The sequence below is a fragment of the Caballeronia pedi genome (assembly GCF_001544915.2).
Taxonomy (GTDB): domain Bacteria; phylum Pseudomonadota; class Gammaproteobacteria; order Burkholderiales; family Burkholderiaceae; genus Caballeronia; species Caballeronia pedi.
In genome coordinates, this window is the sequence record NZ_FCOE02000003.1 from 230,686 (window position 1) to 345,380 (window position 114,695).

The following is a 114,695-nucleotide window of genomic DNA, read 5'->3' on the forward strand; positions in this document are numbered from 1 at the left end:
CTTCGACAATTAGCGGAACGCCGCCCTCAAGCGCGCCCTTAATCGGTGCCGACAGAAAGGCGGTGCGTCCACTGTTAATTTCGGTCTCGAAGAGTTTAGTTTCGCGACGTGCAATCGCTGCCGTGCGCGCCTTCTCTTCGGCGATGTATGCACTCACAGGCGCAACGCCGTCCATTCGCACTGTCAGCAGCGGATGACCGCCGTCGTCCATCACCGCGATGGCTACTGCGACACCTTTCTCATCGGCTTCTCTGATGGCCGCGTCAGCCATCACGCGAGCTAGCTCTAGATTCGCAATGCGCTTCGTCAGTAAGGTCATGGTGGGGGAAAATTAGTGCAGGAAGCCGATGGAGAACCAGGGCACGAATGCGATGAGGACCACCGCGCAAACGAAGACCGCCATGTAGAGGAAGATGTCCTTCATAGCTTTCTGCGGTTCAACACCTCCGATAGCACATGCGGAATAAAAGCCGACACCGAACGGCGGAGCGAACAGCCCGATGGAAAGCGACAGAACAACAACAATTGCGTAGTGGACACCGTGAATGCTGTAACTCGTTGCAATCGGGAACATCAGAGGCGAGAACAGAACGATTGCAGGGAAACCCTCCAACACGCTGCCAAGAATCGCGAAGAATGCGATGGACACAAGCAAAAAGACGGTGGCGCCTCCGGGCAGGCCCTGCATCATCGTCGAGAGGTCGTCTGAGAATCCGCTTTGAGTCAGCGACCAGGCCACGCTACCAGCTAACCCAGTCACCAGAAGGATTGCGCCCGTCAAGGACACCGTCGCAATAAGCGAGTCACACACCCGCTTCAGCGGAAATTGCCGGTACACAAAAATGCCACAGATGACGGAATACAGCACGCCGATAGTCGCAACCTCAGTGGCAGTCGCCACGCCTTCCACAACGGCGGCCCGAATTAGGAAGGGAAGCGGGATGGCCGGCAGAGCAATGAACATCGCTTTGCGAATCTCAGCACCAGTGGCCTTCCTGCAGTCAGGCGCCGTACGTCCCCGAGTGCGGACGAAGACCACGGCAGCCAACGCGAGCAGGCCGACGATGGCCGGCACGAAACCGCCGACGAAAAGAGACGAGATGGAGACGCCCGAAGCAACGCCGACCGCAATCAGGATGATGCTCGGCGGGATAGTCTCGGCCATTGCGCCGGATACGGAGAGCAGCGCCACGAGTTCGCCCTCTTTCTCACCTCGGCGCTTCATTTCGGGCAGGATGATTGGCGCGATAGCAGCCATGTCAGCAGATTTTGACCCCGAAATGCCGGAGACCAAATACATGCCGCCAAGAAGGACGTAGTGCAGGCCGCCTCGGGTGTGGCCGAGCAAGGCGACCATCAGATTGATGATGGCCTTCGCGAGACCGGTCACGTCGAGCAAAACGCCAACCAGAATGAACATCGGAATCGAGAGCAGTGTGATGTCCGAGATGGCGGCATCGAGTCGATTCATGATGATAGACGTCGGTGCGTTGGTCATCAGACTGAGATACGCCATCGCCGCCAGAGCGAAGGCAAACGCAATCTCGACCCCCATGCCGATGCATCCGAGCACGAGCACGACGAAGAAGAAAATCAAATTGTAGTTGCCGATGTCCTGAAGCGAACCTTGCAGATAATAGAGAGCAGCACCAATGGCAATCAGCAAGGCAAACGAAACGAAGAAGGACCGAAGCGTCGCAATCCGGGTGAGCTTCGTCGCTGCGGTAACGGCCATGAGCGCGAAGCCGACCACCATGGATGCGGTCCGCACCGAGAGGTGCCACTGCAGTGCCGGTGTCAATTCCGTCCACGAATGGACAGTGAAGTTCACCGCCGCATACAACAGTGCCACCATCAGGCCAAGCAGCAGTGTCCAGGCGAACGTTGAAACTCGCGCCTGCGTGGCGGGCCGCAGTTTCTCGACGATGAATCCAAGCCGCATATGCGCCCCTCGACGCAACGCGACCGCCGCACCGAGCATTGACAGCCACGCAAAGAGGATGAGTGCAAATTCATCCGTCCAAAAAATCGGACGGTGCAGCACGTAGCGGGAGAACACGCCAACGCCGAGAATCACGGACTCCATTATCAGGATGACGGAAGCAATCGCTCCCGCCCAGCTGCCTAACAACTGCTCGACTTGCACGAGCAGACGCTCGCCCGTATGAAGCATGGGTGAATGTACTGTTTCTGTACTCATGGAAATTGACTTGCTCATTTCTGGGCCTCGCTAGTCTGAGTGGCCATCAAACGTCAGATGGGCGCTACCGCTTTCTCGTACAGCGCCCACGCTTCCGGGCCGATGGCGTCACGCCAGGTCTTGTAGAAACCCGAATCGACGAGCTTTTTGCGGAAGGGCGCGGGGTCCACAGCATTGATTTGCAAGCCCTTTGCCGCGAGGCTCGTCTTCAGGTCTGTGTTGAGCTTCACCATGTCCGTGCGCTGAAGCAGAGCCGCATCATTAAAGGTCGTGACGAATGCTTCACGCAGGTCGGGAGGAAGTGATTTGAGTTTCTCAGTGTTGACGACTACCGTGAGACCATCCCACATGTGGTTGGTCAACGAGCAGTATTTCTGGACCTCGTAGAATTTCCAGAATTCCACATGAGTCAGAGCGTTCTCTTGCCCGTCGGCGATGTGCGTCTTGAGTGCCGAGTAGGTTTCTTTAATGCTCAACGCAGTCGGCGCCGCGCCCAAAGACACAAAGAGAGATTGTTGAATGCGAACTGTGGGGACACGAATTTTCAATCCCTGCACGTCCTGAACCGACTGAATGGGGTGGACCTCGTTCGTGATTTGACGGAAGCCGTTGTCGAACACCTTGTCAAGCGGCGTCACGCCGAGCGCCGAAAGCTTTCCCCGCACGTAGTTGCCGAGCTCGCCGTCCCACGCCCTCCACACTTCGTCGTAGTTCTTGTAGCCGAAACCGAGGCCAGCGATGTTGGCGGAGGGAACCATCGACTCGAAGAACAGCAGAGAGGTGCAGACCGAGTCCAGAGCGCCCGAACGCACCTGGCTCATCATGTCGCTGTCACCGCCCAGCGCACTGTCGGGGAAGATGCGGACTTGCATCCGGCCGCCCGTTTTTTCCTGCACCTTCTGCGCTGCCGCCTTGAGCCTTATGTTGAGCGGATGTGCGGCAGGAAACGAATTCCCAATCTTGATATTTGCTTCCGCTGCCTCGGCAAAACCAAAGTGCGTTGCCAAGGGAAGCGCGGCCGAACCAGCTGCCAAGCGCATAAAACTTCTGCGAGTAATGCTCATCAGCGACTCCGAAAAGGGTGGCGATTCACAATGTGTCGATTGGCGACAATCATCAACATCGGTAGTGCAGAAAGTGGGCCATGCGCACAATGAAATGGAGTCTAGTAAGCTAAATGCCCGTCACACATAGGTTTTTACCCGTATTTCAGTCGATTTCGGTGTCAACCGAGCGCTTCTAAGCATGCACTTCACGAGTGCAGGCGCACCAAATTCTGGCCTTTTCGCCTATTTCCGGGACATCCTCAAAGAACATTGACAACAATCGTCAATCGGCAATACGATGACGTACACGAATCACTTTCCGCCAAACTGGCAATTCATACGAGCATTGGGAGCTTTAGCGATGGAACTTGACGTCCCAGTTGGAACCGCAGTTGTCGGCTGCGGCCGGGTATCCGACGCACACATCGGAGCGATTAAATCTCAACCCGGCGCTGGGACACTGGTAGCCGTCGTCGACCAGAACTTAGACCTGGCACGCGCCACGGCCGAAAAGTACGGCGCAAAGCACGCTTTCAGCAGCATCGAAGAGGCGCTCCGTGTCCCGGAAATCGAAGCGTTCGACCTCTGCCTGCCAAATCATCTTCACGGAACGGCGACGATTCAATGCTTGAACGGCGGCCGCCACGTGTTGGTTGAAAAGCCGATGGCCGATGACTATGAAACTGCCGTTGCGATGGGGCGAGCAGCAGATGCGGCGGGGAAGATTCTGGCCATTGGCCAGTCGCGGCGTCATGGGTCGGCCATCCGCTACGTGCAAGACAACATGTCTTCATTCGGGGAATTGCGGGCCATCCAAGCTTCGTTCTGCATGTACTGGGACGGCCCGCAAGCACCTTGGTGGGCGGAGCGCACTCGCGAAGAAGGTCTGGTTTTTTCGCTTCTTGGCTCGCACACCATCGATTTCGTCCAGATGGTGCTCGGACCGCATCCACTTCGAGTTCACGCGGAGGCCGCGCGACTGCGTGACTGCTGGAAGGCAGAGGACGAAGCGTTGATTCTTCTGCGCTATCCCAACAACAAGATGGCGACGGTGCACCTCTCCTATAATCAGCAACCGTTCTTCGAGCGTTACTGTCTCCTTTTCGACAAGTCAATAGTCGAAGTACGGGATGTGAACACGGTGCTGGTGAACGACGAAGTGGTTTTCGCACCCGTGGAGGGGGCGACGCTGCTTGTCACGAACGAACTCTTCACGAATCAGTTCGCCGAGTTCGCCGCAGCTTGCCGCGGATTGCCAAACCGTAGCGCACTCCACCCCCACGGCATTGCCCTTATGAGGGTCATCGACGCGGCGCTGGAATCGTCTCTGAAGAATCAGACTGTCAATTTAAACTGGTAGCCGGCAGCCGAAACCGCTGGCAGTACCTGCAAAGTAGGATGGGAGTAGCGTCAAAATGCCCTCGAAGAATCGGATTGTCCCTGTTTCCAAGCTGTCTGTAGAGGCTCAGGCAACTGAGAACCTGCGCCAGTACGTCCTGTCTGGCGCCATCAAACCGGGCGAAAAGCTGACGGAGGTGGCGTTGGCGGACGAGATGGGCGTGGCAAGAGCAACGCTTCGATTCGGACTCAATCGACTGGCTGCCGAGGGGCTGCTGGTAAAGACCCCATATACCAGTTGGGAAGTCCGGACACTCACTGCCGACGATGCGTGGGAGCTTTGGACCCTGCGAGCCGGACTAGAAGGGCTCGCAGTACGTCTTGCAGCGGACAACATGGGGCCGCGCCTACGGGAAAAATTTCAGTTTGCTTTCGACGAACTGGTTGAAGCCTGCAACAGTGGCTCATCTGTAGAGGCGTCCGAAAAGGACCTGGGCCTGCACCGAACCATCGTGAACTCCCTCGGTCATTCCCGGCTGGCGGACCAGTACAAGTTGGTCGAACAACAGGTACGGATGTATATCAATATTTGCAATACTTTGATGGGTTCGGACCTTCCGGCCGTCGTTGACCAGCATGTGCCCATGATGGAAGCGCTCTTTCGCGGCGATGGCATCAAGGCAGCTCATGAGGCATGGGTGCACAATGAGAGCGAAGGTGGGAAGCTCGTCGCCTACCTTCAACAGAGAGCCAAGATGGAAGCCGCTGGCGCTACCCAATGAGCTGTTGAAAGCTCAGAGCGTTCATTCAACTGAACGACGATGCAGCGCCGTAGACGCAACGGCCTGCATCTTCTTTATCTCGCTTTCGGCACCAGTGCGCGGTAGCGCATGTTATGCGCTTAGTTGTACTTATTCAAAGAACATAGCTCAATGTTTCGCATCTGCAAACGGTGCGACGTCATCTTTCGCAGTTACTGTTCGGAAACTACCGTTTTGGTCACCGTAGGTGCGCCCGGAGCCGTGAGATAAAGACTGTACAGATTTCTAACAACCTATCGGTCTCGAAAACATGGCTTCAAAAAAATTCTTCCTAGACGGGTTCACGCTTTCACTGATAAGTACGGTAGTACTGGCCTCATTCCTTCCGGTACAAGGGAAGTTTGTGGCGCCCTTCAGCTTCATCACCAACATCGCGGTCGGCCTTCTCTTCTTCTTGCATGGCGCCAAACTTTCCCGCGAGGCAATTGTCGCCGGTGCGACACACTGGCGGCTTCATTTGACCGTACTGCTCTGCACATTTGTCCTATTTCCTTTGCTAGGCGTGCTGCTGAAACCGATTCTGTCGCCGCTAGTGACAGCACAGTTATACGCCGGCGTGTTATTCCTGTGCACCTTGCCCTCGACAGTTCAGTCGTCAATCGCCTTCACTTCGATTGCACGAGGCAATGTTCCCGCCGCAGTGTGCAGTGCATCAGCGTCGAGCCTGCTCGGAATATTCATTACACCAGCATTGGTGGGCCTGCTTCTGACAAACCATTCCGGCGGCGACGTTTCACCATGGCACACCGTATCGAACATCGTTATGCAGTTGCTCTTGCCCTTCATCGCTGGGCAGTTGCTCAGGCCAGTAGTTGGAGGATGGGTTGACCGCAATCGTTCGATGCTGAAGTTTGTTGACCAGGGTTCCATTCTCCTCGTCGTCTACGGCGCATTCAGCGAGGCGCTCATGGAAGGACTCTGGCATCAGATTCCTCTCAGTGCATTGTTCGGCCTCTTTGTTGTTTGCGCGGCGATTCTCAGCATCAGTCTTCTCGCCACGGTTCTCGCGAGCAGGCGTCTGGGATTCAATCGGGAGGACCAGATTACGATTATTTTCTGTGGCAGCAAGAAGAGCCTGGCTGCTGGGATTCCAATGGCCAACGTCATCTTCTCGGCGTCGTCCATTGGTGCCATCGTTCTGCCGTTGATGCTCTTCCATCAGATTCAGCTAATGGTGTGCTCTGCCTTGGCGCAGCGCTGGGCGACACGCCGGACTCCTCCGAAGCAGCGTACGGCTCGCAAAGCCGCTTGATATAACGGACTGAGAGTGCGTGATGGTCAACACCCTCTCAGTCCGCCAAGTTCAAGTACGAAATCTCGCGACCACATTTCGCGACATCATCCTCGCCAAGAGGATGGATATTTCATTTTCGCGACTTGATTAGCTTCTCGTCCACCGCCTCCTGCCACGTATCTGAAAGCGTAAATCCATCTTGGAATCGGTCGGTCGGGTCCATCCCAACTTGAGCCGTATACGTAATCCAGGCTTGCCCAGCAACGGATGGAATAACGGCAGGTCGACTACCAAGGGTCGTCGTCCCAACAATCCGGCTTTCGAACGTCGAGCCGATGATGGACCCGTGCACAAACAGTTCACCCACCTCAATCTCGCCTTTTGCGTGCATGACGGCAAGCCGTGCTGATGTGCCGGTACCACACGGCGACCTGTCGCATCGACCCGGCGAGACAATAACAGTATTTCGTGAAACGATGCGGCCAGACTCACGCCTCACGGGCATCACAAATTCGGTTTGTGTGATTCCCTTGATGAGAGGATTGAGAGGGTGCGGCGACGGCAACTGCTCCGCAGCGGCGACCTTGATACGTTGTCCCAGCTCACAAAGCTCCCTCGCCTCGTCGGGAACGATGTTAAAGCCCAGTGAGGCGGCATCGACGATGACATACGTCATTCCGCCGTAACCCACATCGACCTTGATAGTCCCCAGGCCACGCACTTCGATGTGCTTGTCTAGATGGTTCGCAAACGCCGGTTGATTGACGAACTCGACACGCGTGACCTTACCTTGAGAGCATTCGCAACGGAGCTTAATCAACCCTGCCGGTGCTTCAAGCGTGAGTTCCGTCACCGGTTCAACCATCGGCAGAATCCCGGTCTCAAGTAGCACCGTCGCGACGCACATGGTGTTTGAGCCAGACATCGCAGGATACTCAGTCGATTCTGCGATGATGTACGCCATCTGTGCCTGTTCGTTGACAGCAGGCAAAACGAAGTTAATACTTTGGTTCGCAGAACCGCGAGGCTCGAACAGGCACATCCGCCGTAGGTCGTCGCGATGCTCTTCGAGATGCATCATCTTTTCAAAGACGGTGTGTCCGGGAATGTCAATGAGACCACCGACCACCACATTGCCAATTTCACCTTCTGCGTGACAACCGACCACGCTCAACATCTTGCTCCAGCGCATAATCGCCTCCGATGCGATTGATGAAGATGACTGCCCGTTCGAAGTTACGGCGCGCCACCGAAGAGTAGATTGCTCATTCCCGATGAAGCGCGCAGTTTCGCCGTCACTCGATGGTGAACAAAGGTTCGCCGAGGCGCGCTACGTCGACGTCGATGCCAAGGCCCGGCGCGGTCGGAGCCGAACCAAAGCCGTCCTGCGAGCGCGGTTGGTAGTTCGCCAAATGACCATCGGTCCAGTCATTGAAGAAGGGCGTCATCAATAGCGATTCCGGGCGCGTCGTCGCGGCGATATGGCTTGTCGCCGCCGTAATGATGTCGCCGCCCCACATGTCTTCGACCGACACGGAGAGGTTCAAGTCCTGCAGCAGGTCACGCGCCTTCACGACATTGGTGAGGCCGCCGAGCTTTCCGAATTTCAGGTTGACTGATACGGCGTTCGCCTCGTATTTCGCGCGGAACACCTCGTCCTGACTGGTGATGGACTCGTCAAGGACGAGCGGAACTGCCGAGCCCCGTGCGGCGAGAATACAGTCGATAGTCGACCGACATGGCTGCTCCACATAGACAGGCAGACCTGCAAGTCCTTGAAACGCAATCTTCGCTGAGGCCAAAGACCAGCCTCCGTTCGAATCGGCGACGATGACTGTCTCGTTGTTTCCCGCTTCAACGCTTGCACGCGTACGCGCTATATCGTCGAACGGATTGTTTCCTACCTTGAGTTGGAACCGATTGATACCAGCTGCACGGCGCTCACGGATGAAGTCGCCCATCGACTCGGGAGACCCAAGGGGTACCGCTTCGTAAATCGGGAAGCGCTCGTTTATGACGCCGCCGATGAGTGCAGAGATAGGAAGCTCCAACGATTTTCCGAAGATGTCCCAGCAAGCGATGTCGACTGCGCTCTTCGCAAATTCTTGGCCCATCAGCGTCTCGTTCATCGTTCGGTTGACGAGCGCGATGTTGGCCGGGTCCTTACCAATCAACGCAGCGCCCAGGTCGCGCAGCGCCGTCCGAATGCCTTCAGGAAAGACCGGCAGATACACCTTGCCCAACGTCGTAATTTCGCCCCAGCCAACCAACCCTTCATCCGTCCGAATGCGAACAACCGTCCCATCTTCAACGGCAGCCTTGCGGTCGCCCGACATGATGTAGGTGCCGTGTGCATAACCCACCACGTACGAATATACGTCAACTCCAACGATTTTCATTTTCCTCTCCAATGTCTTTCCTGCCGCAAAAGTCGGTGTGCCATCCGGCTCTCGGTTGCTGACATCACAAGACCATGTTGACAATCAGCGCACCGCACAAGCCCAAGATGGAGGCAAGCATCGTCGCAACCGAAATGCTCTTTAGAGCGTTGCCCATCGTCAGGCCGAGATATTCCTTCCCCAGCCAAATCAAGCTGTCTGTAAATTGCACAAAACCAATTGCTCCGCTCCCGATGGCGATGGTCATCGCGACAGGGTGCAGGGAAGGATTGGCGTGCAGCATCGGAGCAATCACGCCGGCTGACCCTAGCATTGCAACCGTTGCGGAACCGACCGCGAGGTGCAATAGGCCCGTTAACAACCAAGCCAGCAGGATGGGGCTCATGTCGAGTTGCGATAACGTGTGTCCCAGCACAGCTCCAATACCGCTTTCTGAAATGACCGCGTTGAACGCACCGCCACAAGCGATGATTAGCATGACGTTCGCGATTTGGCGGTAGCTATCGCCGGTGAGGTTCGCTAAGTCTGCCAGCCCTCGGCCACGTGCCAGACCTAGACTCCAATAGGCAAAGAGCGTTGAGATGAGCAGCGCAGTGAACGGGTCGCCTAAGAAAACGATGGCAGGACGAAGTGCACTGGCTCCCGGCAGGACAGCCTCAAGTATGGTCTTGCCCACCATGATAAGTAGCGGAAGCAGAACCGTGAAAAGAGTGATACCAAAACCCGGCAGTACCCTTTGCGCCCCTACCGAGGACGGTAGCGCTTGTTCGGCGGACAGACTTGCGACACCCTTTGCCTCGTTGCGAGTGATGTAGCACATGTAAAGTGCACCGAGTGCTGCACAGGGTAAGGCTATGATGACGCCGGCGACAATGACGGACCCGATGTCTGCGCCCAAGATGCCAGTCACGGCGGTTGCCGCCGGGTGCGGTGGCACGATGCAGTGAATGACGTGAAGCGAGACCAGCAAGGGTACGCCAACCCGCATCTTCGACATGTTGGCATGTTTGGCCACAACGGCAACGAGCGGCGCCATAAGAAGGAACCCGACATCTGAGAAGACCGGAATTCCGACGATGAACCCGATGATGGCCATGACCCATGGTGCGTTACGAGTTCCCGCCTTACGTAGCAGAGTCTGCGCTATCTGCTGCGCGCCTCCCGAGTCGTCAAGCATCTTACCGAGAATCGCGCCGAAGCCCATGATGAGCGCGAGGAACGAAAGCGTATCGCCGATTCCTGATTCCAAGGTTTTGACCACCTTGGTGAGCGGCATTCCGACCGCTAGCGCGAGGCCAACAGCTACCAGAATGAGCGCTATGCTTGCGTGAGTCTTCAGTCTGACGATGAGCAAAGCGAGTGCGGCAATCGAGAGAGCGAGCAAAACGAACAGCGATGAAGCAGAAACCAAAATCATCTCCGTAATAGTTTTGTTGGTAATCTTGGTGAAAGAAAGAAGGGCCGGGCATTACGCCCTTCTTCGCATCGAACTAACGGCTGGAACCATCGCTGACGATACGGAGCGCGCGCTGCCCCTACATGCGCCTTTGGCGACGCAGCAACGTTCTAGGCTCGTTCCTTGTGTTTGTTAAAGTTCGCGAATCTCGTCGAAAAGGCCTCGGTCAAGGCGCACGCCGTGACGGTTTGACCGAGCCCTGGCTTCAAATCTCCGCTGCGACGGTAGCCGCGCCCCTTGGTCGACGATGGCGTTGAACAGGTTCTCTGCCCGCTCGTGATTCGCTTTTGCACTGGTCGCACCACCAGCGAAACGTTCCGGACTAAAAGCGACCAGCAACTCGCCGTGGTACGGCGTAATTGCGGCACCCGCGTCGAGGGCGACGGATTCGAAGCTCATCAAATCTCCGAGGAGCGGACCTGCCAAGAGCTCAATCATTGCCGACAACGCGGAGCCCTTGTAGGAGCCGAATGTGAGCATTGCTCCCTCGAGCGCGGCGTTGGAGTCTTCAGTGGGATTACCGTCCTTATCGATAGCCCACCCCAGCGGAATCCTCTCTCCTTTGCGCTTGGCCAGTTCGATGTCACCGCGCGCAACCACGCTGGTCGCGAAATCAAAGACGAAGGGAAAGTCACCCGGCCGCGGCCAAGAAAATGCGAACGGGTTGGTTCCAAAAAGCGGCTTCGTCCCACCGGCCGGCGCGACGCAAGAGTGACTTGGTGTCATCGCCATCGCGGCAACGCCCATCTCGGCTAATGCTTCGACCTCTTGCCATAACGCCGAAAAGTGGAAGCAGTTGTTGATGGCCAGCGCCGCAATACCGACCTCGTCCGCCTTTCGGACGAGGTGTTCAGCTCCGACGTCGAACGCTACCTGAGAGAATCCGCCCCGCGCATCAACTCGGGTCAGGGCCGGGCTGACATTCAGGACTTCAGGTTCAGCCTCTCCGTTGACTTTTCCTGACCGCAACCCTCTCACACAAACAAGAAGGCGATACATGCCATGCGAGTGACACTCGTCGCGCTGCCCCGCTACGACCGATTTGGCGACAGCCGTCGCGTGCCGCTCGTTCATTCCGTTTCTTAGCAAGACGCTGAGCGAGAGCTCGAAAGCGTCGTCGAGGGACAGCAACACGTGGGGGGAGATTGTCATTTCTGTTCCAAAGAGCCCGAAACGCTGTTGAGCCGATGCGATGCTTCACCCGCGACGACCACGCTTGAGCGGGTGCATGCGCCCTGCCAAACATGCCCCAGCCTCACCTCGCGCCGTCAGCATCGGGCGCTCGCGTTCGGCCGAATCACACCCCGCCGGACACCGATTATATACATTATCCATGCTCGTAGGAATTCCCTAGCCGTCTTTTTCGATACGACGATAGCCCTCGCAAGCGTTTCTGCGTCCACTTAAAGCCTTACGTGATAGGTGTTTTCACGAATTTTCCATGAATTCTCTGCGAAGAAGGTTGACGGACTATTTTATACAATCTACTTTATGTCTGTCGTTCAACCCCACCCGCTGAACCGCGCGATACGCGTGTTCTTGCCCTGACCATAACGTCGAATGGAGCCTTCAATGAACAGCATCAAAGTCTTGGCCACTGCAGCGGCCGCAACTATCGCTATGACCGCAGTGCCGGCCCACGCGGACAAGCTCGATGACATCATCAGTTCAGGAAAACTCCGTTGCGCCGTCACGCTGGACTTTCCGCCGATGGGTTCACGCGACGCTCAAAACAACCCCCAGGGCTTCGACGTCGACACTTGCCGTGACCTGGCAAAGGCGCTCGGCGTAAAGGCCGAAATCGTCGAAACGCCGTTCCCCGACCGAATTCCAGCGATTGTTTCGGGCCGCGCGGACGTGGGCGTCGCGGCGACGTCGGACACGCTCGAACGCGCCAAGTCGATAGGCTTCTCGATTCCCTACTACGCGTTCACTGATGTTGTGCTCACCCGCAAAGACGCGGGAATCACGACGTTCGACAGCCTGAAAGGTCACAAAGTCGGGTCGACGGCCGGGACATACGAAGCCATTGCCCTGAACAATGATGTCAAGAAGTGGAGTGACTCCAAAGGCAGCTTCCGTGCATTCCAAACCCAGGCGGACGTGTTCCTCGCAATTAGCCAGGGGCAAATCGACGCTTCCGTTGTCACCAACACGGTGGCTGCTGCAATCGTCAAGTCCGGCAAGTACCCGAATCTGGCTATCGGCGGCGCTGCTCCGTATCCCGTCGACTACGTCAATCTCATCGCAACCCGGAAGGAACAAGGGCTTATCAATTATCTGAACCTGTTCATCAACCATCAGGTTCGCGAGGGTCGCGAGGAAGAACTTCACAACAAATGGATTGGCGTTGGAAAAATGCCAAACCTGACCGCTGCGGGCGTCTATTACTAATCGGAGCGGTTCGACATGTTCGATTACACGTTCCAATGGCGGCCGGCATTTGAGGCGTTGCCACAAATGCTCGAAGGGACTCTGGTTACATTGGAGGTGGCCGTCGCTTCCATGCTGATTGGGGGCGTAATAGGGATTGCCTTAGCCATTGCGCGTGACTCGAGCATTGGGATTGCGCGCGCCATCGCATCCGCGTGGGTGGCGGCCGCACGCAATACCCCAGCCCTCCTGCAGATTTACCTGCTGTATTTTGGTCTCGGGACGATAGGGTTGCGACTTGACTCGATGCCGTCCTTGCTGCTTGGCATTGCGTTCAATAACGCAGGCTACCTGGCGGAGATATTCCGTGGTGGCTTGCGCGCAATTCCAAGCACTCAGGTAAGGGCAGCGCGGTCACTGGGAATGAGCGGCTTTAAGGCATTCCGGCTCGTCGTCCTACCGCAATTGCTTCGCGTGACGTTTTATCCCGCGTCAAATCAAATGGTCTGGGCCATCCTGAACACGTCCCTCGGTGTGATTGTGGGCCTCGACACTGACTTGACCGGTGTTACGCAAGCGTTGAACGTGTTGACTTTCAGAACGTTCGAGTTTTTCGCCTTGGCTGCCTGCCTGTACTACGTCCTGGTGAAGCTTGTCCTTTTGTCAGCCCGAGCTCTTGGTTGGCGTCTCTTCAGATATTGAGGCACTCATGTTTAACGATGCTTTCGGATGGTCTGACCTCGTGTTCATGCTGACGGGGACGCTGAACACGCTCGCGCTGACAGCATGGGCGGTCATTATCGGTACGGTCGTCGGTGTCTTTCTGGGCTTACTTCGCACGGTCGTTCCTACGAGTGTGAACGCGTTAATAGGCGCAATTTTGGATGTACCACGGTCCGTACCGCTGCTGATTCAGATTGTGCTGGTTAACTCCTTCAAGTCGGTCATAGGGCTTGATTGGTCGGCCTTTACCGTTGGTTGTGTCGTCCTTGCAATCTACATGGCAGCGTACTGTACTGAGGTGGTTCGAAGCGGTATTAGCTCTGTGCCCTTTACCACTCGTCGCGCGGCACGTTCGCTCGGCATGACGTACTGGCAGGACTTCAGGCTCGTCGTGTTTCCCATGGCGCTCCGAGTCAGCCTGCCATCGTGGATTGGCGTGGTTCTCGGCGTTCTGAAAGACACATCTATCGTGCTCTGGATTGGAATTATCGAATTGCTTCGGTCGTCGCAAATTATCGTGACGCGCACGCAACAACCCATCCTCGTACTGACTGTGGCGGGACTTATCTATTTCGTTATCTGCTTTCCCATCGCCCGATTGGGTGGTCGGCTCGAAGCAAAGTGGAGCAAGCAATGATTGAAATCAAGAACGTTCGCAAGTCGTTCGGTTCCCTTGAGATTCTCAAGGGCATCGACCTGACGGTTAAGAAGGGCGAGGTTGTGTCAATCATCGGCGGCTCGGGCTCCGGGAAATCGACGCTTCTCACCTGTATCAACGGTTTGGAGCCGATTCAGCAAGGACAGATTGTGGTTGACGGCACCGACGTTCATGCTCGCTCCACAGACCTGAACAAGCTTCGGCAGCATATCGGCATTGTCTTCCAACAGTGGAATGCATTCCCGCATCTCACGGTTGTAGAGAATGTCATGCTGGCGCCGCGCAAGGTGTTGGGGAAGAGCAAAGACGAAGCCCGAGCCGAAGCTGAACGTCAACTCAAGCACGTGGGTCTTGGCGCAAAGCTCGATGTCTACCCGTCGAAGCTGTCCGGTGGTCAGCAGCAACGAATGGCAATCGCTCGCGCTCTCGCAATGTCTCCTGAGTACATGCTGCTCGACGAAGTGACATCGGCACTCGACCCCATGCTTGTAGGCGAAGTCCTGGACACGCTGCGCATGCTGTCGAAGGAAGGCATGACGATGATTTGCGTCACACACGAAATCCGTTTCGCTCGCGACGTATCCGACCGAGTCGCTTTCTTCAAGGACGGACTCATCCACGAAATCGGGTCACCTGACCAAGTTATCGGCAACCCTCAACGGCCTGAAACCGCCTCTTTTCTGTCATCCGTTACCTGATAAGTTCAACCGCAACCAGGCAAGGCAAATGAAAATTGCAAAGATTGATGTATTCAACTTCGACCTAACCTACATCCACGGAACCTACACGATGTCCGGAGGTCGGGACATCACGTCGCTTCCGTCAACGATAGTCCGGGTGACGAGCGATTCGGGCCATGAAGGTTGGGGCGAAGTGTGCCCGCTTGGTTCTGCGTATCTTCCCCAGCACGCATCTGGCGCACGAGCCGCGCTCGAGTTGCTTGCTCCGGCGCTAATTGGCCTTGACCCGACGAATATCTCCGGCGTGTACGACGCGATGGATGCCGTGCTCATGGGCCACTCATACGCAAAGAGCCCCATTGACGTGGCCTGCTGGGATTTGACCGGAAAGGCTTGGGGTGCCAGCGTCGCTGAAATGCTCGGTGGCGTGCGTCAGGAGCGCTTTCCGCTGTACTTTGCAGTGCCGCTCGGCTCGCCCGAAGAGATGGTGAGCTACGTGCTCGCGCGACGCGAAGAAGGCATTCATCGATTCCAGCTAAAAATCGGTGGTGACCCGACGCTCGACGGCATCCGGGCTAAGCACATCATTGATGCCACGGGCCCCGAAGACCTCATCGTCGGTGACGCAAACTGCGGCTGGCGCGTCAACGACGCAATCATCGCCGCGCGCGCGATGGAGAATCTGCCGCGCTTCTACTTCGAGCAGCCGTGCCCGACTATGGAGGAATGCATCGAGGTGCGCAAGCACACGACGCTCCCGATGGTCTACGACGAAGTTGTGAACGACCCAGCCACGCTCATACGCGCAGTTCGTGAAGGTGGCGCCGGCGCATTTAACCTGAAGGTCTCGAAAGTGGGCGGCCTCACAAAAGCGAAGCTGATGCGCGACCTGGGGCAGGAGCTCGGCCTGCAGATAACCGTGGAAGACACATGGGGCGGCGACGTGGTTTCTGCTGCATCCGCGCATCTGGCCGCCTCCACCAAAGAGCGTGCACTGCTCAGCGTCTCCTTCATGAACGACTGGACCAATGAGCATGTTGCCGGCTATCAACCGCGAAGCAAGAACGGTTTCGGCTCGGCACCGTCGGCGCCGGGTCTTGGCATCGAGATTGACGCCGGGGCGTTGGGCCAACCGCTGTATTCATTTTGCTGACGCTGCCTGCTCAGGACGCAGCGAGCAGCTTGCTGCGTCCGCGAACCATGTTGGTTTCGACCTAACCTGAGAGCCAAACGAACGTTGCAAACGGCCAAATAGAGCCCAAAATGCCCAAGGCACCTGCGTCCACAAAGCTGCGCCCAGTCACGGTTGCCGAGGCCGCCGCGGAGGAAGTGCGCCGCAAAATCATGTCCGGGGAGTATCCGGAAGGTTTCCAGCTGAAACAGGATGCGCTCGCTGCAGATATGGGCGTGAGTCGCATTCCGATTCGCGAAGCGCTCGTCCAACTCGAAGGCGAGGGACTCGTTCGAATCGTACCTCACAAGGGTGCGGTGGTCTCTGAACTCTCAATCTCAGAGATTGCGGAACTTTTTGAATTGCGCGGCCTGCTTGAACCACGCCTGCTCAGAATGTCAGTGCCTCGACTGACGCAAGCGGACTTCGCGGAGCTCGACAGCATTATTGCCGAATACCGGCGGGAACTTGAAGCTCAGCACCTGGCCCGCTGGGGCGAACTCAACACACGTCTGCACGACCTTCTGCTATCCAAGGCAGAGCAACCGCGCACCATGGCAATTGTCGATTCGCTCTTGCAGCAAACCGACCGCTATACTCGTCTTCAACTATCGTTGAGTGCCGAGAGCATCAAGCAGGCGGAAGACGAACATCAGGAAATGGTTCGCCTATGTAAGGCGGGAGACGTTAGGGGTGCCTCTGCGCTCCTAAAACGACACATCGACCATGCTTGTGAGGAATTGAAGGCATTCATTTTGTCGCGGCGACGCTTGTCGGCCTGAGCCCTGCGTCGGTCGACCCGGCTTACTGTCACCGTTCGGCACGAGCAATGAGCAAGTTCCCTCCCCTTTTCTGCTTGGTGGCCTTCGAAGCAAGCGCTCGACACATGAGCTTTACGAAGGCAGCACAGGAGCTCCATCTATCGCAGAGCGCTGTCAGCCGCCAGATTTCTCAGCTGGAGGAGTTTCTTGGACGCTCCCTTTTCGAACGTTCCCGCGGGCAAATGCAGCTGACCGTTGCAGGACTTCAATATGCTGAGGACGTGCGCAGCATGCTCAACATGTGCAACGAAGCAACGAGTCGAGTCATGGCCGGAAACGCTGCTCACACGCTCACGGTCGCGTGCTCATCCGGAATCGCGTCGCACTGGCTACCTCAGCGAATCAGTGCGTTCACGAAGCAGAACCCCGACACCCGAGTGCGAGTTGTTGTCAGAGACAACTTCCGGTCTCTTGTGACCGCAGAATACGACGTCGGGCTGTATCGATTCAATGAAGTTCCAGAAGCGACGAACACGGTTCGGCTTTTTGAAGAACGAGTTTTCGCAGTGTGCTCGCCAATGTTTCTCGAAGAGCCGGTCAAGTGCTCTCGCGACCTAACTCGTCACCGACTAATTGGGCTGGAAGACGGCGAGCGTACTTGGATGTCTTGGGACTCTTGGTTCCGCGTACAAGGCGTTCTTGGACTTCATATCGAGCCACACATCACCGCGAATCGCTTTCCAGTGGTGCTCGAATTGGCGATGGCTGGTCAGGGTATAGCCTTGGGCTGGATTGCCATCGTCGAGCGATTTCTCGAGGCTGGCCTGCTCGTCAAAGCCTCCTCAGTAGGTGCATCCCTCGGTGGGACGTACTACATCTGCTGGCCTCAAGACAGTGGCTTCAATCCTGCACGCCAGCGCTTCATCGATGCCTTCAGAGATTTCGCCTGTACGGACGAACCTGACCAGTAGATTGAGCGACTATCCGCGGCACTGTCGGGCCGCAACTCTGGCGGAACTCTCCGTGCGTGCCACGCATGCCGCAATGCACTCTCTGCATTTGGCTCGGAGTGCGTTCTGACGAAGAATCGATTTGCCTGGGGCAGCATGCCGATGTCGCACCTATCTTCCTTTTCGCGTGTCGGACTGCCTCCATAGATACAGGCAAATCAGGAGGTTCTAATATGCTAGATGCAAGAAAAATCCACGAGGAGTCCATCGTCATTGACGCTGTCTCCCCACTGCTTCTAAATAAGAGCTACACCGACCTGTACCGGCAGGGAGGCGTAACCGCTGTTTGCCCGACCGTCAGTCTTGGTGGCACCGCCGGCGAGCAGGTCAAAGTGCTTGGGTCTTGGCTCCGCCACATTCGACAGGACCCGTCTCTGATACTTTCGACGTCCGTTCGTGATATTGAACGAGCGAAGGAGTTGAATCGCCTCGCGCTTATATTTCACTTTCAGGGCACCGACTCGATTGAAGACAACCTAGATTTGGTCGACGCCTACTACGCCTTGGGTGTTCGGGTCATCCAGTTGACCTACAACGTGAAGAACCGCGTGGGCGATGGATGCACGGAGAGAACCGATGCCGGGCTGAGCGAATTTGGCATCAAGCTAGTACAGCGGCTAAACGAGCTCGGCATCGCGGTCGACTGCTCGCACACCGGAGTTCGGACGACACTCGACGCAATGGAAGTCTCAACTGCGCCGGTGATTTTCACCCATGCAAATGCGAGGTCCGTATTCGACAGCAAGCGGAACATCACTGATGAGCAGATTCGAGGCATTGCAAAGACAAACGGTGTCATTGGTGTCAATATTGTCCCGTACTACATCGTCAAGCACGTTCGACCGACCATCGACCAACTGCTCGACCACGTCTCGTACATCGCCAGCCTCGTAGGCGTCGACCACGTAGGAATCGGCTTTGACTACTTCGGTGGTCAACAACCATTCGTGTCAGACGAGGAGGCTAACCAAATCTATCGAAGCTTCATTGATGCAGGGAAGTGGGACCCAAATGTCACGCCGCCGCCGACCCAACTCTATCCCGAAGGACTCGACACCCCGGCGTACATGGCGAATCTGACTCCTGCGCTGATTCGTCGCGGCTTCTCGGAACAAGAGGTGAAGAAGATTCTCGGCGGGAACTGGATGCGCGTTTTTGCAGAGATTTGGAAGTAGCGTCGAGCCGAACGCCTCAGAATCGAACGATTCTGAGGTGCCGGTTCTGAGCCTATATCGCTAAATGAGGCAGGCACAATTGCTGGAGGCGGTGTAGCTCTTGAGGCTCGTCGCCGCTCCTAGGCTCGCCGAGAAAGCAGCAGCAGTCCAGCACCGACAACCTCGATGACGGCTACTACGAGCATCCCGGATTGAAAGTTCCCAGTCAGCGTCTTCATAACACCAATCAGCGACGGCGCCACGAAACCACCTAGCAACGCAACACTATAGTGCGCTGACGGGATTGCCCAAAATGTCGTAATAGCGGTCCATGAAAGCGCGGCCGCAACGCAAAGAGCTGAGAAGCTGACCGCGAAGTATTGCGGCGTGTAGGCAGCAACCAACATAGCAAGTGCGACGCCGACCATTAAGCAAGCCACGAAACCCTTGCGCTCACCTTTGCGGTCAGACCACATCCCGCCCAGAATCATTGCAAATGCTGCAGGGATGTAGGGTATGGCGGAGTACATGCCGATTTCTGTCAAGCTAGTCACCCCTGACGTCTTGACGATGCTGGGCAGCCAAAAGCTCACGACATACGCACCGGAAATAACGCTGAACAGAACACCCGATAAGAGGTAGAAATGGCGGTTGGTCAATACGTTTCGCAAGGAGCCGTGGGTTGCGCCAGACCGTTGGGTCAGTGAGCTTACGACCTGCTTCTCGTCATCATTCAACCAAGAAGCCTTTTCTGGTGTGTCGGAGAGGTAGAAAAAGGCAACCACGCCCACAAGTGCAGCCGGGAGACCCTCGAGCAAGAACATCCACTGCCACCCGCCCAGCCCGTGAACTCCGTTCATTGTCGACATGATGTAGCCAGATAGCGGGCCGCCGACAATCGCGGCGATTGGAGCCGACAGCATCACGGTCGACGAGACTGTAGCCATCCTAGACGTCGGATACCAGAGAGTCAGGTAGTACAGCATGCCCGGCGCGAATCCCGCTTCGAAAACGCCCAGCAGAAAACGCAGAACGTAGAACTTTGTCGCGCTGTCAACAAAAAGCATGCTGGCGGAAGCCAGACCCCACAGGACGAGAATGCGCGAGATGGTCTTGCGCGCGCCTACCTTCACGAGGAGCAGGTTGCTGGGAAGCTCGAAGAGCACATAACCGAGGAAGAACATCCCTGCGGCGAATCCGAACACTTTGTCCGTTATCCCGACATCACTCTGCATCTGCAGGTTCGCAAACCCGATATTGATACGGTCCAAGTAGGCGAGCATGTAACAAAGGAAGAGGAACGGAATTATCCTCGCATCAATTTTCTTGTAGGGTCGCACGGCCGTCGCTTGCGTCCGAGAAATGTCGAAAGTATCCGGCGTGCGCGGAATCGCTTCTTTCAAATCCATTTTTCCTCCTGAAATACCGGTTCAAGTCGCCCTGACAAGGCGGGGAGAATCTGTCGCGCCTGCATTCAGTTCGAGCCTAACGAACCGAAATGCGACGACCAACCGCGTCTTTCTCATGCGGGCATGCGTGTGATGCATGGAGGTGACCCGCTTCGGAACCGCGCCTCAACCGCACAAAGCTCCTCATTTTTCAGATGAGTGTAAGGAACAAGTTGCCAGATATCGCGCGCCACGGGATGATTGTATAAAGTTCTGACGTCGAATTCGTACAAATCTGCAGCCGCACGGGCAACAACGAAACTAGGGAAACTCCAGAAATGCCTTGCTGCGCGGGCGTTCTAGCCTCAAACGCCTTACTAGGGCTAACGCTTACCTAATCTTGATTGTATAAAATATTAAGGCGAGGTACTATGCTTCTCATGGCGGTGACATGTAAGGCTGAGCCGTCATTCAAGCCCCTTGCGGCCTTCGCCAAAGCATCTCGGACTATTTAACGAACGTTTGAAGGAATCACAATGAGTGACAACATCTTCACCGGCACCATCCCCGCCCTCATGACGCCGTGCACCGCTGACCGTACCCCCGACTACGACGCGCTTGTCCGCAAGGGTAAGGAACTGGTCGAAGCCGGCATGAGCGCCGTGGTCTACTGTGGCTCGATGGGCGACTGGCCTCTGCTGACGGAAGCTCAGCGTCAAGAAGGTGTTGCACGCCTTGTCGCGGCAGGCATTCCGACTATCGTCGGCACCGGCGCGGTGAACTCAAAGGAAGCTGTTTCGCATGCCGCTCACGCCGCCAAGGTCGGCGCCCAAGGCCTGATGGTGATTCCCCGCGTTCTGTCGCGTGGTTCTTCACCAGCTGCACAGAAGGCCCACTTCGCAGCCATTCTTGAAGCTGCACCCAAGCTGCCAGCCGTTATCTACAACAGTCCCTACTACGGCTTCGCAACGCGCGCAGACCTGTTCTTCGAACTGCGCCGCCAATACCCGAACCTCATTGGCTTCAAGGAGTTTGGTGGCGCCGCTGATATGCGGTATGCCGCTGAGCACATTACGTCGCAAGACGAAAACGTCACGCTGATGGCCGGCGTCGACACTCACGTGTTCCACGGTTTCGTAAATTGCGGTGCGACGGGCGCAATCACCGGCATCGGCAATGCGCTGCCGCGAGAAGTCCTGCATCTCGTCGCACTGTGCAATAAGGCGCGCAAGGGCGACGTCGCCGCGCGGCGTCAGGCCAAGGAACTGGAATCGGCGCTCGCGGTCCTGTCCTCGTTCGATGAGGGCACGGACCTCGTGCTGTATTACAAGTATCTGATGGTTCTCAACGGCGACAAGGAGTACACGCTGCACTTTTACGAGACCGACGTGCTCAGCGACTCGCAGCGCCGTTACGCCGAAACTCAGTATGAGCTGTTCCGTACTTGGTACGCGGGATGGTCGAAAGAAAACCAGGCGTGACTCAACGCCTGCTCAGCTCGTCTCGCCGCGGTCTCGCCAGCCACTCGAAAGCGCGGCGCTTTAGCGCTCCGCCCGAGCTTGGCCCTCCCTTAACGGCAGACGGACGGTCGGAAGTCTCGCCGTTGCACACGCATTGGGGCCGGTCAGCGACCGGACACGAGCGGACTGGCCGTCTGTACTCTCGAGCGAAGAAGCTCTCTCTTGCCGCAGCGGCGCTATCCGCGAGCATCGCAACGATGCTTGCTCGATGGCGTCGCTGCGGTTCTTTTAGCCGCTGCAGCCTCCTTGTGGCGGAGGACGCCAGCTTTTGAATATGACTTGATGGCAGAATGGCGAGACGCTGCGAGGCGAGCGAACCTGCGCGCTGAACCTTTGGGCCACGGCCGAACTCCCGCTCCCGGTGATATACTTTATACAAGCAAGCACCTTGACCGAAACACTGGAAGCATCGCGCCATGAGTTCCACAGCCACCAGTTCCCGGCTTCAGGCCATCACCGTAGCCGAGCAGGCCGCCGACGCACTTCGCCGAAAGATTATTTCGGGTGAGTTGCCTGAAGGCTTTCAATTGCGGCAAGACGCACTCGCTGCGGAGTTTGGCGTCAGCCGAATTCCCGTACGGGAGGCGCTTGTTCAACTGGAAGGTGAGGGGCTGGTCCGAATCGTTCCCCATAAGGGAGCAGTTGTATCGGAACTCTCCATCGCTGAAATCAGCGAACTGTTCATGCTTCGGGGGTTACTGGAACCGATGCTTCTGAAGAAGTCCGCACCAAAGCTCACGCAAGCAGACTTCGCAGAACTCGACGCGATTCTCGCCGAGTACAAGGAGGAGCTTCACTCCCATCATCTGACGCGATGGGGTGAGCTCAATACGCGTTTGCACGATTTGCTGATGTCCCGAGCCGAGCAGCCGCGCACTCTCGCAATTGTCACGAGCCTCTTGCAGCAGACCGACCGCTACACCCGCCTCCAACTCTCGCTGAGCGCGGAGAGTTGCCGGCGCGCAGAGGAAGAGCACGGCGAACTCGTACGCCTGTGTAAGACAGGTGACTTCCGAGGCGCCGCTTCGCTGTTGAAACGGCACATCGACCATGCGTGTGACGAGTTGGAGCAGTTTATCTTGTCGCGACGCCGCCTTTGAGTCAAAACTCAGCAATCATACTTTGCCTTTTGCTCGACTCGCTGCGCGCAATTGTTCGCGCCGTTCCTCAATGATTTTCTCGTAGTCAACGTCGCAGTTCTGACTGTTAACATGGTGCGTCCACGTCTTTTCAAGCTCGCGCAGATTGCCCTTCTCTAGGGCGGCGAGTAACTCGTGATGCTCTTCGACGATAGACGTCAGGTTGGTCATCTGCGTGGTCAGACCTAATGCAATGGTTAGTTGCCGGGCAATGCCCGCCCAGAGATTCGCAACGACATCGTTACCACCTATCTCGGCAACTTCACGGTGGAATGCCACGTCTGCAAGCGCAAGGCCGTAATAGTCCTGCCGCAGCACCATCAACTCAATCTCGTCCACCCGTCGACGCAAGCGACTTAAAGTCGACGGCGCGTTATGCAACTTCAACTCGACCAAACGCTTTACGGCAATCATCTCGAGCGCGAGTCGCGCCTCGAGCAAGTTGAGGACACGCTGTCGTGAGACCGGAACCAGCCGAATGCCCTTGTTCGGCACGCTGCTCACGATGCCTTGGCTTTCGAGCATTCGAAGGGCCTCACGAACAGGCACGCGGCTCACGCCGAGCTTTTCCGCGATTTCCGCCTCAACGATGCGGTCGCCGGGAAGGATAAGTCCGCGGGACGCGCCGCTCACGATTGCGTCGACTGCTGCATCGACCATCGTTCGCGCGCGGACCGGCTCCCATGTTGGTATTGAAGTGTCGTTCATTGTTCGCTCATTCTAGCCGCACCGTCCCCTTCAAGAATTCTCCGCGTTAACACTAACGTATGCAATACGTTCTTGCTCTTCGTATTTTATCGTGATTGTATACAAGTATGCTATCGAACGGCCACTAAAGTTGACAGTGCACCTCTGCGCTGAACAGGCCTTTCGTACTTTTAACGTCGGTGGTGACCCACACCCGCCGCGGAAATTTCTGGAGCAAGAATGGCCTACGAACTCACCCTCACACCGAAAGACCGACAACGTGGCGATGTGAACTTCGATTCGGAAGAAATCTGGCAGATGCGCGTCGACCTCGCGGCAGTGTTCCGAATGAGCGCGCACTACGGTTTCAATGAGGGAGTCGACAACCACTATTCCGCCCTGCTGCCGGGCCGAGATGACTTGTTTCTGATTAACCCGTATGGCTATTCCTTCTCTGAGTTGACCGCGTCGTCGCTGTTGATTTGCGATTTCGACGGAAACGTCCTCAGCGGACGCGGAAAGCCCGAAGCAAGCGCGTTCTGGATTCACGCACGGGTTCATAAGATGAAGCCAAATATCCGCGTTCTGCTGCATTCGCATATGCCCAATGCAACCGCGTTGTGCGCTCTTGACCGCGACCCGTTCGATTGGTCGATTCAGTCATCGCTGCGCTTCTACGGCATCGTCGCCGTCGACAAGGAGTACAACGGCCTCGCGCTGGACGTAAGCGAAGGCGACCGCATTGCTCGTTCGCTTGGCAACGCGAAGGTCGTGTTCATGCGCAACCACGGTGTCAGTGTTGGTGCATCGACAATCGCCGAAGCATGGGATGACCTCTATTACGTTGAGCGTGCGGCAGAAGTGCAAGTAAAGGCATGGAGCACGGGAGCAAAGATGGCACCCGTTTCGCACGACATTGCTGCTTCGGTCGCCCGAGGCGAGCGTGACTCTCACCCGGCAAGCGCACGTCTGCACCTCGAGAGCGTCAAGCGGTTCTTGAATCACGCAGCGCCGGGATATGCGTCCTGACTCGGCACTCGCCCCATCTCACCTCACTCCATCGAAGGAAAAAGTTCATGAAACCACGACTGACATGCGCCAGCGTCATTGCAGCTTTGCTCTTCCCGCTTGCGCTCAATGTCGGAGCGGCAAACGCTGCCGACGGCGCGCCCTATTACGAGGCAAAGCCTATGTTCGAAAACTGTGGCGACCCGTCCTACGACAATGCGCGTAAGAACGGCGTCGTGCTCGGCTTCTCCGAACTGCCCCCCGAAAGCTGGCTCGACCAGCAAAAAAACGAACCCGCTGGCATCGACTGGGAGATTCAAAAGACAGCGCTCGCGTGGATGGGTGTGAAAGTGAAGAAGGTCGAGTGGATGCCTTGGGATAGTACGGTTCCGTCCTTGCTGTCAAAACGCATCGACGTCATCGCAAGCGACATCCACCACACTCCCGAGCGCGACAAGGTCATTAGCTTCACCGGCCCGGCGTTCTGGTACGGCCCCGCGATTCTGGTCAAGAAGGGCTCGAACCCGGGAATCAAGACCTATGCCGACCTGAAAGGCAAGAAGGTCGGTGTTACTGCGGGCGAAGCAGGTGACTCTTATCTCAGAAGCATCGGCGTCGAAACGCAGCCATTCAAAGACCAACTATCGAAAATCCAAAGCCTCTCGCAAGGTCGGATTGACGCAGCCATGAACGACGAACTACTTTGGCTGAAATTTAAGCAAGAGAATCCCAACAGCAACCTCGAAGCGCTTCTCAGCGTCCCGACACCGCGCGCCATGATTGATGGCGGTGGCTTTGGCAGCGCACGTTACGCCGTTCGCAAGGAGGACTGCTCCCTGCGCGCAGCTTACACGCAGGCTTTGGCGGAAATGACGGCTAACGGCACGACGTCCAAGATTCTCCAGTCGTTCGGGCTGACGGACCGCAACTTGGTCGCATTCACCCTCCGCCCCTAGGCTCCAAGGAGACAGAAGATGATGGATTTTCAGTTTCATGTAGCAGCCGACAATTTTGGACTGCTTCTGCACGGTCTGCTGCTGACCGTCGAGCTCACCCTCATTGTGATGGCGTTGAGTCTCGTGTTCGGGCTCATTATCGCGCTTGCTGGTCGCTCGCGATTCGCTCCCGTTCGGTGGATTGTGAAGGCTTATATCGAACTCATCCGAGGCACACCGCTGCTCTTGCAGCTGATTTACATCTATTTTGTGCTCCCTGAATTCGGTATCACCCTTAATTCGTTTGTGGCCGCAGTGATTGCCCTTACGCTGAACTATTCGGCCTTCATATCGGAGGTCTATCGCGGTGCCATCCAGGCGGTGGCCCGCGGACAGTACGATGCAGCAGCGGCGTTGGGCATGACGCCTGGTCTCTCTATGCGTCGAATTGTCGTTCCGCAAGCCGTTCGGATGGTCATTCCTTCGCTAGGAAACTACTTCATTTCATTGTTCAAAGACACAGCTCTTTGCTCTGTCATCAGCATGCAAGAGATTTTGTTCAAGGCGCAGATGTCTGCAGCGCAAAATTTCCAGTACTTCACGTTGTACTCGATGGTCGCACTCATGTACTTCGCAGTCAGCTTCCCGGCCGCGCGATTCGTTGAACATATCGACCGCATATCCCGTCGGGCATTCACCCGGAGGACCCACTAATGGACACAGGTTCTAAAACAAAAGCTACCCATCCGATGGTGGAGCTAGTCGGCCTGTGCAAATCATACGGTCCTCACGATGTCTTGAAAGGTATCGACCTGACGGTGAACAAAGGCGAAGTGGTGTGCATCATCGGGCCGTCCGGCAGCGGAAAGTCGACACTCTTGCGCTGTATCAATCACCTCGAACACCCCGAGAAAGGCATCGTGCGTATCGACGGCCAAACAGTCTATCGGGATGAGGTGCACGGAAAGTATCGCGACCACAGTCAGAAGCAAATTGCTGCGGTCCGTGCGCATGTCGGCATGGTGTTCCAGCACTTCAATCTTTTTCCACATCAGACTGTCATTCAGAACGTCATGGAGGCACAAATTCATGTGCTCCGCCGCTCGAAGCAAGAAGCCCAAGAGGTCGCCAAAAAGATGTTAGCGACTGTTGGAATGTCAGAGAAGGCCGACTTCTACCCTGCCGAACTCTCGGGCGGCCAACAACAGCGAGTCGCCATTGCACGAGCACTTGCGATGGACCCCAAGGTTATGCTGTTCGACGAAGCGACAAGCGCACTCGACCCAGAACTCGTGGGCGAGGTACTTCAGGTGATGCGCAAACTCGCCGAAGAGGGTATGACGATGATTCTTGTCACGCACGAAATGCAGTTTGCGCGGCAAGTCGGCACGCACATTGTTTTTGTAGATGGTGGCGTCATCGTAGAAGAAGGTCCACCCGCAGAACTGTTTGGTCGACCGAAACGTGACCGCACGAGAGCCTTCTTGCAAAACATCTCTCACGAAGCCCAGTCGCATCCAGTTGAGGTGGCTTAAGCGGCAAGTAGCTTGCGGGGTCGCTCGCCTGTGGCGACTCCCAAGCTTTACAGTGCAAAACCGAGCTTATCCTGCGCCGTGATTTCACGAATCACGCGACAAGGAACTCCAGCTGCTAACACGTTTGCTGGCAAAGTCCGCGTGACGACACTTCCCGCTCCTACGACCGTGCCGTCCCCAATCTCGACACCCGGCATCACATTCACCCCGCCACCGAGCCACACAGCGTGCGGTGAACATCAGTCCTGACCCGACGTGACGTCGCAAGCGACGGGCAGAGCCTCCAGGTTTGGCGACATGCGCTCCCATCGGCGCACACTCCCGCCAAAGGCGCTCACGCGGGTGGCGTGGTCCGGTCCACCTACCGCAGGGCGCGAACGGACGGGATAATTCTCCGAAAAGCAAACTTATAAATCGGGGAAGGATGAAGGCAATCGTCGTATCTCTATCTGCAACCTGTCTGCTGGCATCAACCGTGGTTCTAACAGCCTGTTCAATCGACCCAGTCAGCAAGGAGAGCGACCTTGCTTACACGGACGAAGTGGTCGCGGGGACGCCGGAAAAGGTCATGCGGTCGCTGCAAGACCGGCAGCGGCGATGCGGTTCGTTCCTTGGCGCCCTTACGGTTAATGGGACCTATATGCCGGACGCGCCAGACCAAATTTTAGAAATTCAAGTACACATGTCGAGCCTTGGTCCGGTTGGTATGGGCCGCGTGCGCATGTCACCGGCCGACGACGGCACGCTTGTTCGTGTTGGAGTAAAGGCACGAGACGCCGCCGGCGGCGCCCGAAAGAAAATTTCCGCTCTCGCCGCAGACCCCTCGTTGCCGTGCGACTACTAACGACGGCCGCGCCGAAGTGCGGCCTCATATAGCGGCTCGTGCTTCACGAAGCTTCCTATCAAAGAGCAGGCTCTTTTTAAAAATAGTAGTAAGCGAGACATATATCTACGGTTTGTCTCAAAGGCTTGGTGTATTGGACAGCATGTCACTGATTCGCTTTCGCGCGCACTGCATCTCGAGCGCCCACCTTGCCAATTCCTCGGCCTTGCGTTCCGGGTCGAGTCTTCCTCCATGGTACGGCGTCGCTTCTCTTGACACCTGACTCCACAACACGAAGTCGACGTTGAGCTCCGCTCCGACGGCGAGTCGAACCGGCTGACCGCCAACTGCCGCTGCCAGCGCCGAGGCAATGCGAGGATTACTGCCTCTGTACGTGAACCCGGATGACGGATGATGGACCCATGCCATCGGGACGGCCAGTGTGCGTTTCGCTAGCCGCTGGCCGACCCGTTTGCTGTACACCAACATGAGGTCGGGTTTGAGTACATCAAGCACGTGGTCCAGCGCGCGGTCGGCCACCGCCCAAGAGCTAGCGGGAGGAGCAATCCGTGCCTTGCGAAGCGTCACTTGAAAGAAGTTGTAGTACGCGACGCGGTCCCAGAAATCTCGTCGCGATAACATTGTGAAACTTCGGGTGCTCTCTTTCCCGTGCATTGACGCGAGGATTTTCCCATAGTGCGCGTGGAGTTTCGTGCGCGCAGCAACTTCGGGGTGCCGCTTGGCTTGCGCCAGTGCTTTGATGGTCTCGGGCGTAACGGTCGGCCTCTCATGCTTCTCGGGTCCGTAGTGAGACTCGGACACGACGAGGACTCGCAGGCCACTGAAACCCTCTCCCTCGTATTTCTCACCGACCCAAGGCGCGAATAGAACCTCGCTCATCGATTTCTGGCCCGTTTGTAATGTTTGTGGGCAGATTTTAGCGGATGCGTTTTCGCCGCGCGAGGCTTGTGGAATCACGCGTTCAGTTATAGCCCAAAGTCGCGGCAAACATCACGTCGGGGCGTCCTTCGTGATTTCCCGCCAGAGATGTCATCGGCGACCTGAGCAAACGGATGTATTCGCTTACGAAGTCTTTGTTCGCACACTCGCAGTCATGGCCAGCTTCTGAGAACGAGAGCTAACCACATTCAGCACGACACGAGCCCGACGCCGACACCAGCCTTCACGCGGTTCGTCTAGGCAAAGTCATCAGCTCCACTTTGCTTGCCCGCGAGAGGCAGCTCGTCGTGCAGCGTCTCTGAGCATTCCTCCGCAGGCAAGAGACGAATATCAGCTTTGGGGCGCAGTCGTCGTGCAAGCGTGAACGCTTCGTCTTGGTCGTTTGCCTCCTTGACCAGGACGCCGCCTTCTCGAGGTATCTCGACACGTCAGGCGCCGCCTCGAGCAGGTCGAATGATGATTTCGGCGTCGTCAGCGCCCTCATTCGCGCAACGCCGTCGAAGTCGCGGCCGAAAACACAGGCCGATGCGGCCGAAAGGCGTCATACGCGCTATTATTTCACCGAATGAACATTCGATGGAGCGAACGAATGAACGATGAGACACACCTCGCCGCTCTTCGCAGCTATTGGAAACGAAATCAGGCCTTCCCTGCGATGGCAAAACTGTGCGACGTCGTTGGCCTGAACAGCACGAGCAGCGTCTTTGCCCTCATCAAACGGTTCTCCGAGACGGGCTATCTGGAGCGGGTCGAAGGTCGCGTCGCGCCCACGCGCCGCTTTTTCGGTCGTCCAATTATTGGCGCGGTGCGCGCAGGTCTTCCGCAACCCGAAGGTCAAGAGCCCCCGGAGTTGCTCACAATTGACGACTATCTCGTTGATGACCCGAACAGGACAGTCCTCTGTCGTGTTCGGGGCGAGTCAATGCGAGACGTTGGCCTGTTGGACGGCGACCTTGTGGTCGTCGAGAGTAACAGAGCGACGCGGCCTGGCGATATCGTCGTCGCCGTCGTCGACGGAGAGATGACCGTGAAAACGCTACGTCTCGATAAGGACAGCACCTTCTATCTCGAACCCGCGAATCCCGCGTTTCAGGTGATTCGCCCGCAGGGGTCGCTGGAAATCGTGGGCGTAGTGGTTGGTTCTGTTCGCAGGTATGGACGATGAGCGTCGTGCTTCTATCTGACGCGGTGCAACCAAGTGTTGGTACCATTTCGTCAACGCGATGAGCGCGAAGAACAATAAAGGCATTTGCGGGCGGAGTGGAATGGATATTTTCTATTATTGGCAGAAACTGGAACAGAACCTCAGGGATGGGCAGGTCGGCTACTTTGGTTCCAACAACACGAAGATTCTTGAACTCAAGGACCGGCTGCCCAAACGGGTATGGGTGTTCAAAACTCCAAAGGGCATGAAGGGCTCGGTTCAACTGCTTGGGTCGCTGCTTGTCAGTGATGAGCCTAAGGTTGCAGTGAACAGCGAGTATTCCCATCTGCTTTACTACGACCCGTTTTCGCCGCAATCAGTGATGTTCACCGATTCGGACGCGCGAGAGCGAATCGAGGGCGTAAACCCGCCTCCTTCAGCATCGTCTCCTCCACGCCTTCAAATCGAATTTTCAAGGTGACGCGGGACTGCAGGCACTGGAATCAAACGTAGTGCGCGAGCTGGAAGCAATGACGGCAGGTTGGGCAAAGGTTCAGATGCTTGAGCGGATAACGGACCGAAAGAAGGTTCAGCCAATCAACCCGTTTGCTCAGACAGCCCCGGAAAAGTGACCTTTGCCAACAAAAGGAGCCGCAGCGAGCGACGAGACGAGATGAACACGCCAGTCGAGTCCGGGTCAGCAGTCGCGCATGTGGATTCGCCTTTGATTAGTGGCGAGGTAGCAGCCGAAGATTGAGCGTTCAGAAAGAACAACGTTCGCTGTGTTTCATTGGTCCTTCGTCTCGTTCTTCAAGTCACTCAAAAGCGACCTTCCTGCAACTCAATGGAGCTTGACTCGCGGCGCACCGACCCGGCGAAGCCCACTCGCTATCAAAGCGACCAACATGCACCTAAGCCCGGAAACCGCCATCAAGTGCTTGCGATAGAGAGCTGCGTACATGGCTTTCGCGATAAGTCCTTCTACGAAGATGCTGCGCGATGGCGCGATACCGGCAAGGTTTCCGACGGCCGTTGACGAACCGAGCGAGATGAGGGACCCGTGGTCCTTATACTGGAACGAACCGATGGGCCGACCTTCGATGCGGGCAATTAGGGCCTTGTGCAAGAATATCGCCTGCTGATGGGCTGCCTGCGCGCGCGGCGGGACCATGCGTTCGCTGGTCCACGAGCAACTCGCACAATCACCCAAGGCGAAGATGTTCTCGTCACTTTCGCTCTGCAGCGAACTCGATACCTTTATCTGATTGATTTTGTTGACCGAAACACCGTCCAGCGACGCAAGCACCTCGGGCGCTTTGATTCCAGCGGCCCAAATGGTGATGTCTGCAGGGACGACATGTCCGCTCTTCGTCTCGACGGATTGAGGCCCGACGCGCGTCACCGAGTCCGAAACAGAGATGGAAACCCCCAAACCTTCCAACGACGCATGGGTCGAAACAGAAACCTTTTCGGTGAGTGCGGGTAAAATCCGGCTCCCAGCCTCCAGCAGCGTAATTCTCATGCTGGTGTGACCATCCGGCGAAAGCACACCGAACTGTCGAAACGTTGCTTCCATCCGGCGAAGCTCTGCTGCCAATTCGACGCCCGTAGCACCAGCACCGATTATGGCGAGCTGCACCGGCTCGCATTTCCCGCCCTCGCGCATCGCCTGCTTTCGCACGCATGCCTGGAGCAGCCGCTTGCGAAGGCGCTCCGCCTGTTCGAGGGAATCGAGGGTAATGGCGTTCTCTTCGGCGCCGGGAACACCAAAGAAATGCGTGCGACTCCCGAGTGCGAGCACGAGGGTGTCGTACTCAATATTTCGAGCCGGTAATACCTCGGTGCCACCGTCCTCCGCGTCGACGACCGCACCGATTCGAACTTGCCGAGCACCACGCTCTACACCTTTCATCTCCCCTTGTACGAAGGAGAAGTGATGCCAGTGCGCATGTGCCGCGTATGTGATTTGATGCGCGTGCGTATCGAGGCTACCGGTCGCAACTTCATGCAGAAGCGGCTTCCAGACATGTGTAGGCCATCGGTCAACGAGCGTTACCTGTGCGCACCCCGCCTTACCCAAGCTGCCTCCGAGACGGGTCGCCAGCTCCAGGCCGCCGGCGCCACCGCCAACAATCACGATTCGATGCATTTCAAGCCTCGTTCGAGTTAGTTGTAGCCAAGGATTGCTGAAAAGGACACGTCGGCGCGGTCGTGCGCGTTGTTAGCAAGCGACGACATCGGCGCCTGGAGGAGCGACGAATACGGAGACAAATACTTGTTCGCATTTGCACTTGCGCTCTTCGTAACGACGGTTGCCGCGTCGAGCGCGCTGATGAACGGTAAATGAATATGGCTGGAAGTCATGGTTGTCTCCTGAGTAATCCGAACGAGATATAGAGTGAGTCAGACGCTTGCGGAAGTCGAGAATGAAACGTCCATGGACCAACTATAGGAAAGTCAAAAAAGAAAAAAAAGACGACCTGTTTTAACGGTATTGGAAAGATTTTCTTACTATCGACTGGCGAATTTGCGTTTCAGGCGGCTTGCAAAGGACGAACGCAGACAGCCGAGGATTGACCTCAGCGCACAGGCGACGATTGGGACACGAAGAGAAGGTCCGTGCGCCCCGCCAACGGACGGCGCGAACGGACGTACTGCTGCGAGAATTACTTGAAGGCGGGAGAAATAATGGTCGAGATGAGCTGGACTACAGCAATATGAGTTGCCTCAGGAATTCCGTCGACATTGCCGTCGATTACGTTTGCGACCGAGTTGATAAGTCCGACATCAACACCACGTCTGAGCAAGGCAACCTCCGACGCGGGACTATGTGCCAGTGACGCCTTGCCCATTCGCGCCGCGAATGCCCCAGCGATTGCGTAGCAGCCCCAGTTCGAACACGCAGCGGTCACCAAGACGTCTGTGCCGGTTACGGCGCCGATGCCGGCGCTGCCATCTGGACGTATATCACCGAACTTGACGAACTCCTGCACCGCCTCCGCCACAACGCCCATCCCAATTTCGTTACCACCATCACCGACCGCAACGGTCGGAATACCTTGTGCGATGGCTTCATCGAACAGGAAGTCGATGCGGGCACGTCCCATACCGTAGTCGATGCCGCGCATACTGCAGTAGATGCCGTCGACATTCCGGCCAACGCGTTCGGTCGAGAAAAACAGCGCAGGACGGTACTTTTCGATGAGCTGCTTTGATGCGTCCTTGGCACCAGCTTCATCGAGCGGAAACGGTTCGACGCAGACAACTGCGAGACTTCCATCATCTCGAGCAATCTTTGCTTGCTCATATGGAAGCACAGTCAGCCCGGCAGTCGTCAGAATCGCTGAGGTCGTTTCGATGAGCGTCTGCTCTACGAAGGTAATGCACAGCGCCTTTTTGGAAAGCGAGAGAGCACGAACAACCGCAGCAAGACCTGCAGGACCGTCATTCTCGCCGATTGACGGCGAAATCCATGCTCTGGATACGGAGCCCGTCGTGACGAAGACGTTGGCTTTCTCGGGGATAGCCGCGAGCGCATCGGCGGCGGCGCCCACCAGCGGCCCACCTTGACGCTCGCGAGCCGCAGCGTACAGTTGCTCTACGCCACGACCACCCAAGTCTAGCGAGACGAGCGAATCGAGACGCTCGTCAATTGCGGCGAATTTGGAGTCGGTCATAGTCATTTCCCTATAACGAGACGCGCGATAGCATCGCGGTCATGGATAAGGCCGGCTACCTTTTCGAGAGATTTCTGCACCGCAGACACGACCGCATCGAACCCACCTGTGCGACCCAATGCGTCGAGCGTCGGCTTCAGTCGCAGCGACACTCGAGCTCCAGGCTGCCCATGAGTATTCACGGTAAGGATGCCGTGGTCTTCGAGAAGCACCATGCCCAGCGCAGACGTTGCCTCGCAAGGCACCACCACCGGCTTTTCGCCTTCACGGCCTGCCAGTTTCAAGAGCACCCGCAACACAGCATCCTCGTCCACCATCGGACCCAGGTCGCTGCGCTTCACAAGGTCCTTCCCCATCTTCTGCTCGAGCGCTTCAGCCAGCTTCTGACCGGCCGCGGATTCCTCGCGAAGGTCGCGAGGCTCATATTTCTGGAGCGAGCGCAGAACTGCCGCTGCGATGGGGGCACGCGCCTCCATTCCAAACTCGGCTCCCTTTGCCGCGGCGGCAGTCACCAGTTCCGGACGACCAACGAGAACGCCCGCGCGGGGTCCGGAGAGGCCAGCCTTATCGCAGTTGGTCACCGATACGTCTGCGCCCAGTTGCAGACTTAGGGCACCACCGTGAAGGACGGTACGCAGCCGAGCGCCATACGCCTCGTCGAGGAACACAATCGCACCTAGCGCGTGTGCATAGTCGGCGACTTCCCGAGTGATGTGGTCGTCGAGCCGCTCGAGGCTGCTCGTGACGGTCGTGATGACGACCAGCGCCGGCCGCTCCGCGTCAATAGTCTTAGCCCATTCCTTGTCGCCTTGCACTTCGCGGACAGGCACGCCGGCAATTTTGGAGCCACGAACGACCGATGCATGGGAACGTCCACCAGGGGGCACCACGGATACCACGGGTTTGCCATTAGCAAGCGCCGCAATCGTAGCGATGATGCCAGCGCTTGTTCTATTGAACACAGCAACCGCGTCCTCAGTCTTGCCACCCATGTGACCGATGGCAACCTGGCGGAGCTCTTCAGCAGCGAGGCCAGGGCCGACCCACTCTTCACACAGCGTTGCAATGTCCTCTGCGTGAATCGGGAAGTCGCGTTGATTCCCTGTGAAGACGCCGATGGACTCGGCGCCGAGCAACTTCACACGTTTTGCGGCAACGGCTTGGCCATGACGCAATCTGAGAGCTTCGTCGATGCTGGACCGAATAATCGAGCCCCGAGCGAATCCGACCGTCGGGTCGATGACGTTGCCAAAACTATCCGTTTTGACGGCGCTGGTATCAGCAGAGACGCTCTGCGCTTCTTTAACACTGCTCATTCGAACCACCCCTGTAGACTGTTGGTAGTCGAGCCTCTTGGGCCCAAACTTCCTTAAAGCGAGACTGCGACAATGCTTCGCAACATCTCAACGAAAGCCGTGTGACCCTCCCAATTGATGCCGTCCACAGCCACTTCTGCACGCGAGGTCGCGCCGTCTCTCGCCCCGGCTTGCACGGTTGCTTCGATGAGACGTCGCTCCAGTTCCTGACCATGCAGAACCTCAGGGCGCCCTTCTCTCGCAGCGATGGCGGCGGAGACTGCATAAGCTCCCCAGTTCGAGACTGACGCACTGACGACCACATCTGTGGCGGTTACCGTCACCACGCCGGACGCATGTCCAGCGAGCGACTTGGCGCCTAGCGGATGGATGGCGGTGATAGCATCTCTGACGGCGCCGAACCCGACCTCATTGCCGCCGTCGCCGATACCGATGGTGAGGACTCCACGCTTGCGAGCGACATCCGCGAGCAGATAGACGTGTCCAACGTCTTCCGGGTTACGACAGTCCCCACGCACGCCGTGGAAGAAGCCTTCCCGGTTTGGTCCATCACGCTCGACAAAGATGACAGCCGCCGGACGGTACTCCGCCATCAAGTCGTCGGCCTTGGCTTGTCCCGACTGCAGTCCCAATTGAAAGCAAACCGTCGACACTAACTTCGTCTGGCCGATTTCTTCGTTCACAAGAGCTGCAACGGCGCGAACGGGGGCAGCGTGTGCGTCTTCGGTGACGAGTACAACGCGCACGCCGTACGCGAGCGCCAGTGCACGGGCCAGCACAGCTGCGCCAACAGGCCCGTCCGTCTCGCCTTGCGGGAGTTTCGGCGCCGTACCAGCTCCTGTCGCGATGAAAACCGTATCGCCCTTGGACAGCACTTCACTCAGCTTGCGTGCAGCGAGCGAACTGAGCGGTTCGCCGTGATGTGCGCGGCACGCCTGATACATCGGTACGACGTACCCAGCTGGCAGTCCGCCGTTCAGAGGGCGAATCTCAACCGTCATAAGGCGGTCGATTCGCTCACCCGTGATTTGTTCGTTTGTCGGAGTCATGGCGGCGCATCAACGGTCGATGGGTTCGCGATACGTCTCTTTGACGAGGAGCACGCAGACCAGGGAGACAATCGCAGCTGCGACGACATACCACGACACCGAGAGCGAACTACCACTGCGAGCAACGAGCCAAGCTGCAACCATCGGGGTCGGGGCGCTGGAGATGATTCCCGACAACTGATAGGCGGTTGAAGACCCGCTGAATCGATACCGGGTCGGGTATTGCTCGGCATAAATCACGCCGTGCAGGGAACCCGTCGACGCATGCCCGATGCCAAGGCCAAGCGAGAGCGCGAGCGTGATAAGCACGGGGTTACCGGTGTCGAGCATCCAGAACAATGGGAAAGCAAACACAGCGAAGAAGAGAGCACCGAAGCCGTAGACGACCCGGCGACCGACCTTGTCAGAGAGCCAACCGAAAACCGGTTGCATGACCAGGTCGACCGCGGCGGCGACCAGCAGGCCAGTCGATGCCACGCTACGCGGCAAATGCAGCGTGCTCGTGATGTAGGTCAGCGCGTAGACCGTAATCAGGAAATAGCCGACATTCGCCACCGATTGGAAGAAAATCATGATGACCGTTTTCTTCTTCTCGTTTTCCCAGACTTCGAGCAGCGGCGCACGCGAGACATTGCCTGCCGCCTTCACTTTCTCGAAATTCGGCGGCTCGCTCACCTGGAGCCGGATGTACATGCCGACGAACAGCAACGCGAGACTGAAGATAAACGGAAGGCGCCAACCCCACGCGAAGAATTGCTCGTCCGGCAGCGCCGAAACCAACGCAAAGGCTCCAGTCGACACGAGCAGGCCAGCGGGCACACCCATTTGCATCGTGGCGCCAAAAAGCCCGCGCCTGCCTTCTGGAGCATGTTCGACCGACATCAGCGCCGCGCCCCCCCATTCACCGCCAAGAGCAAAGCCTTGGACCACGCGCAGCAGAATCAGAAGGCCGGGGCTCCAGTAGCCAATCGAGTTGTATGACGGCAAGAAGCCAATAGCTGCCGTACACAGACCCATCACAAGAAGCGTGAACACGAGCATCTGCTTTCGGCCCATGCGGTCGCCGAAGTGACCGATGACCATCCCGCCCAGCGGCCGGAGGATGAACGCGACAGCGAACGACGCCATCGAGGCGAGCGTGGCCATCTCGGGCGTCAGCTCATTGAAGAAGACCTTGGGGAAGACAAGCGCGGCCGCCGTCCCGTACAAGAAGTAGTCGTACCATTCAACCGTCGTTCCGATGAACGAGCTCAGCGCGGCCCGTGCTGACGAGCCGTGCGACGCGTCAGCGTCTTCAGTTGCGGTAGTTGATGCGTATTGGGCGGTCATGTGTCCTCCAACCTGTATGAAACGTCTCGCGTTGGCCCGGTCGATTGCCGGGCCAACTTTGCCTTCAGTCGCCGTTAGACGTTGATGGTCACGCTCTTGCGTGCTGTGTACGCTTCAAGTGCGCCTTCGATGGAGTATTCCGCGCCGATGCCGCTTTGCTTCGCGCCACCGTACGACATGCCCGGAATCTGACCACCGGCGCGATTCACTTGGAGCCAGCCGGCATCGATTTGCTCGGTGGCCTTCAATGCCTTGGTGATGTCATTGGTGAACACATAGGCCGCGAGCCCGTAGACCGTGTCATTGGCCCACTGAATCACCTCCTGCTCATCCGTCCAAGGAATTGCGACAAGAACCGGACCGAAGACTTCTTCGCGGCATACGCGCCAGCTGTTGTCGACGCCGGCGAAGATGACTGGTTCGGGGAAGAAGCCCTTTGCTTCTTCAACCGGCGGCGGAACCGTACCCGTGAGAACTTGTGCGCCCGAATCGACTGCTTCTTTGATGAAATCGCGGACAGCGGTGTAGCGCTCTTCGCTGATGATTGCGCCGATGTCATTCGCTTCGTCGAGCGAGTCGCCCGTCTTCAGTTTTTTGACCTTTGCAACCAGTTTCGGAATCACGACGTCCCAAACATCCTTGTGGACATAGAGACGCGAGCCTGCCGTACAGGATTGACCTTGGCGAGCGAAGCGCATTGCGTTGATGATGCCGGTCACTGTCGCGTCGACATACTCTGGCGTCGCAGCGTCCGGGTAGACGATACAAGGGCTCTTGCCGCCCAGCTCCAGCGTCGAACGCCCGATGCGGTCTGCGACAGCATGCGCCACGAGCTTCCCGACTTCCAGCGAACCCGTGAATGACACCTTTGCGACGTCCGCGTTTTGCGACAACGCAGCGCCCGCTTCAATACCGGTACCAGTGACCAGATTGAACACACCAGCCGGGAACAGCCCGGTCGCGAGTTCCGCAATTTTAATAACGGCCAGCGGAGCATCTTCTGCAGGCTTCAGGACCAGCGTGTTACCGGTGCCGAGCGCCATGCCAATCTTCACGGCGGCCAAAACGACCGGAGAGTTCCACGGAATGATGGCGCCGACAACGCCGAGCGGTTCGCGAGTCGAATAGCTGAACAGGCCAGGACCGAGCGGAAGCGTTTCACCCTTCTGCTCCGCAACGACGCCACCGTAATAGCGGAGCACTTCGGCTGCGCCCAGAACTTCAGGACGGCTTTGCGTACGCAAGGCATTGCCGCTTTCTGCTGCGAGCACGCGTGCGATTTCTTCTGCGTTAGCCGTAACGCGATTGCCCAGTTCCATCAGCAGCGCGCCTCGGGCACGCGAAGCCATGCGGCGCCACGTCGGGAATGCGGCCTTTGCCGCGACCACCGCTGCGGCGACGTCGTCTGCATCGCTTGCGCCAATAGTTGCGAGCTTCTCACGACGCGACGGATTCTCGATGTCGAGCGTCTTGCCCTTCGCCGGCGTGCGCCATTCGTTGTTGACGAGCAGGCCAGTAATGCCAGCTTTCGGAAGGACAACTTCGGCTTTCAGGTCTTCAGTACGGGAATTCACGATTTCTTCCTTGGAAACGATGACGGGTTACTGGGCTGCCGGCAGGCTCAGACGAACGCCAAGCAACTCTTCATAGATTTCGTTCACGCTCGTGGAGTCTTTTCCGCCGAGCCCCTTGGCACGCGCCGCGTTATAGGTTTGGAGAACCAGTTGGCCCAGCGGCATCGGCAAGTTGGAGAACTCGTCGAGGCACAGCTTGATGTCCTTGTGCATGAGGTCGATGGCAAAATTCGCCGGGCGCTCTTCCGTGAAGAGGGTCTTCGGCAGGTAGTCGAGCATCTTGCTGCCTGCGAGACCCGCAGTCAGGACGTCGCAGAGGACGTCGAGCTTTGCGCCCGCTTTCACGCTTGCGGTCAGAACTTCGCCGAGGGCAACCGTGTTGATTGCCGTGAGAAGGTTGTGGCTGAGCTTCGTCAACTGACCTGCGCCCGTGTCACCGCAATGAACGACTCGACCCGCCAGCACGTCGAACAACGGCTTGAGCTCGTCCAGAGTCTTCGCGGAACCACCAACCATCAGAACCAGCTTGCCGTTTTCCGCGCCGGCGACTCCACCGCTCACCGGCGAGTCGACGAACGTCACGCTCTTGGCAGCAGCTGCAGCGGCAATTTCTTTTGTCGTTGCCGGGTCGACCGTGCTGAAGTCCACGATGATGGCGCCTTCAGCAGCCGTCTTGAGAACGCCTTCGCTGCCAGTTACGGCATCACGCAGCGTCTTCGGGCTCGGCAGGCTCAGCAGGATTCGCTCGGAGTCCTTCGCAGCCTCCGCGGGGCTCGTCGTCGAAATAGCGCCTTTGGCTGCCAGCGCATCCATAGCGGCTTGGCTCGGGTCGAAGACGCGGACTTGATGACCTGCGCCAACCAGCCGTGCGGCCATGCGTCCGCCCATGCGACCGATACCGATAAATGCAACCTTCATTTGTACATCCTCCGACGAGTTCCGTTGAGTTGGGCTAGCACCGAACGTAAGTCTCTGTTCTTTAGGGGTTTTCCCGAGCGTCTTTGCTTGGTGAAGTGCCAGTGACTTGACTATAAGAAGTCAAATTAAGAAAAAAAAGACGACACTTTTTGACGGTACACGTAAGATTTGATTACGATACGTAGGAGGAGGACATTGCAATGCTGAACTTGAGTCGACTCCGGCTGCTCCACGAGTTATCGGTCCTGGGAACAATCTCCGCCGTCGCGAATGCCGTCCATCTGACCCGTCCGGCGGTGTCCCAGCAGCTTGCGCAGCTTGAAGACGAGTTAGACACGGTGCTTATCGAGCGCTCCGGGAGAGGGGTGCAGCTAACACCGGCGGGCCGGCGGCTCGTGGCAAGAGCCACTGACTTATTTCAGCTTGTTGAGGAGATTGAGGCAGAGGTCGCGGCGGCGAATGTGGAGGTGAGCGGCGAGGTCCGGATGTCTGCATTTGGCTCTCTGGCCAGCAGTGTCGTCCCGCTCGCCGTCCAGCACTTGCTGGTGCAACATCCGCAGCTGAACGTCATTTTCACCGAACTCGAACCATCGGAAGGACTGCGAGCAGCGGCGGCCAAGCAAACGGACCTGGCCATCGTTGATGACCTAGTGAGCGCCGAAGCATTGGCGAATGTCTTGGAATTCCGTCCGCTTTGCATAGACCATTTCGACGCTGTCGTAGCTGCCGGTCATAAACTTGCGGGACGGAAGTCTATACACCTAGCGGACCTTGCTCACGAACGATGGGCCCTCAATCAGTCTGCTGCGACGTATCACACGTTCCTCCTGAACGCGTGTTACGCCGATGGCTTCACTCCGCGGGTGACCACCAGCAGCCGGAATATGGCGGTAACACTAGAGATGGTTCGGACAGGCGGTGCCGTAGCGGTGTTGCCGCGACTGGGCCTCCGGCAAGCGGAGAAGGACCCGGATTTCTCGGTTTTGCCGATTGACCCAGTCTTGAATCGTCGCGTTTTCGTGGCTCTGTCGAAAGGCACTGCAAAACGGCCTGCAGTCGCCGCGGTGCTCGACGCGCTCATTTTCTGCGCCAAAGCACTCTAATTGTCCGGGTTACGAGAATGGGAAGGCACTCGTGCAAGAAGGCTCCTTCTAGATATTGGAAGAAGCTCAACTACTGTCGGAGAACTTGTTTTACAGACTTTAGCGAGTGGGGTTTATCTATGCTCAGACTACCCCGCCAATCTCATTCGAATCTAGGTGACTTGCGAATTGGATGTCGCCCGCGATGGCGGGCGGCGTCCTAGTCAGGCTGTATCGCGACCAATTTCAGGTTCTCTTCTTGGCCCGTGCGAATTACGGCAACGAGGCGCTCAATGTCGTCGGCGTTGTTGAACATTGCCAGCGAGATGCGGATGCCGCCGCGCTCGGGAGATACCCGAACGTCGTTGCGCGCGAAATAGTCCGCCCATTGCGCGACAGGCAGGTCGAGCACGTAGATGTGGCTGCGCTGACCATGCTCGCGAGGGCCGACCACGGCGACCCCAAGGGCGTCGAGCTTGCTGAGCAAGAGGTCACCTAGCTCGGTGACGTGCTGATGAATCTTCGCGACGCCCACGCTCTCGATGAGCTTGATGGCCGCGTCAAGTGCGTGCAAATCCGGCAAGTTCACGTTCCCGAACTCAAATCGTAGCGCGTCCTCGCGCACCGCGAGGTCGTCAGGCTGGGCAATGTAGTCCGCTGGCGGATTCAGCATGCTCGACATCGCCAAGTATGCCGGACGCAGCTCGTCCAGACCCTGTGCTACGTAAAGCACGCCCAGTCCCTGTGGCACCAGCAGCCCTTTGTGAGTACCAGCGGCCAGCACAGAGATGTTAAGAGCCTTCACGTCGAGTGGAATGACGCCAACCGACTGCATCGCGTCAACGACAAGATAAATCCCTCGCCTTTTGCAAAGCTCGCCAATGCTCGCGAGGTCATGTACCTGGCCCGCGTGGAACGTCACATGGGAAAGCGTAACGACTTTGGTCCCTTCGTCGATGTGCGGTTCGAACGTCTCGGCCGTAGCGATGTGGTTATCTTTTAAAGGCGCGAATCGAACCTTAACGCCCTTGCGCTTCAGGTTTAGCCACGCATAGGCATTATTAGGATGGTCGCCTTCGATGAGTACGACGTTGTCGCCCGCTACCAGTGGCACCGCATTTGCAGCGATATTAAGACCTTCTGACGTATTCTTCGTGAAGGCGATTTCCAACGGCGATGCATTGAAGAAACGAGCAACCGTTGCACGGGTATCTTCGACTCGACGGACCCACACCGGTTTGGGTCCGGCCATCTCATAACCCTCGGTCAGAAACGAGATGAGGGCGTCGCGCACTGGTAGCGAGAGCGGGGTTTGATGGGCGGCGTCCAGATAAAGCTGACGTTTCGTGACGGGAAACAGGTCGCGGATATACGCGAGCTTTTCACTAGAAATCATTGCGTATCTTAATCAGTGTGTTTTCGGAGCACAGTGGCGGAAGGCACGCCGGCTTTTTTTCACTACCATCGCAAGGTGTCGCTTACCTCATAAGCCAACGAGCACATTCTCAGCAGGCTTACGGAAGTCTGTCTCGCAAAACGAAGCTCAGTTTGGCAGCTCGTTCAGGCGTGGGAGAGGACCTGACCGAGGAAGTCCCGAACCCGCGGGTGCGCGTTGTCACCGAAAAACTCGGTCGGCGTGACATCGACCAGAATCTGCCCGGCATCCACGAAGATGATTCGGTCAGCAACGCGGCGGGCGAATGACATTTCATGCGTTACACAGAGCATAGTCATACCCTCGGCGGCCAATGTCACCATTGTATCGAGGACCTCTTTCACCATCTCAGGGTCAAGCGCCGAGGTGGGTTCATCGAACAACATCACGCTCGGACGCATGCACAGTGCTCGTGCAATAGCGACGCGCTGCTGCTGTCCGCCTGACAACTGCGGCGGATATTTTTCGGCCTGGTTCGAGACTCGCACCTTGTCGAGCAGTTGCATTGCCAGCACCTGGGCCGCCTTGGAGTCGATGCCGTGAACCTTCATGGGTGCGAGCATGCAATTTCTGAGTACGGTGTAGTGCGGGAAGAGATTGAAGCTCTGGAAGACCATGCCGACGTGACGACGGACCTCAGCCGGACTGTACGCTGCGCTCGACTTCACGTCGCGGACAATCACCTCGCCTTCATCGATTTCTTCGAGTCCATTGATACATCGAATCAGCGTGGATTTTCCCGAGCCCGAGGGACCGCAGATAACCACCTTTTCTCCGGCATTTACCTTCAGGTCGATGCCGTTTAGAACCGTGTGACGCCCGAACCGCTTGACGACAGACTTGAGTTCAACGATGGGTGTGACAGATGAATTCATAGCTTTGCCTTCGCAATCAAAAAAGTCGTCAATTTGCTGCTGTTGCCGTGACGGGCGTGACAGTTCGCACCGTCTGCTTGAGTTGTCGGCGCTTTCGAAGATGGTCGGCCAGTTCGGCGAAACTGGAACACACCACGAAGTAGATGACCGCTGCGAAGGTGTAAAGCTCGACGAGCTTTCCATCTCTTTGAGCAATCTTCGCCGCGGCCCCCATGAAATCCGTAAGCGAGAGCACATAGACAAGAGATGTGTCCTGGAAGAGGATGATGGCCTGCGTCACCATAATCGGCACCACAGCTTTCAAGGCCTGAGGAACAATCACCAGCGAATAAGAATGCCAAGTGGAGAGGCCGAGCGCCTTAGCTCCCTCAAATTGCCCTCTGGGTACCGACAGCAGACCGGACCGAATAATCTCGCAGAAGTAAGCGGCCTCAAACAGCGTGTACGTCACAAACGCTGTCAGTTGCGGACTGATTGAGACGGACATGCCTTCGGGTGAGAACTTCCGGAGCAGCAAGGGAACAAGGAAGAAGAACCAGAAGAGCACCATAATTAGCGGGATGGACCGCATGACCGTCACGTACGCCCACGCGATTCGGTCGAGCACCGGGATTCTGAGATGCCGAATGATGGCAAGTCCTGTTCCGATGACAAGCCCGCCCAAGAACGCGACAACAGTGAGCTTAAGCGTGTACACCATGCCCTCGCCGAGAAACGGCAGGGCTCGTTCAATCGCAACAAAGTCGTACGTCATCGCAGTCATCGTCCCAGCTCATCAACATCAAGATTTCGCTGCCGTCGCGTACCTGCTGGAGACGCCAACTGCGGTCCAGTAGATAAGCAGCGACAACACAAAATAGGTAAGCGTCACGACACCAAAGGCTTCGAACGTTCGAAAGGTGAACTCATTCATCTGCTGTGCTTGTGCGGTGAGGTCGAGAAGGCCAATTGTCATCGCAACCGACGTGTTCTTGAGCAGCGCCAGTGCTTCGCTGGTAAGCGATGGAGCCATCGTCCGAAGCGCCTGGGGAATGAGCACACACGCATACTGATTCCACGACGATAGTCCGAGGGCGTAACCGGCCTCACGCTGTCCCTTCGGCAATGATTGAATACCCGCCCGTACTTGTTCCGCGACTCGAGCCCCCGTGTACAGTCCGATAGCAATCAGCGCGGGAACGAAGCTCGCCCAAGGGGGAGCCATACTTTTGATGGCAACGCCCAGAGAAGCCGGTACGACCTCTGGGAAAACGAAGTACCAGAGAAAGGCTTGCAGTAACAGCGGGATATTTCGGAACACCTGTACGTATGCTCGGCTCAAAGCTCGCGCCAGGCTGTTGTTCACCGTTCTTCCGCAGCCGACCAATACGCCGAAGAAGGCTGCAATCAACGCCGCACCGAACCACAGAATCACGGTCCACATCAAGCCCGACAAGAGCCAGTTGATGTAGTGGTTTCCGTCTACGGTTGTTTCGAATAGCAGGTTCATGGGGTGCTGTCTCCATGAGGGGCGCCGTGCTGACGCCCGTGATGTGGCTTACGAAGGTACCTTGTCGCTTGGGTTCTTCACCCGTTCTTTCAGGTCATCGCTCATTGGAAAATCGAGCTTGATGCCACGCGGAGGAATCGCGTCGACGAACCACTTCTTGTAGATTTGGTTGAATTCCCCGGAGGCCATCAGCGACTTGAGCGTGTCGTCGACGACCTTCTTGAAGGCAGGGTCGTCCTTTGCAATCATCAACCCGTAGGCAAGCGAGTTATACGACTCTGGAAGAAACGCGAAACCAGCAGGATTCGATGCATCCGCCTTCTTGGCTGCCAGCAAGATGTCATCCTCGATGAACGCAGCAGCCCGGCCGTTCTCAAGGGTGAGCATCGACTCGCCATGGTCGTGGGCCGGGATGAACTTCAAATCCAGGCCATTTTTTTCACTGATTTCCTTAGCGAACTGCAAGGCGTTCGAGCCCTGGGTGTAGACGACAGTTTTGCCCTTCAGGTCTGCCGCCGTCTTGATACCGGAACTGGCCTTGACAAGCCATTTCGTGTGGCTGACGAAGGTTGCAACTGAGAAGCCAACCTGCTTTTGACGCTCCAGGCTGTTTGCCGTACTCGCGCATTCGATATCGATGTTGCCGTTGTTCACAAGCGCGATACGGTTGGCTGATGTCACGGGGACGTCCGTGACTTTGAGGTTCGGTATGGACTGCTTCAGCTTGTCGACGACCTTCATGCAGAGGTCGACCGAATAGCCAACGTACTTCTGGTTCTGGTCGAGGTACGAAAACGGCACAGAAGCGTCGCGCACGCCCAGACGAATCTCTCCGGTGCTTTTGATTTTGGCCAGCGTGTCAGCGGCCTGAGCCTGATGCGAGACAAAAACGCTCACGGAAGCGATGAGAACGGCGCGTGAGAAGAATCGGTACCCCATGTTTTAACTCCTTAACAAGACTGCCCTGCCAAACGTTGGTCCCCCGGTACGTTCGGGTCTTTGCGATGCCCCCTCTGGAGCGCGCAACAAAAATGTAGGCAGGCAAAAACAAGAAGAAAAGACGACCCTTTCTTTCCAAATAGGAAAGAAAATATTTCGATTAACCATCTCGACTGCCGCTGCGCGTGACGGGACAAGGCTCCGCGAAGGGAGCCGCAGCGCAGGTCGGGCCCATCAAGCAAGCCTTAGTGAGGGAAAATGCTGGTAAGGAGCGCGGGATGCGAGGCGACGGCTCGGATGACAACTCACCCTTGGAACGAAGAATCCCGGACAACGCGACTGCGGTAGGCTCAGACAGACTGGCGCCGCTTTGGCAATTTGAGGCGACAGTGTAGCGAACGAGCACACGCTGACCGCGGCAATCGAGCGTCTACCGAAAGGCTAGAATCGGTCGTTGGTCTACTCGCATCTTGTAACGTCCGCGCGACAAATCTTGATGATAGGGACTGGGCGTACTATGGACATTGACTTGCCGCGTAGCGATGCCGAGCCGGACGCCAGGATTTGCGAAGTCCGGGCCGCCCATCGGAGGTCGTGCCTATTAGCGCCACAGTGGTCGGGACCGCTATTTGATTTACCGACCCACCCGTGAAGTTAATGCGACGAGCCGACTGTAGGCACGATGGCTCCCAGCCGCTCGGTCGATAAAGCGCCTGACTGCGCTAGCCGGGCTAGGCCAATCGGAAGGAGGCTCAGATGATACGTAAGACACTTAATGCGTCGCGGCTTCAGCAAGAGGTCGACCGCCGAATTCATCGACTGCACGAAATCGTCGAGGATGGCGTGAAGATTCGGGTCCCACGGCCGCAGTTGCAAGCGCCTGACAAGACAGGCTGTAACTGGACCATGGACCACTTCGGAAATGCGATAGGATTTGAACGCAACGTCGAGGAAGTGCTTAAGGCCGTCCGCGCAGAATATAACCTCAGTACTGAGGCCAAAGACGCTGCCAACCCGTTCGGGGACTGACCGCAGGAGTAGTCAGTTCCTAGTTCGTTCTCGACGTCGTTCGAAATAGCGTTGTTGACGACATTGCGAATATCACGACGTAAATGAGCATCCTTCGGGTGGGAGAAGCGGACTTGCGCTGGCTTTCTCAGCCGTTGGATGAGCAATGTCGAACAGAAGCGATGGCCTCTGAGCCTTATCCGCGGACCGTCCTCTGGCGCGTCTTACCAGCCCTGCGCAACCGCCCTGCTACCATTGCGCCGTCACTTAATCTTGCAAACAACGAGGTAATACGCAGCGAATGGATATCTTCTATCACTCGCAAAGTTTCGAGCAGAGCGTCAAGAACGGCGCATGTCGGATTGATTGGCTCCAGTAGCCCAAAGATTGTTCAGCTGTCACACCGCTTGCCGAAGCGGGTATGGGTCGTCAAAACGCCCAGAGGGATGAAAGGCTCGATACAGCTTGTCGCTTCGCTGCTAATCAGTGAAGAGCCAAGCGTTGCCGTGCAAACCGACCAACCAAACGTCATCTACTACGACGTCTTCTCCCCTGATTCCGTCTTCTTCACGGATTCCGGAACGCCCGAGCGCATTCGAGAGGTCTCCGAGCACTTCCAATACCGTTGGCATACCGCGTTCAGCGCGAGCTTTCGAGGAGACTCTGGATTGCAGGCAATGGAGGCGGATGTCGTGCGGGGGCTGGAGGCTTTGGTCGCAGATTGGGACAAGATTCAGATGCTCGAGCGCGTTAAGGACCGGGACAAGGTGCGGCCTATCAACCCCTTCGCGCAACCATCGAACTGACCGAAAGCAAGCTTTGTTGATAAAAGTCCCGCCGCGAACGGCGGGATAAGAGAGGGCGCGCTCCACGCAAGAACGCACGGACAATATAGAGCGTCGCAGCTTAAGGTCTCAAGCCCCACGTTGAAACGGAGCATTTCAGATTGCGGTGCGTGCCGAAATATGACACGGACACGCTTGTCGTTGCATTTGACATTACGCTCCGCGCACACGCTGCACGCGTGTCCGATTGTCGCTCTAGCCGCTTTCTGAAGACACTCTCGACGCAAGCAACGCGTCGAATGCTTCACGTGCTGACTGCAACTCAGACATTGCTGCTGCCAGCCTTGCCAACATCAAGGTCGGTGCCGCCCCTCCTTCCGCGTCGCGGAAGTGCTGCTCCAATGCGCCTGAAGCAGATTGCACCTCGCGTGCGGCTGCCGCGACACGTGCAATCGCTGCGGCCTCCTCCCTACTTTCAACTGGTTCCATCTGTTCTGCCTTCAAAGTCGCGCGCAGGCGCCGAGCGGCGCAGTCTTGCCGATGCTACGTCACGCCGGCGGCACTTGCTAGAAGAGGTTAGCAGCGTAGAGACGGATGCGTAGGCCCACCGTTGCATGCCGCGCGCGCCCGAGCGAAATCCTTCGAGATGGGCGTACGGCGACGTTGGTCGATTGGTGTATCAGACTTGCAGAAGTACAACCGCTTGTTCTTTATTCCCGGTGAAGTCCACGACGGCGGCTCTTTCTCGACACGCGGTTCGATTGACCCGACGACCAATCAACCGACTAACCCGTCCAACGTACCCTTTCCGCAGCCGGCAAGCGGTCGTGACGACTGGTTCACAGCTCTGCAGACCTGGGTAGGAAACGGCACCGGCACCGGCACCGGAACGCATCGATGTCGCATCTGCCGATGGAAGCGCTACGTTGCCGCTGTGCTCGTATCCGAAGATGCCGACATTCACCGGTGCTGGCGCTGTAATCAATACCTCAAGCTACTTATGCCAACGACATCAACCCTCTAGCATGTCATGACCCGGTTGGTGATGAACCAGCCGGGTTGGCACTTCGGGATATCTAGGCGCTTGTATGGTGGCCAGAGAAGCATATGAAGACGCGACATCGCCAATAAGGAAACTCCTTCTTGGTTTTAGAGGAAGCTTCTTCCGCACCTGCAAAACTCTTTTTAAAGAATCTAGCGAGTGAACTTATACGTTGACGAAGCACGTTGACCAAGCCTCGACCGAGGATACACCAGTCACGGAGAGGGCAGCTTCCGCATCGGACCACGAAGCCATCGCTATCTGCCCGTAGCGACTGGCGGTTGAGTGTTGCATGCGGAAACGTTCAGCCCGGCTGCGGCGACCGAGTTCGCGCTCTCAGACTCCGTTAGAAACTCAGACGGAGCCCAACATATCTTGTAGTATTTTTGCAAGCTCCTCTTGCGTAGGCAACGCAGTTTCATCGGACGCCATTTGGGCCCCTTTTTTCAGGGCCCCACCCATGGCCGGCGTGCTTCCGCGCGTCCCTTTATATCGCCCCGCCGCAAATGTCCCAGATTGGACGTCAGTCGAAATGCACGGCAGTCCCAGACTGAGCAGCTTGCCGAATGGACGATGTGACTCGAAGCGTCTTTGTCGCGTCAAATCCGCTGACGAGTGGTTCCTCCTCACGCCTGATGACTGCTCCGAAGTGACGCATCTGCTCGATGTAGGGATTCGCAGCTTGAGACTCCACAGCGCCTTCCTGAATTGGCCGGAGCCAGCTTCGCTCACCTTCGTAAGACCAAAGACGCAGTGTCGGCAGAGCCAGCGAACCTTCCGTCCCGCACAGAAAATGACTCTCCACGGACGTCTTCGGGAAAGAAGCGTTCTCGCCGGACGAGGTGTCCCAACTAAAGGGAGAGGCGGCCGTATCGGACAACGTGATTGTCGCGACGGCGCCGTTCTTTAGCCGGAGCACGACCGCTGCCGTATCTTCCACGTCGAACTCGCGAATGGCGTTGGATGCGACGGCTTGCACGCTTTCAATTTCGCCGCATACGAAGCGCAGCAAATCAATCTCGTGAATCAAGTTGATGAGAATCGGGCCGGCCGCTTTGGTCCGGCGCCAAGCTTCATTGAAGTATGCATCGTGCTTGAAGAACGTCGCGAGCACCGTCGCTGAGACGAGTCGGCCAAGCTTTCCTTCTTGCACCATTGACCGGGCGGTTCGGATAATCGGATTGTGGCGACGGTGATGACCCACCAGCAACGGCACGTCAGCATCTGATGCAGCTTGAGCCAGCCGCAGTCCTTCCTCCACCGTGTCGGTGATGGGCTTCTCCACGAGTACGGCCTTTCCGGCAGCAATCAGTTCCAGCGACATCGGGACGTGCAGTGCGTTGGGGGTCGCGATGATAGCGCCATCCGGTGAGGTCTTGTCGAACATCTCTTGATGGTCGGCGAACCACGGAACGGAGAATTCCTCTGCGAGCGCCCGCGCTGCGGGATTAGGGTCGGCGACTCCGACAATTTCAACACCTTGTGCGCCAGCGGCACCGACCAGATGAGCGCGACCAATGGCACCGGCGCCGATAAGCCCAACTCTCGAAACAGACATTAGAGTTCTCCGCGATTAGTGTGTCGTTGCGTTGCGCAGCACTGGCGCAGCGCTGGCGCGACCTCGGCCTTGAACGTATGCAGCAACGATGGCGATTGCGATTGGCACCGTCAGGAAAAGAAACAACTGGCCAAAGTTCCACTTGAAGCTGAGCAGCACGGCGCCAATCGACGCGCCGGAGATGGCCCCGAAACGGCCGATGCCCGTCATCCAGCTCGTCCCGGTCGCACGCATTTCAGTTGGGTAGTAGCTCGCGGCCATGGCAGTCCACCCAGTGTTCGTCGAATTCGTGCAATAGCCGAGCAGGAAGACCAAGGTGATGAGTCCGGCCAGACCGACGTTCATTTGTGAAATTGCAACCGTGAAGATAAGTGCGGCCAGCAGGGTTGCAATCATGACTTTGTGGGCCTTAAAGCGGTCCATTTCCCAACCGATGACGATATTGCCCAGCGTTCCTCCCACTTGCATCATGGCGCCAACGAGTGCTGCGTCAGCCAGCGAGAAGTTGTTGTCCTTGACGATAATCGGCAACCAGCTGTTGAGGAAGTACACCGTCATCAGATTCATAAAGAGGCCGACCCACAGCGCCATCGTCACGGTGGTGTGAGGCTTGGACACGATGAGGCGGATGGCTCCCTTTCCCGCGTGCTCGCGCTCAGCGGTCACGAGTTCGGTCGTGGCGTCCACCGTACCCGGCTGAATCTTGTTGATAATGCCGGCGAGCGCAGTGCGCCCTTCGTGCTTCACAGCGAGAAACTTCGCCGATTCCGGCAGAACGAAAAACAGCAGGACCGCGAAAATGAGTGGAACGACGCCGCCGACCACAAGAATCGAATGCCATCCGTGAGTGGGGACCAGATAGCTAGAGAGGAACCCGCCACCCGCCGCACCCAACGTGAAGCCGCAATAGATGACTGTCACCATGACTGAGCGATGCTTCTTCGGCGCGTATTCAGATGCCAGCGTCGCGGCGTTCGGCTGCGAAGCGCCGAGGCCCAGGCCGGTCAGGAAGCGCATGACCGAAAGCACCTCGATATTCGGCGACCACGCCGACGCGAGGCTCATCAAGCCAAAAAAGATGACCGCGCCGATGATGACTTTGCGACGACCAAAGCGGTCGGCCAACGGACCGCCGGTCAGTGCACCGATTGCCAAGCCGAACAGCCCCATGCTGAGAACCGGGCCAAGTGCGGCCCGGCTAATTTTCCAGTCAGCGATAAGCGCCGGGGCGATAAACCCCATCGCGACAACATCGAACCCGTCAAGAATCAGGACCACAAGGCCCAAAAGAAGAATCTTCCAGTGGAAGCCGCTAAAGGGCCTCGAATCCAGGAACTCCTGGACGTTCAGTTGCTTGGCAAGGGTGGGCATTACGTGTCTCCTGGTGTTCAAACCGGTGCGGTGCGGCCTAAAGCAGCCCGCGGATGTACTCGATGCTGTCGGCGATGGCTTTCTCGTCGTCTTCGTAGGCGGGATGCAGATAATCAATCTCGAGTGCTAGCAGGCCGGTGTATCCGTGCTTGCGTAGCTCATTGAAGGCTCGCGGGATGTCGATGAGGCCCTGACCGACCGGGACGCTCGGCCAGAAGGCGAACTCGCGGGGATTGCCACCCTTCGCGGCAATGTCTTTGACGTGCGTCGCTCGTGCATACGGCGCGAGCTTTTCAATCGCAACTGCCGGGTCTTCAAGCAGACGCAAATTGTTCGCGGTGTCTAGGCATACGCCGAGCGCAGGCGAATCAACCGTCTCGATAAGCTCGACCAGTTCATCTGCGAATAGGTCGATGTGGTTCTCGATGGCGAGTACGACACCGTGACGTCTTGCGTGGCGAGCAGCGTCGCTCAGCAGAGGCACCAGGCTGGCTTTGTGCTGCTTCCAATCTTCGATGCGAGTGCGGCGGCCGCCGCAGCAGATACGCATCACCTTTGCACCAACCGCTGCGGCAATTTCCGTGTGCCTTTTCAGGTCTGCCACCTCTTCCGGAGCCGCGCCCGAGCGTAACCCGCTCGGATGACCCCACGCCCACACCCGCTCCAACCCAAAGCTGTCCAATTGGTTGCGCAGCTTGGTTACCTCGTCGGAAGTCGGGTTTGGCAGGAAACACGATTCGAGCGATACGCCAGAGACGCCTAATTCCTTTGCCCGGTCGACGAAACCTTGCATGGTGATTCGGATACCGGGGTCTTGTTCCAGTCCGGCATAGACCTCGCCGAAGTAGCGGTGGTAGCTGTACGAGTCGATGGCTAGCTTCATATGGAGTCTCGGTAGATTGGTTTACTTTACCAAGTGGAACAGCAAACCACATTAGGCGTTAACCCGGCTGACGTCCAGATGAACTCGCGAACCAGTTGGAATAGAATGAGTGGACTTACTTCCAGGACCGCATCCATGACCGCTGTTCGAGACCGAGCGCTCGCCATCGTCGAATTGCTCGCCCATAACGTCCATGGTCTGCCGATGTCAGAGATTGGCGACCGCTTGGGCATTCCACGCACGGCCGCGCACCGTCTGCTGATGGACTTAAAGGAAACGGGCTACGTGAAGCAGGACCCGTATAGTCTTCAGTACATGCTCACAGTGAAGTTGGCCTCGCTCGGTTTGAGCTACCTCGCTGCGACCGGCATCACAGACGCCGCACAACCTTTGCTCGACGATTTGGCCGGGGACAGCGGGGAGTTGGTTCGGCTGGCTGTCGCCGAGGGAGAAGACCTGATTTGGGTAGCAAAGGCGCAAGGAGCGCGCACCGGGCTGCGCTATGACCCGGATGCGGGGTTGGAGATTTACTTTCCGGCAACGGCGAACGGGATTGCCTATCTCGCGGCATTCGATGAAGAGCGCGCCCTTGCGCTGGTGTCTCGGCAAGGGATGGAGCGCGCGCGTGAGATGGGGCCCGGCGCGCCGCAGACCTTGCGGGCGCTATTGGAGCAAATCGAGCAAGCGCGCGACCGCGGCTTCGCGGTGGTGTTCGATGCGTACGAGGCTGGAACAAGCGCCGTGGCGGCCGCCATTCGCACTGACGAACAGAGCGACCCGATTGGGACGGTGAGCATCGCGGGCCCGTCTATCCGCATGTCGGCTGCACGCATGGATACCTTGGGCCCGAAGGTAGTCGCATGCGCCAAAGCTTTGGCTATCGCAAGCCGCAGCTCTCCGATGTTTTCAGGGCACCACCCGAAAGTGCCGCAGCGGTAGGCAGTGCAACGGAATGTGCCGTTGGACGACGCGGACTCGCCATAGAGCGATGCGACGCTGCTGGCGAACTGCAGCGTCGCCTCTTCGTACGTTGACTGTCAGACATCCTTCGCCCGCAACTGAGCAGGAAAGGCCCAGATAGCAAGAGCGGCACAAAGTACACAAAGCCCGACAATCGTGTACAACGCTGGCGTTGTGCTTCCGGACAAGTCGCTGATACGTCCAACCATCACAGGACTCACGATACCGCCCAGCTGACCGATTGAGTTGATGAGCGCGATGCCGCCCGCAGCGCCCACTCCCGTCACGACCTTAGGTGGAAGTGTCCAAAAAGCCGGAATGGTGGTCAGCATTCCGGTGCCAAGCACAATCAGCGAAACCGTCAGCAGCACGGTGTCGTGTGCGAAGATTCCAGCGCCGAGGAAGCCAACAGCCGTAAGAAGGATACAACTGGCAAATACAACGCGGCGATTGCCGGTACGGTCGCCCAACCGCCCCATCACGAGCATGCCTACTCCACCAAACAGATAAGGCAGCGCTGTCAGCAAGCCAATCATCGTCGAGTCACGCAGCCCGGAACTCCGAATGAGCTGAGGCATCCAGAAGTTCATGCCGTAAGAGGCGATTTGGACAAGGAAATATGCGAGCGCCAGAATCAAGAAAGCCTTGGACTTCAGTGCGCCGAGGAACGAATGACTCTCGGCCTTCTTCGCATCGACATCCAGCTGTGACCGAAGAAGTCGCTTTTCGTCTGCTGTGAGCCACTTTGCGTCCTCCACTCTGTCGTCGAAGCGCCAGAAGACGATGAAACCCAGCAGGACGCAGGGAAGTCCGCCGATGAGAAAAATCCAGTGCCACGCAGCCATTCCGCCGACGCCCTCGAAATGACCAAGGATGAAGCCAGAGAGCGGCGCGCCCAGAATCCCGGAGAAGGCGAGCGCCAAGAAGAGCAGACTGCTGACGCGACCACGATGCTTGGCGGGAAACCACGTCGAGAGGTAGTACAGCACACCCGGTGCGAAGCCGGCCTCCATCGCGCCGATGATGAAGCGCGCTATATAGAACTGCCACTCCGTCTTCACGAAAACCATGCACGCGGTCGCTATGCCCCAGGAAATCATGATGCGCGCAATCCATTTGCGCGGCCCGACGCGGTACAGAAAGAGGTTGCTCGGCACTTCGCAAGCGACGTAACCCACGACAAACAGCGCAGCGCCCAATCCGTAGGCGGTATCGCTCAACGCGAGCTCCTTTTGCAGATGGAACTTTGCGAAACTGATATTGATTCGGTCGAACCAGGCGAACAAATAACAGATGATGATGAGCGGAATGACGCGGAGCTTTACCTTCAGCATGAGCGCTGATTCGGCATCGCGCATTTCGGTGCCTCCGACCAATGCTTTATTGGTTTGCATGAACATCCCCTTTTGTCTCTGGTAAAGGGTGGGCACGCCGACACTTGTAGCGTGGCGACTATGATGTGATTCCGGCAGGTGTTGCCGGTCAGGTGATTTGTCTCGAGAGGTCGGAACGCCCGCGTTTCTTTTTTTGCTGAGTGCGTGGCGACTTTTCCTCGAGAGCTGAGTCTCAGAGGGGCTGATAGTTCATCGATGTCTCCAAGGGTTTTCTTATAGTCTTTGATAGCGACTCAAGCGCTCGCTCCAGCAGCGCCCGGTATGCGCTTGAGTTCACGTGGTCAGTTGAAGTCCGTGATTCGACGGAGGTGCTCGCCGACTCACTCCGTGAAACCGACCTCTCTCGCCTTGATGATTGCCACAACGGTGTCGTTCACTGGCGTGGGAATGCCGTATTTACGACCCTCTCGCGAAATCGAACCGTTGATGGCATCCACCTCACCGCGTCGGCCGAGGTTGTAGTCAAGCAGCATCGAGGGCCGAGCGTTCGGAATCTTGCTGCCGAGCTTCTTGATATGCTCGATGGGGTCGCCGACGTCGAGGTGAATTCCGGCAGCTTTCGCAACCGCGATGGCTTCTTCCGCTGCGCCCTTTGCGACGCTCCATGCGTCCGGATTCGACATCACTTCACCGATGGTCATGCCCGTTGCGCACGTCGTTCCCGAGAACGCCACATTCATAATCAACTTCTCCCAGACCATCTGATTCAAGTCCTCGAAGATGGCTACCTTGAAACCTGCCGAACGCCAAATCTCGGCGGAAGCTTCGAGGTCTTCGGTCAATAGGCCTTGATACGCGCCGAAGCGAATCATCTCCATGCCGTTGTGGTGGGCGTGGCCGGGAGCGCGGATGGATGCCCCGAAGCCGCCGACGACGCCAACAGCGATGCGGTTCGCACCGAGAATAGCCGCTGCTTTCTCCGCGGAGCCGAGTCCATTCTGAATGGTCTGAACCACGGTCTTCGGTCCGAGCAACTGCTCCGACGCTCGCGCGGCGGCTTCGACATCAAAAGCCTTCGTGGCGATGATGACAAGGTCACACGCACCGATTCCGTCTGTCATCGTGCTGGCGTGAATCGGCACTGTACGGTCGCCGCTCGCGCCTTCGACTCGCAATCCCTTTTCCTGCATCGCCGCCACGTGGTCGGGCCAGAGGCAAACCGCATGCACTTCATGTCCTGCGCTAACCATGAGCCCCGCATACACGGAGCCCATGGCGCCGCAGCCGACAATCGCCACTTTTGCCATTTTGATGCTCCTCAGTTCTTCAATGCGGCGACGACGGCGTCGGTGACGTTTTCGGTCGTACCCTTACCACCGAGGTCCGGCGTCCGCGGACCGTCGAGAAGTACGGCTGCAGTGGCGCGGCGGATGGCCGTCGCAACCTCGGTGCAACGTGCGTCCTCATGCTGTTGCGCGAGCCACTCGAGCATCATGGCGGCCGACAGAATGGTCGCAACCGGATTTGCTACGCCCTTGCCGGCAATGTCCGGAGCGCTGCCGTGACTCGGCTGGAAGATGCCATGTTTCAGGCTGACGTCTCCCGACGGCGCCACGCCGAGACCACCGACGACACCGGCTGCGATTTCCGAAGTGATGTCGCCGAAGACATTCTCGGTGACAACGACGTCGTAGCGCTCCGGGTTCGTCACGAACATCATCGAGCCAGCATCGATGTAGAGTCGAGCGGTCTCGATGTCGGGATGCCGTTCAGAAACTTCATCGAATACCTTGCGGAGGAACGCATTGCTGCGCAGGACGTTGGACTTGTCCAAAAGCGTGACGTGACCAGGCGTGCCATGCGTGGCGCGGCGTTGCTTCGCTTGCTGGAACGCGACTTCGAACAGCTTCTCGCTCGTCGCGCGGGTGATGGTGAGGCGGTCGCTAACCGCGTCGTTATTCGGCTCCTGCTTGTCGTGCCGGCCGGCGAACAAGCCTTCGGTCGTCTCGCGGATGACCAGCATGTTCACCTTGTCCGCCTTTACGCGGGTGGGCACGCCGGGAAACAGTTCGCATGGCCGCAAGCTTGCAAAGAGTCCATAGCGCTCACGCAGGTCGATTTGGGGCGCAATTTCGGTACCGTCGGCCTTGCGCACCGTCGGGAGACCCATCGCGCCGAGCAACACGGCATCGGCCTGACCCACGGCCTGCGCGTCCGCCTCGGACATCGACTCGCCAGTGCGCTGGTACAGACCCGCGCCTGCCTCGAAGGTCTTCAGTTCTAGCTCTACGCCTTCACGAGCGACGCCTGCGTTCAAAACCCGAACTGCTGCATCCACGACTTCCGGACCGATACCGTCGCCGGGCAGCAACGCAATTTGATAGTGGGATTTGCTCATCACGTGTCTCCGATTTAATCCGGCGCCGTTGCGGTACCGATGGGACAGATGATGAAGAAGCGAATGGCTTCCGTGAATTACTCATTGGCGAGGCAGCCGTAACGAACCGTTATGGCTGCCCGTTCACTTGCCTCGACGCGTCACGGCGCGGGCCTGAAGGTGATTGACGAGACTCTCGGCGGCCGGAGAGAGGCTCGCGCGCCTACGGATGGCGATGCCCAGTTGCCGCTTTGCCCACGGCTCGGCGAGCGAGACTTCGGTGATTCCAAGGCGCTTTACAAAGAGCTTCGTCAGATTGCGCGGAGCAATGGCGATTCCAAGCCCGGACGAGACCATCAGACACAGCGCGTCATATCCGGTAACCTGGATGCGCAACCGGAAGTCCTTCTGGAGCCGATTCGCAATCTGGGTCAACTGAGTGTTGATAGCGCTCCCGGTACGAAGGCCGACGAAGTCCCAGGCGAGCGTTTCCTCGAACCGAACGCTCCTGCGGTCTGCCAGAGGATGGTCTCGACGCACGACCAGGCTCAGCTCGTCTTCCTCGTACGGCAGCGTTTCCACGTCCTCGCCATGAATGTCGACGGTGAAGATTCCCACGTCAGCTGCGTTCTCAGCCACTGACTTCAAGGTCACAAGACTGTTCCGCTCTTCAAGACGAATCTCGACAGCTGGATGGTCCGCGAGGAATGTGGAAAGGTCGTCAGGCAGGAATTGTGTGATTGCGGAGATGTTGGAGAACACTCGCACTTGGCCACGTATCCCCGACGCGTAGTCGAGCATTTCGGTATGGATGTCGTCCAGATAGTTGACCGCACGACGTGCGAGATTCAACAATGCGTACCCAGCAGCGGTCGGCTCGACGCCCTTGTGGTGGCGCTCCAGGAGTTTGGTCCGCAGCGTCTCCTCCAGTGCTGCGATTCGCTTACTTATCGCAGGCGCAGCGATGTGCTCACGCTCAGCGGCAGCCGCGATACTGCCTTCTTCGATGACGGCGATGAACAGATTCAGAGAAACCGGGTCGAGCTTCATAGTGGTCGCCGCACTTGGATACCCCGAGCATAGCTTATTCAGTTGGAAACCCTCATCCACTCTAGTAAAACCTGTCGGGCATTTTTGGTGAGCAAACGCGGTCGCGTTCTGGGTGTCGGAATTGTCCGTCACATCTGCGACCAGCGGAACCCACTGTCGTCGATGAGGCTTGCACGATTTCAATGCCCCTCCCAAAACAGCCCCTCTCGCACTGCGGCGCGCTCCGCTGCCTGCTTATCCCTCTCAAACCCCGTCACCCGACTGCTTTCCCGCACGAACCGTCGTCTCGCCGTTGTTTTTCTAGCGGGAAATGCTAGAAGTACCCTGATTTAAGGCCGCTGCCGATTGCACATTGCAGTACCGGTTGTTACGCTAGCCGCCAGCTTACGACGACGCATGTGCCGAGGCTCGACGCTCCGGGGTGCTTCGTCTTAAGCAGAGTTCAACTTCAGGAGAGCCTCAATGGCAACAAAGAAAGCTGCTGCTACGAAAACTGCTGTACCGGCGAAGAAGGCGGTGGTCGCAAAGAAGGCTGTGGCTGCAAAGAAAGCCGCCGCACCGAAGAAGGTCGCTGCGACCAAGTCCGCTCCGGCGAAGAAGGCTGCTTCGAGCGCCACCACGCTCAAGCCGGTGAAGGACGCGTTCACCAAGGCGTCGCTCGTCACTCATGTGGCTGCGCAAGCCGGCGTCGAGCCGAAGCAAGCGAAGGCTGTGCTGGCAGCGCTCGAGGACACGATTCTCGGCGCTGTGAACAAGAAGGGATTGGGGGAGTTTACGCTGTCCGGGCTGCTCAAAATCAACGCGCAGAAAGTGGAAGCAAAGAAGCGTCGCTTCGGCAAGGACCCGTTCACGGGTCAAGAGCGTTGGTTTGATGCCAAACCGGCGACCGTCAAGCTGAAGGTGCGTGCGCTGAAGAAGTTGAAGGACGCAGCTGCCTAACGCCCACTCTTCGTGTTGACCAGAAGCCCGCTTCGTGCGGGCTTCTTCGCATCTGTCTCTCGGACCAGCCGCTGGAAACATGACGGAAGTCTCTCCGTTTCCGTGGTGAGGGGTCCGATGACTTAGCAGTCAACGTCGTGCACAACATCATCCTCGCGGACTCGCGCCCGGCCGAGCGGCGATTGCAATGCCGTCCTGCTTAGCTTGCTCCTTGACGACGCAACGCTTTTTTTTGTCAACGAGGCCGATGAACGGGAGCGCATCCCCTACTTTGGACAATGGCCGCCGTCCGGCTCCTGAGCGCTTACCAGCTCGATGCGTTGTCAAGGGTTCCATTGAAGGCAAGTATCGTAGAGAACTTCTTTGACCCATGGCGCAAAACTTCGGCTTACGAAGCGTGGTTGGATGACACACAACATGAGCCTTTTTCTATTCGGACGACAAAGGTCTAGCTTGTTGACCTTTTCAACCCGAATCGAGCCGATGCCGTTACGTCAGCGACCGCTCGAATGCGTGCCGCACACAACTCGCGATGAAGTCGGTGTCAGCTGCTCGAATTTTCGCCGTCCCACCTTTTGTAAAGTCCACGCTGCATTTCGCACCTTGGAGTGTGAAGTCGATGCGGAGCGAATCGATTGAGGATTTCGGGCTTGAGAACGGCAAGTCGTCGAAGGCCTGCAAGACATCCTTGTCACCGTTCAGTTTCAACGCGGCAGAAACGTTCCCATCGAGCGGAATACCGGAGCACTCCAAAGCGGACACAGTCAGCGGGATTTTAATCTGGCGAGAAAACTCACGAGCAGCCTCGCGCAAATCGACGGTTACCTTGGATTGCACCGTCACCATGAATCCAGAGCTCGCTCCTAACGCACCTATAAATGGCAAAAGCGTTCGCGGACCATTTCTCACCTCAAGTGCCAACTCGCGCTCCGGCTCGATTCGAAATTCGGTGACCGTAACTTCCACCAGTTCTTGTTGAATCTCGGAACCGTCGGGGAGGCGAATCATACGGTCTACCACCTCTTGTTCAATATATTGACCGGTGATAGTCCCTCTTGTCACTTTCTCCACTCTAAACCCTTTGCTCAGCGGCCCATCACTAGGTGCGAATGGCATCTCGCGCAAGCGCCGCGCAAGCAACGCCTCGCTTATTATAAGTTTGAGTGGCAGCCATTTAACTCTCATCGTCGCCTCCACCTTGAGCCTTGGCGATGGCTTGACGAGTACGGTCAAGCGCAGCCCGAGATGCCGCTTCGAGGTCTGCGAGATGTTCCGCCTCCTCCGCAGCTGTCGGACGCACAGAACCTTTACAATGTACCGGTTTCTTTGTGCCTTTCTTTAGTCGATAGACGCTCTTCACGCCATACGTGAAGCCCGTCCCCTTAGCCGGGTTATCGAACAGGGCTTCAAACTCAACGCGATTACCGCCCTGCTTTTCCGATAACCAGACAACTCGGTAAAAGAAAAAGTCCGAGCCAACAAAGTTTTCAAGGCTATCGTCAACGAGAAGCTGCTGCCCCTCAAAAGCAGCTCGCTTCAGTAAACTCCTTAGTTCTGTTTCAATCGCTTTTCTCTCTTGAGCGGCCTCGACGCGGGCGTCAAGGTCGTCTTCATCGTCCCCGTCTGCATCACTCAGGTCCAACTCAGCGCTGACCGATACCTTCATGACGTCCATGAACTGATAGCCCTTGACCGCATTGATGAGCGTCTTGAAGAAAAGGGTCCGACTGGCCTTATCAAGACCCTTCAGTTCAATCTGGTCGCGGTTTGGCTGTGTCTTTGTGAGCACTCGAAGCTTTTCCATCAGGTCTGTCGTCACCGCTTCCAAGCGCGTCGATGCGCTATAACGTACACGGAGACTCCCCTTCTCGGTGAAGAACTCGATTTTTCCGTCCTTAAACTTCTTCTGACGCATTGACGTCTTCGAATAGTCTAGGTCAAGGTAATCAACAGTTACGTACGGAGCGGCCCCTTTCTTGGCTACCAGCGTCAACTGTTCGTTGTAGCCGGAGCGCGTCTTTCTCACTTCATCAAGCGCCAATTTTAATTGTCCAACATCGACTTGCGTGTCCAGAGTGAAGGAGCGGGTCTTGTCTTTACGACTCGTCGTGTCAATTTGAAGCATGAGGACATCAAGGTCTTGATGGCTAAGTGTCAGCGATGATACCCGGTCCACCAGTTCAGCTCTGCTGGACAGACCACTGACAACATATCCTCGTTCACGCAAAAACTTACTCAAGAACTCTCGCGTTGCACGTAATGGCGCTGAATTCAAGGCGTCGTAAACGTCGCGATACGAGGCAAAGAAGAGAGAGTCAATCATAGGACCGTTCTCCCATCCCCAACTGCGTGGTGAAGTACTTGGGCGTCGTGCGGTCCATGACACTCAGACTTATCTTTGCTTTCTTTTCGCCAAGCGAATGCAAGGTGTACTTTTCGTATGATTGAATAGCCTGCTCAAAATGCGCCGTAAAATTCTCGTTTGCCTCGCTCGTCATCAGAATTTCAATTTGCCGGAACCGGCTGAGAATCTGATAGAGCACCATGTAATCGAGCAAATATAGAAACTCTTGAAAGCTAGCACCTTCACCGCGATAAAAAATCTTCAATCCTTCGCCCTCGCCCGTTCGGTACTTCAACATCTGCCAAGGCGCCAAAATCATTTCGATTGTGATGGGAAGCTGCCATTCCTTTCGGGCAATGCGTGCACGGTCACGCACCGGATGCGAGACGTCCGGATGAAAATAGCTGCAGTCGGCCAAAACGGGCAAGATGCCGTCACCGCGGTGTCGTGAAATCTGGGCGGCCACATCATAAAGATACTGCACGTCCTTTGGGCCAATGACGTGAACGTCAACGCCTGTCGGAATTTTAACTGGCTCGTCAAAGACGTGCTCAAGCAAATCCTTCGTGCTTCTCTGATAGTCACCGTCGTGGTTGTACACGAACAGGACGCCTTTGATATCGGCGCCTTCGCCCGGACGGCAATACTTTCTGGTCCACTCTTCGCTAATCGGAGCGCAGTCGACAGCCATTCCAAGCGATACCAAAGCATCTCGCAGAGCGCCCGGGGTAATGGACGATTTCGAATAACTCTTTAAATCGAAATTTAGGTAAACAACCGTTTCACGATAGGGGTCATCGTAGGCGAACACTACGTCGGTCGGATGAACCGTCTTATCATGCTCAGTCTTGACGCATTCCCATGGAACATTTTCGGGACCAACCTTCGACCAATAAAAGTGCTTGAATACTTTGTCGCTCAGCTCGGTCGCCATCCGAGCGATTTGTTCACGCTCACTCACTTTCTATTCCGTTCCTTTAAGTTTTATCCGTCACGAGATTTCAGCAATTCGAAGTCAGTCATCAGCCGCAAGTGAATAACCCAATTCGGCTTTCTCTTCGACCAACACCTGCTGAGGACAAGATTCTTGCGCTTAGGGCAGCGGCGACGCGGAGCGTGTGGCGTGCAGCCACACCTTTCACGCCTCGCTTTCATAGCGTTCTTCTCTATCAAGCCTGTGTGGCATCACTGGTCATCGACGCGTCCAGTCTGAGCAATCTGCGCCAACGCGACCTTCTGGTCAACATACCATCTTTGTAGGCAAACACGGTCGTGGCAGTTCTGCTCTCGATAGTTCCATTGGGCGCGCGTGCGCTCCCGAAAAGTAGTTTGGTCTGTCACGGCCGCCTTCGCCCGTGCGTAGACCTCGGCCAATTGCACATCTTCAGCCGCCAGCTCAGCGTCCCCGCATACGAGGCGCTCGGCATCGGACCGGGCTTTCGTGCAGTCGAAGCTCGGTCTATATACGCTTAAAGGAGCTGCGGTACCGACAGAAGCGGTCGCGGAAGAACGCGACTGGCCGCTCATGCGTGTCCATTCGGCGAGTGGAGTTTCAGGAAGAGGCATTTCGCGCCAGACGAATTTCCTAGTCGTACCGACCTCTTCGTCGCCGGTGCCGCTATCGTGGTAGACGATGTCGCCCTTGCCCGTCGTTTCGCTGATGACAAATGCCGCGCGGTCAGACGCACACAGATGAGACATGCATCCTTCCGCGAACAGGAAACCATCCTTCGACTGAATATCGCCATTGGTCACGGCAAAGCGTTCCGAAATCTTTCTCCAATCAGACGGCGTAACGTGATTGAACGCGGCACGGAATCGCTTGTCGTTTACAACATCCGACGGATACTTACCGACTAACCAAGCAAAGCGGCCTTGCAGCGGCTCAGATTTCTGTTCAGGTGCCGAAGCTTCTGCAACCTTGGAAACCATAGGAGGCGTACTGGAAGATGCTTGCACCAACTCAGGCTGGCTTTGTGAGCTTCTAGGGTGCAGCGCCAAACTTGCAATCGCTGCCAGAAACAAAATTCCGGAGTAGGCATACGCCTTCAGTCGGGTACGGTCCTTTCCATCGGGAATCTCTGGCCGTGGCGTTACTTCGAGCAGGACCAATGCTTCAAACTCCGCATTTGCGTTCGCCGCCTGCACGGCCAGAGTCTTCTTCAGGCGTTCGAACGACATGACCTTGAACAGACCGTAACCTGCCGCGAACAGAACCGCTAGCCCGCCGGCGGCGAATAGATTCACGAAAATAAGAAAACAGCCCAAAATCCCAAGAGCAAACGCGACACCAAGAGCGGGCATTGCTGGCCATGCGTTGACCAAACGATGAAGATATGCGGCTTGCGTAGACAATGCCCCCCGGTCTGCCGCCGCTTCCTTGCATCTCTCCTCCACCTCGTACACTGACTTCATTGCCTTCTCTTTCTCAGCGAGCGAGATTGACCCGATATCTGAGGCCAGCCTTGTAGCCTTGGCGGTAATTTCGAGGTCTTTCGAAAGCGTATTGAGAAACGAACGGTGAGCGTCTAGTTTGAAGGCAGTCTCGAGGTCATCATCCTCGACCCAGACACCGTGGGAGACAAAGTAGTCCACAAGGGCGGCTCGCGTGCGCGAATTGACTTGCCACACAAACTCTTGCGCTGCTTGTTCTCGCTTCGACATAGGTACTCCGGTTTGGTCCGTTACGCCTTGCGCGGCCGCGTAAGCAGACTGGCGCGAACCTGCTTTCCTTCTTGAGTTGAGGTTGTGAGTGATTCGAAGCCCCGTTCCCGGAATGCTGGCGGTCACCCTACCCCGCGTGTTGTAGGTGAAGCCCTTTCCGCCAATGGACGTGCTCACCCCGCTTTTACTGAGGTTGATGCGGATTCCTGGCGCGATTCTTATGGTTTTTCTAAATCCCCAGCCCATCTCTTTTTCTCTCTTCGTAGTGGACCCGGGCCGCGCATGTCTTCACTGCTCTGCGCGGCCTCGATTTCTACAGCAATGTATTTCTTACGCTTCGGCGGCTACCCAAGCTTGCTCCAGTCGTTCGCGGCTTGCAGCGCGAACGCGTTGCAATCCGATTTCACGACTCATGGCACTCACGCCAGCCTCCATGTCGTAACCGAGGCGCTTCCACTTGGTCGCAAGCGCTGTCAACTCGACAAGAGAGATTTCATCCACTGAACGGGCCAAACCCTCGGTGGGACGTCGGAACTGCATGAGTCGGGCGCCTTCCTTTTTTGGCCACACGAACAATCCAACCGCTTCATGTTCGGTCTCGAAATGAACCTTCGCGAGGTCTATGACTCGGTCGACAATGCGGGCACCCGTACGAACCCAGCCATGCGCTCGAGCGATACGACGAGCAAGCACCTCGTCACGGACGGGCCCCTCAGTCTCCACGACGGTCACAATCATTTCGAGCAAACGCGCGTCATAGCTGCGATTGAAGAACAGTTCCGGCTCTGCCACGTGGGCTGTCAATGAGAGGTCAACCTCGACGAAAACTTCGTGCGGCTCCTCGCGTTGAGGCGCCATGGAAATGCCTCTCCCGTAAAGCGTCGCCGTCGGCGCTTTCACAACAGCTTCCGTCGTGAATACAGTATCGTCTCCGAGCTTCTCAGGGTCTTCGCGGCCGCTTGCATCGTCCTCTGCGCCGGACTTTGCCGCAGCTATCACTTCCTCGGCAAGCGCAGCCGCGTCCGACTCATCCATCGCGCGCTCTTCACGCTGCAATGCAAGAAAGCCTCGCAATTGTGCATCGACCTTCTCGAGCGTGCCCGGCATATCAATCCACCAATCGGTCGACCAGATGCGCACGATTTCCCAACCTAGCCCTCGCAAGACTTGCTCGCGCAATTTATCGCGGTCACGCGCCGTCGCGGACCGGTGATAGGTTGCTCCGTCGCACTCGACCCCGGCGAGATAGCGCCCTGGCGCATCCGGGTCAACCACGCCCAAGTCAATGCGGAAAGCTGAAACGCCGACCTGCGGGTGGACCGTCCATCCACGTTCCGCAAGTGCCACACAGACGGCTTTCTCAAAAGGACTGTCGAAGTCGCCAATGCTTCCAGCGACCGCCTCTCCCAGAGCTCTCGCCCCACGCTCGGCGAACTCAAGGAAGTGCTTGAGGTCTCGAACACCAAGCGCCTGCGTTCGCGACAAGTCCATTTTCTCCGGCCTGAAGCTACCAAAGACCCGCAACTCTTGACGGGCGCGAGTGATGGCGACGTTCAGACGCCGCTCACCACCCTGCTGGTTCATTGGGCCGAAGTTCATCGGCATCGTGCCATCTAGGCCCGGACCGTAGGTAATGGAGAAGTACATGATGTCGCGCTCATCACCCTGCACGCTCTCGAGGTTCTTCACAAATACAGGCTCGAAGGCCGTATCGGCAAAGTGCTGCTCGATGGACGGGTCCTTGCGACGCTCCGCGTCCAACAGGTCCTCAATGAGTCGCTGCTGCTCGGCGTTGAAGGTCACGACCCCGACGGTTTGTCCGCTTTCCGCGAATCCTGGCGACTTGAGACGACTGACAAGGTCTGCAACGAGCGCCTTGGCCTCAGGCTTGTTCGTACGCGAGGCCCCACGCTCGTACTGGCCACCCGAGGCCAGATGGAAGCTTACCGCTCGGTCATCCGTGACGGGACTCGGGAACGTCACCAGGTCCCCGCCGTAATAACGGTAGTTAGAAAACGCGATGAGGCTTTCATGACGGCTGCGATAGTGCCACGACAATTTCATCGTCGGCAGGTTCGCACCGATACACTCTTCCAGGATGCTCTCTAGTTCGGTTTCGACGTCCGTGTCGTCAACATCAGATTCCGCGCGGTCGAAGAAGCTTGTCGGCGGAAGCTGCTTCGGGTCGCCGACCATGATGACTTGGCGGCCGCGCGCCATGGCACCAATAGCGTCCCATACGGGAATCTGCGACGCCTCGTCGAAGACCACCACATCGAAATCGGACGTTTCTGCGGGCAGATACTGTGCAATCGACAACGGGCTCATCAGCAAGCAGGGCGTGAGGCGCAGGATGGCGCTCGAGGCCTTCGTCATCAATTCACGAAGTGGCAGGTGGCGAGTTTTCTTCTGCATCTCATAGCGCAGAAGCCCCCACTCCGACCCGTGCGACACCTTGGCCGGCGAAGGCAGTCCCGCCGAAAGCTGTGCCCTAACCCAGGCTTGCGTCAGCGCGATGAACTGCTCGTCCAGTTCGCGGAAATCGTGAATGCGCTTTTCATGCTCCGCGGAGACGAAAGTACGCAGGACGTCGTCGGCATCAACGACGGCATTCAGCCACCAGCGACAGAAGTCCGTCTCGAAGACTTCCTTGACACGGCCTCGCGCGATGACGCCCTGCTCCACGCCCGCAACCACCGGCGCCAATCCAAGCGAAAGTGCCTGCTGACGTACCTTACGCCAAGCACACCAAGCGTTCAGACGGTTCGAGTTTTTCGATACGTTTCGGGCGCGTTCAGCCATTTCTGCAGGCAGGAGCGCCGCGAGGCTCGTATGCTCCGATACAGCAAGACCGCTCGCCGATGCGAACTTCGTGACTGCCTCGTCGAGGGACCTAAGTCCTTCGGCATAGACTCGACCACTTCCAGCAATGATGCCGGACGGGGCAAGCAGCTCATTGCTGTCACCCAGCAACAGACCGACCGGTCCCTTTACGGCCGACAGGACCTCAGGCGTTCCGGCGAGATTCGCGAGAGCTACGGCCAACGACTCGAAGAATTTCAGCGCTGGCTCGACGCCTTCGGTTTTTGTTTGCAGACCGTTCCACAGACCTGACGTCTTGGTCGACAGGTCGGAATACTCTTGAAGGCGTGCATGAAGTGTCACCAACTCGCGCATCTTCTTGATGTCAGCGGCGGCAATAGCTCCGGCACGTCCGGATTCAATTGCCGAGAAGCCGTCGTCAAGCCAATGGCTTTCAGCGCGCGCGGCCGCCAACGCACCCTGGAAGGTTGTGTAGGCCTTCGCTACGCCGACGTCGGTCTGAAACCCGCTCCAAATTCCGTCTGTCTCTGTTTCGAGCGGCGCGAGGCGGTTGACGACCTGCTCAACTTGGCGCAGTTCACGCAGGCGATGAAGGTCATCACGAGCCGCATCACCGCACTGGCCCCGGCTGACCGGGTCTAGACCGACATCCTCCCACGCGTTGCGGGCGTGAACCTGAACCATTGCTGCCTGGAAAGCGAGGAGTGCTCGAACGACATCGAGGTCCGTCTTCGGTCCCGCCCACGCATTAGACGTCGGCAACGACAGGTCATCGAGCGCCTTGATTTGCTCGTTGAGTGTTTCGATTTTGGCCAAGCGCTCGATATCGCCGTCGATGTCGGGCTCGCTACCGCCTGTTGCAAGTTCCTTAAGTTTTTTGACGAGCGAGCGCTTGCGCATCATGCTCATCGGCCAACCCGAATCCTTCAGCTCGCGAAGGTCCGACTGCAACTCAGCGACGGTTTTCGTCGGAATGCTTTCGTTATACTGCAGAGAGAGTTGACCCACGGTGTCGAGGCGATTGCGCAGCAGCTCGATACCATTAGTCAAACGGTTTCGCAGCGTCTCATTCCACGGCTGGGACAACTCAGCCCGTAGTTCCGCGTCGCGCTTCACCTGAGTGATGCCAAGTCGCAGGTCTTCGAGCGTCTGGTTCCCTTTCGGCGTCGACAGGCCTACGAGCAGCTCGCGATAACGCTCGAGCATCGGTACTGCCTGCCGGAGCGCGTCAGCGATGGATTTAGCGTCGGGACGCAGTGCGAAGCGCCAGTCGTAACCAGAAGCCAACGGGAGCGTGGCCGCGAGCATGCGAAGGCCTTCACGCACTCGCGCGTCAAGCGGAAGCGACGGAAGTCCGATGGCGGCTCGCAGGTCATCCGCGGCTTTCTCAAACCTGGCAACAACCTCGGGTACGGCCTGAGCTGCATCCAGCAATGCGGATTGCCACAGCGGGGACCATTCCGTCTGAGCGACGTGTGCGAGCGGAGTCAAATTGAGCTGCCCCTCGCCAAATGCCTTCGCGTTGACATCGAGCAATTCTGCCGTCTCTCGAAGCGTGCGCATGCCCTCGAGGTCATGTGCCTTCGAGGATGGCCACGACAGGCGCAGCGCAGGCAGGTCATGGCCGCCGACCACTCGTCCAATCGCCTCATACACGCTCAGGCCGTTTTCATGACGATAGTGAAGGCGTTCCACATAGCCGTTCAGTTGCGAACGAATGGCTTCCAGTCGCTCCGCCTCCGCATGCCACCGTTCGGGAGCGAGCGCGGAAGTCGCGTCCCAGGACGTACGGAGTTGCTCGAGCACCTCGGTCTTACGCGCCTTGCTTGAATGGAGTTCGAGACAGAAGTTTCCAAGCCCGACATCGGCGAGCCGTCGATAGACGACGTCGAGCGCAGCCATCTTCTCGGAAACGAACAGCACTCGCTTCTTCTCGGCGAGGAACTGCGCGATAAGGTTGGAGATGGTCTGGCTCTTGCCTGTTCCCGGCGGTCCAATTAGAACAAAGTCCTTGCCCTTGCTGCCCGCAACGACGGCAGATAACTGAGATGAGTCTGCGGGAAGCGGACAGAAGGTTTCCTTGACAGGAAGCTCCCTATCCAACCGCCGCAGGTCCGGAAATTCGACACTCGTGTGGTATGAATCCCGCGGCGTATCGATGAGATGTCGAACGACCGCATTCTGCTTGAGCTGCTCGGTTCGCTCAGTAAGGTCCCGCCACATCAGGTATTTCGCGAACGAGAATGACGCGAGAACGACGTCCTCTACGACCTCCCAACCCTTGATGTCTTTGATGGCATTCGAGACTGTCTTCCAGATGCCGGCCACGTCGAGCCCAGAATCATCTTTCGGCAACTCGGTGTCACGGATGCCGAGTTCCAACTCGAAATCCTGGCGCAACATCTCGATGAGGGTCGGATTGAACCGTGGCTCATCGTCGTGCAGCTTGAGACTGAAGCCGGAACGGGCGCTGCGTCGCTCAAGGCTGACAGGCACCAAGATGAGAGGCGCGCGATACTTTTTGTCGTCTTTGTCGTCCCGCGTCCACGAGAGAAAACCCAAGGCGAGATAGAGCGTATTCGAGCCGCCCTCTTGGAGCGTCGTCCGAGAACTGCGGAATAGCTCAAGTAAGCGGTCGTCCATCTCCTCCTGCGCGAGACCGATGAAGACTTCCTTTCGCTTGAGCGCATCTAGCGCATGCCGACGACGAATGTGCTCGCGCTCGCGAGCTTCATGAATCGCTTGGCTTCGGGGGTCAGCACCGTCCATCAAGTCCGGACGAGTCAGAAGCTTGAGCGCTTGACCCTCCGCGAGAATGTCCTCTAGGAGGCCCGGTTCCGGAGCATCGAGCTTTACCGACTTCTTGCCAGCCTTGAAACTGAGCAGGTTGTTCCGCAGGGACAAGTCAAGCAGCTTGCGCTGCCAGCGGGTCAGTCTGTCTTCCGGGCGCTCGAGGTCGCCGTCAACGTCGGTGCCTCCGAAAGTCGTAGGAAGGTCGGGAGCGTCCTCCCAGATGGGCGCGCGATTATCGCTGGAGCCTTCATCTGAGCTGCCGCGCACGACTGCGTGTTCGCTCGCCAGCGGCTTGATGCGCTGAAGTCGCGCGCGATGGATGTCCACCGCCAGTTCGAATTTAACTTCCGACTCTTCCGAGATGTGTTCCTCGCCCTTCTCTGCAGCGAAACTGAACTTCGGAAGAGGTCGCTGCGTCAACATCGTTGACTCAAACAGGACCATCTCCTTCAGCTTCACGCGCTTTCTGAGCGCGGTGATGTCGTCGACGACTGTTGTGGAGAATTCCTCGGGTTTCAGCCAGACGCCAGGGAATGCGTGTCCTTCCTGGAACACGACGAGCGGATTGAGGCCAGCTTGCTCAAGCGCAGCACAAGCGAAAAGCGCCAGGTCGAGACAGGTGCCAAGCTTCGATTCAGCAATATGACCAGGACCGCGCACCTTCTGGCCGTTGTGCTCAAAGCTCGCAGGCGGAACCGCGTAGTCGATGCCCATGGCACCAATGGCGTTCCAGATGGCCGACGCTAATTCCCACGCGCGTTTTGGTCCGTCCTGATAGCCATTGATGGCGCCGGACTTCCCTGCGCTTCGCAGGACTTCCGCCGCTTGCTTGAGAACTCGCTCGATGGCAGGCTCGTTCGGTTGAACGAACGCGGCCACCATATCGGGCAGCGACGACAGACCGCTCCATTGGTTTCGAGGAAGTAAGTCAACAATCGCCTCGGCCAAGGCCAAATCTGCCGGCTCGTCGTTGCCGTGGACGAGGCGAAACGTGACGACAGCTTTCTCGGACTCCGTCAGTCGTCCAAGTAACGCCCCGTCGAGCCCAAGGTCGATGTCCGAGAGCCGAACCGTCTGGCTAGACGCCAGTTGGTCGATATGCCACGTCTTCGGCTTCAAAAACGGGGGCTCAGAGCCGACCGTCAGTCGCAGCGACTTGTAGTCGCTCCTCGTGTCGTTGACAAGCGACAGCTCACGAATAACCGGAACGGCATTCTGGAAGTCGGCGAGGTTGACCTTGGTGGCAAGCGTCGTCTTGATTTCGACGCAGCACGGCTCATCCGGCTGAACAGCCGGCTCAATTGTTACTGTATCCATCTGGCCCCGTTTCCCGCTCTCTTGATTACTTATATTTTCCTTGTGACAGCAGGAGGGATATTAGCCAAACAGCAACGGAAAATCACGGCTTTTTGGGCGTTTGAAGAAGCGGACAGTCGCAACGCCATCGTTCCGTGCATACGAAGGTCGGCTGAGTCGAGATTCCAAGGACGTTCGACTGCGAAACTCCAACGACACGCACTCAATTACCAGAGAAGAAGCGCGACGCTCACTCAGAGTAAAAACGCCGGATATCACCGGGTACGTCCACGTCGGGTCGGAGTCAAACCAGCCGCACTTCCGCAGGGCGACCCTGTGGCGGTCGTTCACCCAGACATCGCCCGCGTCGCGCAATATCATTCTGAAGTCGCGCGCGTCTGTCTTGTTCGCAAACAATTGGGCGAGCGCCTTGTCGCCATCGAGACGTCTAGCTTCGGCCGCTGCCGCGAGACTATCGAGCACCCACGTCAGAACCGGCGCGGCAGGCTTCGCTGAAAGTGCGAACACGTTGATAGGCGTCAACGTCTTCTTTTTGTAGTCCCAGCCGCCAAATTCGATGAGCGCGCTCGCTTGTCGCTCGCCCTCGTCTGTTTCGAAAATCAGAGTGCTGACTTGCGTGATGTATGAGTCTATGCCTGGCATTACGTGCATCGCTGTGCATGGTGCTGTTGAGGACCACCCGGTACGGCTGGGCGCCTGCACTACGGCACGACTGCACGATTCTGTATGGCGGACCGGGTCTCTAAGCCCGTATTGGTAAGATTGCAAGACTATCTTGCAATCACTCGCATCTGCGTGCGCCGTCGAATGGAAGTCTCGCGGACTCAGGCTCGAAAAGCGAAGCAGTGTTCGAAGACAGGCGGAGCAGTGTTCCGGGTGTCGCGCACGTGGCGAAGGATGCACCGTCGGCTGCTTCGGTACTATCGAGGCGCGCCGCGCAAGGTCGCGTTAATGAAACGATTTTTTAGCAAGAAGCCCGTCAAGCGCGTCGCGAGCAACTTGCAGTTCCTTGATTGCTGCGGTCAGGCGTGCCAATGGCACGGTCGGCGTCGCCGCATCGCTCGAAGCATTGAAGCGCTCTTCGAGCGACTTGGAAGCAGACTGCACCTCCCGTGCCGCGTTAGCAACGCGTTCGATGGCAGCCGCCTCCTCGGCCTTGCTCTCAGTTTGTCCCATGTTTTGTGCTGCCGCAATTCCCAAACGTCCTTCTTGCTCGCTCGCCTTGTCGAGTGCTCGTCAGTGACCATTTTACGCCCGACTCGGATACGTCAAATGACCGGCGGTCGCCATTAGTGACAAACCGTTCAAACGGGAATCTTGGCACGGGCAGCGCGATGGGCAGCGGTCTCGTTGCGCATCCGCCCTACGCGGCCGCCGTCAGCGTAAAAGTCATCGGCGGTGCCTCTGGGAGCGGCTGAGTCTCGGCGAAATCCCAATGTAGTCCTTCTCGAACTACGGGCGCCCACTTCCGCCATGCGAAGAAACTGCTCGGATGGCGAACAAACAAGAGTTTTATCGGCTTTCCGCCCTTCGTATCGACAAAGGCGGAGCGCGCACAGAATCGGCCGACCTTGGTCGGATGTCGTTCGACACTGTAGCGCAGTTTCTCCGCACTGGCGGCCGCTCGAAGGGAGTTGATTGACTCCACTCCAAAGACCAAGCATTGCTCCACGCCCATCACGTCAAACAAGTCCAACGCCGCGGTCCATCCAGCTTGATACTGCTTCTCCGTCGGTCGACGCTTTACCGTCTCCATTACATCAAGCACGAGATTGTGGTACATCACGGATGACCAGAGCGCTTGCTTCTGAGCATCGCTCGGGTTGCGCCGTTGGAATATTGCACGCTCGATGTTCCGGACGTAGCGTGAGTCCCTGTCGAATTTTAGTGCATGGTTCTTATGGGTCACACGGAGACCGGACGTTAGCCCATAACGCTTGTCGAAGGCTTCCCCCTCGGCCCATCGGTATACGCTTTCACCGAGAATCATCGTCTTGGTGGCGGACCGTGAGAAGTCTCTGCCGACCCAAGGCCACCACTTGAGTGGCTCACGGGCTTCGAACAGGTGGTCGAACGATAAATCAAGGTGGTCCATACAGATTTGATTATTTGTTTTGTTTGAGTACAAGGCGTTCGATGGCGAGTATGCCGGATTCCATTTTCGCGCGCGCCGAACTGTTCGCAGAGTGTACGTATATTTTGGGCGGCCGGAAGCCCCGAAGCGCGACGGCCTCTTCAATCCACAAAACGACGTCGTAGCCGGTGCCGCGCTCGTCATCGCCCAAGTCGTGGTCAAGGCTCAGTTCTTCGACATTCCCAGTCTCGAGCAGCCTGATTGCCTCTTGCGGCCAATACACGCGCGTCCAACCCTCCGGCGTGACGCGCTCGTCGTCCAGGAAGACCTTCACACTGCAACCCCCAATTCTGACTCATCGAATGCGTTCAATGCGCGCCGAGGTTCAGCGCAGCTACGGCAATACACGGCAAGCTCGCGCTCGTCGACGACTCGCGCGGAGACGAGCCAAGGCTGCGACTCGTCTTTAAAATTGCGTCATGCTGACAGAAACGTGTGGCGACGTTCGGTCGACCGGCCTAAGACAAAGCGAACAGGGCACAGTCATGTCGGCAGTCGGATACGGCCAAGTCAGTGTGGGACTGATAGCTGCTTCCGCGTAGTCGCTACAGTCGGAGCTGCAGGAATCTGTCATCAATTCGTCGTCGGACACCATGACGACTCTCCCGGAACGGCGTGTCCGTCAGCGTCTGGCTGCGCTTCGACAGGCTGAAGTATCCTTTATGCAGCTCGTGGTCACAGACGCCGCAATACCTACCTTCGTGAGAAGTTGCCATCGTTCATCTCCTTGATGCCGCGACGCTTAGCGCTAGCTCGATTGAATGAGCGACAGTCTATTTACCGACTGAGACACGACGCGTCTCAATCTGTCCCGACAGTCAAATTGAGGGAAGCGTTGTTCCGGACACGCGCACGCACCACGCAGCCCCGCCCACGGCTCCTCATGCCCACCGGTTCACTCGGCGTGCACCTGCTTCTTTATAAAAAAGCTCGCGAAAGCGGGGTTTATCGACCGACGATGGTCAGGAGCAGTAGCCGCCCTTGTGATGCGAACCGGTGCCACCGTGAGGATGCTCGCCCTTAGGACAAGCGTGTGCGACATTGGCGATGCACAGCAAAGCGACGATGACAGCAGCGATTTTTTTCATGGAGTCTCTCGATTGTCGTTCGTTGGCACATGTGTGCCGACGGCCACACTGTGACAATCGAGTTAACGGCGATGGAATGATTCGCTGAAGTGCACTGCCATCCCCGGCATTGCCACCAGCACGTCAGCTTCAGCCGCCCGACGCCTCTGTTCGGTCCTCGCGCTTTGCCGACTCATTCTTCTGCGAAGGACGATTATTCATCAGCATCGTGTTCGTCATCGTCGGATTCAACGAACTCCAAGGAGTTCTCGACTATCTGGATGCGGATTTCCTCTTCGTCATCTTCGGTATCAATCTGGCTCGGCGGCGTTGCGACGACAGTGAAATCAAAGCCCAGCGCGCTTGCGTACGCAACGTATTCGCCGTCGTCGGCATCGCGTAGCATATCATCGTCGAGCATCGCCCGGCGTTCTAGCTGAAAGTCTTTTCCCATGAGGACGAGTTCTTCTTCCTCACCAGTCGCGGTCTCGACGACCAAGAATTTAACCGCTCCAGATGGCTCGAGCATGGTTACTGCCAGTGTTTGAGGTCTCGGACCATGATGATACGTTGGAGTTTCCGGCGCTATTCGCACGCCATTCTTATAGGTCGCCCGAGTCGAAAAAGTGGGCGGAAGCCTAGACGATGTATAGCGCGCCAGTTTTGGGAGAGTTCGCTTAAAGCGGACGGCGGGCACGCATGGAGGGCGGAACAGGGAAAGCCCGTCGCCCCCGTTTTTTGCAGCGGGCTATTCAGTTCATCAGTGCTTCGGCTCACTTTTTGTAACGACCCCTGAGTGTGGGTCGACATGCAGCTCGTAGATTCGGCCGCCTTTAGTCGCTTCGCCTTCCCAGTGTCCGTCGTCCGCTTTCAAATACGCGTTGGCATACCCCTGCTCCGAGAGCTTCTGTATGGCCTGCTCCTTCGACATTCAATCGGAGCCCGGCGTGTCGGCGGAAGCTGCCGATGCGCCAACCAGCGCGACTGCAGCAACAAATGCAATTAGTATCCTTGCGGTCATAACGCCTCCTGCGTCGAAAACTCATCGTTGCGCAAGATTCGGTCCTCACGCAGGTCGCGAGTTGATACGGCGCTCGGCCGGCCTTACTGTCGCGGCTGCCGGTATTCCGGTTGTTCCCGGCGCACGTTTTGGTCACTCGAACGGAGGCAGGCATGCAGACCTCTTGGTCGCGCGAGAAGTACGCGCTAAACGTGCCCGTGCGAGCGCGACAAGAAGCACGAACTGAAACCTCTGCGGTTCACGACTTACCAGACGCGCAAGATTCAAACGGACAGGGATTAGGGGGGTCACAATCGCCGAATTCGGATGGCATCGTCGCTGGATGAACTTGAGCCAGATGCAAATCGCAGGAAATGTGCGCCCGCCCCCGCGGGCGGTCCGGCTCGATTCGCTATGATTCAATTAGGGATTCTGGCATCACTACCTGCTTGTCCTCTGCGCGGCGAAATGAGCCTTCGACTGATGGCGGCACGTTGTAGACTTCGACGACGCGTCTTATCTCTTCAAGTGCAAACGGAATGTTAATCAAAATGAACGCGCCGTGACTATCAATGATGGAGTACCGTGGCGACCGTCGCAGGCATCCGCGCCAGACCTTTGGCTGGTCAGCCTGACTTCGCGCGTAAGCACAACACGCATTCATAGCGGCGGCCTTCCGGCGACCGGTCTTCGCTCGAGCGACGAAAAGATATCCTTCGAGACAGCAACAGCAAGAGACCGGCTTCCCCTGCCTCTGCGATGAGGTCAAAAACTGCGTCCCTAATTGTCTCGGAAGGTGAGTCATTCAATCCAAGCTTCGATTCAAATATGAGTCTTCGGGCAAGGTCCCTCGCTCTTGTCAGAAGCGCTGCTGCCAGCGGATGGACACCAAAGCTGGAAGCGATTTCGAAGGACGTTGCCTCCGTTGCAACCCTTTCAAATGCTTCTAGCGTCGTTGCCAACACCCATTGCTGTCGATTCTCGACATCATCAAGAATCTGAACAGGCTCCACATTGAGTACGTCGGCAAGTTTCAAGACCGTGTCAGGCGATACTCGAAGTAGACTTCCGGTTTCAGAAATTAAATCCTCAGAAATGTCTGCCGCACGGACCAGCTGCAGGCCATTAAGATTCTGCTCTTTCATCGCTTGGTAAACTGCTCTTTTATCAATAACTGCGCACCACCTGTCGTCAAACTCGAAATTAGTTCTGTCTGCGACCTCTAGAGCACGCCGAATCCAATCAATCGGCCTGTCAATCGACTCGGCAAAGTCACAGTATCGTTCCCAGATATCCTCGCCAATCTGGTCAGGTGATTCCTCCTCGACCTCGCGCGGTTCGGCCCGTGTCGACCGACCATCAATCCAGCAAATATCGATGCGGAACGCTTCAGCTTTCGACCGGACAATCCAGCGTCCTTTTGTCCGTTCTGAACATTCGCACCTAAACCACACAAATATCTGAAATAGAGTCGCCTCTTGAATCCGAGCGAACGCGAATCCTGTTTCGAGCTCCGTTATATAGAACCTCGCTACGTAGGACGGTTTGAGACATGGGGGCACCGCCGCATCGTTGAAAATCAACGTTGGTCGCGCGTAGCTCAGCTTCTGCAGGAGTTGCTGTGAAGCGAAGCGAAGGTCCTCCTGGTCCATTTCGCATGGAACCGGGTCGCCATTCTCACCTTTCAGAAAGCGCCGAAGTACGAACTCCACGTTGTCTGAGCGGTAGGGAGAGATATCGATATTCAGCCCGGACGGGTATCTAGTTACTTGACACAGCGCGGTTTCCGATGTACTTGGCATCGAATGGATTACTTCGTCGACGAGGACTGTTATGGCCTCGGAAAACGTTGTGAACGTCTGTCTTTCAACCTCCGCTTCCCACACGGACATAACCAACATGTAACGCGGCTCTGCCTTGGTTTCGTTCACGCTGAGGTGAGCAAGCGATGCTAGGTTGTCGCCGAAGACTCGCTCTACGACTCGCAGCGCACCGTCAGCCGTCAACTGAACGCCCAGCTTTCGTAACTCGCTATTAAGTCGACTTGCTATCGCCACGGCGTGGTTATCATGCTCAACGATAGTCGCCGCCCAGACCCGCGCTGCCTGCGTCAGAGAAATTTGTCTCCCTTCAGCAATAAGATATGCGCGAAGAGTTTCACCAGGGGAAGGCATAGGACCACGTGGGCTATCCGAAGCACTCATGGCATGACTCCGAAAATTATGTACAAGTCCGGAAGGACGGCGCACTTCCGCTCGGCTGGCTTCTGAACTGTCGACCTAGCAGTTCCAAGATGCCTGACGATACCCAATCTACCACCATGTCGAATGGACGCGGGAACGAGTTAGGACGGGGGGCCCGAAGGCTGCCCACCTATATCGGACCACGCAAGCGCGTTGCTGACAAGCGCCCTGTACACAAGGACGCTGGAAGTCTCGCTTGTTCCCGAAACCGGATGATGTGCAATGCAATCTCGGTTGACGTGTGCATCCGCATTGACCTTTTAACAGGCTGTTGAAATGCCGTTGATGTAGCGCAGGTGTCCGAGCGCGTCGTCATATTTTCTCGTGACACCAGTCGTCGGCCGGCGGCTAGATTTATTCTCGTTGACGCAAGCACCGACGTCTAAGTTGTCTCATGTAAGCTGTCTTTGGCGCCAGCTACGCCTGACCGCACGCAGTACTCGTGGAAATTGTCGAGCTACATTCGAAGCGTCTTCGAATTTCGTCATGTTGAATCATGACGCAGTACGCTCAGTCGACGTTTCGCAGGCAAAGTGGGCAAAGCACAGTGTTCGCAATGTAGCTTCGTCCCCAACGAGCGCATCATGATGCAGCTCGATGCGCGCTCGAAATGCTCGAAACGAATTGGCCAGAAGACTACCCTGACGACGCCGTCGAGTGGCTTGACTTCGAAGGACAAAGTCCGTCAAGCGTTTGAGCCGGCATCTGAGCGACTTTGCGTCGTAAATTCAACGAAATCCCACAAAAGACCCTTGTTTCAGGGGGCATTCTTGTTGCTAATCGCACGAGCCGTTGCTACGCTAGCCGACAGCTTACGACGACGCATGTACCGGGCGCGCGACGCCGCGGGGTGCTTCGTCTTAAGCGTCTTTAAAACTTACGACGAAGAGGACTCGCATGGCAACGAAGACCGCAAAACCTGCAGCCAAGCCGACTGCCAACAAGACTGCAGCAAAAAAGGCAGCAGCCCCGGCGAAGAAGGCTGCGGCGGGCGCTACGCTCAAGCCGGTGAAAGACACGTTCACAAAAGCGTCGCTCGTCACTCATGTGGCTGCGCAAGCCGGTGTCGAGCCAAAGCAAGCGAAGGCTGTGCTCGCAGCGCTTGAGGACACGATTCTGGGTGCCGTGAACAAAAAGGGTTTGGGCGAGTTTACGCTGTCCGGCCTGCTCAAAATCAACGCTCAGAAAGTGGAAGCCAAGAAGCGTCGCTTCGGCAAGGACCCGTTCACAGGTCAGGAGCGCTGGTTTGATGCCAAGCCGGCCACGGTAAAGTTGAAGGTTCGTGCGCTGAAGAAGTTGAAAGACGCCGCTGCCTAACGCTCATTCGTCTTGTTGACTAGAAGCCCGCTCCGTGCGGGCTTCTTCGCATTGGCTTGGTTACATTATGTCGGCACGCGACGAGCGACGCAGACAGTGAGGCATGTACAGGCGGAATCGAATGGATATTTTCTATTATTGGCAGAAGCTGGAACAGAACCTAAGGGATGGGCAGGTCGGCTACTTTGGTTCCAATAACACAAAGATTCTCGAACTCAAGGACCGGCTACCCAAACGGGTATGGGTGTTCAAAACTCCCAAGGGCATGAAGGGCTCGGTTCAACTGCTTGGCGCATTGCTAGTCAGTGATGAGCCCAAGGTTGCCGTGAACAGCGAGTATTCCCATCTGCTTTACTACGACCCGTTCTCGCCGCAGTCGACGATGTTTACCGATTCGGACACGCAAGAGCGAATCGAGGGCGTAACCCGCCTCCTTCAACATCGACTCCTCCATGCATTCAAATCGAACTTCCAAGGTGATGCTGGCTTGCAGGCCTTGGAATCAAATGTCGTCCGTGAGCTGGAAGCATTGACGGCAGACTGGGCAAAGGTTCAGATGCTCGAGCGCGTGAAAGACGGCGACAAGGTTCAGCCTATCAACCCTTTCGCGCGTTCTGCACGGTAACATGTCGCACTTTGCAAGAGCTTTGAAAAATGCCCGCCGCGGACGACGGGCCAAGAGAGGGCACGTCCCTCACTAGGGGCGCATGGTCAATATAGAGGTATCTCGGTGCACGACTCAAGCGACAAATTGAAATGGAGCTTTTCGAAGTCGAGCCGATAGTGGGCGCAGGTCAAACGCAGACCGTCGCCGTTGCATTTGTCATCGCGCTTTGCACGGTCGAGGTGCTCGCGTCCGATTAAGCGCCGGTCCGCTCGGCCGGAGTTTCCGACCGTTCTGCTGACCTCGCAACGCCCTACCCGCCGCGCTTTTTAAACAGCATCTCGTGCATCCACCCGTCATTCGTCGCAACAAGCACTGCCTTATCCGCGGCGGTCGGAGCAAGGGCGGTCACTAAGTTCGGGAACTGCGCTTGAAGAGACGAACCCTTCGTCCACGCCGGCACGCCGTCTACTTCGTAGGTGTAGTTCACCTGCGATATTTTTGCACCAAACATATCTGCGGGCTCTGTGAAGTTTTCGACTTCCCTGACCTTATATTTGCCGCCGCAGAAACCGTCCCAGTTGCCTAAAGCCTAATCGTTGCCGCTCCGACCGATTCCTTACGGCCGGTGAGCCCCTTTTTCGCCGTGACCGATGTCCGACAGCACGAGAGAAAAGTTGGCGGCTGTCTATGCAAAGGCGAAGGCTGCAGTCTCAGACCAGACAGCGCCGCTTGTGAAGGGCCTAGAGTTTGAACACGTCGTCATCACGCATGATGCCCGTACCTCTCGGCAAAACTGATACGTGGCGCTGACGCACGCGAGTCGTTCCGTGAAAGTGCTATCGCCGAAGGCGCGCTTCACCATCTGAGTTGTCAAAGAGACTTCTTCTTGGGTTACGGATAAGGCGTTGTAATCGGAAAGAAGCTCTTTTCTCTTCTGTAGCGTAAGAGATTTAAATGTGACCGGTTCCTGGCGGAGATGGCATCCCCTGCATTTGCGTACCCGAAGAGTAATGGGCCGTTAGTCCAATCGGCCCTGTTCGCCCAGTTCCACGAGCGTGTCGACCACATGACGTACCTTGGGCCGCAAATGCGCCACCTTCGGCCAAACGGCATGCACGTCAATGAGTTCGCTTGAGATGTCGTCAAGCACTGAGCGCAGCGCCCCTGTTTCCAAGTGCGGCCGGAGCAGCGACATCGGCATCTGGCAGAGCCCCATGCCAGCAAGTGCCGCCTCTATGATAGAGTCGCCATCGCTTATTTGATGGGTTCCTGGGGGCGAGATACGCTTTGCCTCCCCACCGATGTGTACTCGCCATGAAAGGGGTTGCCCTCGTCGATACCCGACGATGCAAGAGTGCTTATCGATGTCCTCAAGCTGGACTGGCGTCCCATGCTGTGCGAGATAGTCGGGCGATGCCGCAATGACCATGCGTTGGCTGGAAAGTCGACGTGCGACGAGGCCGCTTGAACTTTGGAGTTCGCCGAAACGGACAACAAGGTCGACGCCTTCCTCAATCGGGTCGATGAGGTGGTCCGAAAACGTCATCGTGAACTGCAGGTCGGGATTCTTCCGCGCGATGTCGAGCAGGATTGGAACGAGTATGCGGCGCCCGAATGCTGCCGGCATGTCGATGCGTAGCCGACCGACAGGACGATGAAGTTCCGGTCCGAGCGCGGTTTCTGCCGTTGAAATTTCGTCGAGCGCGGAGGCGCACGCGGCGAAGTAGGCCTCACCATCGGCAGTGAGGGAAATGCTCCGGGTTGTGCGATGGAACAGCTGAGCGCCCAGGCGCTCCTCCAGCTTCGCTATCGCTTTTCCTACAGCGGATTTTGTCAGCCCAAGTTGCTCGGCAGCGTCCGTGAAACTGCGCGAACGTGCCGCCGTGACGAAGATAACAATCCCACTGAAACTGTCGACCTGCGCCATGACCAGCCCTATTGAAGAGTTTTATTCCTCGTATAAGGCAGCAAGCCGGTCATTGTCAACCCGGTGCGGCCGAAAGGCCAAGTGAAGCGGCCGGATTGTCAGATTTTAACTGCGCAACCGGAATTGGCTGCCTCGATAGCCGCGTTCGCAATGCGCAGTGCGCGGATACCGTCCCTGGGCGTTGCCGGCATTGGTGCGTTCTGCTCGAGCGCCGTCAGGAAACGGTCGAGCTCGACTCTGTATGAGTCAGCGTGTCGCTCGAGGAAAAAGTTGAGGAGCGGCTCGCGCGCCTCCGTCCTTTCGCTCGTCCAGCGACGCAGGCTCGATGGGCGATGATTCTCGTTCAGTAGCATGCCCTTCGAACCGAAGACTTCAACACGCTGGTCGAAGCCGTACACAGCCTGACGCGAACCGTTGATATGGCACTGCTTGCCCGACGCCGTACGAAGCAACACCATCACGCTGTCGTAATCCGGAAGCTCTTCAAGGCCCGGGTCGACCAGACGGTTACCCATTGCCATCACCTCGACTGGGTCCTCGCCGAGCATCCAGCGAGCCGTATCGAAATCGTGGATGGTCATGTCGCGGAAGATGCCGCCGGAGTGGCGAAGATATTCGCGCGGAGCAAGACCCGGGTCGCGGCTGGTGATGATGACCTGACGGACATCACCGACTTCGCCTTCATCGATAGCCTGCTTCAGGCGCATTGCGTCCGGGTCAAATCGACGGTTGAAGGCGAGCATGACCCGACCATCGAGGCGCTCAATTTCCTCGACAGCCGCCAGTGCGCGGTTGATATCGAGGTCGATGGGCTTTTCGCAAAGCACGGGCTTGCCCAGCCGGACGGCCTGCAATGTCAGGTCGATATGGGTGTCGGTGGGGGTCCCCACAATGACGGCATCGACGTCCTCGCGGTCAACGACGGACTTGCAATCGAGCGAAGCATCGCAACCGAGGTCAGCCGCAAGCGCCTCGACACCATCCTTGTACGGGTCTGCAACGACGACAAGCTTCGCTCGACGGTCGGCAGCAACGTTAGCGGCGTGGATTTTTCCGATGCGGCCTGCACCGAGAACGGCAATTCGTAGCATTTGAGTCTCCAATTATTCGTCGACGCATCAACGTGCTCCGACTGTTCAAACTTGCTTTAAGAAGCCTAGGACGTCCGTCGTCGACTTGTATTTGCCCGTGTCTTCACCGGTGCCGGTGCTCCCAACCAATTCTCGTGTGGGTCAGAACCAGCGCCGTCAGCGAGTTGTCTGCTTAGACGAAGGATGTCGTCGAGGCCGAAGTCCTGGACATCGGGAAGCCGGTCGCCGCGCGCCGCGGCCACCGCTGTTGCAATGCGCAACGCGTTGGAGCGCTCACGCATCAACAATTCCAGCGCTTCAACGAGAAACGCTCGCTCTTTGGGCGACACATTAGAAGCAAGAAAGCGGTCATGGGCCGACATACGCTTGTCCTCTGGGCAGTTCGTACGAGAAGGCCGTTCGCTATCCGGCCCGTTCAAATAAGGCTGCGGATACTGCCGCCGTCGACGCCCCACACTGCAGAAGTGACGAAAGACGCGAGGTCGGAGGCCATGAACACAATCACGTTGGCCACTTCATCAGGCTGCCCCAGACGATTGAGCGGCAAGTGGCGCAAGGACAGTTCATGCTCGACCGCATCCTTGGGCGCCATGCCGTGGAACTTGCCCATGGTGTCAGCGAAGCCGCCTTCCTTCGTCCAGAACGGCGTCCAGACCGGTCCGGGTGCGACGGCGTTCACGCGAATCTTCGGCGCCTCGGCTCGGGCAAGGCCTTTCGTGAGTGCGAGCACGGCAGCCTTGGACGCCGAGTAGTCAATCGGCACCGGCTCCGGCTGACGAGCCAAGTCCGACGCGTTGTTGATGATGACCGCCTTTTCACGGTTTCGCAGCACTGGCAGCAGGTAGCGACACGTCCGCACGTAGCTCATGAAGTTGAGATTCATCGTGAAATCCCATTCTTCATCCGAGAGTTCGTCGAATGTGCGGACCTTCCCGGCGCCGACATTGTTGACGAGCACGTCGACCTGACCGTTGTAGGACTTCAGAGCGGTATCGATACCGCCTTTCACTCCCTCTGCGGTCGACAAATCCGCCTGTGCAATCGTCACGTTCGTGCCGAGCGCTCGGAGTTCGGCCTCGGCTTCTTTCAGTGCATTGCCGTCGATGTCGATAAGGCAAATCCGTGCGCCTTCTCGCGCAAACCCGAGTGCCGTAGCTCGGCCGATGCCCTGTGCAGCCCCCGTGATGAGCACAATCTTCCCGTCAAGTCCTGTCTGCATGATGTCTCCGTTCTGATGTTATGTGTCGGTGCGAACGCTGGAAGTTGAGAGCGTCGCTATCCGGTTTAGCCCTTCTTCGAGGACGAACGCTCCCCGCTCCTGGCCTTCGGCGAGGAGCACTTTTAGCAGCAATGAAGCAACGGTCTTAGCGGTTGTCTACCCGCTTGATGAACGGCCTGATGTCGACCGAAGCCCAGATTCCTGCTTTATTGAATGGGTCGGTATCGACAAACTTCTGGATTTCTTCGATGCCATCGGCCTCATAGAGGAAGAAGCTGCCAATCATCGTTTGTCCATCCGACTGCGTCAGCGGGCCGGAAATCAGCGTCTTTACCGGCGCCGTCTGCAGATACGCCTTGTGAGCATCGTAGTTTTCAAGGCGACGCTCGACCATGTTCGGATGGTCGAGGCAATAGACGGTGAAATGCATGTTGTCTCCTTGCTTCGGTTCTTGGGTCAGGCCGATTCCGCACGCGGTGCGACGCCGTCAAACGCATTCTGCAAAAGCTCGAGAAGCGCGTCGTGCTCAATCGGACGCGGATTCCAATACGGGTTTGAGCTGGCGATGTCTGCGGCCTTCGATACGTCCTCAGCCGACATGCCGACGTTTTTGAGCGCGAGCGGTGCGCCGCAGCGTTTGGCGAGTTCGTAGATACCCGTCGCGGCGTCATCCGAGCCCAGCGCGCGCGCAATGCGTTTCATTGCCTCAGGCGCAGCTTGCCGGTTGTACGCGAGCGCGTGCGGCAGGACGATGGTGTGCGTCGGCGCATGAGGCAGATTGAAGCTGCCGCCGAGCGTATGACACAACTTGTGATGAAGTGCCATGCCTACGCTGCCCAATACTGTTCCGCAGAGCCAAGCACCATATTGCGCGTCGGCGCGAGCCTCAACGTCTTGCGAGTCGGCGACGATTGCCGGCAGCGCGCGGGCAAGAGCGGCGATTCCTTCTTCTGCCATCAGGCTGGTCACGGGGTTGGCATCGCGGGAATACAAAGCTTCCGCCGCATGTGCGATTGCGTTGATTCCACTCGTGACCGACAGGGCGACCGGGAGCGACATCGTCAGGTCGGCATCGTAAATCACGGTCTTCGGTAGAACCCTCAGGTCTGTACCGGTTTTCTTCAATCCTCCGTCGGTGATGCCATAGATGGGCGTCATCTCGCTGCCGGCGTAGGTCGTCGGCACCGCAAGAATTGGCAGGTCGGACTCCAACGCGATTGCCTTGCCAAGCCCAATGGTCGAGCCGCCACCAACTGCGATTGCGCAATCTGCCTTCAGTTCGCGCGCCAGCGCGCGAGCTTCCTTTGCCAACTCGAGCGGCACGTGCATGACCGCCCGGTCGAATACTCCAGCGGCCCGTGCACCTAGACGAGCCGCCACGGCTTCGCCAGTTTCTTTTTGTTCCGGGCTACACAAAATGAGCGCCCGCTCTGATTTCAGCTCCAGCACCTCACGTTCAAGGTGCTGCAAGCTGCCCGGTCCGAACACGACTCGACCGGCCCGTGCTTGATAAACAAACTCACGCTTTTGCATGAAGAAACTCCGCTGTACTCTCGCCGCTCAGGCCTGCGCCTGCTTGGTAATCAACTTGGAATCGCGCGGTACGCAAATCGCCGAGTTCATTGCGCACGCGCAGATGCTCGGGATGAGACGCATATGCTTCTAACGCTTCTTGGGAATCGAACTCGGTGACGAGAACAGCATCGCAGGCGTAATCGACTCGGCTATGGTCAAGGCCGACTTCGAGGTGAAGCATTCCTGGGATGCGACCGCGCAAACCTTCAAATTTGGTTTTGACCAGATTTGACGCGGCGAGCCGTTCCGCCTGCGTGTCACCAGCAACACGCCACATGACGATGTGCCGAATCATGCATGCACCTCCGAAGGGTTGAGCACGAAGTCATAATCGAGCGAGTACCACGGAACATCAATCTGCCGCCCGTCGGGGGCCAGGCCAGGCTCATGACGCTTCCACTCTGATATCAGCGACGAGCGCACTCCGAACACGACGTCCGAATCGAGATACTGGTCACCGTCCCGGAACACGTGAGTGATGAGCGTCTCGTAGCCGGGCGCTTCAATCATGAAATGCAGATGCGCAGGGCGCCAAGGATGGCGGCCGACCGCCGACAGCATGCGGCCGACAGGCCCGTCATGAGGAATGGGATACGCCTCAGCCAGAATCGAACGAAAATTGAAAAATCCTTCCGCGTCCGTTCTCAATCTGCCTCGCGCGCTATGGACGACGTTGCCAGCCTCATCCTGGTTCTGCACGTCATAGAAGCCATCTTCGTCCGATTGCCAAACATCGAGAAGCGCGTTTCCAATGGCTTCACCACTTGCGCCACGCACCTGGCCGCTAACATAACAGGGGGCGCCTTTCGCTCCGTTCGAGATGTCGTCGCCGTTACTGTAGAGCGGAGCGCCCTCGACGAAGAAAGGTCCGAAGACCGTCGCTTCCGTGCAGTTCGCAGGCTTGCGATTGTTTTGGGACATGACGAGCATCGAGAGTCCCAACGTATCGGACAGTAGGATGAACTCCTGCCTCTTGTCATCGGTGATATGACCGACTTCTGTCAGAAATTTGATTGCTTTGAACCACTCGTCCTCGGTGAGCTGGACGTCGCGGGCAAAGGCATGGAGATGTTGAACCAGACTCGTCATGACGGTCCTCAGTCTTCCGCTTTTGCAGTCGGCGAATGAGGCGATAACGGCTTGGGTAATGGTGTCTTCGTTGATGTTGCGCATCGTGCGTGTCTCCGTTGTGCGCTCAGGCGTATGAAGACGAAAGGTAAAGCGTCACCCGCGTAAATAAAATGCTCCCAAGTGAAATGACATTTCCTCTCGCCGGAAGAATAGGCGCGTCGCGTGTCTGACGCTCCTCGTGCCCGCGCTTCACTCCGTGAATTGTAGAAATTGACTCTACAAATTGGCGATTTCGCGTCGGTTTATCTATTCAAGTCCGTGGGGCATATTGGCCCGCAACGGGTGGAAGAATACTGTTCGATTCTTCCGCCGGCACCAGACGAGAGATACGATGGACCGCTGGACGCAATTGCAACTGTTTGTGCTCACCGCCGACCTAGGTAGCTTGTCGAAAGCTGCTGAGCAGCTTGACATGTCTAATGCCGCAGCCAGCAGAACCTTAAGCTCGTTGGAGGAACATCTCGGAGCCCGGTTGATTGAACGCACGACACGGCGCATGTGGCTTACCGATGCGGGCCGCGAATACCATCGTCGATGCACGGCCGTTATATCTGAGCTCGCTGAAGCTGACTCAATCGCGTCCGAAGAGGCCGTCAGCCCAAGAGGCGTTCTGCGAGTCACCAGCTCCGTGTCGTTCGCGATGATGCACATCGCGCCGGCGCTTCCCGAATTCCTCAAGCGATATCCGAATCTGTCGGTGCAAATCGTCGCGGCGAACCAGTATCAAAACTTCATCGAAGCCGGGATAGACATCGCCATTCGCACGAAGGAACACGAAGGAGACTCAGGCATTACCATCCGGCGGCTCGCCGAGACGCGACGGATATTGGCAGCGTCACCCGCCTATCTGGCCGAACACGGTCGCCCTCAGAGCCCCGAGGACCTCGAGCAACACAAGATGCTCGTCTACAACTTGGCCGTCGACCCGTATCTGCTCCATCTGCGTCGCAGAGAGGAAGAACGCAATATAGCCATCACCAGTGCCTTGGATTCAAACGAAGGCCAAGTCATCGTCGCGGCAGGTCGTGCGGGACTTGGCATCGTTGTTCAGCCTCTCTACATCATTCACGACGACATCGTGTCAGGGCGTCTCGTCCCAGTGCTCGAGGATTGGCAGCTACCACGTCTGACCATCAACTTGGCTTATCAGAGCCGGCGTTACCAGCCGGCAAAAATTAGAGTTTTCACTGACTTCCTTATTGAGCGCGTGAAAAGCCTCAATCTCGAGGAACGCTGGATGACCTTTGCAACATGAAGGAGGCACATCGCTTGAGGCTTCGGTGAATTGCCGCCGACTCATGTTCGACGATATTTCCGCCCAGCGAAAATATGATTTCGGCCCCAAGCATGTTTCTCGGCGCAAACCGGCCATACCCTATAAGCACAAAATCCCACTCAGGGAACCGGCGCCAATGATGCCCCAGGAGACACCGATGAATCATTCGCACTTCCTCGCCTCGCAATCGAGCGCTTCCTTTGTACCCGCCGGCTCCTAGTCAGTCGGCGCGGTAGGCACATTCACAACGCTTTCCATGTGCGGTAGACCTTTCGGTCTCTTCCGCCTAGGGCCTTGTTGTCTTCAATTTGAGGAAAAGATGAAAGCCGTTCGTTTCCATGGCAAGCACGACCTTCGTATTGACGACGTAGAAGAACCCGGCGAGCTCGCACGTGACCAAGTGCTTGTCCGTCCGACCTTTTGTGGCATTTGTGGCACGGACCTGCACGAGTACGACCACGGTCCTACTTGGACGTCCGCAGATTCGAACCCCTATAGCGGCGCCGCGCTTCCGCAGATTCTCGGACACGAATTCTCCGGCGAAGTACTGGCGGTCGGAAGCGCCGTAACGAGCGTTTCACCGGGTGACCGTGTGTCCATCCAGCCTCAGATTGGTCCGCGCGAGGATTATTTCGGGCGTCGTAACCTGCCTTTCCTCGGCCCCAACGCCTCCGTCGTCGGTCTGAGTTGGCCCTGGGGTGGGATGGCTGAGAAGGCCATCGTCCAAGAGTCGAACGCAATTGCGTTACCTCCGGATATCACGGACCAGCAAGGTGCGCTGGTCGAACCTGCAGCGGTAGGCGTGCACGCAGTCGACCGTGCGGGTATCAAGGCCGGGGACAGCATCCTGATTACGGGTGCCGGGACGATTGGCGCCATGGTGGCCCTCGCTGCGCGAGCGTCTGGCGTGACGAACATCTTTGTGAGCGAGCCCAATGCAAATCGTCGCGAGCGACTCGAGCGCATGGACATTGGGGTAACTGTTCTCGACCCTTTGTCTACTGATATCGCCGCGCATATTCGCAGCGTGACTCTCGAAGGCGTCGGTGTGGATGCGGCCATCGAATGCTCGGGCAATGGCCGAGCGTTCGATACCTGCATCGATTCGGTCCGTGCGCAAGGCGTCGTTGTCCAAGTCGGCCTGATGTCAGGAAGGGTTGAAGCCGACCCGTTCCGCTGGACGGTTAAGGACCTGACCATCAGGGGCTCGCTGAACTATCCACTCACCATCTGGCCGCGCATCTTCTCAATGATGCGCAGCGGACTATTCCCCGTCGAAAAGGTCGTCGATGCAGAAGTCGGCATGTACGACGTGAAGGAGCAAGGATTCGACGCGCTGCTGGCTCCTGGCAGCGCGAAGCTGAAGATTCTGGTCAGCGTGAATACATGACGGACGCGCAAGCGTCTACAGCGAGCAAACACAAGACATATTCCATAGGAGACAGACGTGAAAGTGTTCATTGCAACAATGGCAGCATTTGCAACGGTGGCGGTGTCATCGAACTCGATGGCTGCCTCAACCATGACCATCCCCGTGATTGTGAAGAATACGAGCGTGCCGTTCTGGCAGGCGGTCTTTGCAGGGGCATGCACTGCCGGGAAGAAGTATGGCGCGACGGTGCCCAGACTCGGCGCCAGTAGCGAAGCCGACATGTCCGGCCAAATCGGGATTTTTGAGAACGCCGTCTCTGGCAAACCGGCGGCAGTGGTCATCACCCCGGTTTCCGCCGAAGCACTTGGCCCGGCTATCGATGAAGCCGCGACCAAGATTCCGGTGGTCGTCGCGGACACGCCGTCCAACTCAAAGCAGGTCGCCGCTACGGTGATGACGGACAACGTCGCTGCAGGTCGGCTTGGTGCGGATACCCTCGCCCAAGAGATACAAAAGAAATACGGCAAAGCCGAGGGCCAAGTTGCGATTCTGCAGTTTCTTCCAGGCGTCAAATCTGTTCAGGACCGTGTAGACGGATTCAAAGAGCAGGTCGCCAAGAAGTACCCCGGTCTGAAGGTGGTCACAACCCGCATCGGTGACGGCTCCGTCACCGGGTCACTTAATACGACTCTCGACGTGCTTTCGACCTTTCCTCAACTTCGGGGAATCTTCGGGGATACCTTCTACAGCGGCCTCGGCGTAGGTCAAGGCATCGCAGAAACAAAGGCAAAAGACCGCGTAATGGGGGTCACCGTCGACTCGACCGATGAACTCGTCAAGCTCGTTCGAAGCGGCGACATGAAAGCAATGATTGTTCAAGACCCGTTTCAAATGGGCTACCTGTCTATCGAAACGGCTGTCAAGAAGGTGAAGGGCGAGAAGGTCAACACCTTCGTCGACACGGGAGTACATGTCATCCGCAGTGCCGACCTCGACACGCCCGATGGCAAGCGCCTGCTCAATCCAGACCTCAGCTGCCGTTGAGGCATGTCAGCGAACACAGGGAGAGGCAACATGAACGAACCTCTGTTCACGCTACGCGGGTTGACTAAGGTCTATCCAGGCACCACGGCGCGAAATCGATAGACCTCGAGCTCCGCAAAGGCGAAGTCCATGCAATCGTAGGAGAGAACGGAGCCGGGAAATCGACACTCATCAAGATACTCACTGGCGCGTGCAGAAGACGACCGGCTCGCTCGTCTGGGAAGGCACGCCGGTCGAGTTCGCAGGCCCGCTAGACGCGCTGAAGCTTGGCATCGCGGCCATCCATCAAGAGGTCGTTCTTTGTCCCCATTTGAGCGTTGCGGCAAACCTCTACCTCGGCCATGAGGAAACCAACTTTGGCATGATGCGCCGCCGAAAGATGCTCTCCGACGGCCGTGCGTTGCTCAAGCGTGTCGGCTTCGACATCGATGCTTCAAGACGCCTCGGAGATTTGACAATCGGCCAGCAGCAACTCGTGGCTACCGCACGAGCTGCCTCAGGTGACACACGACTCATCATCTTCGACGAGCCGACGGCCTACCTCACACGAAGTGAGACTGACCAACTCTTCAAGCTCATCCGGGAGCTCAATGCGCGTGGCGTCACGATTGTGTATATCAGCCACCGGATGGAAGAGATTCTTGAACTGGCCGACCGCGCCAGCGTCATGCGGGACGGAAGCCTCATCTCGACGCATCAGGTCAAAGGCGTTGACGCGGAGCCGTTGACGTCTCGGTTAGTCAAGGACATGGTCGCTCGCGAGGTCGCGGATGTCCATTTCAAAGCCGAAGTGCCCATCGGCGAAGAACTCATCCGAGTTGAAGGACTGTCTGGCGAAGGTTTCGAGGACATATCGCTGACCGTTCGACGCGGAGAAATCGTCGGCCTCTATGGGCTCATTGGTTCCGGACGCAGCGAATTCGTAGAAACGCTCTTCGGCCGCCGGAGGCGAACCGCAGGCTCGGTCACCTGGTGCGGAGAGCCTCTTCGCGTTCGGTCGGAGCGGGATGCCGTCAAGGCCGGTATCGCGCTCCTGCCCGAAAGCCGCCGGGACCAAGGGCTCTGTCTCAATCTGCCGGTTCGCCTGAATCTCAACCTGGCCAGCTACCCGGCGATTTCGCTTGGAGGCATCTTGCGTCGTGGCGATGAACGCAAGAATGCTAACGCCCAAGTCAAGGCGCTCTCGATTCGTACGTCTGGCATCGAAGCAAACGCCTCGTCTCTTTCCGGGGGAAACCAACAAAAAATTGTCCTCGGGAAGTGGCTGATTCCGGGCGCGGACCTTTTCATCGTGGATGAGCCGACCGTTGGAGTCGATGTCGGCGCGAAGAGCGAAATCTACAAGCTCTTCGCAAAACTGCTGGAGGAAGGCGCCGGAATTATTTTGATTTCGTCGTATCTACCCGAGGTTTATGACCTCGCCGACAAGTTGCACGTCTTTCGCAAGGGGAGACTCGCGGCCAGCGATGCTCCGAGTGCCACGTCCCACGAAGCCATTCTCGCTGCCGCAATCGGCGCTTGATGCTTTCGTATCTGAACGTCTAGATTCAATCGAGGATGAAAATGTCGACCCTTCAAACCCCCGCGACCATGTCCCGGCTCGGTCGAATGACCTGGCTGCTCGACCTCACGCTGTTCCTTGTTCTCATTCTTCTGTGGGTCGCGTTGTCGGTCGCAACGCCGAACTTTCTCACTGAGGAGAACATCACGAACCTGATGCGGCAAGTCTCGTTCTGGGCCATCATCGCCATCGGACAGACATTCGTGATGATTACCGCTGGTATCGACCTTTCCGTCGGCGCCGTCGTCGGTCTTTCGTCTGTCGTGGTCTCGATGCTGATTAAGAGCGGCATGCCCATCAGCGCCGCAATTTTGTTGACTCTGCTAATTGGAGTCGTGATTGGTGCGTTCCACGGATTTTGCACCACCAAACTCGGCCTCCCGCCTTTCATCACGACACTGGCAACGCTCACGTCCCTGCGTGGATTCACGCTTCTAATCACCCGGGGCGAGCCAGTGGCGGGATTGCCGATGGCCTTCACCTCGTTCGCGCGTGGTTCATTCCTTGGGGTGCCGACCTTGTTCTGGACCGTGCTGGTTGTTGCTGTTCCGGGGTACTTCCTTCTGCATCGTTCCAAGTGGGGGCGCTATCTTTTCGCCGTCGGCTCAAATAAGGAGGCCGTTCGACTCTCCGGTGTCAACGTCACGCTCGTTATCTACGTGGCCTATATCGTTTCGGCGGTCTGCGCGGCGCTTGTCGGCATCCTGGTCGCGAGCCGACTCAGCATTGGGATGGCGACCACCGGCGAAGGATGGGAATTGCAGTCCATCGCTTCGGCGGTCATTGGTGGCGCAAGTCTCTTCGGCTCAGTCGGCAATATTCAAGGCCCGATTATCGGCGCAGCCCTCCTGACCACGCTCTCGCAGGGCGCCAACCTTCTGAACATCGACCCGTTCTGGCAACGAATCGTCACTGGAATGCTGATTATCGCCATCGTATTCCTCGACCAGATGCGCCGAAAAGGCCGCTAGAACCTCACGGCGGGCACCAACGGCGTCCGCCCACCTCGACGCAAACAGCTAAACCTATGTTTCGGAGAACAAGATGAACCGACTGGAAGGGAAAGTCGCCCTCGTCACGGGTGGAGCGCAAGGAATCGGCCTCGCCGTGGCACAAGCCTTTGCTCGAGAAGGTGCCAAGGTAATTGCAGGCGATGTCAAACCAGGAACTGAGACTGACGGAATCGAGCATGTGAAGCTCGATGTGTCGTCGAATGAGGATTGGGCTCGTGTGGTCGAGGGCATTCTCACGAAGCACGGACGAATAGACGTGCTCGTCAACAACGCGGGCATCGTGGCGTGCTACGAGCCTGTCCACGGAACCGACAGAGAAAGTTGGGACCGTGTCCTTGGCGTGAATCTCACCGGTAGCTTCTTGGGTATGCAAGCCGTGCTGCCGTCAATGCGGGCCGTTAAGCGCGGTTCGATTATCAATTTCGCTTCCATTTGGGGAAACGTGGGCGTACCTGGCGCCGCAGCGTATAACGCAGCCAAGGGCGGCGTACGGAATATGACGAAGAATGCGGCGGTCACGTACGCAATGGAGAACATCCGCGTGAACTCCGTCCATCCCGGACTCATCCGGACGCCGCTGGTTGAGGCGCAGTCGGATGACATGAATGCTGGAATCATCAAGAGCACGCCGATGGGTCGGATGGGCACGCCAGAAGAGGTTGCCGCCGGATGCGTATTCCTCGCAAGCGACGAATCGTCGTTCGTTACCGGAAGTGAACTTGTCATCGACGGCGGGTATCTCGCGCAATAGGCGTCACCGCCACTGCATCGCCATCAAGTCGCCGAGAAGCAAATAGTCGCGCGAGGACGAGCGACTTGCGGGGCGTGATACTTACTGAATTCGATACTTTACTGCCAGCAACCGCACATTGACCTCTCTGGGCAGATTTGCCCCCAAGACGTGTTCAGACGCTCACACGATGGCCAGTCTGAACTAAAATTCCGCGTTCGTTCATCAAATTGAAGGCGGCCGCCCAAAAGAGCGGCCCTTTCACAAAATATTAACGAGGACGTGGCCGGTGACAATCATTCAAGAAATTCACGCTTGGTCGAAGGACCTTCCCGCGTGGCAGCAAGACGCAATAGCCCGACTGTATGTAAATCGCGAACTCTTGCCTCAAGACCTTGACGACTTGTTCGCGCTCGCCAAGAGCGAGGCTGGCATCCCGGACGAAGACAAGCGGGAACCAAAGAAACTAGAGGACGCAGAAGTCGCACCTCCCGCCAATCCCACCCGCCTTGTTCAGATTCTAGCCGTGCGGGAGTTGGAGAACGTAAATGCACTTGTTCCCGGCGGAAGGCTACCGATAGCCGAAGAAGGTATAACAGCGATTTACGGTGAGAACGGGGCTGGGAAGTCTGGTTATTCTCGTGTCTTCAAACACGCGTGTCGGGCGCGTGACCGTCGCGAACCTATCTTGCCTGACGCGCGGCAAGACCCTAAAGCGGCCGGTCCGGCTCGCGCCACATTCGAAAGCGTCGTCGATGGCACGCCGATAAACTATGTGTGGCAGCATAAGGCTGAACCTCCGGAGCCGCTCGCCGACATTTCAATCTTCGACACTCATTGCGCTCAGGCATACATCGATAATCACGGCGATTTTGCGTACGTTCCTTACGGCCTAGATATCTTGGAAGGATTGGTCGGTGTCTGCAACAAGCTGAAGGCTCGAGCGACTCAAGAGAAGACTGTCAGCGCCGCGAGCGACGCTGGATATGCTGCACTGGTCAAAGAACAGACAGCTGTTGCAAAAGCGCTCAACGCAATCCCCGGAACCACCACACGGGAAGATATCGAGAGGCTGGCGACGCTCTCGCCTGAAGAAGCTGAACGCCGAACGCTGTTGGTCAAGACGCTCTCTGAGGCGGAACCAAAGGTGAAAGCAAGAGCGCTTCGCCAGAAATCCTTGCGCCTGAAGAGCCTGAAAGAGCGAATCGACTCGGCTGTGGATGTGCTCTCTAATCAGAAGCTGGCCGAACTGCGCGAGCTCATCGACAAGTCCAACACTGCGAAGAAGACTGCAGAGTTGGCTGCGCAAGCGTTCAAAGACTCGCCGGGGCTGCTTCCGGGTACAGGTGATGAAGAATGGAAGGCCTTGTTTGAAGCGGCGCGAGCGTTCGCTACCCTCTCCCACGAGGGCCACACCTTTCTAGCGTTGCCAGACGATTCCCAGTGCCCTCTGTGCCAAAACCCGCTTGGAAAAGACGGGGTGCAGCGGCTGGCTGAGTTTGAAGCCTTCGTGCAGGGTAAGGTGGAGCAGGCAGCCAAAACCGCTCGAACGGCTGCAGTAAACGCCTTCAATGTGGTGAAAGGCGCGACAGTCAAGATAGCTTTAGATGACGCCCTGACACAAGAGCTCGCCGAACTCGACGCGGCACTACTGTCCGCGTGCACGGCTATGGAAATGGGCCTCGTTTCTCGTCAGACTGAGGTGGTTCAGGCAGCCGGAGGAAAGCTTGATTGGGATACGGTTGCTGTTTTACCTGATGACCCACGCGCCAAACTTACTGAGACCGTGGGAACATTGGAGACCCAAGCAAAAGCGCTTGAGGCCACTGCCGATGAGAAAGCCCGGGCGGCGATGGCAGCGGAACGCCTCGAGTTCGATGCCCGTTTCAGTTTGAATGAGGTGAAGAAAGCAGTGCTCGAAGCCATTACGAAGCACGAACACTGCGCGAAGCTGCAGAAATGCATTGACGGAATGGATGCGCGGGGCATCTCTCGAAAATCGACAGAACTGTCTCGGACACTGGCGAGCAAGGAACTGGCAGATGCGCTGAACGAAGAACTCAGACGACTGAAGTGCCATGACCTCCAAGTGGTCATGAAGCCAGAATCGCCGGCCGGACGAACCCAATTTAAGCTCACCCTTCAGTTGCCCGGCGGTGGAACACCGGCCGCGATTCTCAGCGAAGGCGAACAACGCGCAATAGCTATCGCTTCCTTTCTTGCGGAAATCAAGCTTGGCAAAGGGCGGGGAGGCGTGGTTTTTGACGACCCAGTGTCATCGCTGGACCACCGTCGGCGCTGGGAGGTCGCGGAGCGGCTTGCGGCCGAATCCCTGGTTCGCCAGGTCATTGTGTTCACACACGACATCTACTTCCTTTGTATCCTTGAGCAGAAAGCGCAGGAACTCGGTGCGAAACTCACCACCAATTACATTCGTCGAACTGCCGCTGGCTTTGGTGCTCATTCCGATGAACTGCCGTTTGACGTACTCGGAACGAAGGGACGGATTGGCCGCCTTAAGCAGATGCTGCAGGCTGTGCAGAAAGCACACAAGGACGGCGAGGAAGATACTCAGCGCGCGCTGACTGCAAGGACCTACGGACGCCTGCGTCTCGCCTGGGAGCGAGGTGTAGAGGAGGTTCTCTTCAACGGCGCGATACAGCGCTTTGGAGAAGGCGTGTCAACGCAGCGCTTGAAGGAAGTCACCGTCTCGGATGACGACTATCGCGCGATAGATGCCGGCATGACGAAAAGCTCAAAGTTCGAACATGATGCAGCGATGGGTGTCGGGCGATTACCGGTTCCGCATCCAGACGAACTCAGCATGGATATTGAGAATTTTGAGAGTTGGAGGTCTGCGATTCTTAAGCGAAACAATGACGTTCGAGCTGCGAGGGCTTGACGTTATCTAGACTGGAAAAGCTCTCGGCCAACGTTCATGATGTTCGTTGGTCGCGTCTTTGAAGATATCTATTTTGCGAGCCCGATTGTCAAACTGAGCAGACGGCGCTCGACCTCGCTAGATTGAGACCAAAGTGGTTCTGAAAGCAACATGGAAACAAACCCAAGAGACGACTTCAGTAAGCCGGTGAAGCAGATGCTCGCGGAGCGTGTCAACTTCCATTGCTCGGTCTGCGACGCGCCGACTTTGGGGCCAAAGACCGGGACGTCGGATAAAAGGTTCTCGGTTGGTAAGGCTGCTCACATCAAGGCTGCTGCAAAAAAAGGCCCGCGCTACGACGAACTTCAGACGCCGGCCGAGCGCAAATCAATCGAGAATGGTATGTGGGCCTGCGCGACCTGCGCTGACATTATCGACCGCGACCCCGACGCTTACTCAGTAGCAGACTTACTCAAAATTAAAGTGGACGCAGAGTGGGTTGCAAGCATAAGAGCAGGTAGACCCCCCGGTAGCGAGTTGTCTGCCCTAACGAACTTCACCGCAATCAAACGCGCTGTGGACACATTTTGTCGTCGAGAGTCGGCGCGTCAGGAACACATCGACCCTCGTTTCAAAGTGGGTGTGCGGATGGGAGTGTCCGGTCCCGTGTATGAAGTTACGGCAAAGCAGAAGGTGGAAGCTCAACTCATAGTCACTGCCGAGGATAAAGAGCGGAAAGCGCGAGGGTTACGCGATTTTTTTGACTATGGCGGCAGCGTGGTATTCGATGGCCCAGACCTTCGGATTGAGGGCTCACCGCTCTTTAGAACGGACGATGTCTCTGCGGCTCGCTGGCAGCTGTCGTCGACCCCACGCCCGCTTACGCTGACAGTTGTGCTTGGGGAGAAGTCAAGCTCGCCAATGTACATCGAATTCGCGGGCAACGGCTCCCAAGGTAACAAAGGTGCGAGAGTTCAAGGTACAGCATTTGGCGGCATGCTACTGGCAACCTTGACTGCCGATTTCTCGGGCGCTTTGACAAACTTTACTTTTCACATCGATACGCAGCAATGGACCAGCAAGCCGGTTCGCCAGCTGCCGTATTTCGCTCGTCTACAGCAGATTGTTCAGCTGCTCGAGAGTTCCACTCAAGTCCGAATCCTATGCACACAGAATGGCCTGGAATCAGAATTCGGCACGGGCTCATTCGATGGTCGAGACGCACTTTGGCCGCTGCGTGCGCTGTTCGATGAAATCGCGGTGATGCGCCGACTTGATGAGTTCTTCGAGTTGAACCTTGCACTGCCAGCCGACATCAGCGACATAATGCTTCTGCAATGCGACATGACATGGTTGCTTGATTTAATTGACTTGGAAACTTCCGGAGCAACCGAAGTCAACTTTTTCGCGACGCCATCTGACAAGTCCATGCCACTGAACGCCATCCTCGAGAATCAACCGTTTGAGGGAATGACGCTCAACCACCGTATCGATTTGGAAATATATGGCTGTACGTACGGTCCTTTCAACTTGGAGATTTCGTGCCCGGCAGTGGGCATACATGTAGTGGGGCCGACGAACGTCGAACCGGGGATGTCCGTAGAGCTTGTCATGCGACCCGCCGATGGTAACCATTGGTCGCCCCGCCTAGTCGATAAGCCTTCTGGGCCTACGACGTAAGAGCATGTCAATCTCACTCCTGGCGGAGCCGCATAGAGTTTTGCCCGCAACGTCGCTCTATTGAAGCAGCCCGACGCGGAAAACAGCGCGTCGGCTTCGCAGTAGCAAGTCTTTTCAGGCCGCCGTGGCTGCCTTTCTCCGAGCAAATCGTTCGAGCGGCGAAGCCAAGACCGCGCCCAGACGTCCGTCAAGCAAGACCACTATGAGAAGCAGCAGTCCGTTCACGAGAAGAATCTGAGTAGACGTTGCGTTCAGTAATCCCAGGCCGTTGTTCAGGATGGTGAGAATCAGGACGCCCATCGCGACACCGAGTGGCGAACCGATACCGCCGCCCAGCGCAACCCCACCGACGATGGCCGCCGAGGCCGCCTGGAGCAGGATGTTGCTGCCCATCGTCGCGGAGGCGGTCGCCAGGCTCAGCGAGAGCAAGCCTCCGCCGAGCGCCGACAAGCCTCCAGAGATGACAAAACCGACAGTCAGTGCCTTACCGACCCTAGCACCGCTCTGAATCGCCGCCTTTCTATGACCGCCGGATGCGTAGATGTCACGACCGAGCGTGGTAAAGCGGAGGAACACAGAAACCACGACAAAGCAGGCGATTGTGATGAGACTTCGCGGCGAGAAGATGCCTGCCACGCTTTGGTCGAGAAAGTCGCTGACGTCGAGGTTGCCGTAGCTCAAGACTCGACCGCCTGCGAGCCAGTATCCGACGCCGGTCAGGAACATCATCGAGCCAACAGTCGTCACCAGTGAGGAAACGCCGAGCCATGGCAACAAGGCTGCGTTTGCAACGCCGACCACCACCCCGAAGATAACCGCGTAAAGAATACCGAGCAAAGCACTATCGCCGCCGAACTTCACGGTGATGAGGCCCGCGACCGTCGAGATTGCCGCTACGCTCAGGTCGAATTCGCCAGCGACCATCGTGACCGAAAGACCGAGGGCGATGATTCCGAGGAACGCAAACGCCTGGAAAATCGCGTACAGGTTGGCCTGCGAGAAGTAGTGATTGACGCTGAGGCCGAAGATTACCGGCATGCCGACGAGCAAGACGAGCCGAATTGCCAGATTGAGAAGTCGTTGAGATTGGTCCATTTCCGAGTCTCCTGTTATTTCCGTCCCGGACCGAGCCGGGCGAGCAACGCGCCGAACACCACTGCTGCGAGAACCACGATGCCTTTTGCGACCAGTTGGTACTCGTAGCTCACGCCGCTGACCAACAGGATGTTGCTGATGACCGCGAGGAAGATGGCGCCAGTGACTGCATCCGATATCTGTCCACGACCGCCGCGAATCGAAATGCCACCGACCAGCACAGCAGCAATCGCGTTGAAGTCGAGGTCGATGCCATACGTCAAATTGCCTTGGGCCGACGACGAGGCAATCAATGAGCCGGCGAGTGCAGCTGCTGCGCCAGCGAATGCGTAACAAACGAGTATCGCGGCCATCGTCCGAAGTCCGGCAATGCGCGCAACTTCGGCTCGCATTCCGAGCAAGCGGATTTCACGCCCAATGCGCGACTTCTGGAGAATGAAGCTCGCGATTGCAGCAAAAACGACCAGCACCAGGATTTGAGTCGGCAGCCAGCCAAAAAGCTTGCCTTGACCAAGCCAGGTGGCGTCGCCTTTGCCGATGACCGTCAGGCCGCCGGTGTAGATGACACCTGCGCCGATGATGATTGACGAGGTGGCAATCGTCGTGATGATGGGGTTCGCTTTCCCTAGAGCGATGATTCCGCCTTGAACGGCACCCATCAGCAGGCCGCTCAACACGACGAGCAGCAGCGTCGCTCCCAAGCCCAAGTGAATGAGCGCGGCGAACATGACGGTCGAGACCGCCGCCGTCGCACCCATCGACAGCATGAACAGATTGCCGCTGAGGGTGACGAGCGCCATACCGATAGCGCCGATACCAACTGCCGCTACCGAATACATCAGCGACTGCAGGTTTCCGAACTCCGTAAAGTGCGGCACGATGGCCGCAGCGACGACGATGAGCACGAGCGTCGCGATTCGAATCGACGCGGCATGAATGCTCGTCGTTCCTAAGAGTGCCGACGCCCACCGCCGCAACGCGGTCGGCGAGACTTGTGGAGTGGGCTCCAAAGCGGTCTTATGCATTACCCACCTCCGCAGGTTGGTTTCGGAAAGAGACATGTCCGTGAGACGCGTCGCTGTCGCCCGCGACGATGTCGTGGAGCAGCGTGTCACCATCTATTTCGAATCGAGGTTTATGGCGGACCGTCCGACCACGGAAGACGGTGAGAACGGTGTCCGCGAGTTCCAGAATTTCCTCGAGGTCTGTCGAGTAGAAGACAATCGCCAAGCCGTCGTCCGCCATCTTGCGAAGCGTCGAATAAATTTCCGCGCGGGCGCCGATGTCAACGCCTCGGGTGGGCTCGTTCAACAGCAACAGGCGAGGTGCGAGCGCAACTGCTTTAGCCAGCGACACCTTTTGCTGATTGCCACCGCTGAGCGTCGAAACTTCGTGAGGAAGCCGCTTCGGGTCGATGGCGAACATCGACGCGAGACGTCGAGCCTCGTCCTGCTCGCCGGCACGTCGCATGATTCCAGCCTTGCTGAACTTCGCCATCACGGAAGCCGTGATGTTGATAGCAATCGGCGCATCCAGAAACACGCCTTTATCCGCACGGTCCTCGGCGACGTACGCGATGCCTGCCTTCAGGGAACTGCGGATGCTGTCGAGCTTTATGGGCTGTCCATCAACCTTGACTGAGCTGGAGATGTCGCCGCGCAGTCCGGCGAGCGCCTCGACAAGGACTTCGGCTCCAGAACCAAGCTGGCCGACCACCGCGAGAATCTCGCCGGGCGCTACATCGACCGACAGGTCTTTGACGTTATCTGCAACCGTCAGGTCAGACACCGACAGTCGCGGCGCGACATCAGCGCGACTCTCGGGTGGTTTGACCTTGCTATGCACAAGTTCGCGCCCAATCATCGCTTTGACCACTTCAGCGGTCGTCATGTCGGAGGTCCGTTGCGTTAGGACGTGCTGGCCGTTGCGGAAAACCGTGACCCGGTCCGTCAGCGCAAAGACCTCATCGAGCCGGTGGCTCACAAATATCATCGCGGTGCCTTGGTCGCGCAGCTTGCGCGCGACGTCAAAGACTCGAACAATCTCCGCATCCGACAGAGTGGCAGTCGGCTCGTCGAGCAGGAGCACCTTCGCATGCCGCGACATGCCGCGTGCGATTTCTACGAGCTGGCATTCGGCGAGGCTCAGCCGGGACGCCGGCGCATCGAGCTTGACGTGTGACAATCCGACCGAATCGAGATGCTCGCGGACAGAGTCACGATACTGACTGCGTCGATAGATTTCGCTCTGGTCCGCGCCACCGAGAAGAATGTTGTCGAGCACCGAGAGCGTCGGGACAATTGCGAGCTCTTGGTGAACGATGGAGATAAGTCGGGGGTCCGTGCGACTTCCGAGTTTCAGATTGTGGCCGTCGACGGTGATTTCGCCGTCGTCAGGCTGAACGAGGCCGCCGAGAATCTTGATGAACGTGCTTTTGCCTGCCCCGTTCTCTCCGCACAGCGCATGAATCTCACCGGGAGCCAGTTCGAGGCTGACCCCTGTCAGCGCTTTGACGCCGCCATAATGTTTTGTGAGATTGCGAGCGCAGAGCAGACTCTGAGCAGCTACCGGCTCGGCGCCGGAATTCGCGTCTTGCAGCATTGTCTTCCTCCAAACGCGGAGACTCTTCGGTCCTCCGCTGTCAAGGGCTGATGCCTGTCACAGTCACCCACCTCCTGCGCGTACCTAGCCGTGTGTGGGTGACGGCATACATCTCGAATAACGATGTCCTGCGACGATGCTGGGCAGTTTGTTTGCCACGGCTCCGAACAAGCCGAAAGAGGCTGCGGCATCAGCGACGCTGCTGCTGGTTGTCTTTGAGGAGAGGATTTGCAGGGAATCGCTGCGTGCGCAGGAATGCGCGTCGTCTCCAGCAGAAACTCGCGTCAGCGGCTTCGTTATCGTTGAGTCACAGGTTATTAGTTCGCCTGGGAAAGAAAAATGCGCTGCGGCGAAATGATATTTCCGGCAGAAGGAAATATCCGCGCAAACCATGGTCCACAAAAAAACGCGCGGAGGCGGAGCGTGATGCTCGACCAACCGCGCGTAACCTGAGCCTGTTGCTCTCTTAGAGAGTGATGCGCTGTCCCTGTGTTGACGACCGAATCGCCGCGTCGACGATGCGTTGGATTTCCCATGCCTCACGGAAATCCGGAAACGTGGGTGTGCCGTGCTCGATAGCTGCGATGAACTCCGCCATCTCGATGGTCTTCAAATCATTGAATCCCAGCTGGTGCCCGCCGGCGACGGTGAAATTCTCGTAGGGAGGATGAACCGGGCCCGCTTCGATACGAGTGAACCCCGACGTCCGAGGGTCGCCCCCAGCCTTGAAGTACTGGAGCTCATTGAAGCGCTCCTGTGAAAAGCACAGGGCGCCCTTCGTTCCGTAGACTTCGAACTCGAGCTGCATCTTGCGGCCGGTCGCCGCCCAATTCGCTTCGATAGACCCTGAGCATCCCCGCTCAAACGTCACCATCAGGCGGGCGATGTCGTCGACTTTGACTTCACGCCGCTCGGACGAGCCGGGTGCCACCGGGCGCGTTTTATTGACGGTCTCGAGCTGCGCATTGACCTGGGTGACGGTCCCGAGGAGGAATCGAGACATGCCGACGATATGGTTACCAATTTCAGCCAACGCGCCAGCCCCGTTCTGAGGGTCAACTCGCCATCCATACGGAATCTCCGGGTCGGCCAGGTAGTCTTCAGCGTGGACGCCTCGAAAGCTCGTGATTTCGCCAAGCTCACCAGATGCAATCATCTCCCGCGCCAGCTTGAGTACGGGGTTTTTGATGTAGTTGTAGCCAACCTGCGTAACGACCTTCGCGGCCTCAGCCGCTTTCATCATTTCGAACGCGTCGGCGGCCGACGGAGCAATCGGCTTTTCGCAATGTACGTGCTTGCCGGCGGCGATGGCCGCGAGAGCCATTTCCCGATGTAGGCTGCATGGCGTCGTGATTGAGACAACCTGAACGCTCGGGTCGTCCAGCAACGTGCGCCAGTCAGCCGTCGCTCGTTCGAATCCGAAGTGCTCAGCCGCTTGCTGGGCATCTGCCTCATTCACGTCGGCTACTGCCACCATTCGCGGCCTCAGCGAATTCGGAAAGGCGTTTGGCACGGCACGATACGCCAGCGCGTGCGCCTTTCCCATGAAACCCGTGCCAATCACAGCTACGCCAATCTCTCGTCTCATCGTTGTCTCCGTTCATAAAACGAAAGCGACCCCGAAGGGTCGCGAAAAACGTCCCGCCTCCCGTGCGACGGTCAACCCTGCAGCGCGCGTTACTTCTTCTGCGAATAGCAGACGTTGAGCGTCGCCTTGGTCGCAGCAGGATTCGGTAGATACTGGATGGCTTGGGGTGCCTTGCCCGCTGCGAGGTCTTTGGCCGCCCGCGCAGCGTAAGCACCGTCGTCAAACGGGGACTGCTCGACCGTAGCGTATGCCTTTCCGGCGGAGATGGCCTCCACCGCACCGGAGTCGCAGCCGTGACCTACGATTACGAGCTTCGACGGGTCGAGTCCGAGGCGCTGTGCGGCAGTCACGACACCGCGAAGTTGTGAATCGTTCTCCGTGTAGACGCCTTTCACATCCTTGAATTGTGTGAAGAGCGCCGACGCTGCTGCTTCGGCCTTCACAGCATCCCAGTCAGCCGGTTGCGAACCGACGACTTCGATTCCAGGTGCATTCTTCTTGAGGGCGTCGACGAAGCCTTGATAGCGCTGAACTTGAGGCGGCGTACCCATCGGTCCGTTGATGACGATGACTTTGCCTTTGTCGCCATACCCCTTTTCCTTGAAGCCCTGAATCATGGTCTTCGCGGCGACTTCGCCATTGCTGATGTCGTTGGGGCCCGTGAAGACCTTCCAGTACTTGGAATACTTCTGGTCGGGCATCGAGTTCGAGATGACGAGCGGAATCTTGGCTTGGTCAATCTTGCGAATCGACGGGACCATGGCGCTCGAGTCCACAGGGATGAGAACAATGACATCGGGCTTCTGGGCAAGCGTCTGGTCGACCACAGTGGCTTGTTCGTTTGCGTCGTAGTTGCTTACCTTCACGTCGAGCTTGAGGCCCTGAGCGGTCGCTTCCTTTTCGAAGCCTTTCGCGTAGAGCGCCCAGTATTCAACGCTCTGCGTCGGCATGAGCAACGCAACACGGGGCTGGTCGGCCGCCTGGGCGCTGGTACCGAGCGCGCTCGCGATGGCTGCGAGAGCGAAACAAGAGATGATGGATTTGCGGAAATTCATGCTGTGTCTCCAATAGGCCCACGTGGCGGAGCCGGGTTTTGATGTTTTGGTGGAGGCACAGTAAGGCTTGATATCGGAAAGAAAAATGCGACAGAACGAAAAGTTATTTCCTTTCACTGGAAAAATGGTGATGGCATCAGAGTGATTGCCGCCAGACGCATAAAGAATCGAGCGATGAGCCTGACGCGGCGCCCCCGAGCTGCCAACAAACGCCGGACATTCGCGATTGTGTACTTTTACTCTACGGAAAGACGATTCGAGGGCTGTTTATCCGCTGTGACTTCTACGCGATAGTTCAGGACATCGATTCCCCGCGACCGGCATTACATCGCCGTCGCCACTTTCAAGAGGTCTCACATGTCCAAGTCCAAAGTCGAACTCGTCGCCGCCTACTTCACGCTCTCGGGCGACGTCTACCCGTTCGGTCCTACCGAAATCAGCCCGTTCAGCTTCAAAGACCGAGTCGAAGCAGCGGCGAAGGCCGGTTGGGACGGCATCGGCCTGATTCACTCGGACATTTACGCCACCGCCGACAAGATTGGCTTCCCGGAAATGCGCCGCATCCTCGAAGCCAACGGAATGAAGCACGTCGAGTTCGAGTTCTTGGTCGACTGGTATCAAACCGGCGAGCGTCGCCGCACCTCCGATAGCCAGCGCTATTACTACCTGAAGGCCGCGGAAGAACTCCGTGCGCGTATCGTGAAGGTCGGTCCCGGCATCGGCGACGACACCGCGAACGTGCCGCTCATGGTCGAAGAGTTTGGCAAGTTGGCTGAAGACGCTGAGAAGCGCGGCACGCAGGTCATGCTGGAAATCATGCCGTTCAGCAACGTCCGCACGATTGAAACGGGCAAGGCCATCGTCGAAGGTGCGAACAAGGCCAATGCGGGTCTGCTGCTCGACATTTGGCACCTGAGCCGCGGCAACATTGACTTCAAGGAAATCGCCACCATCAAGCCCGAGTTCATCAAGGGGATTGAGCTCGATGACGCAGACCGCTATGCCATCGAACCTCTTTGGATGGACACCTGCCACAAGCGTCGCCTGCCAGGCGAAGGCGTTCTTGACGTCAAGGGCTTCATCAAAGCGATTCAAGCCACCGGTTGGCAAGGCCCGTGGGGCGTTGAAATCCTGTCCGAAGTCGAGCGCAAACTCCCGCTCGAAGAACTGGCCGCGCGCGCGTACAACGCAACAATTAGCCAGTTCGACAACTAATCAGCTTCGTACAGACTGAATGTAAGCGGCCGCAGCCACGCTCCTGCGGCCGCTTTTGTATCAAGCCTTCGGTCGGTTGCGTACGTGCGAGCGCCGCTGTTAAGACAATCTACTCGGATGCTCCACGTTATGACACAACACAAGGACATTCAAATGGTGTCACTCTATGTTCGCTTCAAACTGTTTCCATCGACCAAAGACGAGTTCGTCCAGCACCTCGCCGAACTAATGAAGACTATGGCGAAGGAATCAGCCTTGGTCAGCGCCGTGCTCAGCGAAGACCCGTCTGCACCTGACGAGCTGGTGCTGTTCGAAGTATGGAACGGCTCACAGGGGGAGTGGCTGCGGGAACAGCCTCAGAAGCCGTATCGAGCTGTTTATGACGAAGCTACGCGGGACCTTATTGCCGACAAGGAGGTTCGATTCCTGACCCCGGTCGTGATTCAAAACTAGCCCCTCTCCAATGTGTGTGCACTACGAGCGCACGTCGAACTTGTCACCGCATGTCCGTAAGCAGCTCAACACCTCGTCCTCAAGTCGTGGTGTACGTTCGCTAAAAATGCGATGTCATTGGGAAGACGTTCTTTGCGACAATTTCGCGTCCAACGCTGTATGCACGAAAGTCCTCGGTCGCTTGGTAGACTTCAATCGATGAAGTGCTCTTAGCCAAAGCGCGGGCTCTGTCGCGCAAGCCCTGAGGAGCGCGGCAACCGAGGATGATTTCGCGAACCGCTCCGTCTGGAAAGTTAAGTAGCACACTCGACTTTCGAAAGAGCAAGCGATATTCGGCCTCATAGGTCCATGCGAAAGATTTATGGAAGATGGCCTTGTGAGCGAAGATGTCGGCCTGTTCCTTGAACGGATGGTAGATGGGCACAGTCACGGCGTAGTGAACCTTTCCGTGACTTGTCACCTCATTCCATGAGGTGAGAGCTGTCTCATCAAAGCCGACGCAAAATCCGGTGTGATTCCGTGCGTAGTGCGCCCAGAGAAGCTCGTTATCCCAGTGCTCAGTGAAGCAAACCACGCCAAATGACGCAAGTAAGTCCCCACGGATTGTTTGCTCGATGGCCCACTGCGCGCCATTCAGGCCGCCGCGCCATGATTGAAACTCCGCCTCTGTCGCCCAAGGCTTCCAAGCCATGAAATGCGCTCTGTGCGTTTCCTCGTCAGCCTGCAGGTCCAGGACGACTTTGAACTCGAATGGGTCATTGAAGGAGTGTGGGCAGGCGACCCACAACTGTCCGTTATCGACAATACCGTCAAAGCGGTCCGTCTTCCTAGCGTCCGGCTCTGATAAAAATTTGTACAGCAAGTTCGCCCTCGTTCTCGTCGTCATGGTGACGCTGGAATATCGGTGTCAACGCCGACTGAAACCTGACCCACATTCGAAGGTTTCGCCGAAGTAAATCTGACCCACCTGGGTCCATTATCACGCGGCTACTTTCGTGGTTGCCCGCGCGCTCGCTTGTCCCGCCTTTCTCTTGTCCTTCAGTCGATAGCTCTCGCCACTGATTTGCACGATATGCGCGTGATGCAGCAACCTGTCGAGCATCGCTGCCGTGAGCGTCTGGTCGTCGGCGAACGCCGTCGCCCATTGCGTGAATGGCAGGTTGCTGGTCAGGACGATTGAACCGCGCTCGTAGCGTTTGGCCACGACGTTGAAGAACAGATTCGCCTCCTCGCGCCCGAATGGCAGATAGCCGATTTCATCGACGACCAGCAGCCTGGGCCCGATAACCGCCCGATTGAAGAACTCGCGCAGCCGGTTCTGTTGCCGCGCGGCGGCCAATTGCATCATCAGGTCGGCGGCCGTAATGAACCGTGTCTTGATGCCCGCCTGCGCCGCGCGGTAAGCAAGCGAAGTCGCGATGTGTGTCTTGCCGACACCGGATGGTCCGAGCAGCACGATATTCTCGGCCCGTGCGATGAACGCCAGACTCGCAAGCTCTTGAATCTGCGCACGCGGTGCGCCGCTGGCGAAGCCAAAGTCGTATTGCTCCAGCGTCTTGACACCGGGCAACGCCGCCAACTTCGTGAGCACCTGGCGCTTGCGCTCTTCGCGAGCACCGAGTTCGGCTTGCAGAAGTTGCTCCAGGAAGTCGGCCATACTCGAATCGGCTGCGGCCGTGCGTTGTGCCAGCGGCGCCCAATCGGTGGCGACGCAGTCGAGCTTCAGTTGCGCGCACAGCGCGGCGATGCGCTCATGTTGCAGATTCATGCGGCGAGCTCCAGCAACGTGTCATAGACCGCCAGCGGATGCTGCAGGCTCTCACGGGGCAACACCCGGCGATTGTCGGGCGCCGCCAGCACAGGCACTTGAGCCGGCAATGGCAGAAGTGCCGCTCGTTCAGCATCGAGCAACACGGCTGGACGCTCGCCCGTTGTTGCGTGACGGCGCACATTGGCAACCTCTGAGAGCCATCGGCCGAGGTGCGCATTGGCGGTCTCGACGTCCAGTTTCAGTCCCGATGACTTGAGCGTCGCGGCAAGGGGCACCACGAAACTCTCCTTGAGATAGCGATTGAAGCGCTCGACCTTGCCCTTGGTCTTGGCGCGATAGGGCCGACACACCTTCGGCGTGAAGCCGTAGGTCTCGGCCAGCGCCAGCAATTGCGGGTTCCAGCGATGCTCGCCAACCCCGAACACATCGCGCTCGATGACCACCGATTTGGCGTTGTCGAACAGCACATGTTCCGGCGTGCCGCCGAAGTAGACCAGTGCTTCGCGCAGGCACTCGCACAGCGTCACCGCGTCCTCGCGCGCGGTAAATCGCACAAAGCTCGCGCGGCTATAGCCCAACGTCGCGACCAGCGCGAGCAACGGCTCGCGTCCTCGGCGGATGACGGTGAAGTCGGCCTGCATCTGCTTGCCCGGTGGCGTCTCGAAGCGCACGACCGGCTCGGCTTCGGGATGTTTGTGGGGCGCCAGAAACGCCTTGAGCTGGCTGATACCGCCTGCATAGCCGGCCTCCTGCAGTTCGCGCAGCAGAACTGTCGCCGGAATCCAGTGCGGCCGCGCTGCTGCCACGCGCTCCAGCAGATAGTCTTTGAACGGGTCGAGCTTCGTCGCGCGTGGCTCACGCGGCTTGTACCGTCTCGCTTGTTCATCTCTTAGATAGCGACGCACCGTGTTGCGCGATAAGCCCGTCTGCCTCGCTATCTCCCGAACCGCCGTCCCACGCTTGGCCAATACCTTGATTTCCACTGCTTGCTCCTGAGTCAGCATCGGCGGCAAAAGCCGCCATCGTCTCCCAGGTGGGTCAGTTGTATGTCGGCGACAGGGTCAGTTTTACATCGGCGCTAACATATCGGCATCGCGACTCGAATCTTGAGCCCTGGAACCTCGAGCCGTGTGGACTTTTAGGCCCACGCGCGCATGAGCAGAAAGTCAGAACTTGTGACGCATTCCGACTCGCAAGGATGCCTGTTTGCTGGTTGTCGACGGGGTAAGCCCAGTGATTTGTGCAACGGCATTCTGTCCGAGTGAGTCCGTCCCGCTCGCCTTCTCAAAAACGGCCACCGTATAAACGTCGGTTCTCTTCGAAAGGAAGTAGTCAAGGCCTGCGCTGAACAGGTTGTAGTTCGTCCCACCTCTTCCGCCTGCCCCGCCGTTGCGCGTGTAATCGTAGGCGAGCCCCCCGACAAGCGCAGGTGAGAACTGGTACTTGCCGTTGACCTCAACGTTGTTGAAAGCTGCCGTCCCTCGATAGCCGAGCGTGTTCGGTCCGGACGCTGACCCCATGTCCTCGAACCTAGTGTTCGAATAAGCTATGTTGACGTTCGCAGCACCGAACGCTAGACCCGCCGCAACGCCAGCGATTTCCAGTTTGTGTGCCGAAGCGTAACCCGCAAACACGGGGTTGCTCTCCGGTGCGGTTGCGCTTCCAAAGCTGCCTAGGTTGTTGGTGGTCGTAGGTCCCGCATTGGGGTTGGCTCCGAAAAAGGAAGTGTTCGGATTGCGGATGTTCAAGTAACCGGCCCCAACCGAAAATGGACCAGCGGTGTAGCCCGCTCCTGCGCCCCAAATCCAGTTGTTGGAGAACGACCCGGCCGTACCTCCAAGGTTCATCATCGCTTCGACAGTCAGGCCATGATAGTTGGCGCTGCGGAACTTGATGGAGTTGTTGATTCGCCGCGAGTTGAGTGCGTTATCGAGGTCACTTGGATGGGAAGCCATGTAGCCGCCCCACTGAGGCGCGGCGAGAAACGGCCCAAAGAAGTCGACCACCGGGTCGTATTGCCGGCCAATGGTCACCGTGCCGACCGAATGGGTCATGCCTACATAGGCTTGCCGTCCGAACTCCGCTCCGCCCTGATTGAGCGCACCGTTATTGCTGTAGAAGCCGCTTTCCAATACAAACAGAGCTTTTAGTCCACCGCCTAAGTCCTCGGCGCCGCGCAGACCCCAGCGGCTGCCTTGAAGGCCCGCTGACCCGCCCTCAATCATCGCGAACTGCCGGCCACCAACGAGGCCGGATGGGGTTCTGGCGGACTGAACGTTGTTCGTGTAATTCAGTCCGCTATCGATAATTCCGTAGAGGGTCACATTGCTCTGTGCGATGGCTGCAGTGGGAAGCGCGGTAAGTACTGCTAATCGCAACATTGACTTTTTCATGCGTACATCTCCACCTTGTCAGGCTATGGTTGTATGACTCTTGACCTAGAAGTCTTCAAAAACACGACTTCAGTGACGTTGATTGGCCATTTCCCCCGGATGAGCAGGTGTTTGGTCCGTGAATCGAATGAACAGTGTCATGAAGAACGAGGCCACCAGTAGACCAGAGAGGAACAGCAGGCCATTGGTCGCGCTGTGCCCTGACCCTTTGATGTACCCGATAGCGAACGGGCCGACGAACCCGCCGAGGTTGCCGAGGGAATTGATGACCGCGATGGACACAGCCGCCGTAGAGCGCGTCAGGAACAGCGTAGGAAGCGCCCAGAACGGTGACTTGAATGCGTACAGGCCGGCAAGACTGAGGCTAATCATCGAAATCGAGACGTAGGGATTGGTCGTGAGTCCCGCTCCGAGCAGGGCTGCGGCGGCCACAGCTAACGGAATGGCCGAGTGAAGGCGGCGCTCATTGTGTCGGTCAGAGTTTCTCGACCAGAAAATCATGACGATGGTCGCGAAAAGATACGGCACCATCGCAATGAGCCCAACCTGCGTGTGACTGAGCGTACTTGAGAACCCCTTGATAATCTGAGGCATCCAGTAGCCGACGCCTAAGCTCCCGCATTGATAGACGAAATAGATGAACGAGAGGTAGAGCACCTTCGGGTTCGTCATTGCCTTGAGCGAACCAAAGTGGCGCGCGTTGGGGCGGGCCTTCGCATCCTTCGAGAGTTCGTTTAGCAACCAGTCACGCTCTTCAGGCTTGAGCCACCTTGCATCGGACGGCTTGTTGGTCAGCCACGTGAAGCACATGACTCCGCCGATGAGCGCCGGCGCGCCTTCGAGCACAAGCATCCAGCGCCAACCGCTCCAGCCGAACCAATGCACGTTGTCCATAATCCACGTGCTCAAGGGTGCGCCGATGATGTACGAGACGGGAATCGCGGCCGTGAAAAGTGCGACGGTAGTGGCGAGCTCTTTCGCTCGGAACCAGTACGTCAGGTAGACGATGATGCCTGGGAAGAAACCGGCTTCGGACACGCCCAGCAGGAACCGAAGAATGTAGAGTTGCGTCGCGTTCTGCACGAAAGCAGAGACGACCGCGACTATGCCCCATGTGACCAGAATCCGAGCAATCCAGACTCGCGCGCCGTATTTGTTCAAGAGTACGTTGCTCGGTACTTCAAAGAGGAAGTAGCCGATGAAGAAGATGCCCGACACGAAGCCGAATGCTTCGCTCGAGAGCGCAAGTTCCTTGTTCATCTGCAGCGCTGCGTAGCCGATATTCGCGCGGTCGAGATACGAGATGATGTACAGGATGAAGACGAACGGAATGATGCGCCAAGTTATCTTGCGAACAAGGGCGCGCTCGTCGATTGCAGTGTTTGTTTGCATGTCTCACTCACCGGCGGCGGGCCGCCGGTCTCCTTCAATGGCAAATGTCTTAGGCCTGTTGCGTGGAAAACACCATGCAGACCGGACTGCCGGATTCCACCGAAAAGCCTGTCGGCTTGAGGCGTCCTGTTGCGGCATCGATAGCGAACGCGACAATCGTGTCGCTCTCCTCGTTCAGCGCGTACATGAAGCGACCGTCGGGCGAACTGGTGATGTAGCGCGGCGTGCGGCCGTTCGTCTGCGTCGATTCAACGAACGTCAGAAGCCCAGTGCTTTGGTCGATGGCAAACGTCGCAATGCTGTCGTATCCGCGATTGGACGCGTACACGAAACGCCCGGCCCGGTCGACTTCAATCTCGGACGCTCGGCTGTTACCAGTGAAGGTCGCCGGCAGAGTGGAAAGAATCTGCAGAGGATGCAGCGCGCCCTTGCCCGACTCATATCGGTAGGTGGTGACCGTCGAATCAAGTTCGTTGACCACGTACGCGTATTGCGCCTTCTGGTGAAACGCGATGTGGCGCGGGCCGGACGTCTCGCGCGACACGACAAAGGCGGGGTTTGCAGGCGTGAGCTGTCCATCACGGAAGCGGAACGAGAAGACGCGGTCCAAGCCCTTATCGGGGACGATGACGAAGTCGCCTGTCGGGTCGAAAGGATTGAAGTGAGGCTTGGATTGCTTCTGCTCCACACGATGCGGACCGATAGGACCCTCGAGCTTGACCAACTGGGAAAGCGGCTTCAACGAACCATCTTCTGCAATCGGCAAAACTGCAAGGCTCGCGCCAATGTGGTTCGACACGACGATGAAGCGACCAGAGGGGTCAATCGCGAGGTACACCGGGTTCTTGCCCTCCGTGCTTTGCCGATTGAGAAAGGTCAGCTCTCCGGTAGCCCTGTTGACCTTGAAAGCGCTGATGTCGCTCATGTCGCCGTGCACCGTGTACAGGTGCTCGCCGTCCTTGCTCAGCGCAAGGAATGAGGGATTGACCAAGTCTTTGACCAACTGCACGAAAACGAGGGAGCCGGTTTCCGTGTCGACGCGATAGACGCTGATGCCGTCTCCGCGTGCATTGCGCTCGCGAGTCGTTCGGGAGCCAACGTAAGCAAACATGGGTGTCTTTCCGTTCATTGGGGTTTGGCGGGTGGTCTGCGCGCTGACCCGCGTGGGCGTCACCGCTCCTGCTCCTAGAACCGCAGCTAATCCCAGGGAAGCCATACCCTGTAAGGCTTTCCGGCGGCCAGCAATCGATTCGGGCATGAACTCAACGCGCTTATTCCTCACTGCTATCTCCTTTTTTATGCATCTCGGGTTTGCACTGTATTGCATTTTCACCTGTGAAAGTGCAAAAATTCAGTCATGGAAAACACTAACCTCCCCCCCGAAGCCTGGTTGCTCTGCAACGACCAACGCTATCGATATGTCGATTTGCCGGCACTGTTCGGCGACCGGCTGACCCAGCTGCCCGTGGTTCTCAGACTGCTGTTGGAGAACGTCGTACGAAACACTGATGGCGATGAGCGCGAGGCGGCGGTCGAAGGAGTACTGGGATGGGTGGAGCGCGCAACGAGCGAGACGGAAATCGCGTTTCAGCCGAATCGCGTGCTGATGCACGACACGACGAGCACCCCGGCGTTGGTCGACATCGCTGGGATGCGCGACGCGCTGGCGGAGGCCGGTGCTGACCCTTCGTGCCTCAATCCCGTGCTACCCGTCGACTCGTCGGTAGACCATTCCCTCGCCGTCGAATACTTCGCCGAGTCGGATGCGGCGCCACGAAACCTGCAGCTGGAACTGAAGCGCAATGCAGAGCGCTATCGCTTCCTGCGTTGGGCGTCGAAGGCGTTGACCGGCGTGCGGATTCATCCGCCGGGGACAGGAATCATGCACACCATCAACCTGGAGCAACTCGCCACAGTGGTGACGACGGTCGAGCGCGACGGTGAGCAGTGGGCGGTTCCAGATACTCTGATTGGCACCGACAGCCACACCCCGATGATTAACGGAATCGGCGTGCTTGGATGGGGTGTCGGCGGGCTCGAAGCCCAGACCGTCATGTTTGGGATGCCCGTGATGCAGCGCATCCCGGACGTAATCGGCGTGCGCCTGACCGGTGCGTTGAAGCCCGGCGTGCTGGCAACAGACTTGGCGCTGACGGTCACGCAGCGCTTGCGGGCAATCGGCGTGTCCGGCGAGTTCGTCGAATTCTTCGGCCCCGGCGTCTCCACGCTCTCCGCTGGCGACAAGGCGGTCGTTGCAAACATGGCGCCGGAGTATGGCGCTTCGACTGGATTCTTTCCTGTCGACCAAGCCACGCTGGACTATCTGCGTGCGACCAACCGCAGCGAGAAGGCAATCCAGCTTGTTGAGGCTTTCACGCGCAAAGCTGGACTATGGTTCGACCCAGAGAACACACCGCGCTTCACGCGCACTATCGACATTGACCTCGCCAGCATCGGGATGCACATCGCTGGACCGCGTCGCCCGCAGGACTTGCTCTGCTATTCGCAAACCGGAGAGGCACTCGCGAAGTTGAACTTCCAGCCAGAGCAAACTCATGCGGGCATGCCAAGGCATCCCGTCGCGATTGCTGCCATTACCAGTTGCACTAACACATCCGACCCCGCACTCCTCATCGCGGCGGGGCTGCTTGCCCGCAAGGCCCGCGCGCTTGGGCTTACTGTGCCGGCTTGGATAAAAACGTCGCTCGGGCCGGGCTCGCCTGCGGCAGCGGCTTATCTAGAACGCGCGAACCTCATAGATGACCTTTCGGCAGTCGGATTCGATATCGTGGGGTACGGTTGCACGACCTGTATCGGCAACTCCGGGCCGCTGACGGCAGAGATTCGCGAGGCAGCTGCGAACAAAAGCGTCTATCCGGTGGCAATGTTGTCAGGGAATCGCAATTTTCCCGGCCGCATCCACCCGGACCTTGACCTGGGCTTCATCATGTCGCCCCCTCTCGTCATTGCGTTTGCATTGGCAGGGAACGCGGAGCTGGACCTTAGCTCTGAGCCGCTTCAGAACACACCGGACGGCAAACCCGTGTATCTCCGCGACATTTGGCCTCCACGTGACGAAGTGGCCGCTCTGGTCGAGGCGGCGGCGGACCCGCAGGACTATCCGCGCGCGTTTGCGATTGCAAGCAAGAATCCAGTTTGGCACGACCTGG

104 protein-coding genes and 1 pseudogene (2 of these 105 only partly in view) are annotated in these 114,695 nt (G+C 57.4%); 41 read left to right on the top strand and 64 right to left on the bottom strand.

The genetic code is table 11. From position 1 onward, the window contains the following. The 3 genes in view from AWB80_RS06040 to AWB80_RS06050 are tightly spaced (at most 35 nt apart) and all read right to left on the bottom strand, a layout consistent with a single transcriptional unit that may run on beyond the window. Positions 1–319 carry the 5' portion of a GlcG/HbpS family heme-binding protein gene (locus tag AWB80_RS06040; protein WP_061173743.1) on the bottom strand. Its footprint begins 98 nt before the window's first position, so 319 of the gene's 417 nt are visible here — the first part of the coding sequence; the start codon lies at positions 317–319; the stop codon falls past the left edge of the window. Positions 320–331: 12 nt separating this feature from the next. Beyond that, entirely contained in the window at positions 332–2,218 is a 1,887-nt protein-coding gene (locus AWB80_RS06045; RefSeq protein WP_061173744.1) for a TRAP transporter large permease, read from the bottom strand. A gap of 35 nt (positions 2,219–2,253) precedes the next feature. Further along, positions 2,254–3,264, bottom strand: coding sequence for a TRAP transporter substrate-binding protein (locus AWB80_RS06050; protein WP_061173745.1), 1,011 nt, complete (start codon positions 3,262–3,264; stop codon positions 2,254–2,256). 343 nt (positions 3,265–3,607) lie between these two features. On the opposite strand from AWB80_RS06050, the gene AWB80_RS06055 reads away from it, so the two are divergent. The 3 genes from AWB80_RS06055 to AWB80_RS06065 all read left to right on the top strand — a co-directional run bounded on the left by AWB80_RS06055 (position 3,608) and on the right by AWB80_RS06065 (position 6,657). Next, positions 3,608–4,606: a Gfo/Idh/MocA family protein gene (locus tag AWB80_RS06055; protein ID WP_061173746.1), complete on the top strand. Its 999-nt coding sequence runs from the start codon at positions 3,608–3,610 to the stop codon at positions 4,604–4,606. A 55-nt stretch (positions 4,607–4,661) separates the two neighbouring features. Next, entirely contained in the window at positions 4,662–5,366 is a 705-nt protein-coding gene (locus tag AWB80_RS06060) for a GntR family transcriptional regulator (protein ID WP_061173747.1), read from the top strand. Positions 5,367–5,655: 289 nt separating this feature from the next. Then, positions 5,656–6,657, top strand: coding sequence for a bile acid:sodium symporter family protein (locus tag AWB80_RS06065; protein ID WP_061173748.1), 1,002 nt, complete (start codon positions 5,656–5,658; stop codon positions 6,655–6,657). A 112-nt stretch (positions 6,658–6,769) separates the two neighbouring features. On the opposite strand, the gene AWB80_RS06070 is transcribed toward AWB80_RS06065, so the two are convergent. From AWB80_RS06070 to AWB80_RS06085, 4 genes are all read right to left on the bottom strand, one after another. Next, entirely contained in the window at positions 6,770–7,831 is a 1,062-nt protein-coding gene (locus tag AWB80_RS06070; RefSeq protein ID WP_061173749.1) for a proline racemase family protein, read from the bottom strand. A 103-nt stretch (positions 7,832–7,934) separates the two neighbouring features. Next, positions 7,935–9,038, bottom strand: coding sequence for a mandelate racemase/muconate lactonizing enzyme family protein (locus AWB80_RS06075; protein ID WP_061173750.1), 1,104 nt, complete (start codon positions 9,036–9,038; stop codon positions 7,935–7,937). Positions 9,039–9,102: 64 nt separating this feature from the next. After that, on the bottom strand, positions 9,103–10,455 hold the full coding sequence (locus AWB80_RS06080; protein WP_061173751.1) for a GntT/GntP/DsdX family permease: 1,353 nt from the start codon (positions 10,453–10,455) through the stop codon (positions 9,103–9,105). A 171-nt stretch (positions 10,456–10,626) separates the two neighbouring features. Further along, on the bottom strand, positions 10,627–11,646 hold the full coding sequence (locus tag AWB80_RS06085; protein ID WP_087131035.1) for an Ldh family oxidoreductase: 1,020 nt from the start codon (positions 11,644–11,646) through the stop codon (positions 10,627–10,629). Positions 11,647–12,066: 420 nt separating this feature from the next. Here AWB80_RS06085 and AWB80_RS06090 point away from each other — a divergent pair, with 420 nt between their 5' ends. The 8 genes from AWB80_RS06090 (at position 12,067) to AWB80_RS06125 (ending at position 19,045) form a co-directional block, all read left to right on the top strand. After that, positions 12,067–12,888: an ABC transporter substrate-binding protein gene (locus AWB80_RS06090; protein ID WP_061173936.1), complete on the top strand. Its 822-nt coding sequence runs from the start codon at positions 12,067–12,069 to the stop codon at positions 12,886–12,888. Positions 12,889–12,903: 15 nt separating this feature from the next. Further along, positions 12,904–13,569, top strand: coding sequence for an amino acid ABC transporter permease (locus AWB80_RS06095; RefSeq protein ID WP_061173752.1), 666 nt, complete (start codon positions 12,904–12,906; stop codon positions 13,567–13,569). 7 nt (positions 13,570–13,576) lie between these two features. Then, positions 13,577–14,227 (top strand): amino acid ABC transporter permease, encoded by a 651-nt coding sequence (locus tag AWB80_RS06100; RefSeq protein WP_061173753.1) that lies wholly within the window; start codon positions 13,577–13,579, stop codon positions 14,225–14,227. After that, positions 14,224–14,946, top strand: coding sequence for an amino acid ABC transporter ATP-binding protein (locus AWB80_RS06105; RefSeq protein WP_061173937.1), 723 nt, complete (start codon positions 14,224–14,226; stop codon positions 14,944–14,946). Before AWB80_RS06100 ends, AWB80_RS06105 begins: the two co-directional genes overlap by 4 nt. Positions 14,947–14,974: 28 nt before the next feature. Further along, positions 14,975–16,081 (top strand): mandelate racemase/muconate lactonizing enzyme family protein, encoded by a 1,107-nt coding sequence (locus AWB80_RS06110; RefSeq protein ID WP_061173754.1) that lies wholly within the window; start codon positions 14,975–14,977, stop codon positions 16,079–16,081. A 110-nt stretch (positions 16,082–16,191) separates the two neighbouring features. Beyond that, a complete protein-coding gene (locus AWB80_RS06115; protein ID WP_061173755.1) occupies positions 16,192–16,881 on the top strand; it encodes a GntR family transcriptional regulator in 690 nt (229 codons plus the stop codon). A gap of 47 nt (positions 16,882–16,928) precedes the next feature. Continuing rightward, positions 16,929–17,831 carry a LysR substrate-binding domain-containing protein gene (locus tag AWB80_RS06120; RefSeq protein ID WP_087131037.1) on the top strand — a complete coding sequence of 301 codons (903 nt, stop codon included), beginning with the start codon at positions 16,929–16,931 and terminating at the stop codon, positions 17,829–17,831. Between the two features lie 212 nt (positions 17,832–18,043). Then, positions 18,044–19,045 (top strand): dipeptidase, encoded by a 1,002-nt coding sequence (locus tag AWB80_RS06125; RefSeq protein WP_061173757.1) that lies wholly within the window; start codon positions 18,044–18,046, stop codon positions 19,043–19,045. A gap of 119 nt (positions 19,046–19,164) precedes the next feature. Here the strand turns inward: AWB80_RS06125 and AWB80_RS06130 are convergent, their stop codons facing one another. After that, entirely contained in the window at positions 19,165–20,433 is a 1,269-nt protein-coding gene (locus tag AWB80_RS06130) for an MFS transporter (protein WP_087131040.1), read from the bottom strand. 515 nt (positions 20,434–20,948) lie between these two features. On the opposite strand from AWB80_RS06130, the gene AWB80_RS06135 reads away from it, so the two are divergent. Together AWB80_RS06135 and AWB80_RS06140 are read left to right on the top strand one after the other, a co-directional pair. Further along, complete coding sequence (locus AWB80_RS06135; protein ID WP_061173758.1) at positions 20,949–21,893, top strand: dihydrodipicolinate synthase family protein; 945 nt, start codon at positions 20,949–20,951, stop codon at positions 21,891–21,893. Positions 21,894–22,348: 455 nt separating this feature from the next. Further along, positions 22,349–23,032 carry a GntR family transcriptional regulator gene (locus AWB80_RS06140; RefSeq protein WP_061173759.1) on the top strand — a complete coding sequence of 228 codons (684 nt, stop codon included), beginning with the start codon at positions 22,349–22,351 and terminating at the stop codon, positions 23,030–23,032. Between the two features lie 15 nt (positions 23,033–23,047). Here AWB80_RS06140 and AWB80_RS06145 read toward each other — a convergent pair whose 3' ends face one another. Then, positions 23,048–23,779 carry a GntR family transcriptional regulator gene (locus AWB80_RS06145; protein WP_087131041.1) on the bottom strand — a complete coding sequence of 244 codons (732 nt, stop codon included), beginning with the start codon at positions 23,777–23,779 and terminating at the stop codon, positions 23,048–23,050. Positions 23,780–23,998: 219 nt separating this feature from the next. On the opposite strand from AWB80_RS06145, the gene AWB80_RS06150 reads away from it, so the two are divergent. The 4 genes from AWB80_RS06150 to AWB80_RS06165 are packed head-to-tail and all read left to right on the top strand — an operon-like array spanning position 23,999 to position 27,236. After that, complete coding sequence (locus tag AWB80_RS06150) at positions 23,999–24,787, top strand: aldolase (RefSeq protein ID WP_061173761.1); 789 nt, start codon at positions 23,999–24,001, stop codon at positions 24,785–24,787. 47 nt (positions 24,788–24,834) lie between these two features. Next, positions 24,835–25,722, top strand: coding sequence for a substrate-binding periplasmic protein (locus AWB80_RS06155; RefSeq protein ID WP_061173762.1), 888 nt, complete (start codon positions 24,835–24,837; stop codon positions 25,720–25,722). 18 nt (positions 25,723–25,740) lie between these two features. Continuing rightward, positions 25,741–26,415, top strand: coding sequence for an amino acid ABC transporter permease (locus AWB80_RS06160; RefSeq protein ID WP_061173763.1), 675 nt, complete (start codon positions 25,741–25,743; stop codon positions 26,413–26,415). A gap of 35 nt (positions 26,416–26,450) precedes the next feature. Further along, on the top strand, positions 26,451–27,236 hold the full coding sequence (locus AWB80_RS06165) for an amino acid ABC transporter ATP-binding protein (protein ID WP_061173939.1): 786 nt from the start codon (positions 26,451–26,453) through the stop codon (positions 27,234–27,236). A 47-nt stretch (positions 27,237–27,283) separates the two neighbouring features. Here the strand turns inward: AWB80_RS06165 and AWB80_RS06170 are convergent, their stop codons facing one another. Continuing rightward, positions 27,284–27,460, bottom strand: coding sequence for an LbetaH domain-containing protein (locus AWB80_RS06170; RefSeq protein ID WP_425266834.1), 177 nt, complete (start codon positions 27,458–27,460; stop codon positions 27,284–27,286). Between the two features lie 200 nt (positions 27,461–27,660). Between AWB80_RS06170 and AWB80_RS06175 the strand changes: the two genes are divergently transcribed. Further along, entirely contained in the window at positions 27,661–28,080 is a 420-nt protein-coding gene (locus tag AWB80_RS06175) for a hypothetical protein (RefSeq protein WP_061173764.1), read from the top strand. A 117-nt stretch (positions 28,081–28,197) separates the two neighbouring features. Here AWB80_RS06175 and AWB80_RS06180 read toward each other — a convergent pair whose 3' ends face one another. Further along, complete coding sequence (locus AWB80_RS06180) at positions 28,198–28,959, bottom strand: hypothetical protein (RefSeq protein ID WP_061173765.1); 762 nt, start codon at positions 28,957–28,959, stop codon at positions 28,198–28,200. Positions 28,960–29,608: 649 nt separating this feature from the next. On the opposite strand from AWB80_RS06180, the gene AWB80_RS06190 reads away from it, so the two are divergent. Together AWB80_RS06190 and AWB80_RS06195 are read left to right on the top strand one after the other, a co-directional pair. Then, the gene (locus AWB80_RS06190) at positions 29,609–30,184 is read left to right on the top strand and encodes a LexA family protein (RefSeq protein WP_244206414.1); all 576 of its coding nucleotides are present in this window, start codon (positions 29,609–29,611) and stop codon (positions 30,182–30,184) included. 100 nt (positions 30,185–30,284) lie between these two features. Continuing rightward, entirely contained in the window at positions 30,285–30,644 is a 360-nt protein-coding gene (locus tag AWB80_RS06195; protein WP_244206415.1) for a hypothetical protein, read from the top strand. Between the two features lie 360 nt (positions 30,645–31,004). On the opposite strand, the gene AWB80_RS06200 is transcribed toward AWB80_RS06195, so the two are convergent. The 8 genes from AWB80_RS06200 to AWB80_RS06235 all read right to left on the bottom strand — a co-directional run bounded on the left by AWB80_RS06200 (position 31,005) and on the right by AWB80_RS06235 (position 40,140). Continuing rightward, positions 31,005–32,312, bottom strand: coding sequence for an NAD(P)/FAD-dependent oxidoreductase (locus AWB80_RS06200; RefSeq protein ID WP_061173768.1), 1,308 nt, complete (start codon positions 32,310–32,312; stop codon positions 31,005–31,007). Between the two features lie 17 nt (positions 32,313–32,329). Next, positions 32,330–32,527 (bottom strand): hypothetical protein, encoded by a 198-nt coding sequence (locus AWB80_RS06205; RefSeq protein WP_061173769.1) that lies wholly within the window; start codon positions 32,525–32,527, stop codon positions 32,330–32,332. Between the two features lie 302 nt (positions 32,528–32,829). Next, positions 32,830–33,840: a glutamate cyclase domain-containing protein gene (locus AWB80_RS06210; RefSeq protein WP_061173770.1), complete on the bottom strand. Its 1,011-nt coding sequence runs from the start codon at positions 33,838–33,840 to the stop codon at positions 32,830–32,832. A 2-nt stretch (positions 33,841–33,842) separates the two neighbouring features. After that, positions 33,843–35,156, bottom strand: coding sequence for an aminotransferase class I/II-fold pyridoxal phosphate-dependent enzyme (locus AWB80_RS06215; protein WP_087131045.1), 1,314 nt, complete (start codon positions 35,154–35,156; stop codon positions 33,843–33,845). A 53-nt stretch (positions 35,157–35,209) separates the two neighbouring features. Then, positions 35,210–36,205, bottom strand: coding sequence for a glutamate cyclase domain-containing protein (locus AWB80_RS06220; RefSeq protein WP_061173771.1), 996 nt, complete (start codon positions 36,203–36,205; stop codon positions 35,210–35,212). Between the two features lie 9 nt (positions 36,206–36,214). After that, entirely contained in the window at positions 36,215–37,534 is a 1,320-nt protein-coding gene (locus AWB80_RS06225; protein WP_087131047.1) for an MFS transporter, read from the bottom strand. Positions 37,535–37,608: 74 nt separating this feature from the next. Further along, the gene (locus tag AWB80_RS06230; RefSeq protein WP_061173772.1) at positions 37,609–39,108 is read right to left on the bottom strand and encodes an aldehyde dehydrogenase family protein; all 1,500 of its coding nucleotides are present in this window, start codon (positions 39,106–39,108) and stop codon (positions 37,609–37,611) included. A gap of 27 nt (positions 39,109–39,135) precedes the next feature. After that, the gene (locus AWB80_RS06235) at positions 39,136–40,140 is read right to left on the bottom strand and encodes an NAD(P)-dependent oxidoreductase (RefSeq protein WP_341866807.1); all 1,005 of its coding nucleotides are present in this window, start codon (positions 40,138–40,140) and stop codon (positions 39,136–39,138) included. An 86-nt stretch (positions 40,141–40,226) separates the two neighbouring features. On the opposite strand from AWB80_RS06235, the gene AWB80_RS06240 reads away from it, so the two are divergent. Continuing rightward, positions 40,227–41,129 carry a LysR family transcriptional regulator gene (locus AWB80_RS06240; RefSeq protein WP_061173774.1) on the top strand — a complete coding sequence of 301 codons (903 nt, stop codon included), beginning with the start codon at positions 40,227–40,229 and terminating at the stop codon, positions 41,127–41,129. Between the two features lie 199 nt (positions 41,130–41,328). On the opposite strand, the gene AWB80_RS06245 is transcribed toward AWB80_RS06240, so the two are convergent. From AWB80_RS06245 to AWB80_RS06265, 5 genes are all read right to left on the bottom strand, one after another. Beyond that, positions 41,329–42,504, bottom strand: coding sequence for an aminotransferase class V-fold PLP-dependent enzyme (locus AWB80_RS06245; RefSeq protein WP_061173775.1), 1,176 nt, complete (start codon positions 42,502–42,504; stop codon positions 41,329–41,331). Positions 42,505–42,668: 164 nt separating this feature from the next. Next, the gene (locus AWB80_RS06250) at positions 42,669–43,418 is read right to left on the bottom strand and encodes an amino acid ABC transporter ATP-binding protein (protein WP_061173776.1); all 750 of its coding nucleotides are present in this window, start codon (positions 43,416–43,418) and stop codon (positions 42,669–42,671) included. Positions 43,419–43,446: 28 nt separating this feature from the next. After that, complete coding sequence (locus AWB80_RS06255) at positions 43,447–44,181, bottom strand: amino acid ABC transporter permease (protein ID WP_087131049.1); 735 nt, start codon at positions 44,179–44,181, stop codon at positions 43,447–43,449. Between the two features lie 18 nt (positions 44,182–44,199). Next, positions 44,200–44,907, bottom strand: a complete 708-nt coding sequence (locus AWB80_RS06260) for an amino acid ABC transporter permease (RefSeq protein ID WP_061173777.1) — start codon at positions 44,905–44,907, stop codon at positions 44,200–44,202. A gap of 48 nt (positions 44,908–44,955) precedes the next feature. Next, positions 44,956–45,846: an amino acid ABC transporter substrate-binding protein gene (locus AWB80_RS06265; protein WP_061173778.1), complete on the bottom strand. Its 891-nt coding sequence runs from the start codon at positions 45,844–45,846 to the stop codon at positions 44,956–44,958. A 756-nt stretch (positions 45,847–46,602) separates the two neighbouring features. Between AWB80_RS06265 and AWB80_RS06270 the strand changes: the two genes are divergently transcribed. From AWB80_RS06270 to AWB80_RS43870, 3 genes are all read left to right on the top strand, one after another. Beyond that, on the top strand, positions 46,603–46,875 hold the full coding sequence (locus tag AWB80_RS06270; RefSeq protein WP_061173779.1) for a hypothetical protein: 273 nt from the start codon (positions 46,603–46,605) through the stop codon (positions 46,873–46,875). A gap of 83 nt (positions 46,876–46,958) precedes the next feature. Continuing rightward, positions 46,959–47,660: a hypothetical protein gene (locus tag AWB80_RS06275; protein ID WP_244206416.1), complete on the top strand. Its 702-nt coding sequence runs from the start codon at positions 46,959–46,961 to the stop codon at positions 47,658–47,660. Between the two features lie 664 nt (positions 47,661–48,324). Continuing rightward, positions 48,325–48,663, top strand: coding sequence for a hypothetical protein (locus AWB80_RS43870; protein WP_160147414.1), 339 nt, complete (start codon positions 48,325–48,327; stop codon positions 48,661–48,663). A 541-nt stretch (positions 48,664–49,204) separates the two neighbouring features. Here AWB80_RS43870 and AWB80_RS06280 read toward each other — a convergent pair. The 3 genes from AWB80_RS06280 to AWB80_RS06290 are packed head-to-tail and all read right to left on the bottom strand — an operon-like array spanning position 49,205 to position 52,493. Then, a complete protein-coding gene (locus AWB80_RS06280; RefSeq protein ID WP_061173780.1) occupies positions 49,205–50,239 on the bottom strand; it encodes a Gfo/Idh/MocA family protein in 1,035 nt (344 codons plus the stop codon). Positions 50,240–50,254: 15 nt separating this feature from the next. After that, entirely contained in the window at positions 50,255–51,610 is a 1,356-nt protein-coding gene (locus tag AWB80_RS06285) for an MFS transporter (RefSeq protein ID WP_061173781.1), read from the bottom strand. Positions 51,611–51,647: 37 nt separating this feature from the next. Further along, the gene (locus AWB80_RS06290) at positions 51,648–52,493 is read right to left on the bottom strand and encodes a sugar phosphate isomerase/epimerase family protein (RefSeq protein ID WP_061173782.1); all 846 of its coding nucleotides are present in this window, start codon (positions 52,491–52,493) and stop codon (positions 51,648–51,650) included. Between the two features lie 135 nt (positions 52,494–52,628). On the opposite strand from AWB80_RS06290, the gene AWB80_RS06295 reads away from it, so the two are divergent. Then, positions 52,629–53,432 (top strand): IclR family transcriptional regulator, encoded by an 804-nt coding sequence (locus AWB80_RS06295; protein WP_061173783.1) that lies wholly within the window; start codon positions 52,629–52,631, stop codon positions 53,430–53,432. Between the two features lie 98 nt (positions 53,433–53,530). On the opposite strand, the gene AWB80_RS06300 is transcribed toward AWB80_RS06295, so the two are convergent. The 4 genes from AWB80_RS06300 to AWB80_RS06315 all read right to left on the bottom strand — a co-directional run bounded on the left by AWB80_RS06300 (position 53,531) and on the right by AWB80_RS06315 (position 58,214). Further along, positions 53,531–54,847, bottom strand: coding sequence for an MFS transporter (locus AWB80_RS06300; RefSeq protein WP_087131078.1), 1,317 nt, complete (start codon positions 54,845–54,847; stop codon positions 53,531–53,533). Positions 54,848–55,167: 320 nt separating this feature from the next. Beyond that, entirely contained in the window at positions 55,168–56,094 is a 927-nt protein-coding gene (locus AWB80_RS06305) for a ketopantoate reductase family protein (RefSeq protein WP_087131050.1), read from the bottom strand. A gap of 11 nt (positions 56,095–56,105) precedes the next feature. Beyond that, the gene (locus AWB80_RS06310; RefSeq protein WP_061173784.1) at positions 56,106–57,185 is read right to left on the bottom strand and encodes an isocitrate/isopropylmalate dehydrogenase family protein; all 1,080 of its coding nucleotides are present in this window, start codon (positions 57,183–57,185) and stop codon (positions 56,106–56,108) included. Positions 57,186–57,308: 123 nt separating this feature from the next. Continuing rightward, positions 57,309–58,214, bottom strand: a complete 906-nt coding sequence (locus AWB80_RS06315) for a LysR family transcriptional regulator (RefSeq protein WP_061173785.1) — start codon at positions 58,212–58,214, stop codon at positions 57,309–57,311. Positions 58,215–58,676: 462 nt separating this feature from the next. Between AWB80_RS06315 and AWB80_RS06320 the strand changes: the two genes are divergently transcribed. Continuing rightward, complete coding sequence (locus tag AWB80_RS06320; RefSeq protein WP_061173786.1) at positions 58,677–59,153, top strand: HU family DNA-binding protein; 477 nt, start codon at positions 58,677–58,679, stop codon at positions 59,151–59,153. A 489-nt stretch (positions 59,154–59,642) separates the two neighbouring features. Here the strand turns inward: AWB80_RS06320 and AWB80_RS06325 are convergent, their stop codons facing one another. The 13 genes from AWB80_RS06325 to AWB80_RS06380 all read right to left on the bottom strand — a co-directional run bounded on the left by AWB80_RS06325 (position 59,643) and on the right by AWB80_RS06380 (position 77,499). After that, positions 59,643–60,338, bottom strand: a complete 696-nt coding sequence (locus tag AWB80_RS06325; protein ID WP_160147415.1) for a hypothetical protein — start codon at positions 60,336–60,338, stop codon at positions 59,643–59,645. Continuing rightward, entirely contained in the window at positions 60,328–61,476 is a 1,149-nt protein-coding gene (locus tag AWB80_RS06330) for a hypothetical protein (protein WP_143327963.1), read from the bottom strand. Before AWB80_RS06330 ends, AWB80_RS06325 begins: the two co-directional genes overlap by 11 nt. Beyond that, positions 61,469–62,458, bottom strand: a complete 990-nt coding sequence (locus AWB80_RS06335; RefSeq protein ID WP_143327964.1) for a PD-(D/E)XK nuclease domain-containing protein — start codon at positions 62,456–62,458, stop codon at positions 61,469–61,471. Before AWB80_RS06335 ends, AWB80_RS06330 begins: the two co-directional genes overlap by 8 nt. A gap of 224 nt (positions 62,459–62,682) precedes the next feature. Beyond that, complete coding sequence (locus AWB80_RS06340) at positions 62,683–64,407, bottom strand: DUF4236 domain-containing protein (protein WP_061173790.1); 1,725 nt, start codon at positions 64,405–64,407, stop codon at positions 62,683–62,685. Between the two features lie 84 nt (positions 64,408–64,491). Beyond that, positions 64,492–71,094, bottom strand: coding sequence for a DUF3320 domain-containing protein (locus AWB80_RS06345; RefSeq protein ID WP_061173791.1), 6,603 nt, complete (start codon positions 71,092–71,094; stop codon positions 64,492–64,494). 60 nt (positions 71,095–71,154) lie between these two features. Further along, positions 71,155–71,736 (bottom strand): hypothetical protein, encoded by a 582-nt coding sequence (locus tag AWB80_RS06350; protein ID WP_143327966.1) that lies wholly within the window; start codon positions 71,734–71,736, stop codon positions 71,155–71,157. 306 nt (positions 71,737–72,042) lie between these two features. Continuing rightward, on the bottom strand, positions 72,043–72,270 hold the full coding sequence (locus AWB80_RS06355; RefSeq protein WP_061173793.1) for a hypothetical protein: 228 nt from the start codon (positions 72,268–72,270) through the stop codon (positions 72,043–72,045). Positions 72,271–72,457: 187 nt separating this feature from the next. After that, complete coding sequence (locus AWB80_RS06360) at positions 72,458–73,189, bottom strand: hypothetical protein (protein WP_208635610.1); 732 nt, start codon at positions 73,187–73,189, stop codon at positions 72,458–72,460. 10 nt (positions 73,190–73,199) lie between these two features. After that, positions 73,200–73,502 carry a cyclic-phosphate processing receiver domain-containing protein gene (locus AWB80_RS06365; RefSeq protein ID WP_061173794.1) on the bottom strand — a complete coding sequence of 101 codons (303 nt, stop codon included), beginning with the start codon at positions 73,500–73,502 and terminating at the stop codon, positions 73,200–73,202. A gap of 688 nt (positions 73,503–74,190) precedes the next feature. Beyond that, complete coding sequence (locus AWB80_RS45270) at positions 74,191–74,316, bottom strand: hypothetical protein (protein WP_279628638.1); 126 nt, start codon at positions 74,314–74,316, stop codon at positions 74,191–74,193. A gap of 193 nt (positions 74,317–74,509) precedes the next feature. After that, positions 74,510–74,794: a hypothetical protein gene (locus tag AWB80_RS06370; protein WP_143327967.1), complete on the bottom strand. Its 285-nt coding sequence runs from the start codon at positions 74,792–74,794 to the stop codon at positions 74,510–74,512. A 261-nt stretch (positions 74,795–75,055) separates the two neighbouring features. Beyond that, positions 75,056–75,226: a PepSY domain-containing protein gene (locus AWB80_RS45530; RefSeq protein ID WP_208635611.1), complete on the bottom strand. Its 171-nt coding sequence runs from the start codon at positions 75,224–75,226 to the stop codon at positions 75,056–75,058. Positions 75,227–75,921: 695 nt separating this feature from the next. Beyond that, complete coding sequence (locus tag AWB80_RS06380; RefSeq protein ID WP_143327968.1) at positions 75,922–77,499, bottom strand: helix-turn-helix domain-containing protein; 1,578 nt, start codon at positions 77,497–77,499, stop codon at positions 75,922–75,924. Between the two features lie 936 nt (positions 77,500–78,435). On the opposite strand from AWB80_RS06380, the gene AWB80_RS06385 reads away from it, so the two are divergent. Together AWB80_RS06385 and AWB80_RS06390 are read left to right on the top strand one after the other, a co-directional pair. After that, the gene (locus AWB80_RS06385) at positions 78,436–78,855 is read left to right on the top strand and encodes an HU family DNA-binding protein (protein WP_061173797.1); all 420 of its coding nucleotides are present in this window, start codon (positions 78,436–78,438) and stop codon (positions 78,853–78,855) included. A 121-nt stretch (positions 78,856–78,976) separates the two neighbouring features. Next, complete coding sequence (locus AWB80_RS06390) at positions 78,977–79,480, top strand: hypothetical protein (RefSeq protein WP_061173798.1); 504 nt, start codon at positions 78,977–78,979, stop codon at positions 79,478–79,480. 292 nt (positions 79,481–79,772) lie between these two features. Here the strand turns inward: AWB80_RS06390 and AWB80_RS06395 are convergent, their stop codons facing one another. From AWB80_RS06395 to AWB80_RS06430, 9 genes are all read right to left on the bottom strand, one after another. Next, the gene (locus AWB80_RS06395; protein WP_061173799.1) at positions 79,773–79,973 is read right to left on the bottom strand and encodes a hypothetical protein; all 201 of its coding nucleotides are present in this window, start codon (positions 79,971–79,973) and stop codon (positions 79,773–79,775) included. A 507-nt stretch (positions 79,974–80,480) separates the two neighbouring features. Further along, positions 80,481–81,389: a LysR family transcriptional regulator gene (locus AWB80_RS06400; RefSeq protein ID WP_061173800.1), complete on the bottom strand. Its 909-nt coding sequence runs from the start codon at positions 81,387–81,389 to the stop codon at positions 80,481–80,483. 98 nt (positions 81,390–81,487) lie between these two features. After that, entirely contained in the window at positions 81,488–82,480 is a 993-nt protein-coding gene (gene iolG, locus AWB80_RS06405) for an inositol 2-dehydrogenase (RefSeq protein WP_061173801.1), read from the bottom strand. Between the two features lie 65 nt (positions 82,481–82,545). After that, the gene (locus AWB80_RS43090) at positions 82,546–82,842 is read right to left on the bottom strand and encodes a hypothetical protein (protein ID WP_029672601.1); all 297 of its coding nucleotides are present in this window, start codon (positions 82,840–82,842) and stop codon (positions 82,546–82,548) included. Between the two features lie 53 nt (positions 82,843–82,895). Next, a complete protein-coding gene (locus AWB80_RS06410) occupies positions 82,896–83,699 on the bottom strand; it encodes an SDR family NAD(P)-dependent oxidoreductase (RefSeq protein WP_061173802.1) in 804 nt (267 codons plus the stop codon). 145 nt (positions 83,700–83,844) lie between these two features. After that, the gene (locus AWB80_RS06415; RefSeq protein ID WP_061173803.1) at positions 83,845–84,129 is read right to left on the bottom strand and encodes a YciI family protein; all 285 of its coding nucleotides are present in this window, start codon (positions 84,127–84,129) and stop codon (positions 83,845–83,847) included. A gap of 26 nt (positions 84,130–84,155) precedes the next feature. Beyond that, complete coding sequence (locus AWB80_RS06420) at positions 84,156–85,232, bottom strand: maleylacetate reductase (protein ID WP_061173804.1); 1,077 nt, start codon at positions 85,230–85,232, stop codon at positions 84,156–84,158. Further along, positions 85,219–85,569, bottom strand: a complete 351-nt coding sequence (locus tag AWB80_RS06425) for a Dabb family protein (RefSeq protein ID WP_087131052.1) — start codon at positions 85,567–85,569, stop codon at positions 85,219–85,221. The genes AWB80_RS06420 and AWB80_RS06425 overlap by 14 nt, the downstream gene beginning before the upstream one ends. After that, the gene (locus tag AWB80_RS06430) at positions 85,566–86,447 is read right to left on the bottom strand and encodes an intradiol ring-cleavage dioxygenase (RefSeq protein ID WP_061173805.1); all 882 of its coding nucleotides are present in this window, start codon (positions 86,445–86,447) and stop codon (positions 85,566–85,568) included. The genes AWB80_RS06425 and AWB80_RS06430 overlap by 4 nt, the downstream gene beginning before the upstream one ends. Before the next feature lie 289 nt (positions 86,448–86,736). Between AWB80_RS06430 and AWB80_RS06435 the strand changes: the two genes are divergently transcribed. The 9 genes and pseudogenes from AWB80_RS06435 to AWB80_RS06470 all read left to right on the top strand — a co-directional run bounded on the left by AWB80_RS06435 (position 86,737) and on the right by AWB80_RS06470 (position 97,962). After that, positions 86,737–87,660 (top strand): LysR family transcriptional regulator, encoded by a 924-nt coding sequence (locus tag AWB80_RS06435; RefSeq protein ID WP_061173806.1) that lies wholly within the window; start codon positions 86,737–86,739, stop codon positions 87,658–87,660. A gap of 340 nt (positions 87,661–88,000) precedes the next feature. After that, the gene (locus tag AWB80_RS06440) at positions 88,001–89,071 is read left to right on the top strand and encodes a zinc-binding dehydrogenase (protein ID WP_061173807.1); all 1,071 of its coding nucleotides are present in this window, start codon (positions 88,001–88,003) and stop codon (positions 89,069–89,071) included. A 57-nt stretch (positions 89,072–89,128) separates the two neighbouring features. Continuing rightward, entirely contained in the window at positions 89,129–90,097 is a 969-nt protein-coding gene (locus AWB80_RS06445) for an ABC transporter substrate-binding protein (protein WP_143327969.1), read from the top strand. A gap of 134 nt (positions 90,098–90,231) precedes the next feature. Then, positions 90,232–90,575, top strand: a pseudogene (locus tag AWB80_RS44815) (ATP-binding cassette domain-containing protein); the annotation flags it as partial. 270 nt (positions 90,576–90,845) lie between these two features. Beyond that, complete coding sequence (locus AWB80_RS44820; protein WP_244206432.1) at positions 90,846–91,619, top strand: ATP-binding cassette domain-containing protein; 774 nt, start codon at positions 90,846–90,848, stop codon at positions 91,617–91,619. Positions 91,620–91,705: 86 nt separating this feature from the next. Further along, positions 91,706–92,629, top strand: coding sequence for an ABC transporter permease (locus tag AWB80_RS06455; RefSeq protein ID WP_244206417.1), 924 nt, complete (start codon positions 91,706–91,708; stop codon positions 92,627–92,629). Positions 92,630–92,702: 73 nt separating this feature from the next. After that, the gene (locus tag AWB80_RS06460; RefSeq protein ID WP_061173811.1) at positions 92,703–93,422 is read left to right on the top strand and encodes an SDR family NAD(P)-dependent oxidoreductase; all 720 of its coding nucleotides are present in this window, start codon (positions 92,703–92,705) and stop codon (positions 93,420–93,422) included. A 268-nt stretch (positions 93,423–93,690) separates the two neighbouring features. Further along, positions 93,691–96,303, top strand: a complete 2,613-nt coding sequence (locus AWB80_RS06465) for an AAA family ATPase (protein ID WP_061173812.1) — start codon at positions 93,691–93,693, stop codon at positions 96,301–96,303. A 150-nt stretch (positions 96,304–96,453) separates the two neighbouring features. Then, positions 96,454–97,962: a hypothetical protein gene (locus AWB80_RS06470; protein WP_061173813.1), complete on the top strand. Its 1,509-nt coding sequence runs from the start codon at positions 96,454–96,456 to the stop codon at positions 97,960–97,962. A 114-nt stretch (positions 97,963–98,076) separates the two neighbouring features. Here the strand turns inward: AWB80_RS06470 and AWB80_RS06475 are convergent, their stop codons facing one another. Genes AWB80_RS06475 through AWB80_RS06485 form a run of 3 tightly spaced genes read right to left on the bottom strand, consistent with a single transcriptional unit; the run spans position 98,077 to position 101,658 of the window. Then, positions 98,077–99,057: an ABC transporter permease gene (locus tag AWB80_RS06475; protein ID WP_061173814.1), complete on the bottom strand. Its 981-nt coding sequence runs from the start codon at positions 99,055–99,057 to the stop codon at positions 98,077–98,079. Positions 99,058–99,071: 14 nt separating this feature from the next. Further along, a complete protein-coding gene (locus AWB80_RS06480) occupies positions 99,072–100,082 on the bottom strand; it encodes an ABC transporter permease (protein ID WP_061173815.1) in 1,011 nt (336 codons plus the stop codon). Further along, positions 100,075–101,658, bottom strand: a complete 1,584-nt coding sequence (locus AWB80_RS06485; protein ID WP_061173816.1) for a sugar ABC transporter ATP-binding protein — start codon at positions 101,656–101,658, stop codon at positions 100,075–100,077. The genes AWB80_RS06480 and AWB80_RS06485 overlap by 8 nt, the downstream gene beginning before the upstream one ends. Positions 101,659–101,794: 136 nt before the next feature. On the opposite strand from AWB80_RS06485, the gene AWB80_RS43095 reads away from it, so the two are divergent. Further along, on the top strand, positions 101,795–102,016 hold the full coding sequence (locus AWB80_RS43095; RefSeq protein ID WP_143327970.1) for a hypothetical protein: 222 nt from the start codon (positions 101,795–101,797) through the stop codon (positions 102,014–102,016). A gap of 108 nt (positions 102,017–102,124) precedes the next feature. Here AWB80_RS43095 and AWB80_RS06490 read toward each other — a convergent pair whose 3' ends face one another. Next, the gene (locus tag AWB80_RS06490; protein WP_061173817.1) at positions 102,125–103,246 is read right to left on the bottom strand and encodes a Gfo/Idh/MocA family protein; all 1,122 of its coding nucleotides are present in this window, start codon (positions 103,244–103,246) and stop codon (positions 102,125–102,127) included. Positions 103,247–103,335: 89 nt separating this feature from the next. Next, positions 103,336–104,301, bottom strand: a complete 966-nt coding sequence (locus AWB80_RS06495; protein WP_061173818.1) for a sugar ABC transporter substrate-binding protein — start codon at positions 104,299–104,301, stop codon at positions 103,336–103,338. 357 nt (positions 104,302–104,658) lie between these two features. Between AWB80_RS06495 and AWB80_RS06500 the strand changes: the two genes are divergently transcribed. Next, positions 104,659–105,516, top strand: coding sequence for a sugar phosphate isomerase/epimerase family protein (locus tag AWB80_RS06500; protein WP_061173819.1), 858 nt, complete (start codon positions 104,659–104,661; stop codon positions 105,514–105,516). Positions 105,517–105,669: 153 nt separating this feature from the next. Then, positions 105,670–105,969, top strand: a complete 300-nt coding sequence (locus tag AWB80_RS06505) for a putative quinol monooxygenase (protein ID WP_061173945.1) — start codon at positions 105,670–105,672, stop codon at positions 105,967–105,969. Between the two features lie 100 nt (positions 105,970–106,069). On the opposite strand, the gene AWB80_RS06510 is transcribed toward AWB80_RS06505, so the two are convergent. From AWB80_RS06510 to AWB80_RS06540, 6 genes are all read right to left on the bottom strand, one after another. After that, on the bottom strand, positions 106,070–106,831 hold the full coding sequence (locus AWB80_RS06510) for a DUF2971 domain-containing protein (protein WP_160147416.1): 762 nt from the start codon (positions 106,829–106,831) through the stop codon (positions 106,070–106,072). 117 nt (positions 106,832–106,948) lie between these two features. Beyond that, complete coding sequence (istB, locus tag AWB80_RS06515) at positions 106,949–107,737, bottom strand: IS21-like element helper ATPase IstB (protein WP_061173821.1); 789 nt, start codon at positions 107,735–107,737, stop codon at positions 106,949–106,951. Then, positions 107,734–108,744, bottom strand: a complete 1,011-nt coding sequence (istA, locus tag AWB80_RS06520) for an IS21 family transposase (protein ID WP_061173822.1) — start codon at positions 108,742–108,744, stop codon at positions 107,734–107,736. The genes istB and istA overlap by 4 nt, the downstream gene beginning before the upstream one ends. Positions 108,745–108,906: 162 nt before the next feature. Beyond that, positions 108,907–110,133, bottom strand: a complete 1,227-nt coding sequence (locus AWB80_RS06530) for a porin (protein ID WP_061173823.1) — start codon at positions 110,131–110,133, stop codon at positions 108,907–108,909. Positions 110,134–110,202: 69 nt separating this feature from the next. Further along, a complete protein-coding gene (locus AWB80_RS06535; protein ID WP_061173824.1) occupies positions 110,203–111,525 on the bottom strand; it encodes an MFS transporter in 1,323 nt (440 codons plus the stop codon). A gap of 49 nt (positions 111,526–111,574) precedes the next feature. Further along, positions 111,575–112,636 (bottom strand): lactonase family protein, encoded by a 1,062-nt coding sequence (locus AWB80_RS06540; RefSeq protein WP_061173946.1) that lies wholly within the window; start codon positions 112,634–112,636, stop codon positions 111,575–111,577. A 246-nt stretch (positions 112,637–112,882) separates the two neighbouring features. On the opposite strand from AWB80_RS06540, the gene acnA reads away from it, so the two are divergent. Next, a protein-coding gene (gene acnA, locus AWB80_RS06545; RefSeq protein ID WP_061173825.1) for an aconitate hydratase AcnA crosses the window boundary here: on the top strand, positions 112,883–114,695 show its 5' portion. The gene runs 812 nt beyond the window's last position; only the first 1,813 of its 2,625 coding nucleotides appear in the window; the start codon lies at positions 112,883–112,885; the stop codon falls past the right edge of the window.

Excerpts from the sequence above, each read along its gene's own strand:
- AWB80_RS06390 (WP_061173798.1), top strand. The coding sequence starts at position 78,977 with ATGGATATTTTCTATTATTGGCAGAAGCTGGAACAGAACCTAAGGGAT.
- AWB80_RS06290 (WP_061173782.1), bottom strand. The coding sequence starts at position 52,493 with ATGAAGCTAGCCATCGACTCGTACAGCTACCACCGCTACTTCGGCGAG.
- AWB80_RS06430 (WP_061173805.1), bottom strand. The coding sequence starts at position 86,447 with ATGCGCAACATCAACGAAGACACCATTACCCAAGCCGTTATCGCCTCA.
- AWB80_RS06125 (WP_061173757.1), top strand. The coding sequence starts at position 18,044 with ATGCTAGATGCAAGAAAAATCCACGAGGAGTCCATCGTCATTGACGCT.
- AWB80_RS06325 (WP_160147415.1), bottom strand. The coding sequence starts at position 60,338 with ATGAGAGTTAAATGGCTGCCACTCAAACTTATAATAAGCGAGGCGTTG.
- AWB80_RS06285 (WP_061173781.1), bottom strand. The coding sequence starts at position 51,610 with ATGCCCACCCTTGCCAAGCAACTGAACGTCCAGGAGTTCCTGGATTCG.
- AWB80_RS06455 (WP_244206417.1), top strand. The coding sequence starts at position 91,706 with ATGACCTGGCTGCTCGACCTCACGCTGTTCCTTGTTCTCATTCTTCTG.
- AWB80_RS06540 (WP_061173946.1), bottom strand. The coding sequence starts at position 112,636 with ATGTTTGCTTACGTTGGCTCCCGAACGACTCGCGAGCGCAATGCACGC.
- AWB80_RS06085 (WP_087131035.1), bottom strand. The coding sequence starts at position 11,646 with ATGACAATCTCCCCCCACGTGTTGCTGTCCCTCGACGACGCTTTCGAG.
- AWB80_RS06140 (WP_061173759.1), top strand. The coding sequence starts at position 22,349 with ATGAGTTCCACAGCCACCAGTTCCCGGCTTCAGGCCATCACCGTAGCC.
- AWB80_RS06135 (WP_061173758.1), top strand. The coding sequence starts at position 20,949 with ATGAGTGACAACATCTTCACCGGCACCATCCCCGCCCTCATGACGCCG.
- AWB80_RS06210 (WP_061173770.1), bottom strand. The coding sequence starts at position 33,840 with ATGACCGACTCCAAATTCGCCGCAATTGACGAGCGTCTCGATTCGCTC.
- AWB80_RS06165 (WP_061173939.1), top strand. The coding sequence starts at position 26,451 with ATGGTGGAGCTAGTCGGCCTGTGCAAATCATACGGTCCTCACGATGTC.
- AWB80_RS06315 (WP_061173785.1), bottom strand. The coding sequence starts at position 58,214 with ATGAAGCTCGACCCGGTTTCTCTGAATCTGTTCATCGCCGTCATCGAA.
- AWB80_RS06385 (WP_061173797.1), top strand. The coding sequence starts at position 78,436 with ATGGCAACGAAGACCGCAAAACCTGCAGCCAAGCCGACTGCCAACAAG.
- AWB80_RS06535 (WP_061173824.1), bottom strand. The coding sequence starts at position 111,525 with ATGCAAACAAACACTGCAATCGACGAGCGCGCCCTTGTTCGCAAGATA.
- AWB80_RS06500 (WP_061173819.1), top strand. The coding sequence starts at position 104,659 with ATGTCCAAGTCCAAAGTCGAACTCGTCGCCGCCTACTTCACGCTCTCG.
- AWB80_RS06195 (WP_244206415.1), top strand. The coding sequence starts at position 30,285 with ATGGATATTTTCTATTATTGGCAGAAACTGGAACAGAACCTCAGGGAT.
- AWB80_RS43090 (WP_029672601.1), bottom strand. The coding sequence starts at position 82,842 with ATGTCGGCCCATGACCGCTTTCTTGCTTCTAATGTGTCGCCCAAAGAG.
- AWB80_RS06415 (WP_061173803.1), bottom strand. The coding sequence starts at position 84,129 with ATGCATTTCACCGTCTATTGCCTCGACCATCCGAACATGGTCGAGCGT.
- AWB80_RS06050 (WP_061173745.1), bottom strand. The coding sequence starts at position 3,264 with ATGAGCATTACTCGCAGAAGTTTTATGCGCTTGGCAGCTGGTTCGGCC.
- AWB80_RS06180 (WP_061173765.1), bottom strand. The coding sequence starts at position 28,959 with ATGAGCGAGGTTCTATTCGCGCCTTGGGTCGGTGAGAAATACGAGGGA.
- AWB80_RS44820 (WP_244206432.1), top strand. The coding sequence starts at position 90,846 with ATGGTCGCTCGCGAGGTCGCGGATGTCCATTTCAAAGCCGAAGTGCCC.
- AWB80_RS06155 (WP_061173762.1), top strand. The coding sequence starts at position 24,835 with ATGAAACCACGACTGACATGCGCCAGCGTCATTGCAGCTTTGCTCTTC.
- AWB80_RS06460 (WP_061173811.1), top strand. The coding sequence starts at position 92,703 with ATGAACCGACTGGAAGGGAAAGTCGCCCTCGTCACGGGTGGAGCGCAA.
- AWB80_RS06435 (WP_061173806.1), top strand. The coding sequence starts at position 86,737 with ATGGACCGCTGGACGCAATTGCAACTGTTTGTGCTCACCGCCGACCTA.
- AWB80_RS06320 (WP_061173786.1), top strand. The coding sequence starts at position 58,677 with ATGGCAACAAAGAAAGCTGCTGCTACGAAAACTGCTGTACCGGCGAAG.
- AWB80_RS06470 (WP_061173813.1), top strand. The coding sequence starts at position 96,454 with ATGGAAACAAACCCAAGAGACGACTTCAGTAAGCCGGTGAAGCAGATG.
- AWB80_RS06115 (WP_061173755.1), top strand. The coding sequence starts at position 16,192 with ATGCCCAAGGCACCTGCGTCCACAAAGCTGCGCCCAGTCACGGTTGCC.
- AWB80_RS06120 (WP_087131037.1), top strand. The coding sequence starts at position 16,929 with ATGAGCAAGTTCCCTCCCCTTTTCTGCTTGGTGGCCTTCGAAGCAAGC.
- iolG (WP_061173801.1), bottom strand. The coding sequence starts at position 82,480 with ATGCTACGAATTGCCGTTCTCGGTGCAGGCCGCATCGGAAAAATCCAC.
- AWB80_RS06215 (WP_087131045.1), bottom strand. The coding sequence starts at position 35,156 with ATGAGCAGTGTTAAAGAAGCGCAGAGCGTCTCTGCTGATACCAGCGCC.
- AWB80_RS06250 (WP_061173776.1), bottom strand. The coding sequence starts at position 43,418 with ATGAATTCATCTGTCACACCCATCGTTGAACTCAAGTCTGTCGTCAAG.
- AWB80_RS06065 (WP_061173748.1), top strand. The coding sequence starts at position 5,656 with ATGGCTTCAAAAAAATTCTTCCTAGACGGGTTCACGCTTTCACTGATA.
- AWB80_RS06425 (WP_087131052.1), bottom strand. The coding sequence starts at position 85,569 with ATGATTCGGCACATCGTCATGTGGCGTGTTGCTGGTGACACGCAGGCG.
- AWB80_RS06480 (WP_061173815.1), bottom strand. The coding sequence starts at position 100,082 with ATGCATAAGACCGCTTTGGAGCCCACTCCACAAGTCTCGCCGACCGCG.
- AWB80_RS06355 (WP_061173793.1), bottom strand. The coding sequence starts at position 72,270 with ATGGGACAAACTGAGAGCAAGGCCGAGGAGGCGGCTGCCATCGAACGC.
- AWB80_RS06485 (WP_061173816.1), bottom strand. The coding sequence starts at position 101,658 with ATGCTGCAAGACGCGAATTCCGGCGCCGAGCCGGTAGCTGCTCAGAGT.
- AWB80_RS06095 (WP_061173752.1), top strand. The coding sequence starts at position 12,904 with ATGTTCGATTACACGTTCCAATGGCGGCCGGCATTTGAGGCGTTGCCA.
- AWB80_RS06295 (WP_061173783.1), top strand. The coding sequence starts at position 52,629 with ATGACCGCTGTTCGAGACCGAGCGCTCGCCATCGTCGAATTGCTCGCC.
- AWB80_RS06045 (WP_061173744.1), bottom strand. The coding sequence starts at position 2,218 with ATGAGCAAGTCAATTTCCATGAGTACAGAAACAGTACATTCACCCATG.
- AWB80_RS06225 (WP_087131047.1), bottom strand. The coding sequence starts at position 37,534 with ATGACCGCCCAATACGCATCAACTACCGCAACTGAAGACGCTGACGCG.
- AWB80_RS06345 (WP_061173791.1), bottom strand. The coding sequence starts at position 71,094 with ATGGATACAGTAACAATTGAGCCGGCTGTTCAGCCGGATGAGCCGTGC.
- AWB80_RS06145 (WP_087131041.1), bottom strand. The coding sequence starts at position 23,779 with ATGAACGACACTTCAATACCAACATGGGAGCCGGTCCGCGCGCGAACG.
- AWB80_RS06270 (WP_061173779.1), top strand. The coding sequence starts at position 46,603 with ATGATACGTAAGACACTTAATGCGTCGCGGCTTCAGCAAGAGGTCGAC.
- AWB80_RS06240 (WP_061173774.1), top strand. The coding sequence starts at position 40,227 with ATGCTGAACTTGAGTCGACTCCGGCTGCTCCACGAGTTATCGGTCCTG.
- AWB80_RS06110 (WP_061173754.1), top strand. The coding sequence starts at position 14,975 with ATGAAAATTGCAAAGATTGATGTATTCAACTTCGACCTAACCTACATC.
- AWB80_RS06160 (WP_061173763.1), top strand. The coding sequence starts at position 25,741 with ATGATGGATTTTCAGTTTCATGTAGCAGCCGACAATTTTGGACTGCTT.
- AWB80_RS06280 (WP_061173780.1), bottom strand. The coding sequence starts at position 50,239 with ATGTCTGTTTCGAGAGTTGGGCTTATCGGCGCCGGTGCCATTGGTCGC.
- AWB80_RS06380 (WP_143327968.1), bottom strand. The coding sequence starts at position 77,499 with ATGAGTGCTTCGGATAGCCCACGTGGTCCTATGCCTTCCCCTGGTGAA.
- AWB80_RS06305 (WP_087131050.1), bottom strand. The coding sequence starts at position 56,094 with ATGGCAAAAGTGGCGATTGTCGGCTGCGGCGCCATGGGCTCCGTGTAT.
- AWB80_RS06530 (WP_061173823.1), bottom strand. The coding sequence starts at position 110,133 with ATGAAAAAGTCAATGTTGCGATTAGCAGTACTTACCGCGCTTCCCACT.
- AWB80_RS06075 (WP_061173750.1), bottom strand. The coding sequence starts at position 9,038 with ATGAAAATCGTTGGAGTTGACGTATATTCGTACGTGGTGGGTTATGCA.
- AWB80_RS06505 (WP_061173945.1), top strand. The coding sequence starts at position 105,670 with ATGGTGTCACTCTATGTTCGCTTCAAACTGTTTCCATCGACCAAAGAC.
- AWB80_RS06350 (WP_143327966.1), bottom strand. The coding sequence starts at position 71,736 with ATGCCAGGCATAGACTCATACATCACGCAAGTCAGCACTCTGATTTTC.
- AWB80_RS06340 (WP_061173790.1), bottom strand. The coding sequence starts at position 64,407 with ATGGGCTGGGGATTTAGAAAAACCATAAGAATCGCGCCAGGAATCCGC.
- AWB80_RS06300 (WP_087131078.1), bottom strand. The coding sequence starts at position 54,847 with ATGCAAACCAATAAAGCATTGGTCGGAGGCACCGAAATGCGCGATGCC.
- AWB80_RS06400 (WP_061173800.1), bottom strand. The coding sequence starts at position 81,389 with ATGGCGCAGGTCGACAGTTTCAGTGGGATTGTTATCTTCGTCACGGCG.
- AWB80_RS06360 (WP_208635610.1), bottom strand. The coding sequence starts at position 73,189 with ATGGACCACCTTGATTTATCGTTCGACCACCTGTTCGAAGCCCGTGAG.
- AWB80_RS06105 (WP_061173937.1), top strand. The coding sequence starts at position 14,224 with ATGATTGAAATCAAGAACGTTCGCAAGTCGTTCGGTTCCCTTGAGATT.
- AWB80_RS06265 (WP_061173778.1), bottom strand. The coding sequence starts at position 45,846 with ATGGGGTACCGATTCTTCTCACGCGCCGTTCTCATCGCTTCCGTGAGC.
- AWB80_RS06420 (WP_061173804.1), bottom strand. The coding sequence starts at position 85,232 with ATGCAAAAGCGTGAGTTTGTTTATCAAGCACGGGCCGGTCGAGTCGTG.
- AWB80_RS06255 (WP_087131049.1), bottom strand. The coding sequence starts at position 44,181 with ATGACTGCGATGACGTACGACTTTGTTGCGATTGAACGAGCCCTGCCG.
- AWB80_RS06130 (WP_087131040.1), bottom strand. The coding sequence starts at position 20,433 with ATGGATTTGAAAGAAGCGATTCCGCGCACGCCGGATACTTTCGACATT.
- AWB80_RS06310 (WP_061173784.1), bottom strand. The coding sequence starts at position 57,185 with ATGAGCAAATCCCACTATCAAATTGCGTTGCTGCCCGGCGACGGTATC.
- AWB80_RS43095 (WP_143327970.1), top strand. The coding sequence starts at position 101,795 with ATGCTGGGCAGTTTGTTTGCCACGGCTCCGAACAAGCCGAAAGAGGCT.
- AWB80_RS06440 (WP_061173807.1), top strand. The coding sequence starts at position 88,001 with ATGAAAGCCGTTCGTTTCCATGGCAAGCACGACCTTCGTATTGACGAC.
- AWB80_RS06055 (WP_061173746.1), top strand. The coding sequence starts at position 3,608 with ATGGAACTTGACGTCCCAGTTGGAACCGCAGTTGTCGGCTGCGGCCGG.
- AWB80_RS06100 (WP_061173753.1), top strand. The coding sequence starts at position 13,577 with ATGTTTAACGATGCTTTCGGATGGTCTGACCTCGTGTTCATGCTGACG.
- AWB80_RS45530 (WP_208635611.1), bottom strand. The coding sequence starts at position 75,226 with ATGTCGAAGGAGCAGGCCATACAGAAGCTCTCGGAGCAGGGGTATGCC.
- AWB80_RS06490 (WP_061173817.1), bottom strand. The coding sequence starts at position 103,246 with ATGAGACGAGAGATTGGCGTAGCTGTGATTGGCACGGGTTTCATGGGA.
- istB (WP_061173821.1), bottom strand. The coding sequence starts at position 107,737 with ATGAATCTGCAACATGAGCGCATCGCCGCGCTGTGCGCGCAACTGAAG.
- AWB80_RS06495 (WP_061173818.1), bottom strand. The coding sequence starts at position 104,301 with ATGAATTTCCGCAAATCCATCATCTCTTGTTTCGCTCTCGCAGCCATC.
- AWB80_RS06205 (WP_061173769.1), bottom strand. The coding sequence starts at position 32,527 with ATGACTTCCAGCCATATTCATTTACCGTTCATCAGCGCGCTCGACGCG.
- istA (WP_061173822.1), bottom strand. The coding sequence starts at position 108,744 with ATGCTGACTCAGGAGCAAGCAGTGGAAATCAAGGTATTGGCCAAGCGT.
- AWB80_RS06475 (WP_061173814.1), bottom strand. The coding sequence starts at position 99,057 with ATGGACCAATCTCAACGACTTCTCAATCTGGCAATTCGGCTCGTCTTG.
- AWB80_RS06220 (WP_061173771.1), bottom strand. The coding sequence starts at position 36,205 with ATGACTCCGACAAACGAACAAATCACGGGTGAGCGAATCGACCGCCTT.
- AWB80_RS06080 (WP_061173751.1), bottom strand. The coding sequence starts at position 10,455 with ATGATTTTGGTTTCTGCTTCATCGCTGTTCGTTTTGCTCGCTCTCTCG.
- AWB80_RS06200 (WP_061173768.1), bottom strand. The coding sequence starts at position 32,312 with ATGCATCGAATCGTGATTGTTGGCGGTGGCGCCGGCGGCCTGGAGCTG.
- AWB80_RS06190 (WP_244206414.1), top strand. The coding sequence starts at position 29,609 with ATGAACGATGAGACACACCTCGCCGCTCTTCGCAGCTATTGGAAACGA.
- AWB80_RS06275 (WP_244206416.1), top strand. The coding sequence starts at position 46,959 with ATGAGCATCCTTCGGGTGGGAGAAGCGGACTTGCGCTGGCTTTCTCAG.
- AWB80_RS06245 (WP_061173775.1), bottom strand. The coding sequence starts at position 42,504 with ATGATTTCTAGTGAAAAGCTCGCGTATATCCGCGACCTGTTTCCCGTC.
- AWB80_RS45270 (WP_279628638.1), bottom strand. The coding sequence starts at position 74,316 with ATGAAAAAAATCGCTGCTGTCATCGTCGCTTTGCTGTGCATCGCCAAT.
- AWB80_RS06410 (WP_061173802.1), bottom strand. The coding sequence starts at position 83,699 with ATGCAGACAGGACTTGACGGGAAGATTGTGCTCATCACGGGGGCTGCA.
- AWB80_RS06330 (WP_143327963.1), bottom strand. The coding sequence starts at position 61,476 with ATGATTGACTCTCTCTTCTTTGCCTCGTATCGCGACGTTTACGACGCC.
- AWB80_RS06150 (WP_061173761.1), top strand. The coding sequence starts at position 23,999 with ATGGCCTACGAACTCACCCTCACACCGAAAGACCGACAACGTGGCGAT.
- AWB80_RS06175 (WP_061173764.1), top strand. The coding sequence starts at position 27,661 with ATGAAGGCAATCGTCGTATCTCTATCTGCAACCTGTCTGCTGGCATCA.
- AWB80_RS06070 (WP_061173749.1), bottom strand. The coding sequence starts at position 7,831 with ATGCGCTGGAGCAAGATGTTGAGCGTGGTCGGTTGTCACGCAGAAGGT.
- AWB80_RS06395 (WP_061173799.1), bottom strand. The coding sequence starts at position 79,973 with ATGTTTGGTGCAAAAATATCGCAGGTGAACTACACCTACGAAGTAGAC.
- AWB80_RS06060 (WP_061173747.1), top strand. The coding sequence starts at position 4,662 with ATGCCCTCGAAGAATCGGATTGTCCCTGTTTCCAAGCTGTCTGTAGAG.
- AWB80_RS06260 (WP_061173777.1), bottom strand. The coding sequence starts at position 44,907 with ATGAACCTGCTATTCGAAACAACCGTAGACGGAAACCACTACATCAAC.
- AWB80_RS06090 (WP_061173936.1), top strand. The coding sequence starts at position 12,067 with ATGAACAGCATCAAAGTCTTGGCCACTGCAGCGGCCGCAACTATCGCT.